This is a genomic window from Desulfosporosinus hippei DSM 8344, assembly GCF_900100785.1.
GTDB lineage: Bacteria > Bacillota > Desulfitobacteriia > Desulfitobacteriales > Desulfitobacteriaceae > Desulfosporosinus > Desulfosporosinus hippei.
Genome location: NZ_FNCP01000018.1, coordinates 1 through 101,816, shown reverse-complemented (window position 1 = coordinate 101,816; position 101,816 = coordinate 1). Strand labels below are relative to the sequence as shown.

Annotated in this window: 89 protein-coding genes, 5 tRNA genes and 1 other annotated feature; of the genes, 74 read left to right on the top strand and 20 right to left on the bottom strand. The window is 44.3% G+C overall.

Going from position 1 to position 101,816, the window contains the following annotated elements:
* From BLS16_RS15340 to BLS16_RS15305, 8 genes are all read left to right on the top strand, one after another.
* A partial coding sequence (locus BLS16_RS15340; RefSeq protein ID WP_143015541.1) for an RNA-guided endonuclease InsQ/TnpB family protein occupies positions 1–350 on the top strand: 350 nt, incomplete at its 5' end.
* Positions 351–520: 170 nt separating this feature from the next.
* Positions 521–1,378, top strand: a complete 858-nt coding sequence (locus BLS16_RS15335; RefSeq protein ID WP_092334561.1) for a fumarate hydratase — start codon at positions 521–523, stop codon at positions 1,376–1,378.
* A complete protein-coding gene (locus tag BLS16_RS15330) occupies positions 1,378–1,935 on the top strand; it encodes a Fe-S-containing hydro-lyase (RefSeq protein ID WP_092334560.1) in 558 nt (185 codons plus the stop codon). The genes BLS16_RS15335 and BLS16_RS15330 overlap by 1 nt, the downstream gene beginning before the upstream one ends.
* 108 nt (positions 1,936–2,043) lie before the next feature.
* Entirely contained in the window at positions 2,044–2,265 is a 222-nt protein-coding gene (locus BLS16_RS15325) for a hypothetical protein (RefSeq protein ID WP_034597252.1), read from the top strand.
* A 258-nt stretch (positions 2,266–2,523) separates the two neighbouring features.
* Positions 2,524–3,270 (top strand): nitrite reductase, encoded by a 747-nt coding sequence (locus BLS16_RS15320; RefSeq protein WP_092334559.1) that lies wholly within the window; start codon positions 2,524–2,526, stop codon positions 3,268–3,270.
* 42 nt (positions 3,271–3,312) lie between these two features.
* Complete coding sequence (locus BLS16_RS15315; protein ID WP_092334558.1) at positions 3,313–3,699, top strand: nitrite reductase; 387 nt, start codon at positions 3,313–3,315, stop codon at positions 3,697–3,699.
* Positions 3,700–3,791: 92 nt separating this feature from the next.
* Positions 3,792–5,039 (top strand): globin-coupled sensor protein, encoded by a 1,248-nt coding sequence (locus tag BLS16_RS15310; protein ID WP_092334557.1) that lies wholly within the window; start codon positions 3,792–3,794, stop codon positions 5,037–5,039.
* 34 nt (positions 5,040–5,073) lie between these two features.
* Entirely contained in the window at positions 5,074–6,294 is a 1,221-nt protein-coding gene (locus BLS16_RS15305) for an HD domain-containing phosphohydrolase (protein ID WP_092334556.1), read from the top strand.
* A gap of 188 nt (positions 6,295–6,482) precedes the next feature.
* Here the strand turns inward: BLS16_RS15305 and BLS16_RS23715 are convergent, their stop codons facing one another.
* Complete coding sequence (locus tag BLS16_RS23715; protein WP_092334555.1) at positions 6,483–6,752, bottom strand: hypothetical protein; 270 nt, start codon at positions 6,750–6,752, stop codon at positions 6,483–6,485.
* Between the two features lie 148 nt (positions 6,753–6,900).
* Between BLS16_RS23715 and BLS16_RS15295 the strand changes: the two genes are divergently transcribed.
* From BLS16_RS15295 to BLS16_RS15250, 11 genes are all read left to right on the top strand, one after another.
* Positions 6,901–7,548, top strand: a complete 648-nt coding sequence (locus tag BLS16_RS15295; protein WP_092334554.1) for an O-methyltransferase — start codon at positions 6,901–6,903, stop codon at positions 7,546–7,548.
* Complete coding sequence (locus tag BLS16_RS15290; RefSeq protein WP_092334553.1) at positions 7,545–8,240, top strand: heparan-alpha-glucosaminide N-acetyltransferase; 696 nt, start codon at positions 7,545–7,547, stop codon at positions 8,238–8,240. The genes BLS16_RS15295 and BLS16_RS15290 overlap by 4 nt, the downstream gene beginning before the upstream one ends.
* A 57-nt stretch (positions 8,241–8,297) precedes the next feature.
* Entirely contained in the window at positions 8,298–9,233 is a 936-nt protein-coding gene (locus tag BLS16_RS15285) for a lantibiotic ABC transporter (RefSeq protein WP_092334552.1), read from the top strand.
* On the top strand, positions 9,208–9,501 hold the full coding sequence (locus tag BLS16_RS23710; protein WP_176786188.1) for a hypothetical protein: 294 nt from the start codon (positions 9,208–9,210) through the stop codon (positions 9,499–9,501). The genes BLS16_RS15285 and BLS16_RS23710 overlap by 26 nt, the downstream gene beginning before the upstream one ends.
* A gap of 354 nt (positions 9,502–9,855) precedes the next feature.
* A complete protein-coding gene (gene rph / locus BLS16_RS15280) occupies positions 9,856–10,581 on the top strand; it encodes a ribonuclease PH (RefSeq protein WP_092334551.1) in 726 nt (241 codons plus the stop codon).
* Positions 10,578–11,177, top strand: coding sequence for an XTP/dITP diphosphatase (locus tag BLS16_RS15275; RefSeq protein WP_092334550.1), 600 nt, complete (start codon positions 10,578–10,580; stop codon positions 11,175–11,177). The genes rph and BLS16_RS15275 overlap by 4 nt, the downstream gene beginning before the upstream one ends.
* Before the next feature lie 164 nt (positions 11,178–11,341).
* Positions 11,342–11,418: transfer RNA gene (locus tag BLS16_RS15270), tRNA-Pro, on the top strand.
* Positions 11,419–11,541: 123 nt separating this feature from the next.
* A tRNA-Arg gene (locus BLS16_RS15265) sits at positions 11,542–11,618 on the top strand.
* Positions 11,619–11,633: 15 nt separating this feature from the next.
* A tRNA-His gene (locus BLS16_RS15260) sits at positions 11,634–11,709 on the top strand.
* 605 nt (positions 11,710–12,314) lie between these two features.
* The gene (locus BLS16_RS15255; RefSeq protein ID WP_242876305.1) at positions 12,315–13,610 is read left to right on the top strand and encodes a DUF5667 domain-containing protein; all 1,296 of its coding nucleotides are present in this window, start codon (positions 12,315–12,317) and stop codon (positions 13,608–13,610) included.
* 259 nt (positions 13,611–13,869) lie between these two features.
* Positions 13,870–14,166 (top strand): hypothetical protein, encoded by a 297-nt coding sequence (locus BLS16_RS15250; protein WP_092334549.1) that lies wholly within the window; start codon positions 13,870–13,872, stop codon positions 14,164–14,166.
* 45 nt (positions 14,167–14,211) lie between these two features.
* Here BLS16_RS15250 and BLS16_RS23705 read toward each other — a convergent pair whose 3' ends face one another.
* The 7 genes from BLS16_RS23705 to BLS16_RS15225 form a co-directional block, all read right to left on the bottom strand.
* Entirely contained in the window at positions 14,212–14,358 is a 147-nt protein-coding gene (locus BLS16_RS23705) for a hypothetical protein (protein ID WP_176786187.1), read from the bottom strand.
* A gap of 10 nt (positions 14,359–14,368) precedes the next feature.
* Positions 14,369–14,500, bottom strand: coding sequence for a hypothetical protein (locus tag BLS16_RS24650; RefSeq protein WP_282433757.1), 132 nt, complete (start codon positions 14,498–14,500; stop codon positions 14,369–14,371).
* A 378-nt stretch (positions 14,501–14,878) separates the two neighbouring features.
* Positions 14,879–14,954: transfer RNA gene (locus BLS16_RS15245), tRNA-Thr, on the bottom strand.
* A 119-nt stretch (positions 14,955–15,073) separates the two neighbouring features.
* Positions 15,074–15,529 carry a hypothetical protein gene (locus BLS16_RS15240; protein ID WP_092334548.1) on the bottom strand — a complete coding sequence of 152 codons (456 nt, stop codon included), beginning with the start codon at positions 15,527–15,529 and terminating at the stop codon, positions 15,074–15,076.
* Between the two features lie 309 nt (positions 15,530–15,838).
* Positions 15,839–15,921, bottom strand: a tRNA-Leu gene (locus tag BLS16_RS15235).
* Between the two features lie 81 nt (positions 15,922–16,002).
* Complete coding sequence (locus BLS16_RS15230) at positions 16,003–16,383, bottom strand: DUF4363 family protein (RefSeq protein WP_092334547.1); 381 nt, start codon at positions 16,381–16,383, stop codon at positions 16,003–16,005.
* Positions 16,384–16,394: 11 nt separating this feature from the next.
* Positions 16,395–17,108, bottom strand: coding sequence for a DUF421 domain-containing protein (locus BLS16_RS15225; RefSeq protein ID WP_092334546.1), 714 nt, complete (start codon positions 17,106–17,108; stop codon positions 16,395–16,397).
* A 257-nt stretch (positions 17,109–17,365) separates the two neighbouring features.
* On the opposite strand from BLS16_RS15225, the gene tig reads away from it, so the two are divergent.
* The 5 genes from tig to yihA all read left to right on the top strand — a co-directional run bounded on the left by tig (position 17,366) and on the right by yihA (position 25,550).
* Complete coding sequence (gene tig / locus BLS16_RS15220; RefSeq protein ID WP_092334545.1) at positions 17,366–18,649, top strand: trigger factor; 1,284 nt, start codon at positions 17,366–17,368, stop codon at positions 18,647–18,649.
* Positions 18,650–18,693: 44 nt separating this feature from the next.
* The gene (gene clpX / locus BLS16_RS15215) at positions 18,694–19,959 is read left to right on the top strand and encodes an ATP-dependent Clp protease ATP-binding subunit ClpX (protein ID WP_092334544.1); all 1,266 of its coding nucleotides are present in this window, start codon (positions 18,694–18,696) and stop codon (positions 19,957–19,959) included.
* Between the two features lie 554 nt (positions 19,960–20,513).
* Positions 20,514–22,262 carry an ATP-dependent protease LonB gene (lonB, locus tag BLS16_RS15205; RefSeq protein ID WP_092334542.1) on the top strand — a complete coding sequence of 583 codons (1,749 nt, stop codon included), beginning with the start codon at positions 20,514–20,516 and terminating at the stop codon, positions 22,260–22,262.
* Between the two features lie 66 nt (positions 22,263–22,328).
* On the top strand, positions 22,329–24,761 hold the full coding sequence (gene lon / locus BLS16_RS15200) for an endopeptidase La (RefSeq protein WP_427846379.1): 2,433 nt from the start codon (positions 22,329–22,331) through the stop codon (positions 24,759–24,761).
* Positions 24,762–24,935: 174 nt separating this feature from the next.
* Positions 24,936–25,550: a ribosome biogenesis GTP-binding protein YihA/YsxC gene (yihA, locus tag BLS16_RS15195; protein ID WP_092334540.1), complete on the top strand. Its 615-nt coding sequence runs from the start codon at positions 24,936–24,938 to the stop codon at positions 25,548–25,550.
* An 876-nt stretch (positions 25,551–26,426) separates the two neighbouring features.
* Here yihA and lepB read toward each other — a convergent pair.
* Positions 26,427–26,951 carry a signal peptidase I gene (gene lepB, locus BLS16_RS15190; protein ID WP_092334539.1) on the bottom strand — a complete coding sequence of 175 codons (525 nt, stop codon included), beginning with the start codon at positions 26,949–26,951 and terminating at the stop codon, positions 26,427–26,429.
* Positions 26,952–27,183: 232 nt separating this feature from the next.
* Between lepB and BLS16_RS15185 the strand changes: the two genes are divergently transcribed.
* Complete coding sequence (locus BLS16_RS15185; protein WP_092334538.1) at positions 27,184–28,179, top strand: sodium:calcium antiporter; 996 nt, start codon at positions 27,184–27,186, stop codon at positions 28,177–28,179.
* Here BLS16_RS15185 and BLS16_RS15180 read toward each other — a convergent pair.
* The gene (locus BLS16_RS15180) at positions 28,145–29,020 is read right to left on the bottom strand and encodes a DMT family transporter (RefSeq protein WP_092334537.1); all 876 of its coding nucleotides are present in this window, start codon (positions 29,018–29,020) and stop codon (positions 28,145–28,147) included. The two genes, BLS16_RS15185 and BLS16_RS15180, sit on opposite strands and share 35 nt — an antisense overlap.
* 248 nt (positions 29,021–29,268) lie before the next feature.
* A complete protein-coding gene (locus tag BLS16_RS15175; RefSeq protein ID WP_092334536.1) occupies positions 29,269–30,030 on the bottom strand; it encodes a LysM peptidoglycan-binding domain-containing protein in 762 nt (253 codons plus the stop codon).
* Positions 30,031–30,206: 176 nt separating this feature from the next.
* Here BLS16_RS15175 and BLS16_RS15170 point away from each other — a divergent pair, with 176 nt between their 5' ends.
* Both BLS16_RS15170 and BLS16_RS15165 read left to right on the top strand, forming a co-directional pair.
* Entirely contained in the window at positions 30,207–31,037 is an 831-nt protein-coding gene (locus tag BLS16_RS15170) for a TIGR04086 family membrane protein (RefSeq protein WP_092334535.1), read from the top strand.
* A 504-nt stretch (positions 31,038–31,541) separates the two neighbouring features.
* Positions 31,542–32,072, top strand: a complete 531-nt coding sequence (locus tag BLS16_RS15165; RefSeq protein WP_092334534.1) for a nitroreductase family protein — start codon at positions 31,542–31,544, stop codon at positions 32,070–32,072.
* Between the two features lie 262 nt (positions 32,073–32,334).
* Here BLS16_RS15165 and BLS16_RS15160 read toward each other — a convergent pair whose 3' ends face one another.
* Positions 32,335–34,059 (bottom strand): cell wall-binding repeat-containing protein, encoded by a 1,725-nt coding sequence (locus BLS16_RS15160; protein ID WP_092334533.1) that lies wholly within the window; start codon positions 34,057–34,059, stop codon positions 32,335–32,337.
* Between the two features lie 296 nt (positions 34,060–34,355).
* On the opposite strand from BLS16_RS15160, the gene BLS16_RS15155 reads away from it, so the two are divergent.
* The 9 genes from BLS16_RS15155 to aspA all read left to right on the top strand — a co-directional run bounded on the left by BLS16_RS15155 (position 34,356) and on the right by aspA (position 48,581).
* The gene (locus tag BLS16_RS15155; protein WP_092334532.1) at positions 34,356–35,774 is read left to right on the top strand and encodes an FMN-binding glutamate synthase family protein; all 1,419 of its coding nucleotides are present in this window, start codon (positions 34,356–34,358) and stop codon (positions 35,772–35,774) included.
* A gap of 66 nt (positions 35,775–35,840) precedes the next feature.
* Positions 35,841–36,049 (top strand) — a binding site (T-box leader).
* Between the two features lie 535 nt (positions 36,050–36,584).
* Positions 36,585–39,245, top strand: coding sequence for a valine--tRNA ligase (locus BLS16_RS15150; RefSeq protein WP_092334531.1), 2,661 nt, complete (start codon positions 36,585–36,587; stop codon positions 39,243–39,245).
* Between the two features lie 240 nt (positions 39,246–39,485).
* Positions 39,486–40,811, top strand: coding sequence for a bifunctional folylpolyglutamate synthase/dihydrofolate synthase (locus BLS16_RS15145; RefSeq protein ID WP_092334530.1), 1,326 nt, complete (start codon positions 39,486–39,488; stop codon positions 40,809–40,811).
* Between the two features lie 276 nt (positions 40,812–41,087).
* On the top strand, positions 41,088–41,714 hold the full coding sequence (locus BLS16_RS15140) for a DUF47 domain-containing protein (protein ID WP_092334529.1): 627 nt from the start codon (positions 41,088–41,090) through the stop codon (positions 41,712–41,714).
* Positions 41,707–42,714 (top strand): inorganic phosphate transporter, encoded by a 1,008-nt coding sequence (locus tag BLS16_RS15135; RefSeq protein ID WP_092334528.1) that lies wholly within the window; start codon positions 41,707–41,709, stop codon positions 42,712–42,714. The genes BLS16_RS15140 and BLS16_RS15135 overlap by 8 nt, the downstream gene beginning before the upstream one ends.
* Before the next feature lie 180 nt (positions 42,715–42,894).
* Positions 42,895–43,590 carry an SPOR domain-containing protein gene (locus BLS16_RS15130; RefSeq protein ID WP_092334527.1) on the top strand — a complete coding sequence of 232 codons (696 nt, stop codon included), beginning with the start codon at positions 42,895–42,897 and terminating at the stop codon, positions 43,588–43,590.
* A gap of 130 nt (positions 43,591–43,720) precedes the next feature.
* Positions 43,721–44,356: a redox-sensing transcriptional repressor Rex gene (locus BLS16_RS15125; protein WP_092334526.1), complete on the top strand. Its 636-nt coding sequence runs from the start codon at positions 43,721–43,723 to the stop codon at positions 44,354–44,356.
* 303 nt (positions 44,357–44,659) lie between these two features.
* On the top strand, positions 44,660–46,255 hold the full coding sequence (gene cimA, locus BLS16_RS15120; RefSeq protein WP_092334525.1) for a citramalate synthase: 1,596 nt from the start codon (positions 44,660–44,662) through the stop codon (positions 46,253–46,255).
* A 922-nt stretch (positions 46,256–47,177) separates the two neighbouring features.
* Positions 47,178–48,581 (top strand): aspartate ammonia-lyase, encoded by a 1,404-nt coding sequence (gene aspA / locus BLS16_RS15110; RefSeq protein WP_092334523.1) that lies wholly within the window; start codon positions 47,178–47,180, stop codon positions 48,579–48,581.
* Between the two features lie 128 nt (positions 48,582–48,709).
* On the opposite strand, the gene BLS16_RS15105 is transcribed toward aspA, so the two are convergent.
* A complete protein-coding gene (locus BLS16_RS15105) occupies positions 48,710–49,378 on the bottom strand; it encodes a hypothetical protein (protein WP_092334522.1) in 669 nt (222 codons plus the stop codon).
* Between the two features lie 191 nt (positions 49,379–49,569).
* Here BLS16_RS15105 and BLS16_RS15100 point away from each other — a divergent pair, with 191 nt between their 5' ends.
* Positions 49,570–49,926: a hypothetical protein gene (locus BLS16_RS15100; RefSeq protein ID WP_092334521.1), complete on the top strand. Its 357-nt coding sequence runs from the start codon at positions 49,570–49,572 to the stop codon at positions 49,924–49,926.
* Between the two features lie 134 nt (positions 49,927–50,060).
* Here the strand turns inward: BLS16_RS15100 and BLS16_RS15095 are convergent, their stop codons facing one another.
* Positions 50,061–50,315 (bottom strand): hypothetical protein, encoded by a 255-nt coding sequence (locus BLS16_RS15095; protein WP_092334520.1) that lies wholly within the window; start codon positions 50,313–50,315, stop codon positions 50,061–50,063.
* Between the two features lie 461 nt (positions 50,316–50,776).
* On the opposite strand from BLS16_RS15095, the gene BLS16_RS15085 reads away from it, so the two are divergent.
* The 15 genes from BLS16_RS15085 to BLS16_RS15015 all read left to right on the top strand — a co-directional run bounded on the left by BLS16_RS15085 (position 50,777) and on the right by BLS16_RS15015 (position 64,117).
* Positions 50,777–51,040, top strand: a complete 264-nt coding sequence (locus BLS16_RS15085) for a DUF4321 domain-containing protein (RefSeq protein WP_014904931.1) — start codon at positions 50,777–50,779, stop codon at positions 51,038–51,040.
* Position 51,041: 1 nt separating this feature from the next.
* A complete protein-coding gene (locus BLS16_RS15080) occupies positions 51,042–51,698 on the top strand; it encodes a Maf family protein (RefSeq protein ID WP_092334518.1) in 657 nt (218 codons plus the stop codon).
* Complete coding sequence (gene radC / locus BLS16_RS15075; protein ID WP_092334517.1) at positions 51,649–52,332, top strand: RadC family protein; 684 nt, start codon at positions 51,649–51,651, stop codon at positions 52,330–52,332. Before BLS16_RS15080 ends, radC begins: the two co-directional genes overlap by 50 nt.
* Positions 52,333–52,542: 210 nt before the next feature.
* Positions 52,543–53,562 (top strand): rod shape-determining protein, encoded by a 1,020-nt coding sequence (locus BLS16_RS15070; protein ID WP_034597800.1) that lies wholly within the window; start codon positions 52,543–52,545, stop codon positions 53,560–53,562.
* A gap of 18 nt (positions 53,563–53,580) precedes the next feature.
* Complete coding sequence (gene mreC / locus BLS16_RS15065; protein ID WP_092334516.1) at positions 53,581–54,447, top strand: rod shape-determining protein MreC; 867 nt, start codon at positions 53,581–53,583, stop codon at positions 54,445–54,447.
* 2 nt (positions 54,448–54,449) lie between these two features.
* Positions 54,450–54,956, top strand: a complete 507-nt coding sequence (gene mreD, locus BLS16_RS15060) for a rod shape-determining protein MreD (RefSeq protein ID WP_092334515.1) — start codon at positions 54,450–54,452, stop codon at positions 54,954–54,956.
* Positions 54,957–55,600: 644 nt separating this feature from the next.
* Complete coding sequence (gene mrdA, locus BLS16_RS15055) at positions 55,601–57,721, top strand: penicillin-binding protein 2 (protein ID WP_092334514.1); 2,121 nt, start codon at positions 55,601–55,603, stop codon at positions 57,719–57,721.
* Between the two features lie 112 nt (positions 57,722–57,833).
* Entirely contained in the window at positions 57,834–58,511 is a 678-nt protein-coding gene (gene minC / locus BLS16_RS15050; RefSeq protein ID WP_092334513.1) for a septum site-determining protein MinC, read from the top strand.
* A 37-nt stretch (positions 58,512–58,548) separates the two neighbouring features.
* Positions 58,549–59,343 (top strand): septum site-determining protein MinD, encoded by a 795-nt coding sequence (gene minD, locus BLS16_RS15045; protein WP_092334512.1) that lies wholly within the window; start codon positions 58,549–58,551, stop codon positions 59,341–59,343.
* 29 nt (positions 59,344–59,372) lie between these two features.
* Positions 59,373–59,666: a cell division topological specificity factor MinE gene (minE, locus tag BLS16_RS15040; RefSeq protein WP_092334511.1), complete on the top strand. Its 294-nt coding sequence runs from the start codon at positions 59,373–59,375 to the stop codon at positions 59,664–59,666.
* A gap of 287 nt (positions 59,667–59,953) precedes the next feature.
* A complete protein-coding gene (gene rodA / locus BLS16_RS15035; protein WP_176786186.1) occupies positions 59,954–61,159 on the top strand; it encodes a rod shape-determining protein RodA in 1,206 nt (401 codons plus the stop codon).
* 378 nt (positions 61,160–61,537) lie between these two features.
* Complete coding sequence (locus tag BLS16_RS15030; RefSeq protein ID WP_092334509.1) at positions 61,538–62,305, top strand: murein hydrolase activator EnvC family protein; 768 nt, start codon at positions 61,538–61,540, stop codon at positions 62,303–62,305.
* Between the two features lie 354 nt (positions 62,306–62,659).
* The gene (locus tag BLS16_RS15025) at positions 62,660–63,535 is read left to right on the top strand and encodes a M50 family metallopeptidase (protein WP_092334508.1); all 876 of its coding nucleotides are present in this window, start codon (positions 62,660–62,662) and stop codon (positions 63,533–63,535) included.
* Positions 63,536–63,613: 78 nt separating this feature from the next.
* The gene (locus BLS16_RS15020; protein ID WP_092334507.1) at positions 63,614–63,892 is read left to right on the top strand and encodes a type II toxin-antitoxin system RelE family toxin; all 279 of its coding nucleotides are present in this window, start codon (positions 63,614–63,616) and stop codon (positions 63,890–63,892) included.
* A gap of 12 nt (positions 63,893–63,904) precedes the next feature.
* Positions 63,905–64,117 (top strand): hypothetical protein, encoded by a 213-nt coding sequence (locus tag BLS16_RS15015; RefSeq protein ID WP_092334506.1) that lies wholly within the window; start codon positions 63,905–63,907, stop codon positions 64,115–64,117.
* 201 nt (positions 64,118–64,318) lie between these two features.
* On the opposite strand, the gene BLS16_RS15010 is transcribed toward BLS16_RS15015, so the two are convergent.
* On the bottom strand, positions 64,319–64,546 hold the full coding sequence (locus BLS16_RS15010; RefSeq protein ID WP_092334505.1) for an AbrB/MazE/SpoVT family DNA-binding domain-containing protein: 228 nt from the start codon (positions 64,544–64,546) through the stop codon (positions 64,319–64,321).
* Positions 64,547–64,795: 249 nt separating this feature from the next.
* On the opposite strand from BLS16_RS15010, the gene BLS16_RS15005 reads away from it, so the two are divergent.
* The 5 genes from BLS16_RS15005 (at position 64,796) to BLS16_RS14990 (ending at position 72,809) form a co-directional block, all read left to right on the top strand.
* Entirely contained in the window at positions 64,796–66,652 is a 1,857-nt protein-coding gene (locus BLS16_RS15005; protein ID WP_092334504.1) for a TIGR03960 family B12-binding radical SAM protein, read from the top strand.
* The gene (locus BLS16_RS15000) at positions 66,649–67,353 is read left to right on the top strand and encodes a TIGR03936 family radical SAM-associated protein (RefSeq protein ID WP_092334503.1); all 705 of its coding nucleotides are present in this window, start codon (positions 66,649–66,651) and stop codon (positions 67,351–67,353) included. The genes BLS16_RS15005 and BLS16_RS15000 overlap by 4 nt, the downstream gene beginning before the upstream one ends.
* 593 nt (positions 67,354–67,946) lie before the next feature.
* On the top strand, positions 67,947–68,117 hold the full coding sequence (locus BLS16_RS23695) for a hypothetical protein (RefSeq protein ID WP_176786185.1): 171 nt from the start codon (positions 67,947–67,949) through the stop codon (positions 68,115–68,117).
* Positions 68,118–68,389: 272 nt separating this feature from the next.
* Complete coding sequence (locus BLS16_RS14995) at positions 68,390–69,685, top strand: Rne/Rng family ribonuclease (protein WP_176786183.1); 1,296 nt, start codon at positions 68,390–68,392, stop codon at positions 69,683–69,685.
* Between the two features lie 508 nt (positions 69,686–70,193).
* On the top strand, positions 70,194–72,809 hold the full coding sequence (locus BLS16_RS14990; protein ID WP_092334502.1) for a cell wall-binding repeat-containing protein: 2,616 nt from the start codon (positions 70,194–70,196) through the stop codon (positions 72,807–72,809).
* Positions 72,810–72,952: 143 nt separating this feature from the next.
* Here BLS16_RS14990 and BLS16_RS14985 read toward each other — a convergent pair whose 3' ends face one another.
* On the bottom strand, positions 72,953–73,912 hold the full coding sequence (locus BLS16_RS14985; protein WP_092334501.1) for an SGNH/GDSL hydrolase family protein: 960 nt from the start codon (positions 73,910–73,912) through the stop codon (positions 72,953–72,955).
* 221 nt (positions 73,913–74,133) lie between these two features.
* On the opposite strand from BLS16_RS14985, the gene BLS16_RS14980 reads away from it, so the two are divergent.
* From BLS16_RS14980 to BLS16_RS14970, 3 genes are all read left to right on the top strand, one after another.
* Entirely contained in the window at positions 74,134–74,832 is a 699-nt protein-coding gene (locus BLS16_RS14980; protein WP_092334500.1) for a YveK family protein, read from the top strand.
* Positions 74,833–74,847: 15 nt separating this feature from the next.
* Positions 74,848–75,549 (top strand): CpsD/CapB family tyrosine-protein kinase, encoded by a 702-nt coding sequence (locus BLS16_RS14975; RefSeq protein ID WP_092334499.1) that lies wholly within the window; start codon positions 74,848–74,850, stop codon positions 75,547–75,549.
* Between the two features lie 318 nt (positions 75,550–75,867).
* The gene (locus BLS16_RS14970; protein WP_092334498.1) at positions 75,868–81,660 is read left to right on the top strand and encodes an AAA family ATPase; all 5,793 of its coding nucleotides are present in this window, start codon (positions 75,868–75,870) and stop codon (positions 81,658–81,660) included.
* Here BLS16_RS14970 and BLS16_RS14965 read toward each other — a convergent pair.
* The gene (locus tag BLS16_RS14965) at positions 81,611–82,309 is read right to left on the bottom strand and encodes a response regulator transcription factor (RefSeq protein WP_092334497.1); all 699 of its coding nucleotides are present in this window, start codon (positions 82,307–82,309) and stop codon (positions 81,611–81,613) included. The genes BLS16_RS14970 and BLS16_RS14965 overlap by 50 nt on opposite strands.
* Positions 82,310–82,440: 131 nt before the next feature.
* Here BLS16_RS14965 and BLS16_RS14960 point away from each other — a divergent pair, with 131 nt between their 5' ends.
* The 14 genes from BLS16_RS14960 (at position 82,441) to BLS16_RS14895 (ending at position 97,894) form a co-directional block, all read left to right on the top strand.
* Complete coding sequence (locus tag BLS16_RS14960; protein ID WP_092334496.1) at positions 82,441–83,235, top strand: tyrosine-protein phosphatase; 795 nt, start codon at positions 82,441–82,443, stop codon at positions 83,233–83,235.
* Positions 83,236–83,447: 212 nt separating this feature from the next.
* On the top strand, positions 83,448–84,857 hold the full coding sequence (locus BLS16_RS14955; RefSeq protein ID WP_345788536.1) for a sugar transferase: 1,410 nt from the start codon (positions 83,448–83,450) through the stop codon (positions 84,855–84,857).
* Positions 84,858–85,064: 207 nt separating this feature from the next.
* Entirely contained in the window at positions 85,065–85,514 is a 450-nt protein-coding gene (gene pssD, locus BLS16_RS14950; protein WP_092334494.1) for a PssD/Cps14F family polysaccharide biosynthesis glycosyltransferase, read from the top strand.
* 33 nt (positions 85,515–85,547) lie between these two features.
* On the top strand, positions 85,548–86,054 hold the full coding sequence (locus BLS16_RS14945) for a glycosyltransferase (RefSeq protein ID WP_092334493.1): 507 nt from the start codon (positions 85,548–85,550) through the stop codon (positions 86,052–86,054).
* 5 nt (positions 86,055–86,059) lie between these two features.
* On the top strand, positions 86,060–87,181 hold the full coding sequence (locus BLS16_RS14940; protein ID WP_092334492.1) for a polysaccharide pyruvyl transferase family protein: 1,122 nt from the start codon (positions 86,060–86,062) through the stop codon (positions 87,179–87,181).
* A gap of 195 nt (positions 87,182–87,376) precedes the next feature.
* A complete protein-coding gene (locus tag BLS16_RS14935; protein WP_092334491.1) occupies positions 87,377–88,372 on the top strand; it encodes a glycosyltransferase family 2 protein in 996 nt (331 codons plus the stop codon).
* An 83-nt stretch (positions 88,373–88,455) separates the two neighbouring features.
* Positions 88,456–89,574: a glycosyltransferase family 1 protein gene (locus BLS16_RS14930; RefSeq protein WP_092334490.1), complete on the top strand. Its 1,119-nt coding sequence runs from the start codon at positions 88,456–88,458 to the stop codon at positions 89,572–89,574.
* Positions 89,571–90,617, top strand: coding sequence for a glycosyltransferase (locus BLS16_RS14925; protein ID WP_092334489.1), 1,047 nt, complete (start codon positions 89,571–89,573; stop codon positions 90,615–90,617). Before BLS16_RS14930 ends, BLS16_RS14925 begins: the two co-directional genes overlap by 4 nt.
* Positions 90,618–90,633: 16 nt before the next feature.
* Positions 90,634–91,854, top strand: coding sequence for an O-antigen ligase family protein (locus tag BLS16_RS14920; protein WP_092334488.1), 1,221 nt, complete (start codon positions 90,634–90,636; stop codon positions 91,852–91,854).
* A 289-nt stretch (positions 91,855–92,143) separates the two neighbouring features.
* A complete protein-coding gene (locus tag BLS16_RS14915; protein ID WP_242876304.1) occupies positions 92,144–92,965 on the top strand; it encodes an ATP-grasp fold amidoligase family protein in 822 nt (273 codons plus the stop codon).
* Positions 92,966–93,393: 428 nt separating this feature from the next.
* Positions 93,394–93,699: a hypothetical protein gene (locus tag BLS16_RS14910; protein ID WP_092334487.1), complete on the top strand. Its 306-nt coding sequence runs from the start codon at positions 93,394–93,396 to the stop codon at positions 93,697–93,699.
* On the top strand, positions 93,696–95,153 hold the full coding sequence (locus BLS16_RS14905; protein ID WP_092334486.1) for a lipopolysaccharide biosynthesis protein: 1,458 nt from the start codon (positions 93,696–93,698) through the stop codon (positions 95,151–95,153). Before BLS16_RS14910 ends, BLS16_RS14905 begins: the two co-directional genes overlap by 4 nt.
* A 263-nt stretch (positions 95,154–95,416) precedes the next feature.
* The gene (locus BLS16_RS14900) at positions 95,417–96,808 is read left to right on the top strand and encodes a UDP-glucose dehydrogenase family protein (protein ID WP_092334485.1); all 1,392 of its coding nucleotides are present in this window, start codon (positions 95,417–95,419) and stop codon (positions 96,806–96,808) included.
* Positions 96,809–96,847: 39 nt separating this feature from the next.
* A complete protein-coding gene (locus BLS16_RS14895) occupies positions 96,848–97,894 on the top strand; it encodes an SDR family NAD(P)-dependent oxidoreductase (protein ID WP_092334484.1) in 1,047 nt (348 codons plus the stop codon).
* A 476-nt stretch (positions 97,895–98,370) separates the two neighbouring features.
* Here BLS16_RS14895 and BLS16_RS14890 read toward each other — a convergent pair whose 3' ends face one another.
* The 3 genes from BLS16_RS14890 to BLS16_RS14880 all read right to left on the bottom strand — a co-directional run bounded on the left by BLS16_RS14890 (position 98,371) and on the right by BLS16_RS14880 (position 101,030).
* Positions 98,371–98,706 carry a hypothetical protein gene (locus BLS16_RS14890; RefSeq protein WP_092334483.1) on the bottom strand — a complete coding sequence of 112 codons (336 nt, stop codon included), beginning with the start codon at positions 98,704–98,706 and terminating at the stop codon, positions 98,371–98,373.
* Positions 98,707–98,821: 115 nt separating this feature from the next.
* A complete protein-coding gene (locus BLS16_RS14885; RefSeq protein ID WP_092334482.1) occupies positions 98,822–100,762 on the bottom strand; it encodes a hypothetical protein in 1,941 nt (646 codons plus the stop codon).
* Complete coding sequence (locus BLS16_RS14880) at positions 100,731–101,030, bottom strand: hypothetical protein (protein ID WP_092334481.1); 300 nt, start codon at positions 101,028–101,030, stop codon at positions 100,731–100,733. The genes BLS16_RS14885 and BLS16_RS14880 overlap by 32 nt, the downstream gene beginning before the upstream one ends.
* Positions 101,031–101,816 lie beyond the last annotated feature (786 nt).

The following is a 101,816-nucleotide window of genomic DNA, read 5'->3' as shown; positions in this document are numbered from 1 at the left end:
ATCATATCCATCAAGCCACGAATGCAATTGTGAAAACCAAACCTTGTAAAGTGGTTATGGAAACCTTGAATATCAAGGGTATGATGAAAAATCGATATCTAGCGAAAGCTATTGCCCAGCAAAAACTGTCTGACTTTAAGTCAAAGCTTCAATACAAATGTGAGAGACAGAGCATTGAACTCGTTGAGGCAGACAAATGGTTTCCATCGAGTAAGCTGTGTTCCGGTTGTGGGGCTATAAAGCAAGACTTAAAATTGTCAGACAGAGTGTACAAGTGTGAGTGTGGTTTAGCGATTGATAGAGATTTTAATGCCGCCATTAATCTTTCGAGATATCAATTAGTAGTCTAGTCACCTAAAAAAGACACTACTAATGTGTACGATTCGTTGCATCGGAATTTAAGCCTGTGGAGTGTTATAGCAAACGAAAGTAGTCTTCGGACAAAATCGGACACAATGAATCAGGAAGCAAACAAAGCTTTTTGTATACTTTTATAAAGTTTTGGCAACGGGTATGAAAGATGAAGGAAATAACTGTCGAAGAAATAATTTCTGCCGTGGAAAATCTTTGTATTGAAGCAAATTACAACTTGGGTTCTGACATAATGGCCGGGTTTCAGCAAGCTTTAAAGGAGGAGCGCTCTCCAATAGGTCAAGAAGTACTGGAACGCCTTATCGAGAACGCAGAAATTGCTAAAGAGGAAAGAGTTCCCATGTGTCAAGACACAGGGATGGCTGTTCTCTTTGTGAGTATTGGTCAAGATCTGCATGTAGTGGGGGGAGGCCTGACCGAGGCCATCAATGAAGGGGTTCGGCGTGGGTATGATAAAGGTTACTTGCGCAAATCTGTTGTCAAAGATCCCTTTGATCGTGTTAATACCGGTGATAACACCCCGGCAGTTATTCATTACGATATTGTCCCGGGAGACGAATTACGCCTAATAGCGGCTCCCAAAGGATTTGGCAGTGAGAACATGGGTGGTCTAAAGATGTGTAAGCCTTCTGAAGGACTTGAAGGGGCGATGCAATTTGTTGTAGACACCGTTGATCGCGCAGGTGGAAATCCCTGCCCTCCCATTATTGTGGGGGTGGGCGTAGGCGGAACCATGGAAAAAGCTACTTTCTTAGCTAAAAAAGCTCTATTAAGAGAAGTAGGAAAGCATAATTCTGAGGAGCGTCTGGCCAAAATCGAGGAAGAGTTATTAGATCGTATCAATGGCTTAGGGATTGGGCCCCAAGGGTTTGGCGGAGTTACTACCGCACTGGCGGTCAACCTAGAAGTATACCCCACCCATATTGCCGGAATGCCTGTTGCTGTAAACATTGGCTGTCACGCCACTCGGCATAAGGAAATCGTCTTACAAGGGAGGGATGCCTGATGAATGGAATTATCCGAATTGAAGCGCCACTAACCCAAGAGAAGCTCAGATTCCTAAAAGTCGGAGACAATGTCTTAATTAATGGGGTTGTTTATACTGGGCGAGATGCCGCCCACAAAAAAATGGTAGAATCCTTAGAGCGAGGGGAAGAACTGCCCTTTGATGTGCAGGATCAAATTATCTACTTTGTAGGCCCGACACCGGCCAAAGAAGGGCAAGTGATTGGTTCCGCCGGGCCAACCACCAGCGGACGCATGGATGCCTATTCTCCCAAGCTTATCTCACGAGGATTAACCGGGATGATCGGTAAAGGCCTTCGTTCGCCGGAAGTGATTGAGGCAATGAAGAAACATGGGGCCATTTACTTTGGGGCAATTGGTGGCGCGGGGGCTCTGATTGCTAAACGGATTGTATCAGCAGAGGTTATCGCTTACCCGGAGTTGGGCCCTGAAGCGGTACGGCGTTTAGTGGTTAAAGATTTCCCGGTTATGGTAATCATTGATCACGAGGGCAACAATCTTTATGACTTGGGAAAAGCTCAATACCGAAGAGTGTAAGAATCACAAAAGCTTCACAATTATAAGCGGCAAAAGAAATAGTTTTTGCGGTATAATAAGGATATTCATTAAGATACCGCAAATACCCTTTGATAGGAGATGCTGAGTATGAATTGCCCGCTATGTGAAGCGCGAGATGTCGGTCGGATTGGCCGTGAACGTTATTACTGCAGAGAGTGCTGCCATGAATGGACGAAAGGTGATGGAGTTGTTAAAATCTATGAGGTGTTGTCAGATGGATCGGTAGAACGCTTAGAAACTAAGCCTGAACCTGAATCATATGCTCGTACCTTACCATCACATTCCATTATCCGTCGGCGTGCAGGATAAAACGTTTACAAAAGAACTTAAATAGTTTTTGTGGAAAGAACATATGAATGAGTTCCAATCTAAGGAAGAGAGAGCTGTTAGGCTCTCTCTTCTGCTTGTGTATGCGGTTCCATGCTTCGAGATTGTAGATTGGTTGCCTGCCTGATTAATATTTACCATGAATAAATAATTTAGCGTTTACTGCAGGATTTCGTCGACTCGCCTAGAAATGTACAGCATATAGGAATTACTTTAAAGTAGTTAGAGGAGAGTTTGTTTGTGACTGAACTTCAACGAGATATTAACTATCAGTGGACAGGCGAATCAGTAGAATGTTCAAGTGAAATTCATTGGGCTATTGAGGAACAAGCCAATGGGGTTTTTGCTATTATTGTTAATTCTCCCGGCGGAATCTTAACCGGCAAGCAAGTGCGTGTTTTGGCGGAGATCGTAGGCGATGATGGAGTTATCAAGAACACCCGCCGGATGACCTCGCTTTTACTTATTCCTAAAGAAAAGGTTGATCAAGCTTTAGAAAAGATCCAAGAGGTGGGGCTTCGGGTAGCAAATTTGCATAAAAGTGTTCGCAATATTACTTCCTGCCCAGGTAAGGGGTTTTCCTCGAATTCACGGGGAGATACTTTAGAGCTTGCCAGGCTGCTGGATGAAGAGTTTTATGGAACGATTCTCCCTTGGGATTTTAAAATTGGGATTTCGGGCTGTCCTCGAAATTGTACAGGTGTCCAGTGCAACGATCTTGGACTGATGGCTGAGCCCCGGGGGAAATATTCTCTTTGGCTTGGCGGCAAAGAGTCAGGAATGGATCCCGTACATGGAGTCTTAATCCGTAAAGGAATCCCACGAGAACAGGTTATCCCTGTCGTGAGACGAATTTTGGATACTTATAACTCAAAGGCTGAGGAGCACAAGGAAGAACTCGGTCCTCGGGCTCGTCTTTATCGAGTTATTGAGAAGACAGGACTTGAATTATTTAAAATAAGGGTTGAAGAATTACTAAGCAACTAGGTCCAATGTAAGTATCTGCTTAATTAAGAAAGGAGCGAGAATATGTCCAACCAAGGATTCAGTAAGCTTAGTGCTTATAAAGCCTTTACCAAAATGGATAAATCCTGTGCAGATGGATGTAAATGTTCGGTGCTGTGTCAATTATTTATGGCCAAAGAATTTTTGAGTTTATCTGCTCAGACTGGGGAGAAGTTCTCTGACAAGATTCCTGAGGATATTTTGGATATGTTCCGCAGTGTTCCGGTAATTCCTGAACGATATAAAAATATAGACCTGCAAGAAGCATTCATTGAGGTGCAAAGTATCTGCGATAACTGTGCCACCGACGAGCATGACGCTTTCTGCACAGTCAATGTTGTATTAACTGCTCTGGGAATCATTTTGGAAGGCAAAGATTATATAACGGAAAAGGATAAGAAAATGCAATAGCATTTTAAGACAAAGACGGTCATCGATCCCGGTATTGAGATCAAGAATATGGGTCTTCAGATTTCCAAAAGGGCATAGAAAGGGTGAATAAATTGATACAATTACATCAATTTAATCTGGATGAAGCTGTAAAATTACTGAGAATTGATGGGGAACAGTTGGCCCTGCTTAAAGAGATTCGATCAATTATTGAGCAAGATTCTGAAGAAATTATCCGCAACTTCTACGCTCATGTAACGACTTTACCGAATTTAAAAGCAATCATCGACCGATTTTCTTCGGTAGAAAAGCTGAAAGTGACTATGAAAAAGTATTTGTTTTCACTCTTTCCCGATAAGCTTGATGAAGAGTTTTTGCAGTGGAGAGTTACAATCGGGCAAGTCCATAGTCGAATCAACTTGCCACCCTTTTATTATTTAAGCGCCAATCAAGCGTTTTGTGACGAGATTATTCCCCGGATTTTTAAACACTATCGTAAGAAAACTGACCTGGCCATTCGGGCTAGTTTAGCGTTTCAACGAATCCTCAGTTTTGACCAGCAAGTGGTTATGGCTAGTTATATCCAGTCTTATATGACGGAAATTGACAAGAAGGCTGAGTTAGAGAAGGCCTTAACAGAAATAGATAGCTTACAACGCAGTGTTAGTGAAGCCAGCCAAGCATTGGCTGCAACCTCCGAAGAAACTGCAGCCTCGGCAGCAGAAATGAATCAAGCAACTGCTCAAATCTCGGGCAATGCCTCTGAGGCGGCGGAGTTTTCCCGCCAGGTAGATGTCTTGGCTCAAGAGGGGGTTCGAAAGATTCAAGCTATCTCGGACACAATTCTGCGCTTGGCCGGTATGACTGCTGAGATGCAAGATAAAATGAGCGAGCTTGATAAAAGCTCTGCCCGGATAGCCTCTGTAACAGATGTGATTAAGGAGATTGCTTCTCAAACTAATCTTTTGGCCTTAAATGCGGCTATCGAAGCGGCTCGGGCCGGGGATAGCGGCAGAGGTTTCGGAGTAGTAGCTGAGGAAGTCAAAAAACTCGCTAACCACTCTGAACAATCCGTTAAAGAAATCAGCGCCTTAATCACAATAACAAAACAAAATACCGTTGCCGTAAACAATTCAATTGCCCAGACAACTGAGGCCATGCAGGGCGCTGCCTCAGAGGCGGGCCAAGTAGTAGATCGTTTCGGGGAAATAATGGCTGCCATCAACGCCAGCATCAAACAAGTACAGGGAATCGCTCAACAGATTGATGCCTTATCCTTTACCGCCAGTCAAATTGGAGCGGCATCTGAAGACGTTGCTAATTCAGCAACATCACTTGCGCAAATGGGATTGCGCGATTAGCATCAGTAGTTAGTCTAATGGGAGGTCAGAAAAATTGTTTGAAGATGCTTTCTACATTCGACAGATGTGGAGCTTTTCTCGGGCACTTGATTTGGGTTTGATCGATGAAGAAATTGAAAGAGGCTTGGATGTTGCCCTTGGAGAACGACATGGAGAACGCGTTGCTTATATTGCAATGCGTCTTGGTCGTTTCCTGGGGCTCAACAAGCAAGAGCTTGTTCATCTTACAATTTCGGGACTGCTTCATGACATAGGGGCATTCGGATACTTCGGAGAATATAATGGGAACAGACATGTCCTCGAGAGACATTGTTTGTCCGGTGCTCTGATTGTTGAGCGTTTTCCCTCCGGCAAAACCCTGGCCAATGCTATTAAACATCACCATGAAACACCTGATCCCATGTACGGTGCTCTGGGTGCTCCGAGCGAAGAAGTAACCATAATGGCCCGCATTTTGTCCTTAGCAGATCAAGTGGATCTTATGCTAAAACGGAAGTTAGCTACTCGTCGACAGAGAGAAGAAATCATCGAATGGATCAATGATCAAACTGGGACATTATTTTTCCCGGAAGTAGCCCAGGCCTTTAGGCAAGTTGCTAAGAAAGAGGCCTTTTGGTTAGATTTGGAGCAACCGGACTTGCTTCAGATAGCCTTAGGACTCTTGTTTGATCATTGGCAATTGCCCGGCACTCGGGAATTAGAGATTAGTTTTACTTATCGCTTGGCGGAAACCTTCGCCGATCTGATTGACCAAAAAAGCAAGTTTACTGCTCGTCACTCCCGTTCAGTTGCCGCAACGGTTGAACGTTTGGCTAAAGGGGTCGGCTGGGAAGAAATACGATTACATGAGATTTATGTAGCGGGTTTACTACATGACTTGGGCAAGCTCTCAATTCCCAGGAAGATTTTAGATAAACCCGGATCTCTTGATCCGGCTGAAGTAGATATAATCAGGACGCATACATATTATACACACCGCTTGTTGACTGAAGCAGGCTTGCCTACACGTATCGTAGAATGGGCAGCTCATCATCATGAACGACTTGATGGCAGAGGGTATCCCTTCGCCTTAGGAGAAAAAGATCTCGATGAAGGTGCCCGTTTAATGGCAATCGCCGATATTTTTACAGCGTTAACTGAGGATCGACCTTATCGACCAGCTATGAGTTCAGGTGAGGCTCTAGCTATAATTGAGCGCGGAATGGGGACAATCCTGGATCCGGGTCTGATTAAAGTCGCCAAACGGGTACTTTAGGGGGGAACTAGGGTACTCGTGTGACACAGCTCTCGGACTTACGACGCAGAGCAAATTAACTTGACCCAACCGCATTTTTTATTGGCGCTATAGCCCGCACGCTTCTCTGGGGATCAGCATATCCTATAGCGGTATCTGAAAAGACATTCAGTAAAAGAGTGGCTCAAATGGCTGACTGAATCAGAGAGTTACTCCCCCGTTGGGGAAGAGAGGCCAAATGGTGCATCGATGCACCATTTGATTTTAAGGTTTTTGACGCCAAAGGCTGTTTTTTTCAGTCGCATAGTTATCAATTCCGAGACTCCCCCTTCTATAAGTGAGTGTTCCGATTTCCACTTCGGTGGGGGTAGAATCCCTACCGAAGCCCCGATGTTCAGCTTTAGCTGAGCGAGTTCACTGAGACACTGCTCGTAAACCCTTGAGTTTAGACTTTTCGCTAAATTAGCAAACCTTATCATGTTCCGGGATATCATCTTTTCAGTTTAATTCTATTAAATTTGAAAGGATGTTTTTTATGTCTTTCCCAAGCTTTTGGAAATGATTTATGATAAAGTGGGAGAAAGGCTAGAATAGTAGCAATCAAACAGTCAGGAAAGGGAGATTACCTTGTTTTACCCTTTTGAAATGGAACAATATCTGGAGACGCTGTTAGGTGAACGGGATCCTCTGTTGCGTGAGATGGAAGAACAGGCTTTAAAAGAAACAATTCCGGTTGTAACCCCTATGGTTGGCAACTTTCTCAATTTACTGATACATATGAGTAAGTCGCAGGCTGTTTTAGAAGTGGGGACGGCAATCGGTTATTCGACAATCTGGTTAGCTCGGGCAGCTAAAGAGACCGGCGGGCATGTTACGACCATTGATATGAATAAGGATCGTTTATTTCGAGCGCAGGAATATATTAAACGTGCTGAACTTTCTAATCATGTTACAACCTTGGAAGGGGATGCTCGGAAAGTTTTAAAGTCCCTGGATTCAATCTTTGACTTCATTTTTATTGATGCAGCCAAAGGAGAATACTTAGAGTACTTAAATTTAATTTGCCCTTTGATTGCGCCAGGGGGTTTGTTGGTGGTGGATAATGTCCTCTTTCGGGGCTGGGTGGTTCCGGGAAGCAGCTTTGCTCCTAAATATGATCGGATGGTGGGAGGGTTGCGGCAATTTTTGCAGGATCTGGCCTCTAACCCGAATTTCTCGACTACGGTATTGCCCTTTGGAGATGGAGTGTCGGTTAGTCGGCGGATAGATTCATGACTTCTAAGCAACGTTTTGGGGAAATTGATCTGTTGAGGGCAATTGCCATAGTTTTAATGGTTATATTTCATCTCGTTTATGATTTAAGAGAGTTTGCCGGGGTTAAGATTAACTATCAAGACCCATTTTGGTTTTTGCTCGGAAAAACATCGGCTATACTTTTTATCTTTCTTTCAGGTCTGGCCAGTGGCTTTAGCAGATCTCCGGTCAGAAGAGGAGTTAAAGTATTGCTGCTGGGGATGGGGATTACGGGGGTAACTTACTTAGCGCTGGGAGATATGTACGTACGCTTTGGGATTCTTCATTTCTTAGGTGTAACAATGATTTTAGCGCCATTTTTATCCTCTCTGGCTTCCTCGATTCTTTGGGCACTTGCGGGTGCTTCTGTCTTGCTGGGGTTATGGTTTAAAAAGACCCTGGTTGAAACAAGTCTTTTGATTCCCTTTGGTCTCTTATATAAGGGGTTTGGGTCGATTGACTATTACCCTCTATTGCCCTATAGCAGTGCGACTTTTTTAGGAATTCTTGCTTATCGGCATTTTTATGCTCAGAAATTAGAGCCTGTATTCACCTTGAATCTCAACTCTAAGCCTATTATCTGGTTGAGCCGAAATTCTTTGATGATTTATTTGGTGCATCAACCCATTATTCTTTTTGTCATTTTCAGTTTTAAATTCATAGAACATTTTTAGTAACTTGTTCAGTTAGACTAAACATGATTTTTGGGAAATAGGAAGGGAGTCACGGATATGGCCATGTTTGTTCATGAACATTTGATGCAGGCAGTCTACTTTGCTCCTCGAGGAAAGAAGCGTCTCCTCTTTTTGGGGACAAATATTTCTCAACGCTATTTAAGTCCTGAGGATAAGCTGATAGGATTTGTCGGGGATGCCGGGGCTGGGAAATCCCTGCTTATTCGCGGAATGTTTCCGGGATTAGAGCTGACCAATGACGACGATGGGATCAATATTCGGCCCTTACCCCTGATGGATGATGCAGACCGGGGGCATTTTCGTTCCCACACTTATCACTTAGATGTTCGATTTGAGTCGGCGTTTACTCAACCTTGGAAAATAGCTGAAGCGATTCAGAAAGCAATATCTAAAGGGCGTCGTGTTGTTGTTGAGCATTTTGACCTGGTTTACCCTCAACTGAAAATGAATGCCGAAGTGATGATTGGAGTGGGAGAGGAAGTAATCGTAACCCGGCCAACGGTTTTCGGTCCGGAGCCCCAAAGTATCGCAGACATTGTTTTTGATTCTATCAAGTACCGACGCATGGCCCACAGTGCTGAGGACATTACATCGATGATTTTAGAAGAAATGGGCTTGCCAAAGCCGGAAGTACATAGTGACATAAAACACGGTTTTGTCCTAGAGCTGCCCGAGAAACCGGATATTGATTTGGATTTGGTGGAACAACGAGTTTGGGATTTAATCAAGGCAGACTTACCGATTTGTTTTGCCAATGACGACCACATACGGGTTGGGGAAATGCTTTATCCTTGCACAGGTCCTCGAATTCATATTCGCCGCTCCAGTGAAATCAAAGGTTTTAATCTGCTAAAGGAATTTAGGTTTGACCCGATTGCTCAGCTCTACACCATCGCCGGAATTGTAGGGGAGGAAGTAACACCGGCTCGGTCGCTGGATTTATCAAGTGGGGCTAGGCAGTCCCTGCGCTAAGAAGTGGGTTGCGTTCACTGGCTCGCGGGATGAAAATGGGTCCTTTGGGGCAGGGCGGCTTCGCCCACATCCGTGCAAGAAAGCTAATCCGTGCGACGAAGACACTGTCTTCGCACGGGTTAAACCTTCTTGCAGCAGTGCCTTCGTGTGTACCCAGCATTTCGAGGCTGCCCACGCGTTGACCTGGGAGCGATCTTCAGCGGATAAGTATTCTTTGGAGATAGCCGCTTCAGCGAAAATGTATCCTACGCCGGTAGGGATTCCTTAAGGGATCACGGCTTCGGCGATACTCTCCGCTGGAGACTATCGTACCGGACACTTTCGTGCCAAACCGACCGGGAATACCTGAGGTGAACCCGTGGCTACGCTTCCCCAGGTCAACTTTGTGGGCTTTACCGCCTCTTCATGCAATGGGTTCACTTCTGTGGGTCGAAGCCGCCCTGTCTTTCGGGTGTATTCTCAGAATACTTTAGGGTATTTTCTGGGTTGGGCAAGAAAGTGAGTTTGGGCATAAATTAGTAAAAATTTTACTTTTGAAGCTCGGTGATTAGCGTTTCTTTGCTGATTCTGATAAACTAAATATTGACATAAAAAGACTGCCGTAGAAAGGTAAGGTATTAGTATGCAACGTTCTTATAGTCGAGGAAATGATCAATTGCGTCCGGTGAAAATCACCCGAAAGTTTACAAACATCCCCGAAGGTTCGGTTCTTATAGAAATCGGAGAAACCAGGGTTTTGTGCACTGCCAGCGTCGAAGAAAAAGTACCGCATTTTCAGAAGGGATCAGGGAAAGGCTGGGTTACAGCAGAATATTCCATGATACCTCGCGCAACCCAAACTCGGACTCAGCGTGAGGCCAGTAAAGGCAAGCTTACCGGCCGAACTATGGAGATCCAACGTTTAATCGGTCGTGCTTTGCGATCGGTTATTGACTTGAAGAAACTTGGCGAACGTACAATTTGGCTTGATTGTGACGTCCTCCAAGCGGACGGCGGAACCCGAACAGCGGCAATTACCGGAGCTTATGTGGCCTTAGTCGATGCGGTTCAATATTTGCTGGATAAGAAAGTTCTTAAAACAAATCCGATAGAGGATAGCTTAGCTGCAGTTTCCGTGGGTAAGGTTCAGGGAAATGCAGTTTTAGACTTAGACTATGAAGAAGATTCTCAGGCGGAAGTGGATATGAATATTGTCATGACAGGTGCAGGAAAGTTCGTAGAGATCCAAGGAACGGCAGAAGATATTCCTTTTGATCGCGAGGATCTGAATAATTTCTTAGAACTTGCTGAAAAGGGCATACGTTCCTTGATGGATGTACAGAAAGCTGCGGCGGAGACATCTGTATGAAAATAATATTGGCGACTCAGAATAAGGGGAAAATTCGAGAGCTCCAAGAACTGCTTGGAGATGAAGATATTGAAGTGCTTTCGCTAAAAGATATTGAAGACTGGGAAGATGTCGAGGAGAACGGAATAACCTTCGCAGACAACGCAGCTCTCAAAGCGAAAGCTGCGGTTAAGAAAACCGGTTTAGTAGCCTTAGCGGACGATTCCGGGCTGGAGGTAGATGCCTTAGCTGGCAACCCTGGGGTTTATTCTGCCCGTTTTGCGGGAGAACCTAAAGATGATGAGCGAAATAATGATAAGCTGCTTCAAGAGTTAAAAGAGGTTGCTGATTCACAACGACAGGCTCGCTTTCGTTGTGCCTTAGTCATAGCAACTCCGGATGGAAAAGAATTTCTTACTGAGGGCACTGTCGAAGGACAAATCTTAGCTGAACGCCGTGGAAAAGACGGATTCGGTTATGACCCTCTCTTTTTTGTGCCGGAGTATCAGCGAACTATGGCCGAGCTGACTTTAAGCGAGAAAAACCGCCTCAGTCACCGGGCCCAGGCATTCCGTAAAGCAATCCCCATCCTTCAAACTCTGAAGGGTAAAAGCTAGACCTAAGCAGAAGCATCGCTTTTCTACTCCAGAAGAAAACTCCTCGGGTTAGGCACTGGGAAGCCGAAAAAGCAGATGAAAATGACTCTTAAATTTCTTAAAACTTTTTTTGATTTTTTTCTTGACGAAAGCTTAAAGATGAGCTATACTAATCAAGTCACCAACGGGGTATAGCGCAGCTTGGTAGCGCGCCTGCCTTGGGAGCAGGAGGCCGGGGGTTCAAATCCCTCTGCCCCGACCATTTTTTCAAGACGAAGTTCGAGGTTCAAATTTATAGTGTGTACAAGCCTATTGTTTGACAGTAGCAGTACTCGACAAGCTGTAAATTTATAGACCTGGGAGTTTGAGCTGGCCCTTTTAAGATGCGCCTGTAGCTCAGTTGGATAGAGCATCTGCCTTCTAAGCAGGTTGTCGGGGGTTCGAATCTCTCCAGGCGCACCAACAAACAAATTCATGGTGGGTGTGGCGAAGTGGTTAACGCACCGGGTTGTGGTTCCGGCATTCGTGGGTTCAAGCCCCATCACCCACCCCATAAAGAAAAAGCGCACCGAGAATTAATTCTCGGTGTTTTTTATGTTGGCCAGAAAGTATAGCTTTTTGGTGAGGATTTCTAAGTATCGGGGCAACCAATGCTACCCCTTTATCTGTAGCTTGGTGTAGACCGGAAAGGCAACTTTTTCAACAGAAGTGAAGGAATCTCGCATAGAGCCAGTAAGTATTTCATTATCTGTAGTGCCGGAAAGCGGCATGGAACACAGCAAAGCTAGAGAATGCTCAAAATACAAGGGGACAGGTTCTTAAGTTTAATTACTAAGAATCTGTCCTTTTTTGTACAGTCAGAAAGTATAAACTTGCGTTATATACTGCAAGAAGATTTAATACGTGCGAAGACAGTGTCTTCGTCCAAGCATAAGTGCAACTAAGCTACCGCCTGCGCCGGAGGCTGCAAGACGGCTAATACGTGCGAAGCCAGTGTCTTCGGGCGCTAGCAAAGTTTTCTGAACAGTTAAAATCCCTCAGGTTAGACGTAAAATGGCCAAGTTTCTTTTTGCCCCCCCTAAAAAATAATTCTGGCTTCGTAAAGATATTATGAAAGGTGCGCATTATTCAAGATTTATACGAAAGAGGTAGATATCATTGAAATCAATCACAAAAGGGAAAAAATTAAAGAAGCAACTTGCTATTGCCGTCACAGCAGCACTATTAGCGTTTCCGTTTAGCTCGGCCCTTGTCTTAGCTGAAACGTCTGCCCAGACCACTACAAGTGCAGATACCGTAACTACAATTACAGAGACTACAGAATCCACAACTGCGGAGACAACGGCCGCAGACGTAGTGAGTGCGGATGCAGATACCACTGAAAGTACAAGCGCTGATACAACAAGTACAGATGCCACAAGTACAGATGAATCAAGTACGGACGTATCAGCAACAGATGATACAAGTACAGAAACAACCGACCAGGATGATAATACGGACACTAATAGTGAGGATGCAACAAATTCCGAGGATCAAGACACTGATAACGAAGATACCGAATCGACGACTGTTGTAGACGCAGACGGCAACGCAATTGATCCGGCCAATTGGTTGTCAGACCTTATAGGTAAACTCAAATTGGCTTTAACCTTTGATCCCGCTCGTAAGGCCGAGTTGACTCAGGAGCAGGCATTGGAGAAGCTGGCCAAGGCTCAGAAATCAATGACTGATGGTGAAGCAGAAGAATCTGAGAAGGCTTTTACAGAGTACGCAGACAAAATCACCAAGGCTCAGGAATTTTTAGAGCAAATTGAAGATCCTGACTCAGAAGAGGCCCAAAAGCTGACTATCGCTCTTACGAATGTCAATCAAAACAACATAAAAGTATTAGGTAATCTACTCGAAAAACTCCCTCCCCAGGCAGCTCAAAAGCTGGCTCTCAATGTAGTGCGTTCTATGGAAAAAGCGGTTACAAAGATGGAAAAGCAAGCGGTTAGAAGCAATGCAGTGGCTGCTGAGGAGACTGCATCGGGATCCGGCGATGATTCAACAGACTCAGAAGTTAGAGCCGTAGCACATAATAAAGCTTTAAAAAAAGAAGCTAAGGTTGCCTTAAAAGAATTCAAGAAGACACTTAAAGAAAATGGAAAGCTCCAGCTGGAGGACGATCAAGAGAATGCTGAACAGGACGATAATCAAGACTCTGATCAGGATCAGGCCTCAACAAACGAAGTGACTGTGACTGAACCTGCATCTTCTCAAGAAGCTTCCTTGGCCAATACTCAGCCAACATCTGTAACAATTGCTCCGGCTAGTGTAGAGTCTTCATCAACCATTGATAGATCCTCAAAGAAGGAAAAGGCAGAGCAGAACAAAAAAGCTGACCATGGAAATGATAAGGCTAAAGAAAAAAGTGACAACAAAAAGCAGGAGAAACAAAAGTCTGAGCGATAATAGGTGAATGCCTGCTAATTAAAATTTACTGGAAAAATGGAAGCGACCTAAGAGCAAGTCTTTTAGGTCGCTTTATTTCTTCATACTAACCTTTAGTCGAATTAGTAAGACCTTAGTTCATCAGCAGAGAGCTTTAGCTTTCCGGCTATACTATAAAGGTAAGCTCTAACCGCTAGCATTAAAATGGAGTCGTTTCAAACTCTAGATTAATCGTGATATACTTATTTATCAATAAATTCAGGGTAAAGGGGGAGCAACCATGAGTAAAGCAAAACCTGGTCCCGACGATTTGCGCCGCTTAATCGGGTACTCAATAATTACATTTTTGAGTGTCTTTTTATTTATCCCAGTAATTTGGTTCATTCACCTATTCTCAAATGATTCAGGACTGTATATGCGCTGGGGTATCTGTTCGACCATTGTTATTCTATTCAATATTATCTTTTACTTTTGGAAATATCCGGAGAATTGGCTGGCTAACTTGCTGGTTTTAATCGGAGTTGATCTAATGGTTTTGCTCTTTGAGTATTTTTGGTTGATTCAAAGTTTAGGCTGACGAACTTTCATGTAATAGGACAGCCGAGGCTGTCCCTTACAACAATCATCTATGACTAGGATCTGAACTGTCATTATTTAAAATATCCGTCTTTTTAGCGATTACATTAGTTTTTGGTGTTAGTATTCGAGGCTTTTGAGCGTTTCCTTCTGGTACAAATTTCAAATTATTTTCTTTACCTAAAGTTGCCATAGTACCCTCCTTAAAGTTCGTCTTTATCGCCCCAAGCTTTGCCTATCCAAACCGCAGCTCCAATAGTAAGGGCATGGAGAAATAACGAAGGTGGACTAAACATACTATTTGGATTACTGGTTCTCTTTTTCATGCCAAACATTCACAAAACCTCCTTATGTTATTTAGACAGTTTAGGTTTTGTGATTTATGTCGAAGCGATACCAGTTAAAATATGTAATTAGTTAGATGGTAATAGGCAACGAAAGCTTTAAAATCAAAATATTATGTTTGATCTCAAAAAAAACCTCCGCGTCCGGAGGCATGCGCAATATCTTAGGTTTCCTTGTAAATTATAGTTTCTCTTAAAGCCTTATACGTTTGGGTGAAATAATTTAAGGGGGTTGGAAAGCAATGAATATAAAAACCAGCAGGAGAATACACCTTCGCTAAAGATACAAAATGGAAACCGCAAATAAAGGAATAGAAAAATAGAGGGTAGAAGCCCTTAGGTCTACCCTCTACGGATTATTAAACTAACTGGAGCCGATGGCAGGACTCGAACCTGTAACCTGCTGATTACAAATCAGCTGCTCTACCAATTGAGCTACATCGGCATGTGTTTTGGACAAGAACTATTGTAGCAAGACTCTTAGATTTGGTCAATGTTAAATAGAGGAAATTGCGATCATTTTAGACAGCAAAGCTTAGTTCGAACGCTGAGGTGACTAATTTCCTAATTTCCATGGCGTTTAGGAGTGCTAATCAACCGCTTGGTGGCTTCTGCAAGTACCAATCCATATATACTTGCCCCTATAAAATTTGAAACGACTGTGTATGGTGCTGTGTAAAATAAATCAGGCATTTTGAATAAAGTAGCAATTGCATATGAACTGAACCATATAAAAGCCGAATATATCCATCCTTTAGCTAAATAATGTCTACTAGTAACAATAGGAATTAAATATGCATACCCAATTCCGACAAATCCACAGAACACCATTTGCCCAAGCCAGGCAATAATGCTTTCCAAAGCATTAAGAGGTAATCGCCCAAATAATATTTCGGAAGCATAATCAAACATTCTTGTTTGAGTAAAATCTAATACATAGTATGAAAAAAGCGTCCAGATACTTAACGGAATCCCTGCAATTAAGCCAACGACAAAACCAAAATACATTCTATCCTTCATAATGTTTTCCCCTATCTTATTTTTTATGTAAATGGTATGTGTTGAGTCGGTGACATGGTTGCATGCATAAAGAGGAACTTGCTATAAATTCATAATCCATTTTACAAAAACGGCATAGGGTTTTTACGAATTGCATTATATATCCCCATGTTTATTATTCCTGATTGCAATTTTATAATTCATTTTATAGTTCCCTGTCGACTCAACCAAAACCCAACACGCTGGACTAGGGGAAATTAGTTAATCCTAAAAAAGACAGCAAAAAATCCGCCTGACAACCTAATGTCAAGCGGACTTAGCCTCATAATGTGGTGCGAGAGAAGGGACTCGAACCCCCACGGTTTCCCGCTGGAACCTAAATCCAGTGCGTCTGCCAGTTCCGCCACTCTCGCAAATTTATTATTGTTGCAACAGAGAGAATTCTATCATAAATTTTATGATATGACAAGTGTGAGATTTTAACAGGGATTATTTTAAAAGATATTTTGGATATTAAACCTCTCAGCATCAAGAAGATAAGAGAATAATAGTTGTAAGTCAGACAATTCGCCCATAGAAAGGGGAATATCCTTTGTATCAATAAATCTTTCTAATCGTCCAATGCTAAGATCAATGGTGTCAATTTCTTGGTGATCAAGAATAATACTCCACCAGTTAGCGTTATTCTTCCAACTTTCCTGAACAATCCCTAATTCCTTTTTAGCCTCTTCCCATTGCTGAGCTGAAATAGATTGTTCAACCGTTTTTAAGTGTGCCTCAGTTGCTTGAGTTGTGGTTTTTACAAATTCATAGGAAGCATAAGAGCCTCCCAGTAAAAAAATAACGATAACAATAATGGTCCAGAGGGTTCGCAAATCTATTCACCTCACACTTGAGTCTGTAATGGTTTAACCTTTTTCTTTTTTTGACTTTCTTTTTCTTGTATAAAAAGTTTTCCTGAAGAATCTAAGCTGGCAATTAAGACATCTTCGATCTTGTCGAGCTTATGTTTCTTGAGTTCTCGCATCAACCATTCCAAATCCTTATCGCTGCGCTCCAGATTATCCCTTTTTAGCTTGCCATCTATAATAAGAGTTAAAGGTAAACCTTCATAGGGGGGGGTGATTTTTAAATCGTCAGGAATAATGGGCCTTTTTTGAACTTTAGGCATAACACTAACTTGACCATTGTTTTCTAAAATTGCATATTCGACATCAGCAATATTAGGGATATCATTAAGGCGGAGTTCTTCGAGCAAATCGCTCATGTTATAACAATTTCTCCTGAGTTCGGTTTCTGATATTTTACCGCGATCAATAAGGATGCTTGGCTTTCCGCAAATAATATCTCGCGCCGTTTCGCTTTTAAGAGAAATCCAAGCTAAAGTTAGGCTTGCTGATAGGAGAACCAGAATGGGAATAATGCCGCTGAGGAGTGGAACCCCAATGTTTTCACTTGGCACAGCCGCGAGCTCAGAGATCATGAGGATAACAACTAACTCAAAAGGCTGTAACTGGCCGATTTCCCTTTTTCCCATCAAGCGCAGGGCGATAATAACCACTAAATATAGAATAAGGGTTCTAACTACAACGATAAGCATGCCTGTTCTCCTTTCCTAAATATTTAGGATCTTTGATAGAGTATTTTGCCCTGAATAGCAAGAGTTATCCGTGACGTCTGCTGAGGGGTTCTTCAATTTGATTACGAGAAGTAAGTCTGTTATAATTGATTAGTGAATTTCATAGATGTATTTGGCTTAAGCGGGGGTTTGTAGTCTTAAAAAAACGGTAAGACTAACGAGTATCCACAGCTGCCTTGCACATAGTCTTAAATAGTGTTTAAGGGGGAGAACATAATATGTCAGTCTCAGTTGAAAAACTAGAAAAAAATCTTGTAGCTCTGGAAGTTACCGTAGAAGCCGAAAAATTTGTCAGTGCGGTGAATCAAGCAGCTAAAGTGTTGGCCAAGAAAGTTAACGTTCCTGGATTTCGTAAAGGAAAAGCACCACGTCGCATGGTTGAACAGCATGTAGGAAAAGAATCACTTTATGACGAAGCCTTAGATCAATTAGTCGGCCCGGCATACTCTGAAGCAGTTCTGGAAAGTGGTATCGACCCGGTAGACCGTCCAAGTGTTGAATTAGTTCAAATTGAGGAAGGAAAAGACCTGATTTTTAAAGCAAAAGTCATGGTTAAACCAGAAGTCGAGCTTGGTGAATATAAAGGCCTTAAGATCGAGCAAAGTGCAGCTATTATTTCCGAAGAAGAGGTAGAAGAAGCACTTAAGAGTAAGCAGCAACAACACGCTCGTCTGATTACCCTCGAAGAAGGCAAAGTCGAGAATGATGATACTGTAACCTTAGATTTTGAAGGATTCACAGATGGAACACCTTTCCTTGGTGGTAAAGCTGAGAACTACGAGCTTGTCATTGGCTCAGGAACATTTATTCCCGGTTTTGAAGAAGGTTTAATTGGAGCTGAAATAGGACAACCTGTTGAAGTAAACGTTACCTTCCCTGCTGAATATCATAGTGCAGAGCTAGCTGGAAAAGAGGCAGTCTTTAAAACTCTCGTTAAAAAAATTCAACGCAAAGAACTTTCTGCTCTAGATGATGAATTTGCAAAAGATGTCAGCGAATTTGAGAACCTGGATGAATTGAAAACCGATTTGCGGAATAAATTAATGAAGACAACTGAAATGCGAGTTAAAGATGAGCATGTCCGCTCCATCGTTTCTAAAGTGGTTGACAACGCCAGCGTTGAGATTCCTGAAGTTATGATTAACGAAAGAATCAATGTAATGGTAGATGATCTCAGTCGTAATCTTGCCCAGCAAGGAATGACTCTGGAGCATTATTTCCAATTTACAAACTCAACTGAAGCAGCTATGAAAGAAGAACTGCGCCCTCAAGCTGCTGAGAGTGTCAAGACCGATTTAGTTTTAGAAACTATTGCCAAAGTAGAAGGAATTGAGATCACTGAAGACGAATTAGATGAAGAGCTTAAAAAAGCAAGTGAGCGTCACGGACAAGACGCAGCACTGCTCAAACGAACCCTTATAGCGCGCGGGGAGCTACAGTTCTACAAACAAAGCATGAACAGTCAGAAGACGGTCAACTTCTTAGTAGAACAAAATACTTAAAACCCGACGCCTTAGGGGGAATTCTGAGGTATAGAGGTGAGAGGATGGCAAAGTACACTGAAGACAAAAATCAACTCAAGTGTTCATTTTGCGGAAAGACCCAGGAACAAGTCAAAAAACTAGTAGCTGGCCCGGGGGTTTACATTTGTGATGAATGCATTGAACTTTGTAATGAGATTATCGAGGAAGAGCTAACGGATGATCTGGGTATTGAGATTGGAGACATTCTAAAACCTAAAGAAATTCGGGCAATCATTGACCAGTATGTTATTGGTCAAGAAGACGCTAAAAAGGCACTTTCCGTAGCAGTCTACAATCACTACAAACGGATTAACTTGGGCATGAAAATCGATGATGTTGAATTGCAAAAATCTAATATCATCATGTTGGGACCTACTGGTTCTGGGAAAACTTTGTTGGCCTCGACGCTAGCCAAAGTTCTTAATGTTCCCTTTGCAATTGCCGATGCCACGTCATTAACTGAAGCAGGTTACGTAGGTGAGGATGTTGAAAATATTCTCTTAAAGTTAATTCAAGCTGCCGACTACGATGTGGAGAAAGCTGAAAAGGGTATTGTTTATATTGATGAGATTGATAAGATAGCTCGCAAATCTGAAAATCCGTCCATTACCAGAGATGTCTCAGGTGAAGGAGTTCAACAGGCCTTGCTGAAAATTCTTGAAGGAACGGTTGCCAGTGTACCGCCTCAAGGCGGACGCAAACATCCCCACCAAGAATTTATCCAGTTAGATACCACCAATATATTATTTATTGTTGGCGGAGCCTTTGATGGAATTGAGAAAATCATTCAAAACCGTGCCGGACAAAAAACCATGGGTTTTGGTGCTACTATTCCCAACAAGGTAAACTTAAATGTTGGTGAAGTCCTAAAGGGAATACTGCCGGTTGATCTGCAAAAATTTGGGTTGATTCCGGAATTTGTTGGGCGTTTGCCTGTCATTGTAACCCTTGAAGCACTGGATGAATCAGCATTAGTACGTATCTTAACCGAGCCCAAGAATGCACTAGTTAAGCAGTATCAAAAACTAATGGAGCTTGATGGGGTAACCTTAGAGTTCAAAGATGCAACCCTCACCAGTATAGCTGCCGAAGCAATTCGTAGAAATACCGGGGCGCGAGGACTTAGGTCAATCCTAGAGGATATGATGCTCAATGTTATGTATGACTTGCCTTCACGTAATGATGTTTCAAAATGTGTCGTTACACCGGAAGTGGTCTTAAAGAAAGAAGAGCCGCTCCTCGTAATGACCGAAAAGGTTAAGAAGGGCAAGAAAGAAGAATCGGCTTAAGCGATATTAAACACCGGTAGTTCGTATGAACTGCCGGTGTTTTTGTCGTGTTAGGGGGACGGTCCTTTTAACACGTTCAGTAAAACGTGTTAAAAGGACCGTCCCCCTAACACTCGAAAGACAGGGAGGCTTCGATCCACAGGAGTGAAACTCATTGCATGGAGAGGCGGTAAAGCCTACAAAGCTTGGGCGGGAAGCGGAGCCACAGGTTTACATCAGGTATTACCCTAAGGTTTGGCACGAAAGTGTCCGGTGGACATTTTCGCTGAAGCGGCTATCTCCAAAGAATACTTTTCCGCTGAAGATCGCTCCCGCCCAAGCGAGTAGGCGAGCCTTGGAGTGCTGAGTTCGAAGACACTGCTACAAGAAGGTTTAACCCGTGCGAAGACAGTGTCTTCGTCGCACGAATTAGCTGGTCTTGCACGGATGTGGACGAAGCCGCCCCTGCCCAAGCGACCCTATTTCATCAAAATTTAATTCCCACCCATTCATAGGGTTTTTTCTCCATTTTGTGGCAATACTAAAAAGAGAATTGCTAGGAGGGAAATTTGTACATGAATGGACTCAGCGGAATAGTTATGGTAGTACAGTTAGTATTCGCGGTTGTGATTGGGCTCTATTTTTGGGGAATGCTCAAGTCTCAGCAAGGAAATAAAGTCTCCGTAGAGCGAGAATCACGAAAAGAGCTGGAAAAACTTCAAACTATGCGTAAAATCGCTTTAACCACTCCTTTGTCAGAAAAAACACGACCGGTACACTTTGAAGAAATCATAGGCCAAAAAGAAGGAATCAAAGCCCTGCGGGCTGCACTATGCGGTCCAAATCCACAGCATGTCTTGATATATGGAGCACCGGGGGTTGGTAAAACTGCTGCTGCCCGCTTGATTTTGGAAGAGGCTAAAATGAATCCTCTATCTCCATTTAAGGCCAACGCGCATTTTACTGAAATCGATGGCGCCACAGCTCGCTTTGATGAAAGGGGAATTGCAGATCCTCTCATAGGCTCAGTCCATGATCCTATCTATCAAGGTGCCGGGGCAATGGGCCTGGCCGGAATTCCTCAGCCCAAGCAGGGGGCAGTCACTAAAGCACATGGGGGAATTTTATTCATTGATGAAATTGGCGAGCTCCATCCAATTCAAATTAATAAGCTCTTAAAAGTCTTGGAAGATCGGAAAGTAACTCTAGAAAGTGCCTACTATAGCTCTGAAGATTGTAATATCCCTCAACACATCCACGATATATTTCAGAACGGCTTGCCCGCTGACTTTAGACTTGTGGGGGCAACGACTCGCAGTCCGGAACAAATTCCACCGGCCATCCGCTCCAGGTGTATGGAGGTCTACTTTCGAGGCTTACTGCCTGATGAAATTGCCGAAATTGCTCGGGTTGCTGCAGCAAAGATGGAAATTCCCATCACTCCGGAAGCTGTTAATGTGGTTAAACAATTTGCCGGCAACGGCCGAGAAACCGTCAATATGGTTCAACTCGCCGCGGGAGTAGCTTTGACTGAGGGCCTTCCGGAGATCAACGTGAAAACTGTAGAGTGGGTTGTGGAAACCGGTCAGTATACACCCCGTCCGGATAAGAAGGTACCCAAAGAGCCAAGTATCGGTTTGGTCAATGGCCTGGCAGTGTATGGCCCTAATATGGGCAGACTCCTGGAGTTAGAAGTTACAGCCCTTCCTGTCAATCCGGGTAAGGGAGCACTGTTGGTTACCGGGATCGTTGAGGAAGAAGAACAAGGAGACTCAGGCAAGAAAATCCGGCGCAAGAGCATGGCCAGAAGTTCTGTAGAGAATGTCTTGACAGTCTTGAGAAGGCAAATGGCCTTAGAACCTAAAGACTTCGATATCCATGTTAACTTTCCCGGCGGCGGCCCGGTAGATGGCCCCTCGGCAGGGATTGCTATAGCAACTGCCATTGTTTCCGCGATACGTCAGCAAAAGGTTGATAATTATCTGGCCATGACAGGGGAACTTTCAATTCGCGGACGAGTTAACCCAATTGGTGGGGTCACCGCCAAGATTGAAGCTGCGAAGCAGGCAGGGTGTAAAAAAGTTTTAATACCTAAAGAAAATTGGCAAGAGCGCTTTTCGGAGCTAAAGGATGCGATAGAAATAATTGCCGTTGAAGAGCTATCTGAAGTTTTCGAACGTGCCTTTATCCCGGAAATCAAGCTGGAGAAAGTCGAGACGCGGCCACCCATAGAGGAGGTTTTAAGCCGCTTAGATTTTGCCACGGTCAACAAAGCAGTAACAAAAATTGTTGCTAATTTGCCTGAACAGGGCAAAACATGTTAGAATAGTTCAAGATAAGTTTGGCACACTAGCTGTAGTGTGTCTTTTTTTCACAAGATTTTTTCAAAAATGGGGGGATATTCGTTGACAATTGAACGTGAATTACCATTACTCCCGTTGCGTGGGATTCTTGTTTTCCCGTATATGGTTATTCATCTGGACGTAGGTAGGGAACGGTCTATGGCCGCAATTGAAAAAGCCATGCTTGATGATCGCATAATACTTTTGACGTCCCAGAAAGAGACCGAGATTGATTCCCCAAATCCCGATGATTTGTACGAGATGGGGACAATAGCCGAAATTAAGCAACTTTTAAAACTTCCGGGAGGCACCATGCGGGTTCTTGTTGAAGGGATTTCGCGGGGCCGAATTATTGAATATCTCGAAGAAGAAGAGTATTTCAGAGTTAGTGTGGAAGAGTTAGCTGAAGCAAAACGATCCATGACTCCGGAATTAGAAACCTTAGTTCGAGGAATGACTCATCAATTTGAGGAATATGCCAAACTAGGTAAACGGGTTCCCTTAGAAACCATAGGGACTGTATTAGCAGTTGAAGAACCGGGACGTTTAGCAGATATTGTGGCTTCTCACCTGAACTTAAAAGTTCCGGATAAACAAACCATCTTAGAAGCTATGTCTGTCGAACTTCGCTTGGAGCGCCTAACGGAACTCATCATGCGGGAGATTGAGCTACTAGAATTGGAACGACGCATTGGGCAAAGAGTGCGCAAGCAAATGGATAAGGCCCAGAAAGAATACTATCTGAGAGAACAAATAAAAGCCATCCAAAAAGAACTTGGAGATAAGGATGAACGGCAGGCCGAGGCAGACGAATACCGGGAAAAGGTAGCCAAAGCCAAGTGTCCTAAAGAAGTGGAAGAAAAAGCTCTTAAAGAAATTGAGCGACTGGAAAAGATGCCTCCATCGTCAGCAGAGGGTACTGTTGTACGTACCTATTTAGATTGGCTTTTAGTTCTTCCTTGGACAAAATCGTCTAGGGATAAGATAGATTTGAATCGTTCCGAAGATATTTTGAATCAAGATCATTATGGATTAGAAAAAGTTAAAGAAAGAATTCTGGAGTTTTTGGCTATCCGCAAGTTAACTCCAAAAATGAAAAGCCCCATTCTTTGCTTGGTCGGGCCGCCCGGGGTAGGAAAGACCTCCTTAGCCAAATCCATTTCCCGATCCCTGAATCGCAAGTTTGTGCGTATGTCCTTAGGGGGATTGCGTGATGAAGCTGAAATTCGCGGGCATCGTCGTACTTATATCGGGGCATTGCCGGGACGAATAATTCAGGGAGTACGCACTGCTGGAACACGAAACCCTGTTTTCCTGCTCGATGAGATTGATAAAATGTCCTCAGATTTTCGTGGTGATCCGGCTTCAGCTCTCTTAGAAGTCCTAGATCCGGAACAAAACAATACCTTTACGGATCACTATCTTGAAGTGCCCTTTGACTTATCCCAAACCCTGTTTGTTTTAACGGCTAACACATTGCACACAATTCCTCGTCCACTCCTGGACAGAATGGAAATAATCAACATCAGCGGGTATACAGAAGATGAGAAACTGAATATTGCCAGTCGATATTTAGTGCCTAAACAACTGGAAGCCCATGGACTTAGCAAAGAAGTATTTACCTTGGAAGATGATATCCTACTCAAACTGCTTCAAGGGTATACCAGAGAATCCGGAGTGCGGGGTCTCGAGCGACAGGTAGCAAACCTTTGTCGGAAAATAGCTGTTCGCTGGGTGAAGAAGGAATGGGAACCTCATACCTTGACGGTTGAAGATTTAGAATCCACCCTGGGTGCACCCCGGTATCATTTCCAAGTAGCGGGAAAATCTCCGGAAATCGGGGCAGTAACCGGCCTGGCCTTCACAGAAGTAGGTGGCGTAGTTCTAACCGTAGAAGTGACTCCACTACCGGGAAAGGGCAGGTTAACCATTACCGGACAATTAGGGGATGTCATGAAGGAATCAGCTCAAGCTGCGTGGACCTTCGTCCGGGCCTATGCTACTCAGCTGGGAATTGAAGAAGACTTTTATGATAGAACGGATCTGCACATCCACGTTCCGGAAGGTGCGACACCTAAAGATGGACCTTCAGCCGGGATTACCATGGCCACAGCAATAGCTTCGGCAATTGCCAAACGCTATGTGCGCCATGATCTGGCCATGACAGGTGAGATTACCTTGCGGGGCAATGTCCTGCCAATCGGTGGTGTTAAGGAAAAGGTTTTAGCGGCACATCGAGCGGGGATCAAAGTCGTCGTTCTTCCCGAGGAAAATCGTAAAGACCTAGAAGAAATCCCGGAAAACGTACGGAAAATACTTGAGTTTCACTTTGTAAGCAGAATCGAGGAAGTCCTGGAACTGGCGCTTTTACCCTTAGCCCATTCTGATAAAGTCCAGGAAAATGTCCCGGTACACTCATACGGTCAAAGCGGAATACCGGACACCCAACCAATCCGAGAAGAACGGCCGACCACCTGCTAAAAAGGCCTAGCAGGCTTTTTAGCAGAAATAAGGAAAGTCCATTTCAAGAAGTGGGATTCTCGGAATTGATAAATTGGATGCATTACCTTGTTGCCAAGGAGCGTGAGAGGAGAACCTCCGCGCTCCTTATAGCCCATTGCATTAATACATATATCCCGAAAGGAAGAGGATACCTTGATCGTCGTTAAAAAAGCAGAGTATGTAGCTTCTGCTGTAAAATATGAGCAATATCCAGTTGATGGATTGCCGGAGATAGCCATGGCGGGACGGTCAAATGTTGGCAAGTCGTCTCTGATTAACAGCTTTTTAGGCCGGCGTAATTTGGCCCGGACAGGAAATACCCCGGGAAAGACCCAAACCTTGAATTTTTATCGGGTCAACGATGCCTGGTTCTTAGTTGATTTGCCGGGCTATGGCTATGCCAAGGTGGCCAAGACGGTAAATGCTCAATGGGGCCCAATGATGGAGAATTACCTCAAAAAGCGTGAGCCCTTGCGGGCAGTCATTCAAATTGTCGACATCCGTCACGCCCCCAGTGTTGAGGATATTGAAATGCAGCAGTGGCTGCGTACAATGGAGGTTCCCACTATGGTTGTGGCAACTAAAGTGGATAAAATCTCGCGGGGGCAGTTGCCTAAGCATTTGAAGGTTATTGCCAATGCTTTGGAGATTCCGGATGTTTCCCTGATTCTACCCTTTTCCGCACAAACAGGGGTTGGGAAAAAGGAGTTAAATGAGGCGATTGAGGAGATTTTGGGGTTAGATCTGGAGGGGACAGAGAAGGTTTGACCTGGAGTGATTTCTTAATCTTGTCCGGCTCTGAGGCGGAGCGCTTGTCAGCACGCGTCTGCGAGTTGCGCCGCTGGCTCGCTGGACGGTTCGCGAGCGCGTCCGAACCTCAGGGCTATTCTGCATGTGAACCTGCGGCGCGCTACGGAGACGCGAACCGTCGGCACTCGCCTTAGCGCGGCTTCACTGACGCATCCGCTTAGCAGACAAGCGCTCCTTCAGGTAGTTTGTTGGGAAGTAAGCAGAAATTGTGGGACTCAGGTCAGGCTTAGCAATTACCCAGAGGTTTGGTACGATAGTCTCCAGCGGAGAGTATCGCCAAAGCCGTGATCCCTTAAGGAATCCCTACCGGCGTAGGATACATTTTCGCTGAAGCGGCTATCTCCAAAGAATACTTATCCGCTGAAGAAGCTCTCACGCCAGCGAGTTGGCGAGCCTCGGAGTGCTGAGTTCACGTATGTGGAAGAAGCTGCCCGACCCGAGCAATCCTTTTTCATCACCTGATGGACACGCTTAAGAATAAAAGACCCGAAAGACAGGGCGGCTTCGATCCACAGGAGTGAAACTCATTGCATGGAGAGGTGATAAAGCCTACAAAGCTTGGGCGGGAAGCGGAACCGCAGGTTCACATCAGGTATTACCCTGAGGTTTGGTGGAGCTCCCGCCCAAGCGAGTAGGCGAGCCTCGGAATGCTGAGTTTCGAAGACACTGCTGCAAGAAGGTTTAACCCGTGCGAAGACAGTGTCTTCGTCGCACGAATTAGATAGTCTTGCAGGATGTGGACGAAGCCGCCTGACCCCAGGGACCCAAGGCCTTTAAACCAAGAGGGCGTTGCAAACTACTGAACAGTAGCCGGCAACACCCTCTTGGTTTATTTTACTTATCTAACTTCCCGAAGCTACTAAGCGGCCAATACCGAACCCAAACCTTCCCCGTTATATTTACCTTAGGCAAAAACCCCCACCTGTGGCCATCATTGCTGGCGGGCCGATTATCCCCGAGAACAAAATAGGAGTCGGCTGGAACTGTAACCGGACCGTATTGGTAATCCGGCTTATCTAGAAGGTAATTCTCCTCAAGGGCTGTCTCATTGACGAAAACCTGCCCGTTTTTTATTTCGATTTTCTCGCCGGGCAATCCAATAACCCTTTTGACCAGATCATCTTTTTCGCCGGAACTGGGGGTAGGATGAAACACTACTATGTCCTTACGCTCTATTGTCCTAAATTTAAAGAGAAGTTTATCGACAAGCAATCGATCCTGGAGTTGAATAGTTGGCAACATGGAGCCTGAAGGCACAATCCTATTATCTAAAATAAACGTTCTGACTACCAAGGATAGAATGAGAGCAACCGCCAAAACCTCAACTACTTCTAATAGACCCTTCCACCGATTATTCAAGCTAATTCCTCCTGTAGAGTCAAGAATTTGAGCTCACTGTAAGTAATTATAACTCTGAAGTGAACTATTTACAAAACGGTCTCAGTCTCAGCCTCAGCCTCGGCTTTAAACATTGAGCTCGTTTTATCATAAAAGAATTCTCGCCCTCGTATAGTTATAGAGCGAGAATTGCAAAAAGCTGATTATTGGAAGACCCTCAGGAGTTTTTAGTAAGAAGAAGGGAGGGTAAGGGTTGAGAGATATAGGGATGTTGATAATAAGTCTGGGAATCATCTTGATTGGAGCAGAAGCCTTTACTAATGGGATAGAGTGGCTGGGAAAGAGACTAAGGCTGGGAGCAGGTGCCGTGGGAAGTATCTTTGCAGCCGTCGGAACTGCCTTGCCTGAAACCATGGTGCCCATCATGGCCATTTTAGGAGGTGTGGGCCCCGAAGGAGCAGAAATTGGCATAGGAGCTATTCTGGGTGCTCCCTTTATGCTGGCGACGGTAGCCTTTTTCATAACCGGTGTTTCAGCCCTGGTGTTTCGCCGTCGGAACCTGCCTTTGCGTTTGGATCCTAAAGTTGTCAATCATGATCTGCAGTTTTTTCTGATTGTCTACTTTCTGGCCATTGTAGCGTCTTTCTTACCCACCCAAAACCTTAAAAATGCTACGGCAGTTTGCTTGGTTGCAGCCTATGGTGTTTATGTATACCAAACAATCCGTGATTGCAAGGATGATTGCCAGCATGAGGAATTAGCGCCCCTTTATATGGAGAGGAACTCAAGTTTTCCCTCAACAGGCATGATTTTGCTACAAATCACCTTGGCTTTAGTAGCCATAGTTTTTGGAGCGGATCGTTTTGTCAATGCTGTACAACCGATTGCGGTGGCAATTGGGGTTCCAGTATTTGTGCTATCTTTAATTATCACGCCTATTGCCACGGAGCTGCCGGAGAAGTTCAATAGTGTGCTTTGGGTTCGTAAAGGAAAGGATACTCTGGCCATGGGGAATTTGACCGGAGCAATGGTCTTTCAAAGCTCCGTGATTCCGGCAATCGGAATTGCCTTAACTCCCTGGAAGCTGGATCCTTTAGCTTTGTGGAGTGCCCTGCTGGCTTTAGGTGCAGCCGTAATTCCCTTTATGTCTCTGCGGCGCAGAGGGGAGATTCTTCCTACGACTCTCTTGATAGGCGGGGCCTTTTACCTAACCTTTATTTGGACAGTTGTTCGTTTTTCGATCCACTAAACTCCACAACAAGCATACCTGCTAAGACCAAGCCTGCGCCAAGAAATCCTCTGGGTGTTAAAAACTCGCCGGCCAGAAAATAGGCTGAGATTGCGGCAAAGACAGGTTCCATGGAAAAAATAAGGGCTGTATGAGTAGAACTGGTAAATTGCTGCATTTTTGACTGCACAAAAAAGGCAATCGAAGTGGCAGGGATAGCAGTTACTAACAAGCCAACCCAAGCCGTTGAACTAAAGTTGATGGATGGTTGGGGAAAAATAAAAGATGAAATACCGCTTAAAACACTTACCGTGAGGATCTGGATACTGGCTAATACTGTAGCATTAGTTGATGGAGCATAACGTCCAACAAAGTAAATATGTAAAGCAAAGCTAATGGCACAAACCAGAATCATCAGATCTCCATTGTTGAGTTGAAAACTATTACTTAGGGAAAGCAGAGCCAGACCGATTAAAGCGAAGAGAACCCCAAGTACGAGACTTCGGCTGGGGAGCTTCTTAGTGGTTATAGCTACTAAAGTCGGAACAAATACGACAGAGAGTCCGGTAATAAAACCTGCGTTTGAGGAGGTCGTATATTGCAATCCCACGGTTTGCCAAGCATAGCCCGAAAACAGGAAAGTCCCGATTGCTGCACCTCTAAGTAAAGTATCCCAGTTAAGATGCTTTTTCTGGAACCAGAGGAACGGTAATAAACTCACAAAGGCAATGGCAAAGCGAACCGCCAGAAAGGGAAAAGGCGGGAGATCGACAATAGCCCATTTAACAATGACAAAGGTTGATCCCCAAACGAGGGTAATTAAGAGCAGAGATAGATCTGCCCAGTAGCTTTTGTTAAGCAAATTGATTACTTCCTTTCTGAAACCAAAAACAACTTGGCTGTTAGTACAAAAAATTCTATGAAAAACTTGCAGCAACCGAGCCTATGATGTGAATATATATGAATATAGATATGAAAAAAGGTCGTTGCGTAAGATACGCAACGACCTTTTCTGATTAACCCAGAAATTAAAACAGAAAGCTTGGTGTGGCACTGGTTTACGATATTTATAGTATAACGGATCTAATTCCAACTGAAAAGAAGTATTTACTAACCTCTCCCTCCGTCCTGAGGTCCAGGTAAACAAACTACCGGTTCCGGCTCCGGTTCCTCGATTGGAGTATAAAGAGGAGGTGGAGAGCAGGGAGGCGGTGGTGGACAGAATTCAGTGCAATATTGTTGCTTAGCTTGACAGAATAAATGGTAGTGTCGTTCTTCGTCAGCCGCCATTTCGGTTAAAATGCATTGGATTTCAGGAATAGGAATTTTGGCCGCCAGTTCCAGATATTCGCGATGGTCTCTGGCTTCATCCTCAATGTTAGAGTCAAGGAGTTGACAAAGATCCGTGGTGTAATTGACAAAACGGGATCGCCAATCCACCCAATGACCATTACTCAAGGCCCCATACTTGGGATCGACACCCAGATGGCGTAGGGCCAGGGCCAATTTCTCAAGGTGTTGCATTTCGTCATAGGCAATAGGTCGCAGCAAGGCGTCAAATTCCGGTCTATCCAGCAGCACTGCTTGATAGAGATAGGTAGTAATGGCAGTTAATTCCGAATCCTTTCCTCCATAGGCTTCATATAACCACATTGCATATGTAAAGGTAGGTTCGGGAATTTCTACTGGTCCAGGCCGTGACGGTGGTTCACAGCTTTCGGGGAAGGGCAGCAGCAGAACTTGACCGGCATAGATTCGATCGGGATGCTTCAAATGGTTAAGCTGAATGATTTCTGACATTTCTACATTATAGGCTTTAGCAATCTTGTAGATGGTGTCCCCGGCATTAACGATATATCGTGCATAATCCATTGAGGATTCCTCCCTTATGTGTTTCATTAGCACAATATATTCGGGGGGAAAGAAACATGATAATGGGTAATATTGGCTTAATTTCGGAATGTATTGGACAAGACGAACGTATTTATGTATAAGAGATTAAATCACTGACTAAATCACAGTATTAATACCAAAAAGGGGGGGCAGAAATGGGTTCATATGTCTTAAGAGGAATTACAACAGCCTTACTTATAACGGTTTTGACTCTTTTTGCGGGCATAGCCTGGAGTTCCATGGGTCTACAAGGATTAAGTATTTCCCAACTCATAGATATTGGGCTCCTGGCGAGTTGCCTAATAGGTGGTTATCGTACGGCAAAAGAAAGTAAACTATGGTTCTTGGGGGGAGTGACCGGAGCAGGATATGTGGCAGTAGGAACCCTCCTATTAGCCTTGTTTTTGCCAATTAGAGTCATGGGTTTTATTCAGGTTTTAGCCGAAGGAACTTTGATTGGTCTAGTGGCGGGAGCCTTTGGAGCGGGGAATAGCAGAAAAACTGCCAGTGTATGGAATGAGCGGAGAGAGAACCCGGATTACGCTCTAGCATATGCTGGATATGGCAAAGATGCAGGGGATAATAATTATGGTAGGGATAATAACTACAATAAGTATAACTACGATAGAGATAATAACTATGATAGTGACAGCGACAATGATTGGGATAGAGAAGAGGAATACGTTCCGAGGTTTAAAACTTCTGGGCCAAAATGGCTCGAAGGGACGGATGGCGAGTTGCCGGAGTCACCCCGAACAACGTCTGATTCAGTGGTAGAGTGGCCCTGGGATAGAGAACCTGCTATAGAGTACGAGAATCGAAATACAAATCAAACTGCAACTACAAGTAAATATGCAAATAAAAATAGTTATACAGATACGAGTAAGAATAATTATTGGACAGAGACCACAGAGCCAAGGTTCGAGAGAAATGATATAGTTGTGCGGAGCAGAGGGGAAGAACAAGCAAAGCCTTGGTGGGAGTAATCGACAAAAACCATGATAGTAAACTTGCTCAGCTATAGCTGAACATAGAAACTTCGGTGACATAAGTCGCCAGTGACGATAGTATCCGGTAGACACTATCGTCACTGGCGACTTATGCTACTTAGAGTACTCACCGCCTGAGGATGATTTGTGCCGAAGGCCCAGAGCTATTGACGAATACTTTTCGCCATAGTATAACTCTGCCCCAACAGAAGCAGAATAAGGAACACCCACTTAAGAGTGGGAGTCTCGAAATAAAGTTAGCGGAAAATTATATTTAAAGCAGGAATTTGATGTATTGATTGAGAATTATTTTAATGATGATGAATTATGGAGAATTAACCAATAAGTAATTGAAGCAGATCTGATGATTCAAGAAATTTTTTTTATTAAACAAGGCATGCTGAAAAAATGAATAGAAATTCATATTAGGGCTTCAGGAATCCGAAAATAGCCATAAGGTTTGGTTTTGTTATGTATATGAAACAAAAGGAGGACGAAACAATGAATTTCTTAGAAATAGCTCAAACTCGTCGCAGTCTACGAACCTATTTGGACAAACCTGTTGAGAAGGAGAAGCTGGAATATGTTTTAGAATGTGCTCGGCTTGCACCCTCTTGGAAGAATATGCAGTGTTGGCGCTTTATCGTAATCGATGAAGCAGCAGGGCGGGAGGCCGTGGCCGAAAGCATGGGGGAAAGCAATCCCGGACGCAAAGCTTTAATGACGGCACCGCTTATTGTGGTACTCTGTGCAGTCCCTAAAGAATCAGAAGTTTGGGAAGGCAAGGATAATATGATGCTTGATGCAGGACTTGCCATGGAGCATCTGATTCTGGCCGCGACAGAACAAGGTTTAGGAACCTGTTGGCAAGGACTCTTTTCAGAAGAAACAATTCGCGCAGCTTTGGATATCCCGGATGATGTCCGGGTTGTAGCCATGACTCCTTTGGGCTATGCTGCCGAGGAACGGCGTCCTCGCCCTCGTAAGGCTATGTCTGAAATAGTGTTCCATAAAAAATGGGGTCAAGCTTAGTAATTCTACATTATAATTTTTGGCCAATATTCAAAGAAACCCTTACAAATAGCGAGGGTTTCTTTAAATTCGCAAATTTATTCTAATGAGAAAAAACTATATTCATTATTAACTTTTTTTATACAGAGAGAAAAGATTAGAATCTGTGAAGTTGTGTATATTTCGTGTTACTAGCGTTCGACGCTGCAGAAAATATGTAAAAAAGAGGCGTCTCCTAACCAGCAAGTTAGGAGACGCCTTCTACCTTTGGGGATCTTTTTAATTATTCTTGAGTTTCAGTTGGAACCTCTTCCTCTGTCTCTTCAACGATTTGTGCTGCATTCACATCAGACACCATTTGTTGAATTTTCTCAGTACTGTCCAGCTCAGCGTCTGCAGCTTCGGAGATAGCAGTTTGATAAGCCTCTAGGTTAGCTTCAATAGCATCCTCAGAAGTAACCCCAGCAGCAATCAGGTCTTGAAGGCTGATCGCTGCAGCGGATTCATTTTGGTCAATATCTTCGATTTTGGCGATGGCTGCAGCTAGAACCTCAGCTGCTTCAGCTGCATTCACATCAGACACCATTTGTTGAATTTTCTCAGTGCTGTCCAGCTCAGCGTCTGCAGCTTCGGAGATAGCAGTTTGATAAGCCTCTAAGTTAGCTTCAATAACATCTTCAGAAGTGACCCCAGCAGCAATCAGGTCTTGCAGGCTGATAGCTGCAGCGGATTCACTTTGCTCAATACCTTCAATTTTTGCGATGGCTGTTGCTTTAGCCTCGGCAGCCTCTTTAGCAGCATTGATGGTAGCAACCATTTCTTGAATTTTTTCGGTGCTGTTAAGGGCAGAGTCTGCCGCTGTCGAAATTGCAGCTTGATAGTCGGCCAGGTTATCTTCCAGAACGTCAGTAGCAATCACCCCGGCATCAATTAAGTCCTGCTTAGCAATGCCTGAAGCGTCTGCGCCTAGGACAATGCTGTCAATTTTTTCAATGGCTGCGGCTCTTGTAGCTGCTGCTTCACGAGCATCAGCAATGTCACTGAGAACACTGTCCGCAATAACGGCAGTACCGCCTAAGGCAGTTACAATGCTGGTCTCAGACAATTTATCAAGGATATAGTCCGTGCCATCATTAGCATCCCCTTTAGTCAGAATAATCCCGGCATTAAACTGGGCAGCCAAAGGAGCGCCGGCTAAAGCATCGATGGCAGTTTCCCCATTTGCTAAGAAAACGTTATCATATTCCAAAACATCGTCAAAAGCTTTGAGCACTTCAAGATTCGTGTCATAGGCAGTGTCTCCGAAATGACGGGTAGCGTCAGGCAATTCGGCTTCAACATCTTCACTGATTACAGCTGTTCCGCCGATAACATCTGTGGCGACAATGCTCTCATTTTCAGAGAGGAAATCTTGGACACTTTCAGGAATTGCATCAACTTCTGTTAAGAGAATTGGCTGAGTTTGAGCCGCTGCGATGGAGGCGATAGAAAGGGCATCCTGATTTAACCAGCCATAAGCAACGGCAACTTTATTAATTGAGGCTCCCAGTTCAACCATTTTATTGGCAATATTAACTGAAGTTTCGAAGCGATCTTTTCCACCTAGGGGAACAACTGTGATATCCATTTCCTCAAGTTGATCTAAGACTGCTTGACTGATTACCGCAGTTCCACTAGTGACATAGATAGTTTTAACTTCAAGTTTTTCCAGTTCATCTTTAGTAGCTTCATTAAGTTCGGATCCGGCTTCTTGGAGAAGAATCGGAGCTTCCAGGAAGGAGGCGAGTGGGCCAGAAGTCAGCGCGTCAACCATCCCATAAGAGGCGGATGAGGCTAAAATAGCAGAGCCTGTCCAGCCGGTTTGGTCAGCAATTTTAACCGCTGTTTCAGCTGCGGTTAATCCTGCTAAACGTTGGGGCATACCGGAAGCAAATGCATTGAAGGGAAGCATGCTTAGGGTCATACCTGCGATGGCTAAAGTTGCTAAAGCTTTTTTGGTCTTTCTCATTAAATGTTGTTCCTCCTCATTTTTAAAAGAAATATTTTTGCAGCAAACTTTTCAAAATGGTTTTCGGGACTTATTTGGTTATCAGAGCCTTTAAAAAATGATTACTTGATATAATTCGCTAAAAAAGAGAAAATCCTTTTTCTTACAAATGGTAATTCGATTCCATAGATGGAAAAAATGAGATAATAATTTCAATTCCTAGACCCATTTTCGGGAATATTATTAATTGACCAGTACAGACTAAGCTTGTTATGGCTAAGTTTAGATTGTGAGATTTAAAGGTGGAGGATTGACCTTTGTTGTTACAGACCGCTCTGCTCATTGTTGTACTTTCAGTCACTGGAACTCTTATTGCATTAGGGATATTTCTTGGCCTTTTTTACTTCATTGGAAAACGTTCGTTCAGAACCATTATGCAACGAATTTTTGGCTTAGCCTTTGAAAGGCTGCTAAGAGACAAATATCCGGAGAATTTAATGGAACTTTGGAGTTCCGTCCGACGTACATCGGTTCAAAACATTTTAGAAATCAGTTTGCGAGCTGAAGAGGGTAAGATTATTCAAAGGCCACTGGGATCGCCAAAACCGTTACCCCATTACGATACCCTAATGTTTGTCGCCGCTCAGATGGCACGTCTGCCTAAGGAGGGAACGATTCCGGTGGACATGAAGGTAACCTTGGGAGCTAAAGCAGAGAAACCCCTTCAGATTGAAATGCCCCTGATGATATCTGGTATGAGTTTTGGCTTAGGTCTTAGTGAACAAGCTAAACTAGCCTTAGCTAGAGCCGCGAAACAAGTGGGTACCGCTGCAAATTCCGGTGAAGGTCCTTTTTTACAGGAGGAACGTGACGAAGCAGGAAAGTTTATTTGGCAAATAAGCCGCAGTACCTGGGGGCGCAACCCACAGGCAATTTCCGCTGCAGATATGTTGGAAGTCCAGATGGGACAGGGGGCCAGGGTGGGGTATTATGCCAAAGAACCCACTGCTGTGAAGGGGAAAGCTCAAAAATTAATGGGCATATCCCCCGTAGAATCAGTGATTACTTCAGCCGTAATTCCAGGGATCTCAACCCCCTGGGACTGGTCGAAGTATGTTGAGGATTTGCGTAAAGAAGCAGCGGGAAAACCCATTGCCATTAAGATTATGGCCACCGGGGCCTTGGAAAGGGATCTGGCGGTTTGTTTGGAAGCGGATTTTGATGTAGTTGTCATTGATGGATCCCAAGGAGGAGCCTCGGGTGGGTCCCCCATGATTTGCGATGACATGGGAATTCCAAGTCTGCTGGCTTTAGTTCGTGCCGAACGCTTTTTGCGAGAACAAGGAGCTCGCAAAGAGGTAAGCTTAGTGGTTTCAGGAGGATACGCAACCCCCGGGGAATGCCTAAAAGCCATTGCCTTGGGTGCGGACGCAATCTATTTAGGAACTGTACCTATCTTCGCCTTAGTGCATAATCAAATTAAAAAGATTCTTCCCTGGGAACCGTTGACCCAGTTAATCTGGTACGATTCTCCCTATAAGCAACGTTTAGATATCCCTTTGGCCAGCAAAAGTGTGGCTAATGTCCTGAAATCGATGACCCTGGAAATGGAAGAGGGGGTGCGAGCTCTGGGGAAGACCTCTCTGTCTGAGCTGGGTCCTAATGATCTTGTTGCTTTAGATGAATGGACGGCTAAGGTAACCGGTATTAAACTGGCGTATTCTTGGGAAGATTAGAAAATAGGGACTGATTTTGACAATATTTATGATGCTGAGTATAATAGATTAATAGTAAATATGAAGATAAACCCAGGGATTGTGAGGAATAGTGATTGTTGCCGCACAGAGAGAAAGACCGGAGCTGGAAGGTCTTTTCGGGAATACACTAAGGTCGCACAGGAGGGGCAGAGGGGAATTAAGTACTTTCTGACGGAAAAACCCGTTAGCGATGCCAAGAGCTGAGATTTAATCTCAGAATAAAGGTGGTACCACGGAAGCTTTTCGTCCTTTGATGGGGGAAGGGCTTTTTTACGTCGAGGGGGAGGAAGCATCTTAGCCCGGTCGCACACTCCTTCGGCGCGAAAGTATTCGTCTATGGCCCTGCGCCTTCGGCGATAGTGTCCACCGGACACTATCGTGCTATTCCCTTGTCGCTAAGGCTAAAACGCAAAACCTCCGGGCTTTCTGCATGTGAACCGTTGCGTTTCTTCACGCCTTATCGCCTGCGCTCATTGACGCGATTCCACTAAAGTGCTCCCTAAGCTAAGAAACTTCCTCTAGGCTTAGGGGTCGACGGGGGATGGGAGACGTTGTTGTCGGGGGGGCTGTTTGCGTCATTGACGCAAAGGCGCATGCAAGAAGTTTTCTGCGAGTTTTGCTTGTGACGGGATCCTCAATCAGGATGAGGGCTTGAGATTAGCCTTGAGTGCCTTTTCAGGGTTGTTCAATCCTAGGTTAGACTATAGTAGGAGACTGAAAGTAAGAGAAAGCTTACATACAGTGCCAAATCAGAAAGTCGATATTAGAACGAAAGGAGTTCGTGTATATATGGATGAGAATAATAAAGCTGCTAAAGTAGAAATGGCTACGGCTTATGATTCCAGTTCGGTTGAAAGTAAATGGTATCAGTATTGGGAGGAGAATGGCTTTTTTCATGAAGAGGTGAACAAGGAAAAGCCGAACTTTAGTATTGTTATGCCTCCTCCGAATGTTACCGGGGCCCTGCACTTGGGGCATGCCATGGATAGTACGATTCAGGATATTTTAACTCGTTTTAAGCGGATGCAGGGGTTCAATACTCTTTGGGTTCCGGGAACGGATCATGCCGGAATTGCAACTCAGGCCAAGGTTGAGGGGCAGTTAGCGAAGGAAGGAACAAGTCGGCATGAATTGGGACGAGAGAAGTTCTTGGAGCGGGTTTGGGATTGGAAGGCTCAGTATGGAGGGCGGATAACTCAGCAGCTCCGGCGGTTAGGATCTTCTTGTGACTGGGAACGAGAGCGGTTCACCATGGATGAAGGGTGCTCAAAGGCGGTTCGAGAAGCTTTTGTCGATCTCTATGGCAAGGGACTGATTTATAGAGGGAATTACATTGTCAATTGGTGTCCAAAATGTCATACGACGATTTCGGATATTGAAGTTGAACATAACGATCGAGACGGAAATTTGTATCATTTACGCTATCCGGTAAAAGATAGTGCTGAGGCCCTGGTGGTGGCTACCACCAGGCCGGAGACTATGCTGGGGGATACGGCGGTGGCGGTTCATCCTGAGGATGAGCGGTATCGGCATTTAATCGGCAAAACCTTGATCTTACCTCTTATGGATCGGGAGATCCCGATTATCGCGGATGATTATGTAGATCAAGAGTTCGGAACCGGGGCGGTAAAAATAACCCCTGCCCATGATCCCAATGACTTTGAAATGGGACTTCGTCATAATTTGCCTCAGATAATTGTCATGGATAAAGACGCCAAGATGAACGAGTTTGCCGGCAAGTATCAAGGGCTGGATCGCTTTGAGGCCCGTAAAGCGGTGGTCGCCGACCTCAAGGATTCCGGGGTTTTGGTTAAGATCGATCCCCATGCCCATGCCGTAGGAGAGTGCTATCGTTGTACTACGATTATCGAACCTCTGGTCAGTAAACAATGGTTTGTTAAAATGGAGCCCTTGGCTAAACCGGCAATTGAGGTTGTCCGGGACGGCCGCTTAGAGTTTGTTCCTGAGCGCTTTGATAAAATCTACCTGGGCTGGATGGAGAACATCCGGGATTGGTGTATATCTCGGCAGTTATGGTGGGGACACCGGATTCCGGTTTGGTATTGTGAAAAGTGTGGAGCGGAGATCTGTGCAAAAGAGGATCCCTCCGGCTGTCCGACCTGTGGATCTGAGAATCTAAGACAAGATCCTGACGTTTTAGATACCTGGTTTTCCTCCGGGCTTTGGCCTTTCTCCACCTTGGGTTGGCCGGAAAAAACACCGGAACTGGAACAGTTTTATCCTACCTCCGTGCTGGTTACGGGACGAGATATCATTTTCTTTTGGGTTGCCCGGATGATCTTTATGGCTATGGAATTCATGAAGGAAGTACCTTTCCCCAAAGTCATGATTCATGGACTGGTTTTAGATGCCCAGGGACGTAAGATGAGTAAATCCTTAGGCAATGGCGTAGATCCCATTGAGGTTATTGAACAGTATGGAGCAGATACTCTGCGCTTTATGCTAATGACCGGGAACACACCGGGAAATGACCTGCGTTTTCATCCTGAACGGCTGGAAGCCACCAGAAACTTCTCCAATAAAATTTGGAATGCCTCACGTTACGTGCTCTTAAACTTAGAAGATTATCAAGAGGGGCCCCGGGGGGAACTGGCTTTAGCTGACCGCTGGATTTTGACCCGTTATGCTTCCACTGTAGAGAACGTCACTAAAGCCTTAGAAAACTTTGACCTAGGTGAAGCAGGACGATTGCTCTATGAATTTATCTGGAATGAGTTCTGCGATTGGTATATCGAGCTGACTAAACCCCGACTCTATAATAAAGAAGACGTCTTGGCCCGGCACACTGCTCAATCCGTGCTGCTGGAGGTTCTCGAAGGAACTCTGCGTCTCTTGCATCCCTTCATGCCATTTTTAACGGAAGAAATTTGGCAGAACTTCCCCGTGGCAGGAAAAAGTATCATGACTCAGCCTTGGCCGGAAATTCCCGCCTATCAAGATACCGTAGCCGAAGGGAACATGACCCTGCTTATGGAAGCGATTAAAGCCATTCGCAATATTCGAGCAGAAATGAAAGTAGCCCCCGGGCAAAAGGTCGAGATTATCATGCTGGCTGCAGACAAGAATCAGCGGGCCGTTCTGGAAAATGGCAAGGCTGACATTTTGAAATTAGCTGGAGGAGCCAGTGTTGAGTTGTTTGAATCTCTGCCGGAGAAGCCTTCACAATCCGCCAGCGCCGTTCTGGGTGGAGTGGAAATCTATCTCCCTCTCAAAGGGATGATGGATTTAGGTAAAGAAATTGCCCGCTTAGAAAAGGAAATTTCCCTAGCCATACAGGAGCAGCAGGTCTTAGAAACCAAACTAAATAACCCGGGATTCACTAATAAAGCACCTGCTCCGGTAGTTGCTAAAGAACGTGAACGTCTGGAAGCCCTTTTAGTTCGTAAAATCACCTTAGAAGAACGAATCAAAGAATTAAAGCAAGGCTAAGGAGAACTCCTCTGTTCAGGTTTGAGTTAAGATTAGGTTAGGTTTATTTTCTGAATTATAGGTGAGGCAGAGTCCGGCACTCCGCTTTTCGGATCGGAGATCATCGCCCTTCACTGTCCTCGCCAGAGGCCTTCGTATCTGAAGGCTCGCTGTTCAGCATTCGTTTAAGGATTGGAAGGTAACCCTGAAGGTATAAACCATACTGGTTTAATCGTCACTATTTGGAGGGGAGCGCTGCTAATGTCTGAAAACAATCTTGACCGGGAATATCAAGAGAACTTACAGTATCTGGCTAACCTAACGACCTTCGGTATTAATTTTGGGCTGGGAAGAATCCAAGAACTGCTGAGACGAATCGGAAATCCGGAAAGCACTTTGCGGGTAGTCCATATAGGCGGCACCAACGGCAAAGGTTCGACCACCGTGATGATTGCCCGGATTTTGCGGGAAGCAGGGTATAAAGTTGGAGTTTTCACTTCCCCCCATATGCATAATTATCGGGAGCGTATGGTAATTAACGGCCTGATGATTTCCAAAGAAGATGTTATTCAGATGATCAGTCGTGTGCGTCCCCATTTAGAAGACATGGTTGCCGAAGGCTTTGAGCATCCCACAGAATTTGAAGTGAGTACAGCTTTAGCGCTTCTCTATTTCGCTGAGAAAAATGTAGATTATGCCATGATAGAAGTGGGCTTGGGAGGGGCAATCGATTCTACCAATGTGGTTAGCCCTCTGGTCTCCGTTATTACCAATGTAGGCATGGACCATATGGATTATTTAGGTTCGGATGTGGTAGCAATTGCCAAGGTCAAAGCTGGGATTATCAAGCCTAACTCTGTTGTGGTTACAGCCTCTGAAGACCCGGCTGTGCTTCAAGTTTTGCGGGATCAAGCTAAGGCCATGGGGGTGCCTATCTGGTTAGTAGGGGAAGATGTTCGCTGGGAAAGCAAATGGAGCGGCGAGTTAGAGCAGGAATTCGACCTCATTGGCTTACATTCCATTTATTCCAAGTTACGCTTAAGGCTCATGGGCTCCCATCAACTCCGTAATGCAGCGACAGCTGTGACGGTTTGCGAAGTGTTGCAGAGCGAATATCTGGTGAATATTCCCAGGGAAGCGGTTTATGCCGGTTTACGCGAAGTAGAATGGATCGGACGCTTAGAGCTCTTGTCCTTAACTCCTAAAGTCCTCCTGGATGGAGCCCATAATGTGGATGGAGCCCGAGCTTTAGCTCAAGCCCTCCCCATTTATGCTCGCAATCGTCTTATCCTTTGTTTGGGGATGCTGGCGGACAAGGAGCGGGAAAAAGTTGTTAAAATGCTGGTTCCCATGGCGGATGAAATTATTGTCACCCGGCCCAACTCTCCTCGGGCAGGAGACTGGAAGGCCTTAGGGAGTTTAGCGGAACAATTCGGCAGACCGGTAACCTGCATTGAAGACCCTAAGGAGGCAGTGGTTTTTGCCTTAGGGCGTCTGGAAGAAAAGGACATGCTTTGTGTAACCGGTTCAATTTACATGTTGGCTGATGCCCGCCAAGCATTAATTGATCATTTAAAACAGATTTAGGAAATGACTCATCAGAAGCAATTATTGTGCTATTTAATGACACTATACCAAGGACGAATTTTCTTGTTTGTTGAGGTATATTAATACAATTATTAAAACAATGTTAAAAATTTAACATAAACTTAACACAAAGATTTTTTTATTTGATATAATACTCCGTGGGATATGAATACTGTATGCAGACAAGCACTTGGTTAGGTTGAACAGTAATGGATTCGAACTTTGAGGTTGCTTAGGTTTCCTGTGTTTTGACAATTCTTACGCTGGGGGTTAATTATGTTTAAGTTGTCACCAAAAGAAGATAAGTTCTTTGAACTCTTTTCCCAAAGTACAGAAATCATTACTAAATCTCTTAAGAGACTTTATGGGATTATGCAGCAAGAGTGTGTTTCCTCAGAAGATGCTGCTCAAATGCATCGCTTCGAAAACGAAGCAGACAACATTACGACCCAAATTTTAGAGCGTCTCAACTGTACATTTATCACACCCTTAGATCGTGAAGACATCTATGAACTGGCCCAAGTCCTGGATGATATTGTGGATTTTGCTGAAGGTACCGTTGAACGCATGCTCCTCTATCGCACAGGCAAACCGTCACTGGGTGCTCAAGAACTTGTTCACTTAGTTGAGCTGGCTGCCGAACAGATTCAACAAGCCTTTTCCTTTTTAGGAAATTTACATTCCAAAAAGTCCAATATCCTGGCTGCAGCTGAAGAAATTTACCACTTGGAAAGTGCCGGGGACAAACTTTATCGTGAAGAGGTAGCTAGATTATTCGAGTATGAAAAAGACCCCATTGAGATTATTAAATGGAAAGAAATCTTGGAACATATTGAATCTACTCTGGATCACTGTGAATCTATTGCCGATCTTCTCAAAAGTGTGGTCTTGAAATATGACTAGTCTTGGAGTTATGTTAGTTATCGTAGTGTTTCTGGCCTTAGCTTTCGACTACATTAACGGTTTTCATGATACTGCCAATGCCATTGCTACCAGTGTTTCAACCAGAGCATTGTCTCCAAAACGAGCTGTAATGCTCGCCGCAATTCTTAATCTTGTCGGCGCCCTCTATAGTACGGGAGTTGCCCAGACTATTGCCAAAGACATTGTGTCTCCCAAGTTTGTAACCCAAGAAGTTGTGATTGCAGCTTTGCTTAGTGCAATTGCCTGGAACCTTCTGACTTGGTATTTCGGAATTCCCAGCAGCTCATCTCATGCCTTGATTGGGGGGATGGCGGGTGCTGCTGTAGCCAAAGTAGGGTTTAGTGTTTTACAGTGGCACGGTATCGGCAAGATACTTGCGGCGTTAGTTTGTTCTCCGATCATTGGAATGGGACTCGGCTTTCTGATCATGAAATTGCTCTCCTATATTTTTGGTAATTTCTCACCCTCTAAATTAAATCATGGGTTTAAAAAAATGCAGATTCTCTCTGCAGGTTTGCTGGCCTTTAACCACGGTTCCAATGATGCTCAGAAATCCATGGGGATTATCACCATGGCTCTTATTGCGGCAGGACTGCAATCCCAAGAAGTCTTGGCTCCTCCGCTGTGGGTAAAATTTGCTTGTGCTTTGGCTATGGCCGCCGGAACTGCTGCGGGTGGATGGAAAATCATCCGCACCATGGGAGGAAAAATATTTAAGCTGGAGCCGATTAATGGTTTCGCAGCAGATTTGACTTCCTCGCTTGTTATCTGGACAGCAACGGCTTTCCCAGGTCTGCATCTCCCGGTCTCCACTACTCATGTGGTTTCAGGATCAATCATGGGAGTTGGAAGTGCCAAGCGAGTTTCAGCCGTACGCTGGGGCGTAGCTCAACAAATGCTTGTGGCCTGGCTGGTAACTATTCCGACCACATCACTCTTGGCAGCTCTTCTTTACACGATACTTTCTAAACTCCTCTAGTATTTCCGAAGCTCTTATTATGGATTATTCAATTATTCTCACATAATTATAATCAATTGGAAAAGATCTTAGCCCTCGTGCCAAGATCTTTTCTATGCCATTCTAAGGTCTATTTCCACCTGCTGCAACATATCTTCCGGTAGAGAAGTTGTCCTAGGCAGCACGGAGGGGGAATGGTAAATGAAAATTATCGATCAATTTAAAGTACTTGTAGTCTTGATTTTAGGAATTATGGCTTTAGCGTTGTTAACCTGGGGAATCGGAAAGATCTATTTGGAACTTCTGAGTCAATCCAGTCATGAATCTACTGCCCAGAGACAAGCCCAGTCTTTAGATAAAAACAACCCGGACACAGTTTTAGTTCTGCCTAAAGCGGGATTTTGGACCTGTCAGTTAGGGCTGTTTCAAAATGAACACAATGCTCAACTCCTCAGAGATCAGCTTATCGTCATGGGCTTTAAAGCAGAAGTCATAAGTGCCAATCCCTGGATGGTTGCTATCGGTTTGGGACGTACGGCTGATGAGCTAAAGGGGTTAAGGCAAGCTTTAGAAGAAAAAGGTTTTTCGTCGATTCCTAAACAAATCGCTCTCCCCGAGCGATCCTTTCGGGTGGCCGGAAACGGGGGTCAGCTGACGGCAGAACTTTTAAAGAATGTCAATACTATTTTAGAAACCGGGTTCAATCAAGAGGTGTTAGCAAAGGAAGAACAGCTCTGGGCAGCTCAAGCCGGGGAACACCCACTGACAGATCTGGATCGTCTTCACCAGCTTTATGGTCAATTACGTGTCAAAAATACCCCTGAAGAGCAAAAAGCTCTAGGTTTATCATTATTTTTTGAGTCTCAGAGGGTTATTTATAAGTTTTCTGGTAAATAATAGGTGGAGAGACATCCATTTATTTATCTTTATGGGAAAAAAGACCTAAGATTAAAATTGCGTTTTTTTTGGATAGTGCTATAATTAACATACCTTAAGGCAAAATCCAGCAAAGAAATGGGGGAAATTATTGAAAACGCTAAAAATTCCAGAAGCAACAATTATTCGACTTTCTGTTTACTCGCGTCACCTCACGGATGTCGATCGCAAAGGAATTATAACCACTTCCTCAGGGGAAATTGCTGATGGAGTCGGCGTTAGTCCTGCTCAAGTACGGAAAGACTTAGCCTACTTTGGTGAGTTTGGTACCAGAGGCGTTGGTTATAATGTCAAAGATCTTCGCCAACATATTATGAGAATTCTTGGATTAGGTGTCGATTGGAGCGTAACCTTAGTAGGGGTCGGAAACTTAGGCTTGGCGTTGAGTACATATAAAGGGTTCAGAGATCGTGGCTTTGTCATCACAAGTATTTTCGACGCAGATCCTAAAAAAATCGGAACTAAAATCGAAAACATAGAAGTACTTCCTATTGAACAATTAGAAACTGTTGTAAAACAAAATAGTACTCAGATCGGAATTGTTGCCGTGCCTGCATCAGTTGCTCAGGAAACTGTTGATAAATTAATTAAGGCCGGAGTATCAGCCATTTTGAACTTTGCTCCTGTTGTCTTGAATGTTCCTCCGGAGATTGAGCTTCGGAATGTTGACTTAGCTGTAAACCTTGAAGTACTAACCTTCAATGTTTGTGGGCAAAGGTGCTATTAATTCGAGATACTGTTGTATCACAAAGCCCATCTGTCGTATAATAGTACAATAAGAAGTGTATCTAGGGTTCCGCCGCAGGGGACTGGACCGAGCGATACAGGTTGGAAAACCAGCTACACCGTGTGGGAAAAAAGCCCCGTGGCAAGTTCTTAGGAACTCGTTATGGGGCTTTTGAGTATTATTTTCTACCAAGCTATTTTAGCGAGCACATTATTATGCAGCTTCGGTGTAACAACCATATTGACTAAGTTAAGGCAACACTTTGTTAATAGGTTGGGCTGGAAAAATAAGAGGAGGAGAACAATGAATCGAGACCAAGGAAAGAAAAAGATCACTATTTATGATACAACTTTGAGAGATGGGGCACAGGGGGAAGGTATCCATTTCTCGACTCAAGATAAGCTGAGTTATGTGAATCGAATTGAGGATATGGGGAATTTATATGTGGAAGCCGGTTGGCCCGGGGCAAACCCTCGGGACGAAGAATTCTTTCAACAGTGCACCAAGCTCCAATCCCCGCTGGTCAATATCGTCGCCTTTGGCAGTACATGTAAGGTTTCGGAGCCCCCGGATAAGAGCGATATTTTGCTGAAGTTGCTGGCCTCGGGAGCCAAAACCATCGCAATCTTCGGCAAGTCCTGGGATTTACATGTGCGAGATGTCTTGAGGACAACCCTGGAAGAGAACCTTCGCATCATTCGCGAGTCAGTAGCCTTTTTGCTGCAACAAGGAAGAGAAGTCTTCTTTGACGCGGAACACTTTTTTGACGGATTTAAGGAAAACCCTGAGTATGCTTTGAAGTGTATTGCTGCTGCCCTGGAAGGCGGGGCCAAGACTATTGTTTTATGTGACACTAATGGAGGCAGCCTTCCGGAAGAAATTGCGGCGGGGGTAAGCGCAGTCAAGCAGGAACTCTCCCCCCAGGAACTGGGGATTCATGTCCATAATGATCGGGGCCTTGCTGTTGCTAACTCGCTGATTGCTGTGGAATCCGGAGTCACCCAAATTCAGGGAACCTGGAATGGATTTGGAGAGCGCTGCGGGAATGCCAATTTAAGCACTTTAATTCCCTTGCTCCAGCTCACGGGAAAATATGAGGTGGTTTCAGATGCTGCTCTGCTCAAGATCACTCCCTTTTCACGCTATGTTGCAGAATTAACTAACGCACCTTTTGATGAGAAGCAACCCTTTGTGGGAAGAAGTGCCTTTGCTCATAAAGCCGGAATGCATGTGGATGCAATTCTTAAAAACCAGCGCACCTTTGAACACATGGATCCCGCCGATGTCGGCAACGAACGTCGTATATTAATTTCAGACCAAGCGGGGAAAGCTAATATCCTGGAACGGTTATGCCGGTTCGAGTCTGACATGCGCAAAGATGATCCTCGGGTTGAGATTGCCATGAATGAGATCAAAGAATTAGAGCATAGCGGATTCCAATTTGAGGCTGCAGAAGGCAGCCTGGATTTACTCCTTCTGCGTAGCCTGGGAAAACTGACAACTCCAATGTTCGAGGTACTGGACTATCATGTCTGGAGTGATCCCTTACGAGGAGAACTGGATTCTGTGGCTGTCGTCAAAGTTAAAGTCGGAGAGGAAACCGTGCAAATTGCGTCAGAGGGCAACGGTCCGGTGAATGCTTTAGATACAGGATTACGTCAAGCCTTAGCCAAGTTTTTCCCGATCTTGGAGGAAAGCGAACTTGTCAACTATAAGGTAAGAGTATTAGACGGAGCTCATGGAACAGAAGCTATCGTGCGGGTTATTATTGATACTCGTTTGGGGAATGATGTTTGGGGAACCATAGGGGTGTCTAAGAATATTTTGAGGGCCAGTGCTCAGGCCTTGTTGGATGCGATTAATTGGACGATATGGATGGGGAGGGACGCGTCACACTGACTCGGCCATGCGCTCGTCGTGCCAAACTAGGGCTTTAATCCGTTATGCAAGCGGGCAGGGTCCCCGGCCAAAGCGGCGTCCGTGCCGCATGGCCGGCGGGAAACGTCCTGTTTCCCGCCCTGCTTGATGAAAGCGGATTAAAGCCGAGTTTGGCTACGACTCACGCAAAGGCGTCGCTGCGTGTGATCGCGACCCTCTGAAGCCTGGGGGGAGACGGGGATTTTGGATCGCGGACTTTGGTCGGGGATTTGGGTCGCGGTCTTCTTCTGGCTTGAGAATGCTTTTGAGTTAAGAGTGAATCGTTCGTTCCCCCTTCGGGGAAACGGGGGGAGTGCAGCTTGGGTGGGGGTGTAGCATGGCTGGCGGGAAACGTCCTGTTTCCCGCCCTGCTTGATGAAAGCGGATTAAAGCCGAGTTTGGCTACGACTCACGCAAAGGCGTCGCTACGTGTGATCGCGACCCTCTGAAGCTTGGGGGGAGACGGGGATTTTGGATCGCGGACTTTGGTCGTGGATTTGGGTCGCGGTCTTCTTCTGGCTTGAGAATGCTTTTGAGGTAAGAGTGAATCGTTCGTTCCCCCTTAGGGGAAACGGGGGGGAGTGCAGCATGGATTTCTCGTCCTGCCGTCCCGCCCCCCTCAGACCAGAAATTAAGGGGCAATTGCAAAGTGAACACTTTAGTGGAGTTCACGGTAAAGCGAGTGAGATGGTGAAGGGATTATTGCGCCCGGGTTCACATCATTGAGCCGCCCAGAGGTTGGCGCAATTCCTTCACCATCCAACGAGCGAGGGAACGTAACGTGTGTGAACGTGCAATTTCCCCTTAATTTCCCGCCCAAACAGACATACAAAACCAGCCCAGTCGACCAGAAACCCCATACTTTCAAAGACCCCAACCAAAAACTAATGAGGAGAGATATGATATGCGGCAAGAAAAGGATTTGATTGGAGTTCATGACGTCCCTGATGACGTGTATTACGGTATTCAAACACTCCGAGCGAAGGAGAACTTTCCTATTACCGGGTATCACCCTCATCGAGAATTAATCCGGGCTATCGGAATGGTCAAAGGTGCGGCGGCGGAAGCAAATATGCATATTGGTGCGCTAAGTCCGACAATTGGAAATGCAATAATCGCAGCATCCAAGGAATTGGTGGGGGGCAGGCTACAAGAGCAGTTTGTGGTAGATGTGATTCAGGGCGGAGCGGGTACGTCTTTTAATATGAATGCTAATGAAGTTATTGCGAATCGGGCTATTGAAATTATTGGCGGTCAAAAGGGGGAGTATTTCAGAGTCCACCCCAACACTCATGTGAATATGGCCCAAAGTACGAATGATGTCTTCCCCACCACAATTCGCATCGCTTGTTTGAATGTTGCTCATGATTTGCTTGCGGTCTTGGACGAATTGCGTCAGACTTTTGAAGATAAGGCACAGGAATTTGACGGTGTCATTAAGATGGGAAGAACCCATCTCCAGGATGCCGTCCCTATTCGTTTAGGCCAAGAATTCGGGGCATATTCCCATATGTTGGGCAGAGACCTTAAGCGAATTAAAGAAGCTATTAAATCTCTGGAAGTTATAAACATGGGAGCTACTGCTGTTGGCACCGGCTTAAATGCGGATCCGCGTTATATTGAAAAGGTGACAGAGCTGATGCAAGAATGGACGGGTTTGCCTTTGCGGCTTGCCGAAGATCTGGTGGATGCTACTCAAAACACGGACGCTTTCATGGAAGTTTCAGGATCTCTAAGGACTTTAGCTGTCAACCTTTCTAAAATCGCTAATGATCTGCGCCTCATGGCCTCCGGCCCGCGAACCGGGTTTAATGAGCTAAATCTGCCCCCTATGCAGCCTGGTTCCTCCATCATGCCGGGGAAGGTTAATCCGGTAATTGCTGAAGTAGTTAATCAAGTAGCCTTTCAGGTTCAAGGGAATGACTTCACCATCGGCTTAGCCTGTGGTGCCGGGCAACTTGAACTTAATGTGATGGAACCTGTTGTTGTCTTTAATCTCCTCCAATCCTTAGACATTTTGCGTAATGTGATCCGGGTCTTCCGTGATCGCTGCATCTCAGGAATCACAGCTAATGAAGAACGCTGCAGAGTGATGGTGGAAAACAGTGTGGGCTTGGTGACGGCAATTAATCCTCATGTCGGCTATGAAGTTGCTTCAACCATCGCCAAAGAAGCCATTCTTTACGGACGGCCGGTTGCAGAGCTTGTTTTGGAAAAAGGTATTTTGACCAAAGAGGAACTTGATCTGATCTTAAATCCGTATGAGATGACCAGACCGGGAATTGCCGGGGTGGAGTTGTTAAAGTAAAGGGAGGGTTCGCGTGACACTGACTCGGCTCTGAGCTAGTCGTGCGCCCCATGAACTAGTCATATCCTGTTCCGTCCTTCACCAACTATGGATGCCAAGGATTTTGAAACTTATGTAACTTACGTAACTTATCTATAATCATCTAAATGATTTTTAAGATCATTAACATCATGGATTAAATCTATGTCCTGAGAGTTTAGAATCATAGTCTTATTTTTATAATGCACACTAAAATTACTAAGTGCTAACTTTTGATCTTTAAGGCTCTTTAATAAGCAATATGCCTTTTCAACCTCGTTTAATTCATTTTCATTAGTGACTGCAACATTACGCAAGGAGATCCCTAGGATTATCGTTGTAACCTTTCTATAATCTGGTATTTCAGATCCCTCAAAAATAGATTTATCATCATCATTAGGCAAAACCTCAATAGAATACTTGCTGTCTGGATAGAGACTTTCTAAAATTGGAGCTAAATCTGCATTCGCTTGATAATGACACATTGTATAATAATAACCATCTTCAATATCTTTCGTTCTGTAATTTTGCCCGACATAAAAACTTATGTCGGGTTGATTTACGTCATTAGCTTCTGCACTATAAAGCCCCCCATGCATAAAAGTATAAGATATCTTCTTAATAGCAAACTCTTTCTTATACCTATCTTCCAGATAATCGTGGAATTTGATTCTATGTTCTAGATATCCCCAAGGAGTTCCTAAGAAGAAAATACCAATACTTAAGAAGATACTTATTAAAATAAAAATAAGGGCTTTTGATATTTTGGGTAATACCATATTTAACTCTCCTTGCTTTCAGCAACCCCTAGATATAAACGGAAGAATCCTCCTCTGTCTTACTTGATTTTTTGACAAGTTAAGACATGTAAAAGGGAGCGTAAGGGGTTTATAATTGCACATTGCACTTCTTAGTTATTGTTTTAATAATTGGTTATCGATGATAAGATAGGCGTAGGAGGTGAGATATATTGTCTTTAGAGGAAGAGATTAGGATTAGTAATTTGAATAATATAGAACTGATGTTTATAATAGCGACTATCTTTTTGTTGGCTGCACTCGTTCAAAAACTAAAACCAAGGTTTTCATTATCCTATAGCATTAATAGTAAGCCATCGTATCTTAAGGCCAAATTGATTGCTAAGTTAGTTACATCAGCTACCATATATTTGGGGGGCCTGTATTTTTATTTTTTTACGGATCTTTCGATAAGATCAAGGTACAGCATGTGGGGCATAGCGCTTTCTTATATTATATATCATCCGTATAAATGGGGATTCGCAAAGATTTTTGAAATTAGAGAGAAAAATAAAATAAATACCCCATAATCAAGCCCCAAGAACCCCTCTCTGACGGAGAAGAACCGCCCTTCCTTGACTTAAAACTAACTGCCTCAGTAAATGACCCCCTGACCTACTCCACCACGCCCTAATGTCCATCCTCAGCCCCCACAGACCAGAAATTAAGGAGCCAATTGCCAAAAGAACACTTTAGTGAAGTTTGCGGTAAAGCGAATGCCGATGCTGAAGGGCCAATTGCGCCCGGGTTCACATCTTGCGTTACCCAGAGGTTGGCGCAATTCCTTCAGCATCCAAAGAGCGAGGAAACGCAACGAGTGTGAACGGGCAATTTGCTCCTTACTTTCACGAAAACCCCAAAATTCAGCCCCAAGAACCGTTTCCTTGACATAGAAGAATCGCTCCCAGTCGTTTGCCACCCCTGACCTGCTTCACACGCCCTAATGTCCATCCTCAGCCCCCACAGACCAGAAATTAAGGAGCCAATTGCCAAGAAAACACTTTAGTGAAGTTTGTGATAAAGCGAATGCCGATGCTGAAGGGCCAATTGCGCCCGGGTTCACATCCTTGAGTTGCCCAGAGGTTGGCGCAATTCCTTCAGCATCCAAAGAGCGAGGAAACGTAACGAGTGTAAACGGGCAATTTGCTCCTTACTTTCACGAAAACCCCAAAATCCAGCCCCAAGAACCGTTTCCCTGACTTATAAGAACCGCCCTCCTGTGCCTGAGAAGCAACCACCAAATTGCGAAACTAAAACCAAATGAAGAACCGTGTCGAACTTGCTTAGTACTTGTTAAGATGCTACACTTATATGAGGCTATGAGAAGATAAACTAGATTAATTATGCAGACTTGCTACGTAACGGAGGGGGAAGAAAATAATGGCAGTTGGACGAAATTCCTCAGGGACTGGTAGAGCCCTTTTGCTGATCATGATTGGGGCGGCCCTGGGAACTTTGGTTGGGTTCGGCTTGGATAAATACGGGCTTTTTGCTCCGTTTTTACGGCCTGCTGTCATTGACATACCTTCACACACCTACGTAGATTTCTTTTTTCTCTCGCTTTCCTTTGGCTGTCGCATAAGTATTACCATTGCAACGCTCTTAGGGGCTATGGGAGGGTATATCCTATCAAGGAAGGTGTAACATGCTCGTACTTGCTTCTTCATCTCCACGAAGATCTTTATTGCTTCGCCAGGGAGGATACGTTTTTGAAACGGTTCAGGCTTCTGTATTAGAAGATCTGGAAGAGGGGATTTCTCCGTTTATAGGGGCTAAGCTCCTAGCTGAACGCAAGGCTAAAGCTGGTTTAACCAATTGGCTGGAGCTTGGAGGGGACAAGCAGGATGTGATACTGGGCGCAGATACAATGGTAGTTCTCGATTCCTGTATTTTAGGCAAACCCGGCTCTGCACTGGAAGCAGAAGAAATGCTCCTAAGCTTGAGTGGTCGTACTCATAAAGTTCTAACCGGCGTTGCCTTAATCTCCGGATCCGGAAAACTTGTTTCTGATGTGATTGAAACTGTCGTAAATTTTCGCCCACTTGGTGAGGATGAAATAAAAGCCTACATAGCCGGTGGAGAACCGATGGACAAGGCAGGCTCTTATGGAATTCAGGGAGAAGCCGGGAAGTTCGTAACTTCCATAGAAGGTTCCCTGACAAACGTCATTGGCTTGCCCATGGAATATCTCTCGGAACAACTTAAGACGTGGGGGATTGAGCAGACAAACATCACCTCACGCGAGGTGGATGATGGATTATCGGCGTTTGAAGGACTTACCGGCGGAGCTTTTACCCCGTGAACGACTTTGTCAGTTAGGGCCTGAGGCCTTATCCAATCATGAAGTTTTGGCTATTCTCTTACGGACAGGTATTAAGGGTGAAAATGTTTTAACCTTAGCAGAACGAATCTTGGCCAGTGTTGGTGGACTTTCGGGTTTGGGAAAACTCACGGTTCATGAGTTAGCTCAAATTCATGGCTTAGGACGGGCGAAATCCGCAGAAGTAAAGGCGGCCCTGGAATTAGGGCGTCGTTCAGTTTCAGTGGACCCACTGTCCAGACCGGTGGTCAACTCTCCTCAAGATGTCGCTCATATTGTTATGGAAGAAATGAGGTACCTTGATCGTGAACATTTTCGGGTAGTGTCCCTCTCAACCAAAAATCATGTGTTGGGGATCAGCCCGGTTTCAATAGGATCGCTTAATTCATCCCTGGTGCATCCGAGGGAATGTTTCAAAGAGGCAATACGGCGCAACTCTAACGCCATCATTTTATTGCACAATCATCCCAGTGGAGATCCGACCCCTAGTCAAGAAGATATTGAAGTAACCCGACGCTTGGCAGATGGGGGAAAGATACTTGGAATTGAAGTATTAGATCACGTGATTATAGGGGATAATCGCTATATTAGCTTAAAAGAGCGTGGAATACTATAGTGTGGCTCGTGGTTCGCGATCTTCGCGGTAGGATCTCTGAATCGATTCTGCGAATTGAAAAATGAATTGAAACCTGTTCGCTTAGTTACTTTGCTGCTTAGCTAAAAATTATTGCGGCCTTTGTTCAATACTAATCTGCAAACTACGAACTACGATTTACTAACCACGCGTAACAAATATCGAACCACAAATTTGGAGGGAGATAACACCATGTTTAATTTTTTTAGCAAGGATTTAGGTATAGATTTAGGAACCGCGAATACAGTGGTTCATGCCAAGGGCAGAGGGATTGTCGTACGGGAACCTTCGGTGGTGGCCATGGACATAACCACGAAGACCCCCATGGCTGTGGGAGACAGTGCGAAGGAAATGATTGGCCGGACACCCAGTAACATCGTGGCAATTCGCCCCTTAAAAGATGGAGTTATCTCGGATTTTAACGTTACCCAGAAAATGCTCAAGTATTTTATCAGTAGAGCTTTAGGGACGGAGCATCCCTTTATTCGCCCCCGGGTGGTTATCTGCGTACCCTCGGGAGTCACTCCTGTGGAAGAACGGGCTGTCAAAGAAGCGGCTATGGCTGCCGGTGCCAAAGATCCCATTATCTTAGAAGAGCCTATGGCAGCGGCGATTGGCGCAGGACTCCCGGTCAGTGAACCCACAGGAAATATGATTGTGGATATTGGCGGCGGGACAACAGAAGTTGCCGTTATTTCCTTGGGGGGAATTGTAACCAGCCGTTCAATTCGCGTAGCGGGAGATGAGATGGATGATGCCATCATTGCCCACATAAAACGACGCTATAATTTAATGGTCGGTTATCGAACTGCTGAGACCCTTAAATTTGAAATCGGTTATGCATATAAAGCGGAAAAAGGAATGTACACTGTCCGGGGACGGGATTTGCTGACAGGACTTCCGAAAACCATTGAAGTAACCTCGGAAGAAATCCAGGAAGCTCTGCAGGAGCCTGTCATGGCAATCGTAGATGCTGTAAAATCCTGTTTAGAAAAGACTCCACCGGAATTATCATCCGACATCATGGATCGGGGCATAATGATGGCAGGCGGTGGGTCATTATTACGTAATCTCGATCGACTAATCTCAGAAGAAACGGGTATTGCTGTCCACATAGCGGAGGATCCTTTGTCCTGTGTCGCTATTGGCACAGGAAATGTCTTAGAACATGCAGAAATCCTTCGTAGAATCGCCGCCTCGCAAAAGAGCTAAAAAAAGCGGGGAGGAATTATGGTGAGGAAAAGAGTAAATGTAACGGGAATTGCGGTTCTCGTTTTCTTTCTCTTGTTGGGGGTATTAATAGCGATTCGCTTTACAGGGCTGGGGAGCAATTTCCCTAATCCTGTTGGGGGAGTTATGCAGAGGGTTCTAAGTCCCTTAGAATATCCAATTCTCCAAATAGGGAATGCAATAAGAGATAATACCAGGGCAATCTGGGACTTTGAAGAGGTAGCAAAAGAAAATGAGGAACTCCTTAAGAAAGTTGACCAGTTGACCGGAGATAACCTTAAGCTGAAAACAGAAATCTTGGCCGGGATGCGTTATAACGAGCTGGACCAAGGTCAATTTCGCAGTCCGACCCTGGATAAATTTGAAAAGGTTGGAGCCAGTGTCATTAACCGTAATCCAACAACCTGGTATCGTACTTTAACCTTAAATCGTGGCACTCAAGATGGGGTGGCCATTAATTGCCCGGTTATTGGTGATCTGGGGATTGTGGGGAAGATCGTATCCGTTACCCCAACCACCTCGGAAGTCTTATTGATCCTGGATGGGGAAGGGCAAGTCAGCGCCAAGGTAGGGGGCAGCACCGGTACAGGTACCTTTGGAATCGTACAAGGGAACTATACGCGAGGCTCTCGCCTAACCTCGGAAGGCAATCTACAAATGCTTTTCCGCAGAGACGATAGTGTTAACGTTGGAGACCTAGTACTGACCTCCGGGCTGGGAGGGGTTTACCCTAAAGACGTTCCCGTGGGGCAGGTTAAGGAAATCCAATTAGATCCTTCAGGCTTATTGAAGACAGCCTATATTCAACCACTGGTCAATTTTGACTCTCTTGAAGAGGTTTATATCGTAAAAATGGTTGGTGAATAATAGTGCGTTATATTTTGATCGCGGTAATGTTCTTATTAAGCCTGATTTTACCGGGCACACTCTTTCACTTTTGGTCTTGGTCAGGGATCAAGCCGGATTTACTCATGCTTTTAACCATCTATATAGCCATGCATCATAGACTTCGCTCAGGTTTAATCTGGGGGGTGGCTGCGGGCTTGTTAGAAGACCTATATTTAGGCCGTTACATCGGAATGTACACGCTAACCCTTACGGTGGTCGCCTTTTTAAGCTATTGGCTGGCTGAACGTTGGTATAGAGAAAACTTTCCTTTGACCACCTTTATGGTGTTTATCGTCACCGCAGTGGGGCAGCTCTTAGTGGCTTTTTTAAGCTTAGGTGCCGGACTCCATTGGTCCCTGGCGGACCTGGGCCGACTGGTCATAGGAGTCTCCTTATATAACGCCATCTTAGTACCCTTAACTTACCCTTGGATTCATCAATCCTTTGTCCGGGGCTGGCTGAGGTATCGCCCTCGGTATGAGAGGTAGCGAGGAAGTGGGAGGAAGTTTATTAGCCCAGTCGCACACGTTCCATCGCTATTCACTTGCCGCTAAGGCTAAAACGCAAAACCTCCGGGCTTTTCTGCATGTGAACCGTTGCGTTTCTTCACGCCTTATCGCCTGCGCTCATTGACGCGATTCCACTAAAGTGCTCCTTAAGCTAAGAAACTTCCTCTGGCTTAAAGGGTCGACGGGGGCTTAGAACGACGGGGGCTTGGAACGACGAGAGCTTGGACGATGTCTTAGAGGCTGTTTGTGTCTTTGACACAAAGGCGTTATGAGAGTATGCCGGGGAAGCTTTTCGTACCCCCGTCCCCAGGTTTTTCGTTTCCCTCCGTCCCCAAACCCCAGAGAGGGTCGCGATCACACGACGCGACGCCTATGCGGGAGTCGTAGCCAAACTCGGCTTTAATCCGCTTGCATCAGCAGGGCGGGAAACAGGACGTTTCCCGCCGGCCATGCGGCACGGACGCCGCTTTGGCCGGGAACCCTGCTCGCTTGCATAACGGATTAAAGCCCTAGTTTGGCACGACGACCGCATGGCAGAGCAAGTGTGACGCGACCCCTCTCCAGAAAAAGACCCGAAAACCGTCCCCCAACCTTCTCCCGAAATCGAGAAAGGAGCCAAACGAATGGATGACAAAGAACGCAAACCCTACATGTATCGTCTCTGGAGTCTAGGCGCAGTGGTTATTCTTGTTTTCTTAATTCTCGGCATTAACCTCTGGCGGCTGCAAATTGCCCAAGGTTCCTATTATACAGCTATGGCCAAAGGCAATGTCATGAAGCTGGTTAAGGTACCTCCTACCCGGGGAGATATTGTGGATAGAAACGGGACCCTTTTAGTAACCAGTGTTCCCCAGTTCGTTCTTCACTTAGATTGGATGGATTTACAACAAGCTAAGAGCAGTGATTGGAAAGATGTGGTCAGAAAATTAGCAGAGTATATTAAACCCTATTGGCCCAATGCCAATCAAAGCGTCGAGTCCATCACGGAAGATATTCTGGCTAATATTCAGAATCACCAATGGGAACGTTATCGCCCGGTTATCATCCTTGATGAGGTTGTCCCCGAACTTCAGGCCGTCATTGCGGAACACCAGGAGGAACTTCCCGGCGTAAGTGTGGATGCTATTCCTGTTCGGGATTACCCGAAGGCTACCTTGTTAGGCCAGCTCTTAGGCTATGTTCGAGAAATCTCCGATGCGGAAATAACCCAATTTAATAAAGATCCCGATGCCCAAGCGGCAGGATTTGAATATGCCCAGGGAGATATGGTTGGTAAGATGGGGGTAGAAAAGTCCTATGATTTTTGGCTGCGGGGCAAGGAAGGGATACAACAAGTAGAAGTCGATAACAATGCCCGCCCTGTTTCTAAACAAATACTCCATCCTGCCGAAGCCGGAAAAACCGTGCAACTGACCATCGACGCCGAGTTGCAAAAGACCGTCGATGATACTTTAGATCAAGTCATCACTAATATCCAAAAAGAAAATCCCGCCGCTCATGCCGGGGCAGCAGTTGTCATGGATGTCAACACCGGCAAGATCTTAGCCATGACTTCTCGTCCGGGAATGAACCCTAATGAATTGATTGGCTTAATCTCCGAAGAGACAGCGGAAAAATATTGGCCCCAAGACCCCAAACATGCTTCTCAGGCAGCTTCCCTTAATCGGGCTTTGACAGGTTTATATCCGCCGGGATCTACCTTTAAAATGGTGACAGCCATGTCTGCTTTGCAGATGAACCTCACCACCCCGAATGAACGTATTGACGATAAACTATCCTCATTAGGGGGCCTGGGTGCTCAACAACAAGGAATCACCGAATGGGGCGGGAATTACTTTGGTCAGGTCAATTTGTACCGAGCCTTGGCTAACTCCTCGAATATTTATTTTGAAATCATGGGTCGTCGGGTTTTTGACGATAACCCGGAAACAATCGGTCGAATCGCCCGGGAATTCGGCTTAGGTATCGAAAGCGGCATTGATTTACCCGGAGAAGCCAAAGGAATTTCCCCTTCAGCGGAATGGAAGAAAAGCTATTTTACAAATATCCATGAGAATGCGGCTAAGTCCCGTGATGAAGGGCTGGCAAAAATCGAAAGCGATTACGCTCCCAGACTGGAGCAAGCTGCTGACGAAGCTACCCGGCAGCAACTTCAAAACGAAAAAGATGCTGAAGTTAAAAAGGTTAATGATTTATACAAGTTAAGAACTGCTGAGCCTCTTGATTGGCGGCCCTATGACAGTTACAACAATTCTATCGGGCAAGGATATAATGCCTATACTCCCATTCAATTAGCCAATTATGTCGCCACCATGGTAAATGGAGGAAAACACTACCAGCCCTTTGTGGTTGAGAAGCTCTTGGATCCCCTCACCGGGGAAACTGTTAAACAGTTTGAATCAAAAGTCCTGAACAATGTCTCGGTTTCTCCTGAGGTTTTGGAGCAGGTCAAGCTGGGGATGCGGGAAGTAACTCAAGGTGAAGGAACCGCCAACTGGCTCTTCTCAGATGTACCGGAATACACTGGGGGCGCAAAAACAGGAACCGCTCAGATTGGCTCCAAGAATACAATATCAGGCGAAATCTACAACGGGGTCTTTGTGGCTTTTGCTCCCTATGATCATCCCCAGGTAGCCTTTGCCGGAGTGGTTGAATTTGGAGGACATGGAGGAGAAACGGCAGGTTTGGTCGCCAAGGCGGCTTTTATGAAGTATTTTGGTTGGAAGAGCACGAATGGAGGCTGAAAAACGAGGAAATTTATCCTCGTTTTCTTCATTTCGATAAAGGGAAATTGGACAGGCTTGTAGAATTTAAAGAGAGCATTTAATTATGACAAGCAATGGAGGATTGTGCACGTTGACACGGACAGATCATGTGGCACTTAAAGGAACCCGCGACGGTCTGGTCTTGTACCTGGATCCGGCTGCGGACTTTGAATTGCTGATCAATGAACTTAGTAGCCTTATGAAGAACTCAGATCAATTCCTCCAAGGTGCAACCCTCCGGTGTTACGCCGGGAAAAGAGAGTTCTCAGAGGAGGAAATCGCTGGTTTAGCCGCCGCTTTGAAGCAATCTGGGTTGGAACTTGCGGGCTGGCTGACCGAGGATGAAGTCTACCTTCCTAAGCCCAGGCCCTCGGTATATGCGGAAAGAGAGGCCCGTCTGGAAGAAGGAATGGTTGAAGGACATTGTCTCTTTGTAGAACGCTCAATGCGCTCGGGAAAGAGTGTGCAGTATGAGGGGCATGTTGTAGTGATGGGTGATGTTAACCCAGGAGCGGAAATAATTGCGACTGGAAATATTGTCGTTCTGGGTTCCCTTAAAGGAGTTGCTCATGCCGGAGCGACAGGAAATCGAGAGGCCACGGTAAGCGCCTATCATCTGGCCCCTACTCAATTGCGAATCGCGGATTTGGTCACCAGGGCTCCGGATGATGGAACAGAAATCCGAGGACCGGAGATTGCTAAGATCAAGGACGACCAATTGATGGTAGAAGCAGCCGGACTGAGCGGTTGGCGCAGCAAGGCCCGTTAATAAGAGAATAAGTCTATAGTGAAAGGCAGGTCTAACTATGGGTGAGGTAATCGTAGTAACTTCTGGAAAAGGGGGCGTAGGCAAGACGACAACATCGGCTAATATTGGTACCGGTTTAGCGAATAATGGCCATAAAGTCGTTCTTGTTGATACAGATATTGGTTTGCGTAACCTTGATGTGGTATTGGGTTTAGAAAATAGAATTGTTTACGATTTGGTGGATGTAACCAGTGGTAATTGCCGTTTGAAACAAGCACTTATCAAAGATAAGCGTTTTACAAATCTCTTTTTGCTGCCGGCTGCCCAAACAAAAGACAAAACAGCCGTCAATCCTGAGCAAATGAAGACCCTCTGCCAGGAGCTTAAAGAAGAATTTGATTATGCAATTATAGATTGTCCGGCAGGAATCGAGCAAGGATTCCGCAATGCCATAGCCGGTGCAGACCGAGCCGTTGTCGTTTGCACACCTGAAGTCAGTGCAGTCCGGGACGCAGACCGAATTATTGGCTTACTGGAAGCGTCGGAACTAAGAAATCCAAAATTAATCATTAACCGTCTTCGCCCAGCTATGGTGAAACGCGGTGACATGATGGATATTTCAGATATTTTAGATATTCTAGCCATCGAGCTTATCGGGGTGGTTCCTGAAGATGAGAGCATCGTAGTTTCCACGAACCGTGGTGAACCCGCAGTCATGGATCTGGGCTCTCAAGCAGGAGAAGCTTACCGACGGATTACAAAGAGAATCCAAGGGGAAGAGGTTCCCCTGATGAACCTCGAAGTACCTAAAGGACTCATGGATAGATTGAAGAAACTCATTGGCCTAGGTTGACCGTTCTGTACTGAGAGGAGGAATTGTCCTTGTTAGAATTTATCAGCCGGATGTTAGGCAGGGAAAGTGCCTCAAGCAAGTCGGTGGCAAAAGAACGTCTACGGCTTGTCTTAGTGCACGACCGCGCCAGCATTTCGCCTGCCATGCTTAACAAATTAAGAGAAGATCTTGTTAAAGTGATCTCTAACTACATGGAGATTGACGAAGCTGCCCTGGAATTTAATCTCTGTCAAGACGACCGTGAAGTAGCTTTAGTTGCCAACATTCCTGTCGTAAAAATGAAGCGAGATTATTCTGCTAAGGGTCAAGACCTGAATAGCTAATCGGATAAGGAAAGATACCCTCACTTTGAAAAAAGCGGAGGGTATCTTTTTATTTCACCAGCCACCCATAATCCTGTCTCAATTTAGGATATAGTCTACGTAAACCCTCCGACCCTTAATCTGATACAAAATTAAGTGCCATTTTTGAAACCATCTTGTGATATTTGTTGGGTAGGATATATTATAGTTCTGACTGAGTTAATAATCGTTAGTTGATTGATTTGCCTTATCTCATGACAGCCGACCAAAAGGCTTTGGGACCCCCAAAATAGTGTGATATAATAAATATGAAATTGTGTCGAAAAATAAACTACCTAAGGGGAATTTATTACGTGGATAGACGATCGTTAAGAAATCTAGACTTGTTATTCCTGCTATTTACCTTTTTACTATTAGCAGCCAGTCTCATAATTTTGAGTACGGCTTCAATTAATGTCATGAAATCAGATCCCTTTCACTATGTGGAAACTCAAGCTGTCTGGATATTGACGGGTATCGTGATTGCAGTGGTTCTCGCAGTGATTGACTATACTAAATGGCAGCATTTTCGTTGGTGGATCTATGGCTTTAATTTGCTGCTGCTTTTAGCGGTCATCTTGTTTGGAGATTCAGCTAAAGGTGCTACCCGCTGGATTTATTTCACCCCCTCTATCGGGATTCAACCCTCAGAGTTTGCTAAAATCTTTATGATTCTTACTTTCGCAGATTTTCTGGTCAAACGTAAAGGAAAACTGAATAATGTCAAGGACTTTATTGTGCCCTTCTTGTTTGTGCTGGTTCCTATGCTTTTGATTTTTAAACAGCCGGATTTAGGGACAACCCTAGTGTTTGTGGCAATCTTTATTGGCATGATGTTCGTGGCTGGGGCTAATCCTTATAAATTTGGAGGATTATTACTTGGTGGGGCGGTTATAGTTGGAATAGCACTTTGGCTTCACTTTTCCCAGGACTTACCGGTCTGGTTGCAGTGGGCTCAGGGAATGCCTCTGCCCTTGCAGGATTACCAGCTGAATCGTCTGGTTATTTTTATGGATCCTGCAGCTGATCAGACAGGGGATGGATGGCATATTCTTCAATCACTTTGGGCCATAGGATCAGGGGGTTTATGGGGAAAAGGCTATCGGGCGGGTACTCAAGGGCAGTTAAATTTTTTGCCTGAGCACCACACAGACTTTGTTTTTTCTGTAGTAGGAGAAGAGTTTGGTTTCATTGGAACCATCACTTTACTGTTCCTCTTCCTCATCTTCCTTTTGCGCGGTGTTTATATAGCCTTAAGGGCCAGGGATATGTATGGAATGCTGATTTCAACAGGAATCGTCTCCATGTTCACCTTTCATATCTTGGTCAATGTGGGTATGACTTCCGGAATTATGCCGGTCACAGGAATCCCTCTGCCCCTGATCAGCGCCGGAGGAAGTGCTATGTGGTCGAATATGGCGGCCATTGGTCTGTTACTAAGTGTTAACTTAAGGCACCGCAGGCTAATGTTTTAGGGAGGCTCGATGTACGAAGCACGAGGCACGAGGTTGAAGGGGAGTGCTTTCTTTCTTCAGACTGGCATTACAATAATAAATCACTCATAGAATAGAACTGCTAAGCGGTTCTATTTTTTTTGTCTGTTTCATAGATTTACTAAAGAATGTACGAGCTGTACTGTACTCGCGGTTCGATGTTCGTAGTTCCAAACTTTAAGAGAACAAAATTCGCAGAGTATTTAAAGCGATAATCTCTAGGGTCAAGTCTTAGCTAAGAATATCTTGAAGTTTTATGCTTAACTGTTAAGACAATTATATTCTACGATTCGAAGAATCAAACTCATGAATCGGACATCGAGCCTCGAACTTCGAGCCTCGAAATAAGGGGGTTGACGGATGAATCCTTTTGAACGTTGGGATGATTGGGAATGGGAAAGGGCAATTCAAGAAGTTGGTAAAGAGCAGGGAAGAGGCAAATCCATTCCGCGTAACAATCAATATACTCGGCATCCCAGTAATGGAAAGAAAGACTGGGGCAGCTTCTTTAACCATTGGAATAGCACCCAGAAGCGAACTCTTTTATCCGCCCTGCTGTTCTTAATGGTTTTTTTCAGCGCTAACAGTTCGGACCATGTCTCCCGAATAGTGCATTCCATTTATCGGGGGGGGATGGATTCAGGCAATTATTACACTGCTCTCAATAATATGGCTAAGGAAGCCTTATCTCTGGGAGGGGTTTCCGGCGAAAGCGTTGCTGTCGATCTGAAGATGAAAGGCAAGTTCTTACCGCCCATTTCCGGTCCGGTCATGGCTGGCTTTGGAGATAAGGCCAGTGACGGCTCAGTCCACCAAGGTTTGGATGTGGGAAGTGCCTTAGGAATTCCGGTAATTACACCTGCCGCCGGGGTTGTTACCATAGTGGGGGATGATCCCCAATTAGGCAAATTGGTTAAAATTGATTTTGGTGACGGTTGGACGACTGTTCTTGGCAATCTCGGCGAAGTTCAGGTTCAAAAAGGCCAGCGCCTGGAGAAGGGTCAGGTGGTAGGAACTGTCGGACTTTCCGCACCACTTAAGAAGCCTTGGCTTCACTTTGAATTGCGAAAAAATAATCAACCCCTTAATCCTATCCCTTACTTGATACCACCTGAGGCAAAGAATTAGGCAGAAAAAGTCTTTTGGGTCGAGGTAGCTTCTCGCACGTCGGTCACTCAGCGCTTCGAGGCTCGCACATGCGCTGACCTGGGAGCGATCTTCAGCGGATAAGTATTCTTTGAAGATAGCCGCTTCAGCGAAAATGTCCACCGGACACTTTCGTGCCAAACCTCAGGGTAATACCTGAGGTGAACCTGTGGCTTCGCTTCCCAGGTCAGCTTTATGTGCCGTACCGCCTCTCCGCACGATTCGTTCACTCCTGTGCGAGAATCTACCTTTCGGGTCTTTAGATTTTTTGGAGTAATAATTTTCTGGATAATTAAATGCCTGAACTGAGCAAGTTCGAAGGGGGAGATCCAATAAATGCAGCTTTTTAAGATAGCCGGAGTGAGCGTCCGAATCCACCCCACATTTTTGGTAGTTTTAGTGCTATACGGAGTCCTGGGTTTATTAGCCCAGGCTCTTCTCATCTTTGCCTTGGTTGTAGGGCATGAATTGGCTCATCTCTTGGTTGCCAAGGCCTATGGCTTTAAAGTTGAAGGACTTGAGTTGTTTCCCTTTGGAGGAGCCGCTTATTGTGATGGCCTCTTTGAAGGCCGGAAGGTGGAAGAGAGCCTGATGGCTCTGGCCGGTCCGGCTTTTAACCTGGTTCTTCTCTTTGGAGCTCAGGCCTTACGTTGGAACGGGCTATGGTCAGGGGAGCTCTCCGAAGAATTTATCCGCTATAATCTCTGGCTGGCAGCATTTAATTTAATCCCTGTTTTGCCTTTAGATGGGGGACGGGTGATTAGGGCACTATTCGTGGAAAGCTTCGGGTACGTACGTACCACAAAGTTTTTGGCCGAAGCGGGCAGATGGTTAGGGGTTTCCTTTGCTCTCTATGGAATTGTGTTAGGGGTTCAGGGAAAATTTTCAGAGGGGCCCCTTTCTCTCTTAATCCTGGGAGGCTTCTTTTGGTTTGCAGGGAGTAAGGAAATCTCCTCAGCTCATATTACCTTTCTCAGGCAATTAACTCGCAAGAAAGAAGAATTATTGAAAAAGGGCCTGATGCGCAGTCACTGGCTTACAGTACAGAAAGATACTCCCTTGGTGAGAATTGTCGAAGAATTTACCCCTGATCGCTATGCCATGGTGAATCTCAGCAACGAAAAGGCGGGAATGGAGAAAATCCTTACAGAAACAGATATTGTCGAAGGGATGCTGCGAGAAGGTATTCATTATCCGGTGGGCAAGCTGTGATAAGGGTACGGGTTTTCGCTGTGTCTCATAGCTGAAAGAAAAAGTGGGATAAACTGGAATTGTGATGTATAATATATAATGAAGGGAGAGAAGGGCTTGCGAGTTGTATATTCTAGAGTTTCAGTCAAAGCAATCAATAGTTTTGATAAGTTTGTAAAGCAGAGAATTAAAACAGGAATAGAAGGACTGCTTGAAGTACCCCCAAAGGGTGATATTAAGCAGATGCAGGGCACAAATCCTTCTGTACTTCGTTTACGCGTAGGTAAATATCGGGTATTATATGAGTATACCCATCTAAATGACGAAGAAATTTTACTGATTAAGGATATCGGATCACGTGGGGACATTTACAAGTAAGGGGATGATTATATGTCTGCAGTTTCAAAGCAAATTATTGATATGATTGATATGCTTCCTGAGTCTGAACAGGAGTTGGCATTCGAGATGATTAAAAGAATAGTCCTAGCATGGGACAGTGATTTCACAAAGCTGACGCCTCTGGAGAGAGAGAGATTAACCCAATCTGAAAAAGAAACCGCCAATGGAGACATCATTAATCATTCGGACATCGACTGGAATTAAACTTAAAGTAGTGATGTGCTTTACATTAGTACCAACTTTGCCCCACTTTCTATCAAAGAACGTGGGGCCTTTTATTAGACATTGTTCCCGAGTTGTTTGAACTTCATCAATTAGCGTTAGAATATTAGGGGCTTTACTTACAACTTACTTTATGATTGCTTCCAGTTTATACTACATCACCACGTTCCGGCGCGTATTGATTCACCATTTTTCTCCTCCCACCGGCTCTCCCCAATTGATTTCTTCCGGCTCATATTCATCAGGAATTTGGGCGAGTAACTCTTTTAAATCGTATTTTTTTGGTGTGACAATGATCTTTTCTCCATCCAGTTCCACATCAATTGGAGTCCCATCGCTAATTTCTATTGAATTAGCCATTGAAGCCGGAATCCGTATACCGATGCTGTTTCCCCATTTTCGGGCCTTCATAGTTCCACCCTCTTTCTCTTGACGGTATATACAAGGTATATACAAAATTAGGGAGTTTATCAAGTTAAATTAGATGGCACAGCAAAGTGTTCTAATTTCAACTAGTAGTTTTGATCGGCCAAGAACATAGAATTTAAAAAACTAATTGATCAATATTGAATCCTTAATACCTTGGATTTTTAGGGAATTACGGTTATATATGATATAATTTAAGTTCACAATATACTACAAGGAGGCCTCGCTGACACCATGAGTAATAATACTGCGGCGGATATACGCCGGCAGGTCGAACGCTTTTTACCTAAAGTATTAAAGCCTAGCCGATATATCGGATCAGAATGGAATGTCATGAAAAAAGATTGGGCTAAAACCGATGTTCAGATGGTTTTTGCCTTTCCGGATGTTTATGAGGTGGGAATGTCCCATTTGGGAACCAGAATCCTCTACCATCTGGTTAACTCCTTCCCTGAATTTCTTTGCGAAAGGGTTTTTACCCCTTGGGTGGATATGGAGAAGGAACTGAGGGACCGAGAAATTCCCCTTTATGCCTTGGAATCATTTAAGCCGATTAAAGAGTTTGATGTAGTGGGATTTACCCTCCAGTATGAAATGAGCTTCACCAACATTCTTAATATGCTGGATCTGGCGGGAATCCCCATGAGAACAGAGGAGCGGGGACCGGATGATCCTTGGGTCATTGCCGGAGGCCCCTGTGCCTATAATCCTGAACCTCTCGTCGGGTTTATTGACTTCTTTTTGATTGGAGAAAGTGAAGAACAACTGCCTGAAGTCCTGCGCTTAGTGGGTGAGCAGAAGAAAAACCCCGTTTCCCGCAAAGAGTTCTTACGGAAAGTTGCTCAGGTCCAAGGGGTCTATGTTCCGGAATTTTACCATATAACCTATAAAGAAGATGGTCGCATTGAAAAAATAGAAGCCGAAGAAGGATTCCCGGCTCTGGTGGAAAAGGCAATTGTGCCGGATTTGGATCAGGCTTATTTTCCTACCGATCCGGTGGTCCCCTATCTGGAAATTGTTCACGACCGAATGATGCTGGAGGTTATGCGGGGTTGCTCCAGAGGATGCCGGTTCTGCCAAGCGGGTATGATCTATAGGCCTGTTCGGGAACGTTCACCGGAGACTCTGCTCAGGCAGACTGAGGAGTTAGTCCGGGCCACGGGCTACGATCAGATCGCTCTCACCTCACTTTCCACCGGGGATTACTCCTGTATTCAGCCTGTCGTTCAAGGCATTTTAGAAAAGCACGGAGAAGAAGGGGTAGGGGTCTCTCTCCCTTCACTCAGAGTGGATTCCTTTGATGTTGATCTGGCTGAAACTGTCCAGAAAGCACGAAAATCCGGTATGACCTTTGCTCCGGAAGCAGGTTCACAACGCTTGCGGGATGTCATCAATAAAGGCGTCGAGGAGCAAAATCTCCTGGAAGCAGCAGAAGCCGCCTTTAAAAAAGGTTGGTCGACGATTAAGCTCTACTTTATGGTGGGATTGCCTACGGAAACCCAGGCAGACATTGATGGAATTGTGGATCTGGCTAAAAAAGTCGCTAATCTGGGGACCAAGCTGGGTCGGAGAAATATCACAGTGACGATCTCTACAAGCGTCTTTGTTCCCAAGAGTCATACTCCTTTTCAGTGGGAACCCCAAGAAGCAGGTTCTTCTGTAGAGTTAAAGCAGAGATACCTGAGAGAAAAGCTGAGAGATCGACGCTTGAAATATAACTATCACGATATGAGCACCAGTTATCTGGAAGCTGTCTTTGCCAAAGGAGACCGCAAATTAGCCCAACTCCTGGAATGGGCGGTGAAACATGGCTGTCGTTTCGATGGTTGGTCTGACCAATTTAAAGAGGATGTCTGGATGGAGGGCTTTAAAGAGTTAGGACTTGACCCCCATTTTTACGCCAATCGAGCGATGGATTATGATGACGTCTTACCCTGGGAGCATATAGGGAGCGGCGTGTCAAAACAGTTTTTAATTGAAGAACACCACCGGGCACTCCAAGAAGCTAAGACCATTGATTGCCGGCATAATGATTGTACCGGATGCGGAGTTTGTCCGAGCAGAGGAGTTCAGATTGAGTTGAAAGGGTGAGTGCCATGCGGCTAAGAATCGCCTATACGAAAATTGAGGATGCCAGATATATTGCCCACTTGGATTTGACAAGAGTCTTTGAGCGGGCCATCCGACGGTCTGGAATCCATATGAGTTATTCCGAAGGTTTTAATCCTCGTCCCAAGATCTCCTTTGGTTTTGCCTTAGCGGTAGGGACTGAAGGGGAGCGGGAGTATGTGGATGTAGAGCTCCGGGAAGACGTGGATTTAGGGGAAGTGTTAGCCCGGGTTCAGGAGCAATTACCCCCGGGTATACGGCTCCTCCAAGGGCGGGCCATGGATCCGGGAGCTAAGTCCTTAATGGCTGTGCTCAATGCTGCCAGTTATCGCATACGAGTCCCCATGGCTTTGCCGATTCAAGATGAACGCTTGCAGGAAGCGGTAGGAGCTTGGCTGGGACGGGAGCATGTAACCTTTTCACGTTACTCGAAAAAAGGGCCGACGGATAAGGATATTCGTCCTTGGGTCAAGCATTTGGAAGGAAAGATTCAAGGGGATGAGGTTCTCTTTGATCTGGAAGTCGAGATGGGGAACTCGGGAAGCGTCCGGCCGGAGGAAGTGCTGGCCAGTCTGAGGGAACTTGAGAATCTGCCCATTGAGTTGGATGAGCTGCAGGTTATTCGGACCGGGGTGCATGTGAGTTATGAGGGCGGGAAGAGTTCGCCGATCGAGATTGGTTAGGCTTAGTGGGCTTTGAGGGCCCTAGCTTTGGGGCGGGAGGGTCGCGACACCTTGTTCGGCCATGCGTTCGTCGTGCCAAACTTGGGCTTTAAATCTTGATGAGAGCAGGCAGGGTTCCCGGCCAAAGCGGCGTCCGTGCCGCATGGCCGGCGGGAAACGTCCTGTTTCCCGCCCTGCTTTATGAAAGAGGATTTAAAGCCGAGTTTGGCTACGACTCTCGCATAGGCCTCTCGTCGGTGTTCGTGCCCCTCCCTCTGAGGTCTCTTGGGTAGTGTGCGGGCGGGGCTCCGAAAGGGACTTGCGCCGCTGGCTAGGAGACGGGACGGGAGCTGGATACGGTCTCGGGCCGCTTGGTGGGACATGCTTCGTGCATGGCACCATCTGAATCGGTGCCGGAGGATAAGTAGTGCGCTGCAGGAGTGAAGGGACGGACGGGAGCAGGGATACGATCTTAGGTCGCTTGGTGGGACATGCTTCGTGCATGTGCACCATCTGAATCGGTGCCGCAGGATAAGCGGTGCGTTGCTGGCTTGTAGGGCTGGACGGGAGCAGGATACGATCTTAGGCCGCTTGGTGGGACATGCTGCGTGCATGTGCACCATCTGAATCGGTGCCGCAGGATAAGCGGTGGGCTGCCGGCTAGTAGGGTCGGACGGGAGCAGGATACGGTCTCGGGCCGCTTAGTGGGACATGCTGCGTGCATGGCACCATCTGAATCGGTGCCGGAGGATAAGCGGCGCAAGGAGCTTATAAGAAATACATAATTCATGACCCAGCCTAGAACGCAGCTTTACAAGAGCGATCCTCTTTGACGGAGTGGCTAGCCAAACTTGGCGAAAGGGGTGCTTGCATAAGCGGGGCAGTGTACAGGACGTACACTGCCGGCCATGCGGCAAGGACGCCGCTTTGGCCGGGAACCCCGCCTCTTCCATAAACCCCTTGAGCCTTAGTTTGGCCCACGACGTCATGAGGTGAGCGTTGTAATGCAAGTTCCCCAAAGTTTCCCCATAAGTTCGCTGAGGAGGTGTTAACAATAATGAAAAACCGAGCTGCGGAGCCCCGCCGGAAGGAAATCGTTCTGCAAAGCCAAAGTGCCGGATCCAGCTCCAATCAATTGCAAAAGATTCGCGCCGCTGTCTTTGAGCAGGGTGAGCTGATGGAAGTGTTTGAAGATGAGGGTGGTTCGACCCACATGGTCGGGAATATTTATCGGGGGAGAGTTGAGAATGTCCTTCCCGGTATGCAGGCCGCTTTTGTGGATATTGGCTTAGATAAGAATGCTTTTCTGTATGTGGGAGATGCCATTCCTCCTCGTTTCGATGAAGAGGAAAAAGCGTCGATTATTCAGGAGCGGATTGAGAATGTTCTTAAGCCTCGCCAGGAGCTTTTAGTTCAGGTAACGAAGGAACCCGTGGGGACTAAAGGGGCCCGAATTAGTGTTAACATCACCTTGCCGGGGAGATATGTGGTCCTTTTACCTCAGGTTAGTTATATTGGAGTGTCCCGGAAGATTCAGGATAATAATGAACGTACTCGCTTAAAAGACTTGGCCGCAGCAGCAAAGCCCGAAGGTATGGGAGTCATTGTCCGGACTCTGGCTGAAGGGATTGATGGTGACGAGATCAAGGATGACATTGCCCAGCTGGTTGCTTATTGGCAAGCTTTACTGCCCAAAATCCCCCATGTTTCAGTACCGGGGCTGGTGCATAAGGATGTCGATCTGATCTCTCGCTTGATCCGGGACTGGATTGATCAGGATGTTGAGAAAATCACTGTTGATCACGATGAAGTAGGGAAAATTTTGCGCAAAGCTTTGCGGGACATTGAACATCCTGCTGCCCAACAGGTTTTTGTAGTTCCGGTAAAAGACCTCTTTGCTAACTATGGGGTGGATGACGAGATCCGCAAAGCTCTGCGGTCTAAAGTCTGGCTGAAAAGCGGAGGGTATCTGGTCATTCAGCAAACAGAGGCCTTGATCGTCATCGATGTTAACACGGGAAAGTATGTGGGTCAGCGATCCTTAGAAGAAACTGTGGTTCACACGAACCTGGAGGCTGCTTGGGAAATTGCCCGTCAGCTGAGGCTGAGGAATTTAGGCGGGATTATTATTATCGACTTTATCGATATGACCACGGAAGAGGCTCGGAAAAGCGTGATTCAGGCCCTGGAAACGGCCTGTGCTCGGGATAAAACAAAATCTCAGGTTTTGGGGCTGACTCAACTTGGGCTGGTGGAAATGACGCGGAAGAAAGTTGGTCAGACCCTGGTGGTTCGCTATACTTCCCCCTGCCCCAACTGTGATGGGAGCGGCAGGGTGCGAGGAGAGTTATAGCCAATATTTTTGTTTAAATTTTTTCAATCCTTGTCTTGATTATTGTCGTATTCTGTAATAAGGTATTTTTGTGAGTCGTTTTACAGAAGGAGGCAGTCAGCACATGGGCTTACCTTGGCATAAGCTTAATCGCAAGAAGCAAAATATGTATATCATACTTATGGCTGTTGTATTAGCAGGAATTATTACCGGAATAGTCTTCCTGATCAATATGATCTAGGCAATATTCAATCCTATGAATTTAATAGAAACAACGGAGAAAGAACGATTGCTGTAAAATTGTTCTTTCTTTTTTTGTGGCCAAAAATTAGCTAAAAGTCAAAAATATAGAAATATCTAGATATTAATTGCAGGATTATCCATGGAAATAGCGAAGTAAATGAAATAACTTTTTACAGGTGAGGGACATTTTACCTTAATTGGTTTATTATCAATATATAAAACGGTTCCGCACCACTCATAGATCGTCGTCGTAAAAGTGTTAAGAACAGTAAGAGGAGGTAAAATCATGAAGAAAACAAAACAAAAAGTCTTGAATGGGTGCATGGCTGTGGCAGTTGCTTTGTCAGCAACCATAGCACCTGCTGTGGCAAATGCAGCAACACCCAGCGCAGTGACCAGAATTGGCGGGTATGACCAGTATGCAACTGCCGCACTGATGGCCCAAAAGGGTTGGACAGGAACCAGTGATAGTGTCGTTCTTTCAGCCGGAATGAGCTACTCCCTGGTGGATGCCCTCGCGGCAGGGCCTTTGGCGGCTAAATTGAAGGCTCCCATCCTGTTAACGGACAACGGACAAACCTTGAATGCTTCAGCAAAGGCTGAATTACTTCGTCTCAAACCTAAAAAAGTCTATATTACCAGTGGTACAGCGGTGATTAAACAATCCGTACTTAATGAAATCAGTGCCCTGGGCATAACTCCCGTTCAGCTCGGTGGCTATGATCAATATGAAACCTCAGTCAACATAGCTAAGGAAATGGCTAAGCAAGGAGTCAACGTATCTAAGGTGGTAGTTGCTGCCGGTTATCTAACTCCGGCGGATGCCTTATCCGTTGCTTCAATCGCCGCTGCCCAGGAAATGCCGATCTTAACCACGACCCAGGGACAGCTGCCCGCCTCGGTCAAGACCTATCTGGATAGCCTTGGCGACAAGGTTAAGGAATCCTACGTGGTGGGCGGAACAGCCGTAGTGTCAGATGCAGTCAAAGGGCAATTAAAAGGTAATGTTAAAAGATATTCCGGTCTTTCCAAGTATGACACCAACGTCCAGATCCTCAAGGGCTTTACCAAGTCCTACAAAAACCACAAGGTCTATGTAGCTAATGGGGAAACCTTAGTTGACGCCTTAGCCGTTGTGCCGCTGGCTGCTTCGACGGGATCACCGGTTGTCTTGGTTAATCAACAACTGGACAATTCTACCAAGGAATTTGTTAAGCTGAACCTCTCGACAGATGATATGGTTGCCGTAGGGGGAGAGGCTGTAGTACCTACTGCAGGAATGAATGCTCTGACTTCTGCTGTTTCATATTCTACGGATAAAGAAACCGTCGGTTCAAAAGATGCTGCTGCCCCGGTAGAATTAGCGGATAACGTTATGCTCGTAGGTGATAACATCACTTTACAAAATGCCAAGGCCAATTACAGCGTATATGTTAAGGGCGATAATATTACCCTCAAGAACCTCACCGTCAAAGGAACCATCTTCGTGGATCCGGGTGAGAAAGGAACCTCAACGATTGACGGCGTAACTGCTGCTAACATTGTTGTCCTCTCCGGAGCGTCAGACAGTATTCATATCAAGAATACTAACGCCGGGGTTCTTACCGTTGACAGCGACAGTGATGTGCGGGTTGAGGCCTCAGGGACTACAAACATTGGGGATACAGTAGTTCGCAGCTTCGCCATCCTTGATGCTAATGGCGCTAAGATGGGGGTAGTTACAATTACAAGTACCCCTGGGCAAGATCCAGTTGTTGAGTTAAGAGGAACTTTCACTGAGCCGGTGGTAGTAGAGAGTCAGGTTACCTTAAAGGCCGCAGCAGGCGCGGTTGTTCCAAACGTTGTTGTGAACACAGAAACCCCGGAACAAAAGGTTACTTTAGAAGGAAGCTTTAAAGAAGTTGAAGTACAATCGCAAGGGAAACTGGCCTTGGCAGAAAAAACTGTTGTTGAGTCAATGAAAACTGATGTGAAAACTGACATCACTATTCCAAAGGGTTCGAGCATTGGCAGCTTAGACTCTGGTTCGACGGGGACAGTGGTCAGCGGCGGCGGAAAAGTTAACGGCGAGAATACGACCTCCACTCCCAGTGCACCTCCCGGAACTCCTTCCACTGGTGGAAGCGGCGGTGGTGGCGGGAATAATGGTGGAACTACCACTGCAACAAAGATTTCTGATTTTGCTATCAAGAACGGCTCAGCCAATGTAATACCGGTTGTTACGGTAAATGGAACAAGTAAAACGGCAGATTTGACTGGCATTACTAATCCTGATCAAAGGATTACAGGTATTCAAATCAATTCCGATCCTGCGGGGAGTACATTACAACTAAATAGCCTTGTTTCCCCTTTCTTAGGTACAGTTAGCTTTTCAAACAAAACCTTCTCTTTAAGCAGTCCAATAACTATGTCTAACCTTCTCGGTGGTACGATTAGTGGTGGAGATGTCAGCATAGGTTCATTACGTTCATTGTTTGGTTCTTACGTAACTCTTAATGGCACTCTCTCCAAATCTGACTATAGCTCTAGTAGTGTCAGTTTGAGACTTGACTTGGGAACCTCTACAGGAAACTTAAATAATGAATGGGCAACAATGTCAATTAATAACACTACCCACACCATTACTGCCGATATTAAAGCCGGAGAAGAGACTACTCTATTAAGCACCATGGGAATCAAAAACCTGCTTACCTCTTCCATTGGGGTTCTCCCAACTTTTGTGAAAGCTGGGAGTAGCACTTGGATAAGTCCCAGTAACGAAGCTGGGAGAGAAAGCATTAGAACCGCAATAGGGGCTATGTTAGGTAAGTCATGGGGAGAAGCAAAGCTAAGCAATCTTAGGGGAAAAGAAATTGAATTTAAAGATCAAAACTCCGTTGAATGGACAATAGTTTTTAGATAAGCTTAGACGTAAAATCTCAACGTTTACTTTTGCCTAGGAAATATAAGGAGCCGACTGCTATAGCAGACGGCTCCTTACTCACTATCGTATAAACCTTAATTGGCTTAGTAATGTTCGGACTATACCCTTATTTCTTCGAGGGGTTAATTCTTACCCGCCAAAACCCTCTCCAACCCCTTCAACACCCCATCCGCAAAAATCCTATACCCCTTATCATTGGGATTTACCCCATCTGCCAATAACTCAGCCAGAGGAGCCGGATCCTGGATAAAGCCAGACCATTGGTCGATTACCGGAAGCCGGTGCTTTTTCCCCAGATCAATCAGAACCTGGCGAAAGGGGAAGGACTTATTATTGTTCTCAATGTTTTTTACAGGCGGTTCGATGACTATGAAGATGTCAGCCTTAGGATTTAGGGCTTTAAGTTCGCTGAGCAGCTCCTCGTACTTTTGCTTGAAATCTTTTGTAGTCAGCAGAGTCCAGTCATTTCTGCCAAAGCAGAGAATAATCAGATCTGTATCCGGGGTCACTTCAGGAACATAAGTCAACACATCATTGACTGTGGCTTGATCAGTGGTTTTAAAAACCCACTGAAAATTTCCCGGGTATTTAGCTTGAAGCTCCTTGGTAACTAAAGCGTGCCAGCCCAGTTCATCCTTATTGGAAGCGCCTTGACTTGCAGCCACAGCATCTCCGAAGACAAGGGCTTTGACGGTGGTCAGCTCAGTGATTTGAGCTAACCCTTGTTGGGTAACCTTGTTTACCTCGGCAACCGGATCGGGAGCAGGCTTCTCAGAGGCAGAGGCAGAGGCAGAGGCAGAGGCAGAGGCAGAAGCAGAGGTAGAGGCAGAAGCAGAGGTAGAGGCAGAAGCAGAGGTAGAGGCTGAGGCAGAGTCTGAAGGCGTTGCCGCATCTGTATCCTCATCTGCATCTGCATCCGTATTTGGATCTGCTTGGTCAGCTGCCGTCACCGGAGGAGGCTGTTTGAAGGCAGCGGCAGGTGCGTCTCTCTGATTCAGGGCCCAGAATAAAGCGATAATCAAGGATGCTATGATCAGGGCAGCTAAGATGATGTATAATTCCAGTTTAGCAATTCGTAACATTGAAACCCTTTCCCCCTAAAAATATACTGGCTCTTTTCCCATAGACTTAACAAACTTCGACATTCAACTAGGGATTCTCCTCCCTGTAATAGCAAATTTATAAATTTATTTCCAAAATTATTAAAGGATTACCAAGGATTTAAATTTAGTTGAAGGAAAAATGGAAATTATCTAGAATAATATAACGTCAACTAGTTAACTGTGCTAATTTGGAGGTAGAAATGGACGAGGAAATAGAATTACGGCAGTATTGGGAAATGCTCCAGAAACGTTGGATCATCGTAGTGGTTCTGCCGCTTATCGCAGCTCTCACCAGCGGAATCATCAGTCATTTTGTCATAAAGCCAGTGTATCAAGCTTCCACTACCTTAATTGTTGGCAAGAAAGCTTCCGAAGAGGGTCAAGCAGCTGTACAGATGCTGGATAATAGTGTCCTCCTGGCTAATCAGCAGCTGGCTAAGACTTATGCAGCCATTGCCCAGAGCCGCACTGTTGAACAAAGTGTGATCGATGACTTAGATTTGGAAATGACTGTTGCTGAGCTGAATGAACTGATCACCATCAACCCGGTGAAGACAACAGAAATCCTGGAAATCCAAGTTACGAATACTGATCCTGATCTGGCTACTGCCATTGCCAATTCAATGGCTTCAGAGTTCTCCAAAGCAGTCATTGAAATAAAAAAAGTAGACAGTGTCAGTATTGTCGATACGGCGGTGGTTCCGGATAAGCCGGTTAAGCCTAATAAAGAGTTAAACATCTTAATTGCCTTTGTGGTAGGCTTGATGGCTTCTATGGGACTGGTCTTTTTACTGGAGTACTTGGATAACACAATAAAGACCTCAGGAGATGTGGAGAATGTCTTAGGAATTCCGGTTTTAGGAGTTATTCCAAACTACGAGGCAGGAAAACAAGGATAAGAGGAGAAGTTTATTTTGGCTTTTTCATTAATAACGCACGAACAAACGAAATCCCCCATCTCAGAAGCCTACCGGACGCTCCGGACGAATGTACAATTCACCAGTGTGGATACAAAGACCAAAAAAATCATGATTACAAGTTCGGGCCCCCGGGAAGGGAAATCCACCACCGTTGCCAATCTGGCAGTAAGTATAGCTCAGTCAGGAAAATCCGTCTTGGTGATAGACGCTGATTTGCGTAATCCCACCCAACATAAATTATTTGAACTGGGAAATCTTGAGGGCCTTTCAACCTTTCTGGTTCAGGATGATCAGGAGAAAGACTTTATCAAGGAAACCCCTGTACCCGGAGTCAAAGTCCTCACCGGAGGCCCCATTCCCCCGAATCCGGCTGAGCTCGTAGGCTCCCAGCGGATGAGGCGTTTGATCGAGGAAGTCAGCGAACAATTTGATGTAGTGCTCATCGATACCCCGCCCATCATTGCCGTGACGGATGCTGCCGTTCTGGCTCAAGAAGTCGATGGAGTTATTTTGGTGTTAGCTTCCGGGGAAGTCAACAAAGAATACGCTCAACGGGCCAAGGATCAACTAGATAAGGTAGGGGCTAAGATCCTTGGGGCAGTTATCAATAAAGCAGACCTGAAAACCAGCGAATACTACTACTACTATTACTATCATGGCTCAGACGATCCCAAGAAAAAGAAAAAGAAGTCCTAAGAATCTCTAAGACCAGTTTAATTAAAGCAATTAAAGCTGAGAAACAACTTCTCTCCCTAAGGAGGAAGTTGTTTTTTTACTTTTAATCAATATTATGGAAAAGGTCACCCCCTGGGTGATTAAAATTATTGCAATATAATCTATAATTTGATTAATGGACTAAATAAATGAGGAGGATCTAGGTAAGAAAGAAGCAGGAAAATTACTACAAAAGTAGAATTATTTCCAATAGTTAATTTCCTGGATTGAACATAATTAGGAAGAGATAGGCAAAATGGTGTAATTTGAGTCATTTAACTTCTGGGAAGGGAGGAGAGTATGAGCGACGCAACAGATTTGCAAGTTATTCCGGCAGATAAAAGAGGAGAGTCTTCTTCGGAATTATACGAAGAGCTTCAGGAACTGCTCAAGACTTCCTTAGATCTTCGGAGTGCTTTAACCATCGGACTTAAGACGGTTGAAGCCGTAGCTCTTCTCCATGACCGGAAAATTGTCTGCAAGAATATCCACCCGGGTAATATTTTGGTTAGTTCCGACAGAGAAAGCGTTAAGCTGAAGGACATGAGTCTGCCGGGTTTACCTCCTTCCCACCTCCATTATATATCCCCTGAACAGACGGGCAGAATCAATCAACAGGTGGATTCCCGGACAGATCTCTATTCCTTGGGAGCAGTGCTCTATCACCTGTTCAGCGGCCAGCCCCCCTTTAAGGGAGCAGACCCTCTGGAATTGGTTTACGCTCATTTGGCCAGGGAAGTCCGCCCCCTAAATCAGCTGACCCCGGAAATCCCCTCAGTCCTATCCCACATCCTCCGCAAACTCCTGCAGAAGAAGCTGGAGGATCGCTACCAAACTGCCTACGCCCTCCAGCATGACCTGGAAAAATGTCTGGCAGTTCTGGAGGTGAAAGAGCAGGGAGCAGCCGAGGTGATTGAACCCTTCGAAATCGCCCTCCTGGATAAGCCCAGAGGTCTGGCCATACCCAATCAGCTGTTTGGCCGGGAGAAAGAGCTGGAAACTCTTAAGCAGGTTTATCAACGAGTGCTCAAAGGCCAACAGGAACTCATCTTCGTCTCAGGTTATTCCGGAGTGGGAAAAACCTCTCTCGTCAAAGGATTCCTAGACTATGTAGGGGAAGGGGGCGGGATCTTTTTAGCGGGTAAATTTGATCAGTATAAAAGCAATGTACCCTACACAGGATTTATTCAGGCTTTTCAGCCGCATTTGAGAAGAATATTATCGGAAAATCAAACAACCCTCTCTGCCTGGCAAGAGAAGTTAGTCAGTGCTCTCTCCCCGAATGCCCAGCTCATCGTGGATATCATCCCGGAGCTTAGCCTGATCATCGGCCCCCAGCCGCCTGCCGCCCGGCTGGCTCCCCCGGAGGCTCAGAACAGACTCAACGATGTCTTCTTAAAGTTCATTCAACTCTTCGCCACCCCGGAAAGCCCCCTTGTCCTTTTTCTCGACGATTTACAATGGACTGACCCATCCAGCCTTCGGCTTATCGAACAACTCATAGTAGACCGGTTCGGATCAATCCTGATCATTGGCGCTTATCGAGATCAGGAGATTGCTGCCCTTCACCCCCTGAACTTGCTCTTCCGCCAACTGGAAAAACAAGGGTTAGAGGCTGAGGCCATAAACCTGCAGCCCCTGTCTCTGGATCATGTCAATGCTTTGCTGGCGGTCTCCTTGAGCCGTCCCCTCCAAGAGACCTTAGCCATCGCTGAAGTTTGTCACGAAAAGACTAAGGGGAATCCCTTCTTTGTGATTCAGTTTTTATACATGCTGAAAGAGGAAGGGCTTTTGAGTCTGGAGGCCCGGCAGTCTGCTTGGAACTGGAATCTGCCGGCCATCTTAGGCTGCAAGGTCACGGACAATGTGGTGGACTTGATGATTTCAAAAATCAGCAAGCTCTCTCCTGCCATGGTAGACCTCCTGAAACTGGCCGCTTGTATCGGCAGTAGCTTTGATCTGCATACCCTGGAGATCGTCACAGGGGAGCCCGGTGAAGATCTTAAGGATATTTTGCAGGCAGCAGTGGAGTCCGGACTGATTCAAGGGGCAGAGAACCAATACAGCTTTTTGCATGACCGAGTACAGCAGGCGGCCTATTCCCTCCTGGCCGAGGAAACAAAAGCCGCCACCCATGGCAAAATCGGCAAGCTCCTCTATATAAAGCTGACGGGACAGGAGTTGGAAAACCGTCTCTTTGAACTCGTCGATCACCTTAACCTGGCGGTAGATTTAGGCCCAGACCCCGCTGAGAGATCCTTTCTGGCCAATCTGAATTTTCGCGCCGGCCTGAAGGCCAAGGCCTCCTCCGCTTATGAACCTGCCCTGGATTATTTCAACCTGGCCAAACAGCTCACTGGCGCAGAAGCTTGGAGGACGGAATATCCCTTTATGCTGGAACTCCATATTCAGCTGGCAGAAATGGCCTATGTTTGCACTCGGTTTGAACGGGTTGGAGAGGTGGCGGCAGAAACCATGGTGCACTGCCAAGACATTTTGGCTCAGGCCAGAATCTCAGAAATTATGATTGCAACCTATACCGCTGAGAATGAATTTGAAAAAGCTATGGAAATCGCAGAAAACACTCTGAAGTTATTAGGGGTTCCCTTTCCCAGGAGGCCCCATCCGGGACACATTATTCTAGAGTATTTAAGAACCACCTGGGCCTTAAGAGGGAAGCAAAGGGCAGACTTGTTAAGTCTGCCCCTAATGACAGACGAAAAATATAAAACCGCTATGCGAATCTTCAACACCGCGGGGATTTGCAGTTATTCCGCCTCCTATTACGCCACAATCCTGATGGTCTTAAAGGCCCTGCGCCTTTCCCTGAACCATGGGATCGCCGAAGAAACCATCGTCGCTTATTCTGCCTACGGCTATATCATTAACATGCTCTTTAAAAAAGCCGATAAAGGCTATGAATTCGGAGAACTGGCCCTCCGCCTCCAGGATAAGCTGGGAGTATATCGCTTTGACAGCAAGATTCGGATGATCTTCAACATGGTGATTCGGCATTGCAAAGACCCTCTCCGGGACACCTTGGAGGACTTTCCCCAGACCTATCTGAGTGGATTTGTCTCCGGAGACTTACTCTCCGCCGGACACTCCATCATGCAGTACTTTGTCTGTTCCTATTTTTCCGGACGTCAGCTCTCCCTCATCGAAGCAGAAATGCAGGCCCATCGCCAGGCCATGATCAAGACCGGACATGAAACCTCCCAGCGCCTCTGTCAGATTTATCGCCAGACTGCCTTAAATTTTGCCGGATTATCCCCGGATCCCTGTGCCCTGGTCGGAGAGGATTTTGATGAACGCAGTTTGCTGCCCATCTATACCCAGTCTAATGATCGGACCATTGTCTTCAATATCTACTTTCACCGGCTGATTCAGTACTTCTATTTCCGGCAGCCTGAGAAAGCCCTGGAAAGTCTTCCCTTCCTCGACGAATACCTGGATGGAGTTCTGGGAACCTTCTGCTTGCCCTTGCTGCATTTTTACGGGGCCTTGGTCGCTGTGGCCAACTATGAAAGACTAAGCTTTTCTAAGCGGCTTCTGAGCATGAGAAGGATCAAAAAAAGTATTAAAGCCTTAGAAAAGCTATCCCGGTCAGCACCGGAGAATATTCTGCATAAGCTGTATTTAGTGAAAGCCGAGTTTGCCCGGCTGAACAAAGAGGAACTGAAGGCTGCCGATTGGTACGATTTAGCCATCCGGCATGCCGAAACCCAGCAATTTATCCAGGAAGAAGCCTTAGCTAATGAATTAGCAGGTGAATACTATCTCTCCGGCGGCAGACAGGTCTTGGCCAAGTTCTATCTCCACCATGCCATGAGCTGCTATCGGGAATGGGGAGCAAAGGCTAAAGTAGCAGACCTGCAAAACCGTTATCCCATGCTCCTCCTTCAGAATCCTCTCGCCATCACGGGCACCGCTGAGATCCCTGATATTGATCTGGCTGCGATTCTGAAGATTGGTCAGGCCATTTCCGGCGAAATCGTCCTGGAGGACTTACTCAAGCTGCTCATTCGAATCATGCTCCAGAATTCCGGGGCCAGAAGGGTGGTATTCATCCAGAATTATAACAACAAGTTGACCATTGAGGCGGAAGGGAAAGCCGATGATAACTCCATCCGCCTCCTGGAGTCCCTGGATCTCCACCCCCAAAGCACAGATCTGCCTATTAAGCTCATAACCTATGTGGCCAGAACGGGAGAAACAGTGACCTTAGACGGTGACCAGCAAACAGCCTCTGTCCTCTGTCTGCCAGTGATCATTAAAAGAAAGATGATTGGCCTCTTTTATCTGGAAAACGACCTGGCCCCCGGGATTTTCACCAGCGAACGTCAGCAGGTGTTACAGGTATTATCCTCTCAGATCGCTGTTGCTTTGGAAAATGCCAAACAGTATCAAAACCTGGAGAAGGTTATTGCCGATCATACCCGAGCCCTACAGGAAAAAAACCTGGCCCTTGAGGAGAGCAACCGCAAGCTCGCCGAGGCCAACGAGAATAAGACCCGCTTCGTGGCCAATATCAGCCATGAAATCAGAACCCCCCTCCAAGGGATCATGGGAATGACCAGCCTCTTGAAAAAAGAGGGCCAATACGAAGAGGACTATGTAGACTTAATCCAATCCTCGGCAGCATCTTTACAGGGAATCATCAGTGACATCTTGGATATTTCCAGGATTGAGTCTAACCGAATTGTGATCGAAGAGAGAGCCTTTTCCCTGAAGGACTTACTCAGACCTATTCTGGAAACCTATAAGGCCCAGGCGGAAGAAAAAGGGATCAGCATTCTTACGGAGCTAAGCTCTGACCTCCCGGATTATCTGAGGGGAGATCCTTTGCGAATCAGTCAGATCCTTAATAACCTTTTAAACAATGCCCTTAAGTTCACCCATCGAGGGTCTGTGGAGCTTAAGATTAAATCCTCGGCTCTAGCCGAAACCAGGCTGGAAATTCAATTCCTCGTTCAGGACACGGGCATCGGTATTTCTGCAACAAAGCTCCAGACCATCTTCCAAAGCTTTTCCCAAGCCGACAGCAGCATCACGAAAAAATACGGCGGTACGGGACTGGGTCTGACCATTGTCAAGCACCTGGCAGAGTTAATGCACGGGCGAATTGAAGTGGAAAGTCAGGAAGGGGCCGGCAGTACCTTCTCTCTCTTCTTGCCCTTAGGCATAGCCGACCCCCGGGAGATAGCCCTAGACGAGGCAGCGGTTAGTTCGGAAAATCAAGAGCGTGAAGATCTGCAGAGCTTAAGAGTCATAGCTGCCGAAGATAATCTGGCCAATCAGATCTATATCAAGCACATCCTGACCTATCATAATTGTGCTGTGACCATCGTTAATAATGGCTTGGAATTGCTGCAAGCCCTGAAATTTCAGGACTATGACTGTGTTTTGCTGGACAAGAATATGCCCATTATGGACGGCTTAGAGACGACGAAAATTATCCGCGACCTGGAAGGACATACAGGGAAGCATATCCCTATCATTGCCTTGACAGCCTCGGCCATTCTGGGGGATCGAGACAAACTTCTCCGGCAAGGGATGGATTTCTATTTGGCAAAACCTATCCAAGAAGAAAAACTGCTGTTGATCCTAAAGCAGATTCGCCAGTCTGCAGGCTTGGAAAATCAAATATCCGACGGAGAACCCAGTCATAGGTGCGGGGAAGAGTGCCGGCAACCGGCAGACATCCCGGAGGCAGGGAAATTGATCAATCAGGAGATATTCCGCCAGGAAGCCAGACTTTTTGGCCGGGAAGTTATGCTTTTAAGTATTGAGAACTTCTTGGAAAATTACCAGACTTGGCTGGAGATCATCAAGACAGATCTGGAGGCCTATGACTTGGAGAAATTAGAAAAAAGCGCCCATCGACTGGCCAGCGCTTTATCCTGTCTGTATGCTATGAAGGTTTTTAAGGCTGCCGGTGAACTGGAGCGGGCAGCCCAGGCTGGGGAGTGGCCCAAATCCCAAAAGCTCTACCGGGCACTCAGGGAATTAATGCCCCCTTTAGTGGAGGAACTTCAGGAGGTTAAAGAGACATTGGCAGACGATAGCCCACATTCCGGACAGTCTCGATGAGCAGGGGACTCTGGCCAATCTCCTCTAGCTTTTTGCGAATTCTGCGGATATGGACATCCACTGTGCGAGTTTCCCAGAAGCCTTCTTCCGACCAGACGGCATCCAGAATTTCAGCTCGGGTGAAGACTCGGCCCGGTCTTTTGGCTAAAAGGCATAAGAGCTCAAACTCTTTGAAGGAGAGCTCTATCTCTTGATCGTTGACAGTGACCTTTCGACTGGACAGATCCATGACCAGACCCCGGAAGACTACCTTCGAGGAGGATGTCCGGTTAGAATCCGCTCTGCGCAGAACTGCCTTGATGCGAGCAATAAGCTCATGGAAGCGGATGGGCTTGGAGATGTAATCATCAGCTCCCAATTCCAAACCGATTACGTGATCAATTTCACTATCCCTGCTGGTCAGCATGAGCACCGGGACAAAGCCATAGGTGGGATTATGTCTGATCTCCTTAAGAATTTTCAGTCCGTCCATCCCGGGTAGAACCACATCTAAGAGAACCAGATTAATGTCCAGAGCATCCAGAATCCTCAGGGCATCCTCGCCGGACTCCGCCTTAAAAGTATGATACCCGTTTTTGCTCAGGGCGGACTCCAGCATTCTTAAAACAATGGGATCATCATCAACGATTAAGATGTTGTTGCTTGCCATAGTACTCCCTCTTCTGCTTCATTAATATGTGTAAATTAGATAATTTTAGGTGATTTACATTATTGTAACATATGTACGAAGATTTGTTACTTAGCTTTGCTAGAATTTACTTGGAAGTTAGGAGAAGACAGATGATTGATATACACAACCACATTCTCCCCGGTCTTGACGATGGGGCGAAGACCATGGCCCACTCCCTGGGAATAATCCATCAATTGTTCTATTCCGGCTTTAAAACCCTGATTGCCACTCCTCATGTTATAGAAGGCAGGGGCTTCCTAAGCCCAGAGGAGATCCTGGCTGCTGTGGAGGAGCTGCGCAAGCATGTGGCAGAGGAAGAAATCCCGGTGGAAATTTTGCCCGGGGCAGAGAACTATATTTTCCCCGACCTAGGCAAATGGGCTCGTGAGGGTAAGCTGATGACCCTGGGGAATACGGGCAAGTATCTGCTCTTAGAACTGCCCATGCTGGAGATTCCCCAGTATACGGAACAAGTCTTCTTTGACTTGCAAGTCCAGGGGCTGACTCCGGTGCTGGCTCACCCGGAGCGGAATAAGGGCTTGATTGACAGACCGGAGTATCTGGTGGACTGGGCGAATAAAGGGGTGCTTTTTCAGATGAACCTGAGAAGTCTGAGCGGGAGGTATGGGTCCCAGGCTGAGGAGTTGGCGGAAAGGATGCTGAGGAGTGATTTGATTCACTTTATCGGGTCCGATGCTCATCGCCCTTCGCAAGAGGATGGGGTTTATCTTATGGGACTGAGAAGGGGTAAGGAAGTGGCGGAGGAAGAGGGGTTTCGGGAAATTACGGTAGAGAACCCTCAAGCAATTTTGACGGGGGAAGGTTTGGTAGGGGAAAGGGAGTATTTCCTACAGCAACCAAATAAGAAGAAAAAGAGAAGATTTTGGGATTTGTTTCGAGGATAGAAGTATATTGGGAAGAAGGAATATAAGATCGACTCGGAATGTGGCGAAGTTTACTGAAATTGTGGGTATGGTGTTGGAATTTTGTGATTAGTGTGTGAAGGATATTACTTTCTTATAGGGAAATATATGGAGTTGCGGTTAGTCCTAGGACGGTGGGCCTATGGCTGCTAACTTTATAAGTTTTGGCTTGAAGATCCGTTAGATAATTAGAAATGGAAAAGGGAAGTGAGACAGTGCTAAGGGACAGGGGGATCATTGAAAACATATCTGAACTTGTCGACATTGTTCTAATAGCGTTGAGCTTCTCTTTGGCCATTGAAATCTATCACCTCAAGTATGTTTTGATAAATGATAATTGGCCAGGATACTTTACAATATTCTTAATTTACTTGGTGGCTTGGATCATCGCTAACAATGCTTTAAAAGTCTATCAATCACGCCGCTTCATGTCTGCGCGGCGTGAACTAAGCAAGATTTTGAAAGCTCACTTTTTCTCATTCGCAGTCAGTATGATAACTATTAATCTTTATAACCCGAATTTGCTGCATACGCGCTTCTTCTATTATTTTGAGGCCTTTGCAGTGGGTTTAACCATTGGAATGCATATTTTGACCCGGCTGGTTCTGCAAGCAGGAAGGAAACTAGGCAGAAATACTCGTTATGTGCTGATTCTGGGTGCAGGCTCTGCTGCTGAGCTTTACCTACAGAAACTTAAGGATAATCCACAGTTAGGCTATAGAGTCATAGGGTACATTGCCCCTGCTAAAAATGGTCTTGAGATACCTTATCTGGGGGATTACTCCAATCTCGAATCCATTATTCGCATGAACATCGTAGATTTAACGGTTGTTACAGCGCTGATTACGGAAAAGGGTGTTCAAGAGTCAATCGAAATTCTGGATGTCATGGGTAAGACAGTGGCTGTACTTCTCGACGATATTGTGACGAAAGTTTCTCGCAGCAGGCCCATGGATTTTGGGGGGCTTTCAATGGTTGTGTATGATAGCCACCCAAGACGGCCTTGGCATGAAGCGGCTAAACGAGGGATGGATGTTATTTTATCGGGTGCCGGTCTTATGGTTCTCACGCCGGTCTTTGTATTAGTAGCTTTAGCGATAAAGTTGACCTCCAAGGGCCCAATATTTTTTGCTCAAGAAAGAGTTGGGTTAAATGGAAGGGAATTTAATATTTATAAATTCCGGTCGATGGTTGTAAATGCCGAAGAGCTTAAGGGACGATTAGCTCATTTAAATGAAATGAGCGGACCAGTGTTTAAGATAGCCAATGATCCGAGAGTGACTGCAGTGGGTAGGTTTATTCGCAAAACCAGTATTGATGAGCTGCCTCAACTATACAATGTTTTTCGAGGGGATATGAGCTTAGTCGGGCCACGCCCTCCCCTGATCAGCGAAGTCAATTTGTACGATTCCAAGCATCGGAAGAGGTTGGCGGTGAAGCCGGGAATCACATGTATCTGGCAGATTAGTGGGCGGAATGAAGTGGATTTCGATCAGTGGATGGAAATGGACGCTGAGTATGTGGATCGCTGGTCGTTGTGGTTGGATATGGAGATATTGGCTAGGACAGTGCCAGTGGTTCTTTTGAGGAAGGGTGCAAGTTAAATGTTTGCCGATTTGTAGAGTTCAAACATTAAATCACTATGGTTAATTACTATATAGAGGTAATTGTGGAGATGTGCTTTTATTAAGTTTTTAACACTTGCTACACAAAATGACTCTTAAGCTCCATCGAATACCAAATATTAATGAGCTTCCGCAATTATTTCAATGTATTAAAGGGGATATGAAGAGATTAAGGGGCTGAGGTTTATGAAGATTTGTTTCGTTGGTTCCTCTGGAGGTCATTTAACTCATCTATATATGTTGAAACCCTTTTGGAAGGATAAAGAGCGCTTTTGGGTTACATTTGATAAGGAAGACGCAAGAAGCCTTTTGGACGGAGAAAAAGTGTATTCTTGCTATTATCCTACAAATCGTAGCTTAAAAGCATTGATTATTAATACGAAGCAGGCAATCAAAATTCTAAAAGAAGAAAAGCCCGATTTGATTATTTCATCTGGTGCCGCAGTCGCAGTCCCTTTTTTCTATCTCGGCAAACTCATTGGAGCAAAGCTGATTTATGTCGAGGTGTTTGATCGAATTGACAAGCCCACAATGACGGGCAAAATGGTATATCCCATCGTTGATAAGTTTGTAGTTGAGTGGGAAGAGATGAAGAGGATTTATCCGAAGGCGGTCAATCTTGGTAGTATCTTCTGATCTGGGTTCTGTTGTCAACAAGGGGGTGCAGAAATGATATTTGTTACAGTTGGAACGCATGAGCAGCCGTTCAACCGACTGGTCAAGTTTGTTGATGAGCTTAAAGAGAAAGGTCTTATTAAAGAGGAAGTTATTATCCAGACGGGATTTAGTACCTACGAGCCAAAATACTGCACGTGGAGTAAGTTGTTTCCTTATCAAGAAATGGTCAAGAATGTAGCTAGTGCCCGGATTGTTATTACGCATGGTGGCCCTTCCAGTTTTATTATGCCGCTACAAGTTGGAAAAATCCCTGTTGTTGTGCCTCGCCAGAAGCAGTTTGATGAGCATGTCAATAATCATCAGGCGGATTTTTCCAAGGCTGTAGCTGAGCGGCAAGGTAACATTATTGTCGTGGAAGATATGAACGAACTTGAAAAGACTATTTTGAACTATAACGCTATTGTTAAAGCTATGCCAGCTGCTTTGGAGAGCAATAACGCTTTGTTCAATGAAAAGTTTGAAGGTATCGTAGATGAGCTTCTTAAAGAGAGGAAATAAAAGTAATGAGCAAAGTTGGAATCTTGTCAATGCAGCGTATTTTTAACTACGGCTCATTTTTGCAGGCATACGGCTTAAAAAAGATACTGGAGGATTTAGGCTGCAATGTTGAGTTTGTGGACTATCATCCAGGAGAATGCTTGGTTATAGCAGAGAGCGGCAGAGGGTTGTCCCGTAAGATATCTAAGGTGCTTGAAGTCTTTAGAAACGACGCGCCACTGAAAGAGAAAATTCGCTTTATTATGTATAAAAAGAATTATGCAGCAAATTATTACCCTTATCTTGGAATTAACAAAACAATGAATTATGCCCCGGAACTGGACTTGTTGGTAGTCGGTAGCGACGAGGTGTTTAATTGCGTTCAGAATAATCCGAATGTGGGCTTTTCTCCAGAATTGTTTGGAATCAGCAATCATGCTAAGAAGTTGATTAGTTATGCTGCATCCTTTGGCAATACCACATTGCAGCATCTGGAGCAGTATAAAGTGAGGGACAGGGTTACTGAATATCTCAGTAAGTTTAATGCTATTTCTGTGCGTGATGCTAACAGCGGAGCTGTGGTTAAGGGTTTGACCGGTCAGGAGCCGCATTATAATCTTGATCCGGTATTGGCATATGACTTCATTGGAAAGTGCAATGTTATTCCTTCAAAAGTTCCGGAGTCCAAATATATGATCTTATATGGCTACTCGGGAAGATTCAGTATAGAAGAGTGTAAAGCAATCAGAGCATACGCAAAGCAGAAAGGGTGGAAAATCTTCTGTATTGGTGGCGTACAAGATTGCTGCGATAAGTTTATTGACTGTTCTCCGTTCCAGGTCATTGTCTATTTTCAGCATGCAGAGGCTATTATAACTGATACATTCCACGGTACAATCATATCAGTTATTACGCATCAGAAATTTGTGTCCCTGGTTCGCAGGGGAGGCTATGGAAATGCTGAAAAGCTGACAGATTTGTTGGAGCGCCTCCACTTGAGTGACCGTATTATTTGTGATATGGAGAGCCTTTCACAGATGCTTGCATCGCCTATTAAGTACGAAGAGACAGATTCCATCATTCGGACAGGGCGCAAGCATACTTATGAATATCTGAGACAGGAAATATCACATTGTATACAGGGATAAAGACATCTATGGCTTCTCTGATTTGAGTAGATCCTTTGACGTACATAAGGATATGTATTTACAATGCCCGATATCTTAATTGCTCCGTTGTGCGTTGCTAATATGTTTGATGTATCCGTACTATCTGCGGGTGGACTTTTCTCCGTCCTAACGAACTAATTGAATTGCAGCTTAGCAGAAAGGAATGCTGATAAAATGGAGAATAGTGAAGTTAAAGTGTCTGTGATTATTCCGATATACAATGTTGGTAAATTTCTTGGCAAGTGTATCGAAACGATCATTAATCAGACCTATTATAATATTGAAATTATTTTGGTAGACGATGGTTCGCCAGATCACTCCGGAAGGATTTGTGATGAATATGCGGCCAAGGACAAGCGAATTAAGGTAATCCATCAAAAGAATGCTGGAGTTAGTTCTGCCAGAAATGCAGGAATAAACGCCGCCTCAGGCGACTATATATGCTTCGTTGATGGTGACGATTACCTTATGCCTGACTATGTTGAATACTTATTGGATCTGGCAGTTCGCAATGACGCAGACGTTTCGTTAACAACAGAAATGTTTAGCAATTATAATCTGAATCAAATAAAAAAAGATAAAATGGAGGTTTATTCTGCTGAAAAGGCAGCAGCTGAAATTCTTTGTTACAATATCCCGGTAGGTGCGAATAATAAAATGTTTAAGAGAAGTTTTATTGGCGATAAGATTAGATTTTTACCGAATCTTATCATTGGAGAAGGCTTTAACTTTAACACCGCCGCTTTTCAACGGGCTAATATTGTGGGAGTGGGGCATAGAAGAATATATTACTATCGTAAGGATAATCCGACTAGTGTAACTACAAAGTTTTCTATGGATAACTGGATAAACGGATTGATGGCGATAGAAGTTATAAAAAATGATTTTATTATAAAAACTTCAAAACTAAATAATGCGTGGAAGTATGCCAATTGGCGTACTCACTCCGATGTATATGATCTCATGGTTCTTGCGTCGGTTGAGAAAAGATATCCAGAAATGTATAAAAAATGTTTGCATGTAACTAGAACACAGGCTTTATTTTCACTCAGGGTTCCAACATCCGCGAAAGAAAGAATTCGTGCTATGATTATGATGGTGTGCCCCAGAATGATGCCGCAACTGATGTTGTTGAGAAGATATTTGTATCATGTTGATGTAGAAAACTGAACTTGTGAAGTAGCCCCCAACATTGGCCTAGAAATAATTGATAAGTTGCAAATACAATATGACAGATAGATGAGGTAATTTAGTTGGCTACTAAAGTCAAAGTTTTAAATATTCTAACCGGTGGACTTCGCAGAGAAGGGATAACTTCTACACAGTTAGAATTCATGAAAAGGATAGATAGAACCGACGTTCAAGTAGATATTCTTGCCGTACACAACAATGCACATGACATCATAGAGGAATTTCGGACTCTTGGTTGCAATGTGATTATCTCTCCAGACAGAAAAAAAGAACTGCCGAAGTATCTTGTAGTGCTTTTCAGGCTGTTAAAAAAAGAAAAATATGACGTTGTTCATGTCCACGGTAGTAGTAGCTTGCTTGTCGTTGAGTTGGTGATTGCAAAGTTGGCCGGTGTTCCTATGAGAATTGCCCATAGCAGAAACACCCGCAGTGAAAATCCTAAACTACATAAATTTATGCGTCCAATGTTTGATCACAGCTATACGCACGCTATCGCCTGTGGTAAGGATGCAGGCAAGTGGCTTTTTGGTGACAAACCGTTTACCGTTATTCATAACGGTAAAGATTTGCAACGATTTCATTTCGATATCCATGTACGAGAGAATATCAGAAAAACATTTCGGATGGGAAACAAGCTGGTTATCGGCTATGTTGGCAATCTGAACGACCAGAAGAATCTTCCGTTCCTAGTGGATGTGTTTGCCAAAGTGCATAAGTGTCAGCCTAAGAGCGTGCTGTATATCATGGGTGGCGGTGCTATGCGAGAGTCTCTTGAGAAGCAGGCTTCATCGCTCGATATTGAAAATGTTGTTGTTTTCACAGGTCGAATTACCAATGTCCATGAGATGCTACAAGCGATGGACATCATGGCGCTCCCTTCGCTGTTTGAGGGGTTGCCCAATGTGGTGCTTGAATGGCAGATTTCTGGTTTGCCATGTCTGATTTCGGACACTATTACTAGAGAATGTAAGGTAACAAATCAAGTGCTGTTCCTTCCAATAGACAGAGGGGTAGACGTATGGGTTGACGCAATTCTTGCGACAAATGTTGGAGCAGATCGTACGGCTCTGTCGGATACAGCCTGCAGGGAGTTGAAAGCTGCATCATTTGACATTGATGAAAATGTCAAGTTTTTAAATGAAATATATATTAATGCAGTTGAGCACGGAGAAAATAAATGAAGAAGATTGTGTTTATCAGCAATCGGCTCGGCGGTGGTGGTGCCGAGAGAGTGCTTACTATGATTGCTAATAGGTTGGCACAAACACAGGAATATACTGTGAGCGTTTTTGCCATGAATAAATGTGAAAAGAACTATTATGTGCATGAGGCGATTCATGTTACAGAATTGGATGGCACCGCATCCAAATTGCAAACCATCAAACTAATTAGGAAACATATTCTAATTGAAAAGCCAGATGTAATAGTAGCTTTTGAATATCACATAAATATGAAAGTGTTGATAGCTACACTTGGTATGAAATTGCACATCATTATTTCAGAAAGAAATGATCCGGCAAGAAAAGGTGGTAAACCTGGATTAAAACAGCTAAGAAATCTTTTATATAGAAAAGCAGATTGCCTGGTATGTCAAACGCCGGATGCAAAAGCGTATTTTCCGCAGTTCATACAGAATAGAACTGTTGTAATTCCTAATCCAATTAAAGAAGATTTACCGGTGCGGTGGCAAGGTAAACGGAATTATGAGATTGTAAGTTTTTGCCGTTTGGAAAAACAAAAAAATCTTCCGCTACTTATTGATGCTTTTGCGTTAGTTCACAAAGATTATCCGGAATATAAGTTGTCTCTGTATGGAGATGGTAGTGAAAAGAATAGGATTGAAACCTATATTTTAAAAAAAAGCTTACAGGACTGCATTTCTCTTCATGGAAGCATTATCGATATCCATGAAAAGATAGTAGATTGCGCAATGTTTGTCTCTTCATCGGATTACGAAGGTCTTTCAAATTCTATGATAGAGGCTATGGCCCTTGGACTTCCATGCATTGTTACAGACTGCCCTTGTGGTGGGGCTAGAATGATGATTGATTCCTACGTGAACGGAATATTGGTTCCGGTGGGAGATGCTCAGGCCCTGTATGAAGCAATAAAATACGTCATTCAAAACCCAGAGAAGGCGGAATTTATGTCTAAGAATGGTACAAATATGAGACGGAATTTGGCGGTTGGTAAAATAGTTAGTGAGTGGGAAACTATTATATAAGATAGAGGGATTTTAAGTGAAACCATCTGATAAAGTTATGATAAAAGTAAAAAGATTAAATTTATTGGACATTATGTGGTATCTGTTTTTTCTGTTTTTGTTGCTAGGTAATATCAGTGAACATAATATATACTCCGATCTGGTTCTAGGAGCGAATATAATAATTTGCTTGCTCGTTATCTTATCATATGGAAAAATACACTTAAGTATATATTTCATTCTATATGTACCTTTTATAGCGTATCATCTGTTTTTATGGGTATCAGGAGTGGCCATTTTTGCAAATATCACATGGGAATCATTGCAGAGTGTAATTTTAAATTTTGTGATATTATTTTTATTCTATAATTTTATAATAATTAGCAATGATACAGAACGTCTTTTTAAAACATATATATGGTCATCTTTCACCTCATTGGTAATAGTGTTATATATTTTGAAAGATACTTTGTTCGAAGGTCGTCTGGCCCATGCCTATGGGGAAGATTCCATTAGTTTTATTTTTTTGGGGGAACCAGTTGCCATGGCAAATAACGGACTTGCGATGGTGTGTGCTGTAGGATTTATGCTTTCTTTATATTATTTTATCAAAGACCGTAAACACTTATATTTGTTGTTGGCATTAGCTATGGCTAATGGGATTATATTGACAGGTTCCAGAAAAGGAATTATGCTACTGACCTTATATTTTATGTTCTTAATGATGCTAATGTATTCGAATAAAAAAGTAAAAATAGGAATCTTGTCGGTGCTAGCAGTTCTAACTTGTTATTATTTGGTTATTGAAATTCCAGTTTTATATAATATTGCAGGGGAGCGGTTGGAAGCAATAATCCAATATTTGCTTGGTTCACAAATATACGAGGGTTCAATCAACGCACGTGCTCGATATGCCGAATATGGCATAGAAGAGTTTGGGAATAACCCTATATTAGGAAAAGGACTAGGTATGTTCAAGAATACATATGCAAATGTAACAGAAATTAATTATCTTGAAATGCTAGTCTCAGGTGGTGTAGTTGGACTAATTCTATATTATCTATATACAATTCCGTTAATTTCAATGTTCTTTAAACTAAGAAATCCTTCAAAAGAACTTATAATATCATTTTTATTAGCATGTTCTGTACTATTAATTGACTTTGGTAGTGTAACTTATTATTCAAGAAAATATCTTCTCTTGACTGTGTTATTCTTTGCATTGGTTCATAATCATAAAAAATGTAAGAAGGTATAACAAACATATTCTACACTTTATCAAACACAAAACATCAACATTTTTTACATCAGAATTGTATTATTTAGATACTTTATCTGAGAGCGAGAAAATGGGAATAAACTAATCTACATTAAAAAAGGACAAATTAAGTCATGCAGGTTCCTATGAGTCAAGTAGATCTGAGAATACGAGAGTTATAATAAAAAACGGGGATGATGTTTTGACTATTATGCAACGATTTAAAAGATTGAAATCAAATCCTTATAAAATTTTTAGCTATCTTGGAGATAATGGGTTGTTAGATAGGATGTCGGACAAGACTTTTCTATCCTTAGTGTATCGGGCGAGAATGGGGAAAAAGTTGAATATACTGAATCCTAAAACTTTTAACGAAAAGCTTCAGTGGTTAAAAATTTACGATCGAAATCCTCTGTATACAACGTTAGTGGACAAGTTAGCAGTGAGAAAATATATAGGTCATATCCTGGGAGAGGAATGTTTAATCCCCATACTTGGAGCTTATGATAGTTTTGACGAAATAGATTTTGAAAATCTCCCTAATCAGTTTGTTCTAAAGTGCACCCATGATTCAGGGGGCTTGGTGATTTGTAAAAATAAAAGAAAATTTGACAAAGAGGCAGCTAGAAGTAAGATAAACAGATGTCTCAAGCGAAACTATTTCTATCATGGTAGAGAGTGGCCCTACAAAAACGTAAAACCCCACATTATTTGTGAACAATATATAGTCAACGAAAACTATGCTGAGCTTAATGACTTTAAGTTTATGTGTTTTAACGGTGAACCAAAATGTTCGTTTGTTTGCTTGAATAGAAATTCTCCGGCGGGATTAAACGTGGACTTTTATGATATGGACTGGAATCCGATGTCGTTCGAGAGGCATTATCCGAGAAGTGGAACGATAATCGAGAAGCCAAAGAATTTTACTAAAATGATTGAGTTTTCGAAACAACTGTCCAAAGATATACCCTTTTTGAGAGTGGATTTTTATGAAGTAAATGGAGTACTTTATTTCGGAGAACTGACATTTTATCCTGGCAATGGATTTGAAGAGTTTACTCCTGAAGAGTTTGATTACGCACTAGGCGAATGGATTAGATTGCCATTGTAATGCCGTCTTATTGTATTATTTCGGACAATTTATGATTGACTTGTACTTGTTTATTTTGATAGGTAATTAAGTCTGAGATATAGCGATAAATAATCAAATTATTGAGCCTGTGTAGAACATGAATTTTCCATAGCAACTGCAATTTCTCCTGGAGCTACTCATTTGATCCACTGGAAAGCTTAGACTATGTTCAGAGCCTAAAAGCAAAATGCGATTATGTAATCGTTCTGTATTATGGAGTAAGGAACATTATCGCTATCCATCTCTATATTTGCAAAAGATCTGCAGAAAGATAGTCGAGAAGAGTGCAAACTTTTTATTTGCTCATTTAGAGAGCGAGTTTTGGATGACTAGTTTGTTAGTAAATGTGAGCCTTAATGAAGGATTTCATATAGACTATATCCCAATAATGAAAGTAGGAAAATGGTGTGCGTCTAGACGAGGGCCAAGTAGCAGAAGATATAACAACGGCATTCCATCAGCGTTCCAACGAAATATTACAGGACGGCTTTGTTGAACAGCGGTACCGGAAATTCGCAAAAGAGAAAACACAAGTATATTTAAGAAAATTCTCTGGATTTGGTAAATGGTTATCACGGATAGATCGGAGATTATTAAGTGGGATGCTATTGAATCGAAAGTATAATACAAAGCAATTACCTGCAATACAAAACCCTATTGAATGTGAAGCACATAGAGAGTTAGTATTGGCCGGCTTACAAGGTGAAAAATGAGTGCGGAAAAATACAACCTTCAAAATAAAGTAGTGAACGCGGCAAAATGGTCATTCATAACTGAAATAGCTGCAAAAATTGTCAGCCCAATCACCACGATGGTCTTGGCCAGAATTCTCGTACCTGAAGCCTTTGGGGTAGTGGCTACGGTAACTATGCTTATTAGCTTTGCAGATATGTTTACTGATGCGGGTTTTCAGAAGTATTTGGTTCAACGTGAGTTTAAAGATGAAGATGAAAAGTTTAAGAACACTAATGTAGCTTTTTGGACAAACTTTTTCATATCACTCATTCTTTGGGGAATAAGTGCAATATTTTCCAAATCAATTGCTACCCTGGTAGGGAATCAAGGATTAGCTAATGTTATTGTAATAGCCTGTATTCAGCTACCGCTAACGTCATTTTCTAGTATACAGATGGCACTTTATAGAAGAGATTTTGACTTTAAAACTCTTTTTTTAGTTAGAGTGGTTGCAATTTTTATACCGTTTTTTATAACAATACCGCTTGCCCTCTTAGGATTAAGCTATTGGGCGCTGATCATTGGTACGATCTTCGCACAACTCTCAAATACGACTATACTGACAATTAAATCTAAGTGGAAACCTTCATTGTTTTATAGGTTAAGTATATTAAAAGAGATGCTGTCATTCAGTATATGGTCGTTGATTGAAGCTATCTCAATTTGGCTTACGATGTGGGTGGATGCGTTTATTATCGGAAGTGCTCTAAATGGGTATTATCTTGGACTGTATAAAACTTCAACGGCAATGGTAAGTTCACTTATGGCACTTGTGACAGCTTCGGTGATGCCGATACTCTTTTCATCCTTATCAAGGTTGCAAAATGATGAAGCGGCCTTTAAAGCAATGTTGTACAAAGTTCAGAGATTAGTTGCGTATTTGGTTTTCCCATTGGGAGTGGGGCTGTTTTTATATAGGGACGTAGCAACTAGGATTCTTCTTGGTGAACAATGGATTGAAGCTAGTGATATCATCGGAGTATGGGCATTAACATCAGCAATAATGATCATATTCTCAAATTTCAATAGTGAAGTATATCGTTCAAAAGGTAAGCCCAAATTATCATTTGTAGCTCAAATACTGCATTTATCCTTTTTGGTTCCAACTTGTTTAATTAGCTTAAATTATGGGTTTTGGGCGTTGGTTTATGCACGCTCCCTAATAAGGTTTCAAGGAGTTATAGTCGGTTTTATTATAATGCACTTTGTAATGGGTTTTCCAGTACTAAAAACATTAAAAAACATTATTATGCCCATAATATGTGCTTTAATAATGTTCTGTGTGGCACTTCTATTAAAACAAATATCGAGTTCGATGTTATGGAGCTTTGCATCAATGGCAATCTGTGTTTTAGTTTATGCTGTGACAATGTTTGCTTTCGCGGCAAATGATATAAAGTCCTTAAGGGGGATTATTAAAAGGGATATATAAAGAAGTAACACATCCATACTAATACAAAACGTGACTGAGGGAAAACGAAACCCCGTGCCTGATAACAAATTATCACCATTTATTGTTTAGCTTGTGGTACGCCAAGCAAGTTCGGTTACTGTCTGGTAAGGTGAAAGTCCTTGTACTCGCGCGCAACGGCTCCAAATGGTCACCGTTATGCAAAGGTTCCTGGAACCTTTGTTTTCTTGGGAAATTCGACACAGTTTCTTAAAGACCAAATCAGTACTAAAAGGAGAACAATTATGCGCAATATAATCTTTAAAACTCTATCCCAAAAATCTCAAACGCCCCTAACCACTTCCCGCCCCCTTAACATCGCCGTAGCCGGCACAGGCTATGTTGGCTTAGTTTCAGGGGTCTGCATGGCCCATCGAGGTCACAACGTGACTTGTGTCGACATTGATGAGAGAAAAATAACAATCATGCAAGACGGTATTTCTCCGATCTACGAGCAAGATTTAGAGGAATTGATGTATCTAAATAGAGACAGACTGACTTACACCACGGATTACATATCTGCATACAAAAATGCAGATGCCATATTCATTGGCGTTGGAACCCCCGAGCAGCCGGACGGTTCCGCGGACTTAACTTACATCGCAACTGTGGCCAGACAAATAGCCGAAACCATAGAAAAGAACTGCCTTGTCGTGGTTAAATCCACAGTTCCAGTCGGTACCAATGACAAAGTGGAGCAATTTATCCAAGATTTTCTTGTCAATGACGTGAAGGTAGAAGTGGCGTCCAATCCTGAGTTTTTAGCTCAAGGCACAGCAGTGAGGGATACCCTGGAGGCGGCAAGAATCATCATTGGCACTAACAGTATAGAAGCAGAGGATACCCTGATGGCAATTTATGAACCCTTCGGTCTGCCGATTGTATCCGTTTCCAGACGTTCGGCAGAGATGATAAAATACGCTGCCAATGATTTTCTGGCCTTAAAGATATCCTATATGAATGATCTGGCCAATCTTTGTGAACTGGTGGGTGCGGATATTGAAGACGTGGCCAGAGGGATGGGCTATGACAGTCGAATCGGCAGCAAATTCTTGAATGCCGGTATAGGATATGGTGGCAGCTGCTTCCCAAAAGATACAAAGGCGTTGGAGTATTTGGCGACTCTCCATGGTTATGAGCTGCGGACTGTTAAGGCAGCCATTAATGTGAATAAGGATCAAAAGATTCTCTTATATAAGAAGGCTTGTCAGAGACTTATTACTTTTAACGGCTTAAAAGTGGCTGTACTGGGGTTAACCTTTAAGCCCGGGACGGATGATTTAAGAGAGGCTCCATCCTTAGATAACATCCCCCTACTATTAGCTCAAGGTGCAGATATTTATGCTTATGATCCTGTAGGTATAGAAAACTTTAGAAAAAAATATCCCGAGGCAGGCTTAGACCCGGAAAGGAAAAATGGCAAGGGGAGTATCCGGTATGTAATGAGTGCCGAAGAAGCATTAGATGGTGCTAACGTTTGCTTCATTTTTACCGAATGGGGAGAAATCAAAGCGGTCATGCCGGAAACATATAAGAGACTAATGCGCACACCCCTTGTCTATGATGGCAGAAATATCTATGCTGTCAATGAGATGAGAGATAACGGTGTAGAATATTATTCCGTCGGCAGGAAGTAATCAGGAGTTATTGCTAGATTAAAGGAGAATTAACTAATCATGATTGAAGGATATAGGGAATTAGATCCGAGTAAAACCTATTTAATCACCGGCGGGGCAGGATTCATTGGCTATTTCCTATCCCGAAAACTCTTGGATCTAGGGTGTCAGGTGGTCGCTATTGATAATCTGAACGATTACTATGATGTTAATTTAAAAGAGAGCCGGCTGAAGCAGTTGGAGGGACGGGAAGGCTATACCTTCATCCAAGGGGATATCTCAGATAAGGAAACTGTGATGAAAGTCTTTGCAGAGTTTAAGCCTCAGATTGCGGTGAACCTGGCAGCTCAGGCGGGGGTTCGTTATTCCATTGAGAATCCGGATTCATACATTCAGAGCAACATGATCGGATTCTATAATATCTTAGAGGCCTGCCGTCACAACCCTGTCGAACACTTAGTCTATGCATCCTCCAGTTCAGTCTATGGTGCCAACACGAAAGTTCCCTTTTCCACAGAGGATAAGGTGGATAATCCCGTCTCTCTATACGCTGCTACCAAGAAATCAAATGAATTAATGGCCCACACTTATAGTCAATTGTTCGGTATCCCTTCCACAGGTCTGCGGTTTTTTACGGTCTACGGTCCTATGGGGAGGCCGGATATGGCCTACTTTGGTTTTACTCAGAAGATATTTAACGGGGAGAAGATCCAGGTCTTTAACTTTGGAGACTGCTATAGAGACTTTACTTATATTGATGATATCGTCGAAGCTGTAGCTAGGATATTATTTAACCCGCCGGCTAAGAAAGTCGATGAAGACAGCATCTTAAATGGCCTACAATATGCCGTGTACAATATCGGTAATAATCAACCGGAGCAATTGATGGATTATATAGCTGCTTTGGAAAAAGCCTTGAGTAAAGCAGTCGGCAGAGAGGTTGTCGCAGAGAAAGAATTCCTTCCCATGCAGCCGGGGGATGTCAAGGCCACCTACAGCGATAGTTCCCCTCTTGTCAGGGATTTCGATTTTAAACCCAGCACCAGCATTGAAGAGGGGCTGCAAAAATTTGCGGATTGGTATGTGGAATATTATAAGGTGAAATAGTAAATCTCAATTGAGATAGGTTGCAAAATAGTTCAATTTGAGCAACTATGGAGTTATTATGTGTTAAGCCATGAAGCCCCTGACTCGGAGAAACCCCATTTGGCCTAAAGGTGAAATGAGCATTTCTATTTTTCTGCTAAAATCCTGACAATGCTAAATTTCTGATAATTCCCTGCAATTCTTGGTGCGATTTTTTGTATTCTCCACTCTAAAACTGAACCCCTTAACCTAAAGGTAACGGGTTCCGTTAAGAGGTTCAAAACAGAAAATCTCATTTGATTTCACATCAACTTTCTCATTGGTAATCACAGTATCTAAATTCTAATCAAAAATGTCCAGGAACTTAAAGAGGAAGACCGTCGGTCTTCCTCTTTTGCTAATCTCATTGGTTTAAAACTTTTTGTTAACATCACAATAGCTTACTGCACATTTTACGAAAAACGCGTAACATTATTCCAAAACAATTTAAAACGAGATTATGATGATTGAGATTTGGAAAGGTTGTCCAACAAAGCCCTTAATTCTAGTTGAATAAAAATTTGTGGATAAGAAACATGGTTTATTATTTGAGCAATTTGAACCTTATTTTGTCCATAGGCAGTAATTTCGGTTCTATTACCATCTAACAAATACAAAACAATTTTGTTTCCATTAGGATTTACTCCCTCTCCCATCTCGGCTAATTCTACAGGTTTAACAGACCTAATTAACCTCTTTACTTCTTCCTCATTATCTATCGTTGCCAATTCTCCCTCTTCAGGAATGCCAATACCGAAAAACTTGACGTGAGAAAGGTTGTTACGGTCATTCATATTTTCTCACCCCTTAATCTTTTATTGTTACGCTAAATCCTACGAATGCGTTACAGCTTATTTGTTGATATACATATTATACCATAGGAAAATGGAAATTCCTGTTTTAATGGTTCTAATGGAAATATATTATGTCTCTGTAAGTATACTTTCTATCTGCAATTCCCAATCGTTGTGCAGGGGTTGCCAGTTCACCATTAAGTTTGGTTGCCCAACAGAAGTTATAAAATGTTCTCAGAATCGTAGTCACATACTGAGCATACTTAGGGTTATAGTTCGCATAGATGTAGCTTTTCCCGTCTCCTCTTGCTGTTACAAGGGGACGCTCTAGAATCGAAAGTCGTCTTCTTAGGGTCTGATAGAAATTGTTAATCGCTCGGCTATTGACCTGAAAGATGAGTTTTGCCATTTCGTCGGATGAGATTCGGGTTAAGTCTGAAATAACATTAACCCAGCGAATCCCTTCGTCTTTATAAGGGAGGGGATGTTTAATTGTATTTTTTCCTCGAACAGGAAACTGTTGGCTACTATTTGTTTGATATTCATAAAATTGATGATGCTTAAGTTCCTCTTGAAGCTTTTTAAGAGCGAGTGATTCCATAGATTCCTCCCAAAGGCCATGAAGGTTACCCCATCGGCTTAATGTTCTTCTCGCTTTAAAGAATTCTGCACCTGAATCTTGTAAGCTTAAGGTTTTATCATTCTGACAGGTAAAATAGTTCCCGTATCCCGATAAGAAGACATCGGAAAACACTCTAAAAACGGCACTCTCCAGTGTTGCATCGTTATCTGAGACAAAGAACCATTCTTTTACGTCAAGCATCTGCTTGAGAAGCCAAAAATGAGCAATGGCGGTATATGTACGTTTTGTATGTGAACCCTCAACATAGTTCTTTCTAAGCTCAAAATCATGCAGTTCTGCCATATATTCTAATTCAGACTGTCTATCAGACGGAGTTGGGCGTTGAGGACAAAACGGATACCTTAAACGTTCATTCTTTCTTAAAAAACTATACGTATGGTCACAGTGGTATTTTTGCGTATCTTCCTCAATGCCATCTAGGGTCACATTGAAATCGTAGTCAATATCTGCTCGAAAGACATAGCCTGTTTTCAAATCTGCACTGGCTATCATATGTGTAGGGAATTGTTTATCTATAGATTCATCCCCAGGATGTTTTCTCATTCCTTTTTGACGGATATTGTTAAGAATGTAAACAAATTCATCTGTATTTAACCAAAGTTCCTTAAACGATTTATCCCTTAATGGTGTAGTTTCGTGCCGTTCAAGAAATTCGATACACTTACTGTAAATCCATTCCAGCTTGTGATAGTAGGTTGAAGCTCCTATTTCAAGCTTTTCACACGTTCTTTTTACGGGAGTTCGGCTTAACAAGTCTTTGGTTAATTGAATTAGAATGTCATTTCTCTTTTGGCGATAACCAAAGTTCTCTTCCTGATTAGGAAGAACATTGGTCAATTTACGACATTGTTTACATTGGTAACGAACTGCCTTTCCTGGGCTTTTCCCCCTGGTGTAAAAAGCCTTTCGATTTGAAAATGGGGTTTCGAATGCCATAGGACAGTCATCTTTATGAAAAGTGTAATCTTTATCTATTATCGAAACTGAATTGATTGATACGAGTCGTTTGACTTCTTCTGCAATCGACCAATTCGAAATCGTGTTTGTTTTATGAGGCAAGACTAGACCGTAAGTGGTATCCGCTAAAATCTCATTACATTCGATGACAGGCTCATCTCTTCGTTGAGTTAATTTATACCGAGAAGGTTTGTTTTTAGATTCATATCTTTTTTGGGATTGTCCGTACCATTTACAGAAAGGATTCGCACAATAGTTCAGTTGAATGGAATATTGTTTCCCGTTCAAATCAAGGATTCCTGCACTAAATAGTAAATGACGATATTTCTTTTCAAATTCGATATTAGATAATGACGTATATTCCTTATTCCTAATTTTATCAAGTTCTTCAGAAAAGGCTCCTTGGGTTTGAATACCCAATACTTCAGGAGTTGAAAGTTTCTTTAATTGAGTCATCCAATTCAACCTCATTCCCCAGAGCCTCTAGCTCATTCGCGACCACTTCACCAAATATAATGGTGTTTGTTTTCTTTTGATATCGTCTGTGTTTTAGCCACTTAACGAAGTCTTCATCCTCTAAGATTTCATCGAGAATCTTTTCAATAATTTCACTTTCATCATAATGAGTGTAATTGGAGTATTGAGTGATAATCTCTTTGCTACGCTTTGATAATCTCCAGTCTACTTTAACAGTGCCTTTGTATTTGGGTTTGATTGGTTTCAAAATATTCCACTCCTCCCTATTTTCTTGGGGGCTAAGCTAGGGTATAATGAATTTGGTAAATTATTTTTTACAATCATTATAAATCACATCTATAAATCTCGAAAGATAATTCGGTTTTGCCCCTATATTCTTGCCATTTAACGTGACTTCTAGACAAAATCGCATCTAAATCCACGCATAAATTCACACCAATAATCACACCCTTAACTAATTAGTTAATGAAGTTAGTGTTAATGTGATTTTATACGTGATTTCAAGTAATCTAGATAAGGAAAAGCGGTCTGAAACCTTTGTATATAAGAAAAAGAGGCTATTGTGAAATCACAATTTAGCCTCTTTTTCTGGTGTGAATTTGATTGCTTTTCTAGATTTTGAACCTCTTAACGGAACCCGTTAACCTAAAGGATGAGGGGTTCAGTTTTAGAGTGGAATTTTGATTTTAGCACCCTTTTTATCAGAAAATTAGCATGAAAATAGCGGGGCCTCCGGTAAATTAGCAGATTTTTAACATAGTTTTAGCAAAAAATCATTAATACGAAACCGTACGCAATGACGCCGCGCCTCCATGCGCGGATTTTCTTAGGGAAAACTATGGATTATGTATTGATAGTTAATTACAAAAAAGCCCTATTATTATTTTTTGGTTTTATGGAAAGTTAGCTTGACATAAAAATAAATAGGTGTTATCTTGATGTAAAGCATGCTTTCCACAATTAAAGAAAGGGATGTAATTTTGAAAAATAGATTAGAAGAAATTCGAAAACAGCAAGGAATTAAACAAGAAGA

Bases quoted from the DNA above. Each gene is read 5' to 3' on its own strand.
- BLS16_RS15025 (WP_092334508.1), top strand. From the start codon at position 62,660: ATGCAGCTTTTTAAGATAGCCGGAGTGAGCGTCCGAATCCACCCCACA.
- BLS16_RS15085 (WP_014904931.1), top strand. From the start codon at position 50,777: ATGGCAGTTGGACGAAATTCCTCAGGGACTGGTAGAGCCCTTTTGCTG.
- BLS16_RS15315 (WP_092334558.1), top strand. From the start codon at position 3,313: ATGTCCAACCAAGGATTCAGTAAGCTTAGTGCTTATAAAGCCTTTACC.
- BLS16_RS15010 (WP_092334505.1), bottom strand. From the start codon at position 64,546: ATGAAGGCCCGAAAATGGGGAAACAGCATCGGTATACGGATTCCGGCT.
- BLS16_RS15175 (WP_092334536.1), bottom strand. From the start codon at position 30,030: ATGGATTATGCACGATATATCGTTAATGCCGGGGACACCATCTACAAG.
- BLS16_RS15150 (WP_092334531.1), top strand. From the start codon at position 36,585: ATGGATGAGAATAATAAAGCTGCTAAAGTAGAAATGGCTACGGCTTAT.
- BLS16_RS15135 (WP_092334528.1), top strand. From the start codon at position 41,707: ATGACTAGTCTTGGAGTTATGTTAGTTATCGTAGTGTTTCTGGCCTTA.
- BLS16_RS14885 (WP_092334482.1), bottom strand. From the start codon at position 100,762: ATGACTCAATTAAAGAAACTTTCAACTCCTGAAGTATTGGGTATTCAA.
- BLS16_RS15165 (WP_092334534.1), top strand. From the start codon at position 31,542: ATGAATTTCTTAGAAATAGCTCAAACTCGTCGCAGTCTACGAACCTAT.
- BLS16_RS15160 (WP_092334533.1), bottom strand. From the start codon at position 34,059: ATGAGAAAGACCAAAAAAGCTTTAGCAACTTTAGCCATCGCAGGTATG.
- BLS16_RS15105 (WP_092334522.1), bottom strand. From the start codon at position 49,378: ATGGTATTACCCAAAATATCAAAAGCCCTTATTTTTATTTTAATAAGT.
- BLS16_RS24650 (WP_282433757.1), bottom strand. From the start codon at position 14,500: ATGTTTGGCATGAAAAAGAGAACCAGTAATCCAAATAGTATGTTTAGT.
- minD (WP_092334512.1), top strand. From the start codon at position 58,549: ATGGGTGAGGTAATCGTAGTAACTTCTGGAAAAGGGGGCGTAGGCAAG.
- BLS16_RS15250 (WP_092334549.1), top strand. From the start codon at position 13,870: ATGAGTAAAGCAAAACCTGGTCCCGACGATTTGCGCCGCTTAATCGGG.
- BLS16_RS23715 (WP_092334555.1), bottom strand. From the start codon at position 6,752: ATGATAAGGTTTGCTAATTTAGCGAAAAGTCTAAACTCAAGGGTTTAC.
- BLS16_RS14970 (WP_092334498.1), top strand. From the start codon at position 75,868: ATGAGCGACGCAACAGATTTGCAAGTTATTCCGGCAGATAAAAGAGGA.
- BLS16_RS15005 (WP_092334504.1), top strand. From the start codon at position 64,796: ATGAGTAATAATACTGCGGCGGATATACGCCGGCAGGTCGAACGCTTT.
- BLS16_RS14945 (WP_092334493.1), top strand. From the start codon at position 85,548: ATGATATTTGTTACAGTTGGAACGCATGAGCAGCCGTTCAACCGACTG.
- mrdA (WP_092334514.1), top strand. From the start codon at position 55,601: ATGGATGACAAAGAACGCAAACCCTACATGTATCGTCTCTGGAGTCTA.
- rph (WP_092334551.1), top strand. From the start codon at position 9,856: ATGCAACGTTCTTATAGTCGAGGAAATGATCAATTGCGTCCGGTGAAA.
- BLS16_RS14895 (WP_092334484.1), top strand. From the start codon at position 96,848: ATGATTGAAGGATATAGGGAATTAGATCCGAGTAAAACCTATTTAATC.
- BLS16_RS15285 (WP_092334552.1), top strand. From the start codon at position 8,298: ATGGCCATGTTTGTTCATGAACATTTGATGCAGGCAGTCTACTTTGCT.
- BLS16_RS14890 (WP_092334483.1), bottom strand. From the start codon at position 98,706: ATGAATGACCGTAACAACCTTTCTCACGTCAAGTTTTTCGGTATTGGC.
- BLS16_RS15145 (WP_092334530.1), top strand. From the start codon at position 39,486: ATGTCTGAAAACAATCTTGACCGGGAATATCAAGAGAACTTACAGTAT.
- rodA (WP_176786186.1), top strand. From the start codon at position 59,954: ATGAAATTGTGTCGAAAAATAAACTACCTAAGGGGAATTTATTACGTG.
- BLS16_RS14905 (WP_092334486.1), top strand. From the start codon at position 93,696: ATGAGTGCGGAAAAATACAACCTTCAAAATAAAGTAGTGAACGCGGCA.
- BLS16_RS15030 (WP_092334509.1), top strand. From the start codon at position 61,538: ATGAATCCTTTTGAACGTTGGGATGATTGGGAATGGGAAAGGGCAATT.
- BLS16_RS14935 (WP_092334491.1), top strand. From the start codon at position 87,377: ATGGAGAATAGTGAAGTTAAAGTGTCTGTGATTATTCCGATATACAAT.
- BLS16_RS14980 (WP_092334500.1), top strand. From the start codon at position 74,134: ATGGACGAGGAAATAGAATTACGGCAGTATTGGGAAATGCTCCAGAAA.
- BLS16_RS14940 (WP_092334492.1), top strand. From the start codon at position 86,060: ATGAGCAAAGTTGGAATCTTGTCAATGCAGCGTATTTTTAACTACGGC.
- BLS16_RS15335 (WP_092334561.1), top strand. From the start codon at position 521: ATGAAGGAAATAACTGTCGAAGAAATAATTTCTGCCGTGGAAAATCTT.
- BLS16_RS14985 (WP_092334501.1), bottom strand. From the start codon at position 73,912: ATGTTACGAATTGCTAAACTGGAATTATACATCATCTTAGCTGCCCTG.
- BLS16_RS15080 (WP_092334518.1), top strand. From the start codon at position 51,042: ATGCTCGTACTTGCTTCTTCATCTCCACGAAGATCTTTATTGCTTCGC.
- BLS16_RS15020 (WP_092334507.1), top strand. From the start codon at position 63,614: ATGAAGGGAGAGAAGGGCTTGCGAGTTGTATATTCTAGAGTTTCAGTC.
- BLS16_RS15015 (WP_092334506.1), top strand. From the start codon at position 63,905: ATGTCTGCAGTTTCAAAGCAAATTATTGATATGATTGATATGCTTCCT.
- BLS16_RS15325 (WP_034597252.1), top strand. From the start codon at position 2,044: ATGAATTGCCCGCTATGTGAAGCGCGAGATGTCGGTCGGATTGGCCGT.
- BLS16_RS15130 (WP_092334527.1), top strand. From the start codon at position 42,895: ATGAAAATTATCGATCAATTTAAAGTACTTGTAGTCTTGATTTTAGGA.
- BLS16_RS14915 (WP_242876304.1), top strand. From the start codon at position 92,144: ATGTCGGACAAGACTTTTCTATCCTTAGTGTATCGGGCGAGAATGGGG.
- BLS16_RS14955 (WP_345788536.1), top strand. From the start codon at position 83,448: ATGGAAAAGGGAAGTGAGACAGTGCTAAGGGACAGGGGGATCATTGAA.
- BLS16_RS14965 (WP_092334497.1), bottom strand. From the start codon at position 82,309: ATGGCAAGCAACAACATCTTAATCGTTGATGATGATCCCATTGTTTTA.
- BLS16_RS15225 (WP_092334546.1), bottom strand. From the start codon at position 17,108: ATGCTTATCGTTGTAGTTAGAACCCTTATTCTATATTTAGTGGTTATT.
- mreC (WP_092334516.1), top strand. From the start codon at position 53,581: ATGGTGAGGAAAAGAGTAAATGTAACGGGAATTGCGGTTCTCGTTTTC.
- BLS16_RS15330 (WP_092334560.1), top strand. From the start codon at position 1,378: ATGAATGGAATTATCCGAATTGAAGCGCCACTAACCCAAGAGAAGCTC.
- radC (WP_092334517.1), top strand. From the start codon at position 51,649: ATGGATTATCGGCGTTTGAAGGACTTACCGGCGGAGCTTTTACCCCGT.
- aspA (WP_092334523.1), top strand. From the start codon at position 47,178: ATGCGGCAAGAAAAGGATTTGATTGGAGTTCATGACGTCCCTGATGAC.
- clpX (WP_092334544.1), top strand. From the start codon at position 18,694: ATGGCAAAGTACACTGAAGACAAAAATCAACTCAAGTGTTCATTTTGC.
- BLS16_RS15240 (WP_092334548.1), bottom strand. From the start codon at position 15,529: ATGAAGGATAGAATGTATTTTGGTTTTGTCGTTGGCTTAATTGCAGGG.
- BLS16_RS14995 (WP_176786183.1), top strand. From the start codon at position 68,390: ATGAAAAACCGAGCTGCGGAGCCCCGCCGGAAGGAAATCGTTCTGCAA.
- BLS16_RS14990 (WP_092334502.1), top strand. From the start codon at position 70,194: ATGAAGAAAACAAAACAAAAAGTCTTGAATGGGTGCATGGCTGTGGCA.
- BLS16_RS15070 (WP_034597800.1), top strand. From the start codon at position 52,543: ATGTTTAATTTTTTTAGCAAGGATTTAGGTATAGATTTAGGAACCGCG.
- BLS16_RS15170 (WP_092334535.1), top strand. From the start codon at position 30,207: ATGGGTTCATATGTCTTAAGAGGAATTACAACAGCCTTACTTATAACG.
- cimA (WP_092334525.1), top strand. From the start codon at position 44,660: ATGAATCGAGACCAAGGAAAGAAAAAGATCACTATTTATGATACAACT.
- BLS16_RS15140 (WP_092334529.1), top strand. From the start codon at position 41,088: ATGTTTAAGTTGTCACCAAAAGAAGATAAGTTCTTTGAACTCTTTTCC.
- BLS16_RS14925 (WP_092334489.1), top strand. From the start codon at position 89,571: ATGAAGAAGATTGTGTTTATCAGCAATCGGCTCGGCGGTGGTGGTGCC.
- lonB (WP_092334542.1), top strand. From the start codon at position 20,514: ATGAATGGACTCAGCGGAATAGTTATGGTAGTACAGTTAGTATTCGCG.
- pssD (WP_092334494.1), top strand. From the start codon at position 85,065: ATGAAGATTTGTTTCGTTGGTTCCTCTGGAGGTCATTTAACTCATCTA.
- BLS16_RS14960 (WP_092334496.1), top strand. From the start codon at position 82,441: ATGATTGATATACACAACCACATTCTCCCCGGTCTTGACGATGGGGCG.
- lon (WP_427846379.1), top strand. From the start codon at position 22,329: ATGGGGGGATATTCGTTGACAATTGAACGTGAATTACCATTACTCCCG.
- BLS16_RS15290 (WP_092334553.1), top strand. From the start codon at position 7,545: ATGACTTCTAAGCAACGTTTTGGGGAAATTGATCTGTTGAGGGCAATT.
- BLS16_RS15275 (WP_092334550.1), top strand. From the start codon at position 10,578: ATGAAAATAATATTGGCGACTCAGAATAAGGGGAAAATTCGAGAGCTC.
- tig (WP_092334545.1), top strand. From the start codon at position 17,366: ATGTCAGTCTCAGTTGAAAAACTAGAAAAAAATCTTGTAGCTCTGGAA.
- BLS16_RS14900 (WP_092334485.1), top strand. From the start codon at position 95,417: ATGCGCAATATAATCTTTAAAACTCTATCCCAAAAATCTCAAACGCCC.
- BLS16_RS23705 (WP_176786187.1), bottom strand. From the start codon at position 14,358: ATGGCAACTTTAGGTAAAGAAAATAATTTGAAATTTGTACCAGAAGGA.